The following is a 115343-nucleotide window of genomic DNA, read 5'->3' as shown; positions in this document are numbered from 1 at the left end:
GATCTGCTTCAGGCCGGCCAGGAAGATCACCATCGGGGCGCCGAACTGCCACACCGTCAACAGGATCATCATGCCCATGGTCATGTTCGGGTTGCCCACCCAACCACCGAGGTTGATACCGAAGAAGGACAAGCCCTGGTCCACCGGGCCGGAATCGCCGAACATGGCCTTCCAGACGATCGCGATGGACACCGACGCGCCAATCAACGAGGGGGCGTAGAACGCGGACCGGTAGAAACCCTGGCCCTTGCGTTTGCTGTTGAGCAGCATCGCGATCGCCAACGCCGCGGCGAGCTTCAACGGGGTACCGAAGACCACGTACTGCATGGTCACCCCTACCGACTGCAGGAACCGTTCGTCCTGGAAGAGCGAGACGTAGTTATCGAAACCGATCCACTTGGGGGCATCGAAGAGGTTGTAGTTGGTGAAGGAAAGGTACAGCGAGGAAATCATCGGGCCCACGGTCAGGGCGATGAATCCCAGCAGCCAGGGCAACAGGAACGTGTAGCCGGCGCGGGCGTCCGCCCCGCGCCGGCGCGATTTACGCGGCTGCGCGGGAGCGGACGCGGAACGCCTGCTCAAGGTTGGGCTTTGAGTCACAAGATCAGTCCGTCAGTGTTCGGGAAAGCCTGAATCAGGCGTTCTGCTTGATGAGGTCTTCGGCTTCCTTGAACCACGCATCAACAGCGCCGTCCACGGTGAGCTTGCCGTAGTTCAGGTCCTGCGTGACCCGCTTGAACGTGGACTCCAGCGTGCCGAACCCAACGATGGGCGGCTCGGGGGCGTCCTTGAGGTACTTCTCGATGGACTTCTCGTAATCGACAACGAGCTTGTCCGTGCCTTCGAACGTGGTGCCATCGCGCTGGGTCTTCGACGCCGGAACACCGCGGGAGGTCTTGAAGATCTGACCCACCTCGGGGTCATTGACCATGAAGTCGATGAAGCGGGCAGCAGCATCCTTGTACTTGGTCTTGGCGCTGGCCACCATCAGCATGGAGGGCTTGAGGAACAGGCCCAGGTTGTCCGGATCATCCGAGGGGACAGGAACGAGCTTGAGTTCCTTCGCGCCACTGTCGGCGAGGTAACCTGCCATGAAGTTATCCCAGGTGACTTCCGTGGCCGTGACATTGGAGCCGAACGGGGACTTGGGCAGCAACTGGGTGGTCTTGTCTTCGCCAACAATCGCTCCGGTGCCGCGCAGGTCCGCGGTGAGGTTCCACCACTTCTTCAGGTCATCCTTGGAGAAACCAAGTTTGCCGTCCTCGGTGAAGGCCTGGATGTTGTTCTGGCGCAACCAGATATTGAAGTTCCACCAGATGCCCGTGTAGTCGGTGCCACCGAACAACGTACCGTTGCCTTTGGCGCCCACTTCGGTCAGGAAAGCGTTGAATTCCTTATAAGTCCACGTGCCATCCGGCTCCGCGATACCCAGGCTTTGGAGCTTGGCAGGATCGTAGTACACCGCGAAGGCGTTGGTGCTGGTGGGGATGCCGTAGGTCTTGCCCTTGATCTGGCCCGAGGGAAGGAGCGACTTATCAAAAGAGTCCGTGTTGACCTTTACCGTACCCAAGTCCAGAAGCTGGTTCCGCTGCCCGTAATCACGCAGGTAGGACAGGTCCCACTGCATCACGTCCGGCAAGCCACCACCGGCAGCTTCGGTGGCCCGCTTCTGCCAGTACCCAGCGAAGTCCGAGAAGTTGCCGTTGACCTTGATGTCCGGGTTCTTGGACTCGAACAACGCTATGGCCTTACGGGTACGCTCCGCACGGTCGTCATTGCCCCACCACGTGTACGTGATGGTGACGGGGTTCTCCGCGGAGCCTGCCTGTCCTGCGGTGGATGACTGGCCACACGCAGCCAGGAACGCGGCCGATGCAGTGCCCAGAGCCACCGTACCCAGGAATTTCCTTCTATCGATCATGAGAGCCTCCTTGCTCAGTTGGTGCAAGCTTGTTGAGTTCTCTACAACGTGGCAGTGATCTCGCTTACACTCGTTCTGAATCGATACAATATCTCTAAACCGGCATCTGGGCAAGCGTTTTCCAAAGAACGCGTTTTCACCGCTACGCTGCACCTATAGCCTCAGTACCAGCACGGCCAACCTGACGAAGGAGTCCTCTTGACCTCCCCCGAAAACCCACACCGACCATCCGTCTGGAACAGCATCGACGGTCTTGCCTATGGCGGCGACTACAACCCGGAGCAATGGCCGGAAGAGATCCGGCGTGAAGACATCGAGCTCATGAAGGAAGCCGGGGTCAACTTCCTGAGCGTCGGCATCTTCTCCTGGGGACTCCTGGAACCCACCGAAGGAAACTACGATTTCGGCTGGCTGGACGACGTCATGGACAACCTGAACGGGGCAGGAATCAAAGTGGCCCTGGCAACGGCGACCGCTTCTCCCCCGGCCTGGCTGGCCCGGAAATATCCCGGGATCCTGCCCGTCACTGCGGAAGGAGTCAGGCTGGAACGGGGCTCGCGACGCCACTACACGCCGTCGTCGTCCGTGTACCGCAGGTACGCCACCGCAATGACCCGAGTGATCGCCGAACGCTACAAAGACCACCCGGCCCTGGCACTCTGGCACGTGGACAACGAACTTGGCTGCCACGTTGGTGAATTCCACGGCGAGGAGGACGCCGCCGCATTCCGGGCATGGCTGGAACGGCGATACGGTTCCATCGAGGCTCTCAACGAGGCCTGGGGAACGGCGTTTTGGTCGCAGCACTACGCTTCCTTCGAGGAAATCATTCCGCCTGGCGCCGCGCCCACCACGCTCAACCCCGGGCAGCAGCTGGACTTCGCGCGCTTCAACTCCTGGGCGTTCATTGACTACTACCGCGAGCTGCTGGCCGTGATCCGCGAAGTCACCCCCCACGTTCCGGCAACCACCAATTTCATGGTTTCAAGCGCCACCAAGGCTTTGGACTACTTCGATTGGTCCCAAGACATGGACGTGATCGCCAACGACCATTACCTCGTGGCGGCGGACCCGGAACGCGACATTGAGCTCGCATTCAGCGCGGACCTGACCCGCGGTGTTGCTGGTGGTGAGCCGTGGATCCTCATGGAACACTCGACGTCGGCGGTCAACTGGCAGCCGCACAACCAACCCAAAATGCCCGGCGAAATGCTCCGGAACTCACTAACGCATGTGGCCCGCGGAGCCGACGCCGTCATGTTTTTCCAGTGGCGGCAAAGCAAGGCCGGCTCCGAAAAGTTTCACTCCGCCATGGTTCCCCACGGTGGCCGCGATACCCAGGTGTGGCGCAACGTGGTGGACCTCGGCGACGCGTTGTCCAAGCTGGAACCCGTCAAGGGCTCGCGCGTCGAATCGCGCGTTGCGATCGTGTTCGATTACGAAGCCTGGTGGGCATCGGAACTGGACTCGCACCCGAGCAACTCTCTGAAATACCTGGACACCATGCGGGCGTTCCACCGTTCCCTGTATCTGCGCGGCATCACTGCGGATTTCGTCCACCCCTCCTCGGACTTGTCCGGATATGACCTCATCCTGGTGTGCACCCTGTACTCCGTCACGGACGCAGCAGCTGCCTCGATTGCCGCCGCAGCGGGGGCCGGCGCCACGGTTCTCATCAGCTACTTCAGTGGCATTGTTGACGAAAAGGATCACATCCGTTTGGGCGGTTACCCGGGCGCTTTCCGCGAACTGCTGGGGGTCCGGAGCGAGGAATTCCATCCGCTCTTCCCGGGCACGTCGGTCACCCTAAGCGACGGAACGGTATTTGAACCAGGAACACCGGGATCCGTGTGGAGCGAGCACGTGCACGCTGCCGGGGATACAGAGGTTCTGGCTACGTTCACCAACTACCCACTGGGTGACATCCCGGCCCTGACCCGGCGCCGCGTGGGCACCGGTACGGCCTGGTACCTCGCCACCCTTCCCGACGCCGATGGCATCGACGCACTGACCGCCCGACTCGTGGACGAAGCAGGGGTGACGGCCGCCGCCGAGGTGTCTTCCGGCGTCGAACTTGTCCGGCGGCGCGCCGCTGATGGCGGCAGTTTCCTGTTCGCCATCAACCACAGCCGGGCAGATGTCACGGTGAAGGCCGACGGCGACGAGCTGCTGAGCGGCGCACGCTTCACCGGCGTTGTACCCGCCGGCGCCGTGGCCGTCATCGCGGAAGACTGACCCAAGTAGGTAGCAGATCAGGTCGTTCTCAGCGCTGGGAACGACCTGATCTGCTACACAGTTGGGTAGGCACACGCAAAAACCGCGCCCCGGGTTGATCCTGATGGACCAACCCGGGGCGCGGTTTGCGTTGTAAATAAGCTAGCTGATGGCGGACTTCATTTCGTCCACAGCCTTCTTGCCGGCTTCCTCTGTTGAGAGCCTCTCGAACAGGACCTCGGAGGTGTAACGCTTCACAATTTCCTGAATAGCACCGGCACCCTTTGGCGGTGCGGCCGGAGCCTCCCCAAGCTCTTCCTTGATGCCGGCGATGAAGTCCACTACCTTCACATCTGCCTTGGCGAGCTTGGGAGCGATTGCGTCGCGGACTTCGGAGTTCGGGTAGACGCCGCGGTCTGCCAGGAGCGCCTCGCCGGCCTTGACGTTGTTGGTCAGGAAGTCGATGAACTTGGCCGTCTCTTCAGGGTGCTTGGTACGGGAAGACGCGGACCAGAACTGGGAGGCCTTGTACCAAAGCTTGGCGTCATCGGCCTTACCCGTCTTGGACGGGAAGCGGAGGATCTGCAGTTCGCCGCCGGCAGCCTTCTCAAGGGCCGGAAGCTGGTTGGACCACCAGAAGGCCAGTCCGTTCTTGCCGGTTGCCAGGCCGCTCTGATCAAGCGGGGCGGCTTCAGCTTCCACAACTTCCGATGCGGACGGAACAGACTTCTTTTCGCTGAGTTGCTTCAGGAAAGCCCACCACTCGGCGATGTCCGAGGGCTCGAATCCCAGCTTGCCGTCCTGAGTGTAGAGGGACTTTCCGTTCTGGCGCAGCCACACGCCCAGCGAGGCCTCATCCGTGCCGTAGGCAGCTGCGCCGTAAGTTCCCTTGGGCGACTTGGCGGTGATCTCGGCGGAGACCCGCTCGAAGTCTTCCCAGGTCCAGGTCTTGTCGTCAGGGATTGCGACGCCGGCGGCCTGGAAGACTGCCGGGTTGGCCAGGATGGTGGCTGCGTTGATGCCCGCGGCGATGCCGGTCAGCCCCTTCTCACCCTTGCCTGCATCCAAGGCGGCAGCATCCAGCTTGGAGGTGTCGATGTCGTACTTGGAGAGGTCCAGCAAGGCGCCACGGGTGGAGTACTCGGTGATGTACTTCTCGTCCATCTGGATGATGTCCGGAGCATCGTTGGCGGCAACCTGGGTGGCCAGCTTGTCCCAGTAGCCGCTCCAGTCGCCGTACTCGGGCTTGATCTTGATGTTGGGGTTCTCGGCCTCGAAGGCTGCGATGGCGGCCTGCGTTACCTGGGCGCGCTTGTCGCCACCCCACCAGGCGAAGCGAAGCTCCACTTTTCCGTCGGCGCTCTTCGCCTCGGACCCTCCGCCACCACCACAGGCGGTGAGGGCGAGGACTGCGGCAGCGGTGGCTGCAACGAGGGCTGATGCCCGGAGCTTGCGCTTGGTCTTGGGCGTTGATGGACGGGATGGTGAGGCGGCTGCGGGGGCGACTGCTTCACCCTTTGGTTTTACCGGCACTGATGTCTCCGATCTTCATTGATCATGATGCGATATGAGAAAGCGTTTTCCTACTGGTCACTATGGTACAAGTCACAATCTTGTATTACAAGATGCTGACTTGTATTACTTGTCCGGGAAAGTCCGACGGCGGGACTCACCGAAAAGCGTTACCCCCGAACGGCGGGACTCACCAAAGAGCGTTACCCCCGAACGGCGGAACTCACCGAAAAGCGGCGCTCACCGAAAAGGGGGCGCCCATAGCGAAGGGGGCGGCGGGCGCCGCCCCCTTCTGGCGGAACGAGTCGGTCTACTTGATGCCTGTGGTGGCGATGCCCTTGATGAGGAATCGCTGGCCGAACAGGAACACCAGGAACACCGGGAGCAGGGACACGATGGACATTGCGAAGAGCGATCCCCAGCTGGTTGCCGACTGCGAGTCAACGAAGGCGCGAAGGGCTACCGGAACAGTGAACATATCCGGGTCCGTCAGGTAAATAAGTGCGCCGAAGAAGTCATTCCAGGTCCAGATGAACGTGAAGATGGTGGTAGTGGCCAGGGCCGGAACCATCAGGGGCAGGATCACGCGGAGGAAGATCCTGGGGTGGCCGGCGCCGTCGATTCGTGCGGCCTCATCAAGATCCTTGGGAATGCCTCGGATGAACTGGACCATGAGGAACACGAAGAACGCGTCCGTGGCCAGGAGCTTGGGCACAATCAGCGGCCAGAAGGTGTTCACCCAGCCGATCTGGGAGAACAGGATGTACTGGGGCACGATCACCACGTGGAACGGCAGCATGATGGTCAGCAGCATGATGCCGAAGAAGATCTTCTTGCCGCTGAACTGCAGGCGGGCGAAGGCATAGGCGGCCATGGAGCAGGAGACCAGGTTACCCAGGATGGAGCCCAGGACCACGATCGCGGAGTTGATCATGTAGTGCCCGAACGGGTGCGTCAGGGCGGACCAGCCATCGGTGTAGTTGCTCATCTCCAAGCTCTCCAGCCAGAGGCCGGGTTCGCGGAAGATGAGATCGTTGGGCCGCAGGGAGGAAACCACCATCCACAGCAGCGGGTAGATCATCACCGCGCCCACAATGATCAGGATGGCGTGCTTGACCAGGCCCTTGATGCGGGCGCTGCGGCTGTAGGCCAGGCTGCCGGGGGATTCGCGGCGGCGCGGGCTCTTGCCTTCCTTGCCGTTCTTACCCGCGGAGCTACCGGACGCGGCGGGGAGGGTCTGAAGTTTAGTCATCGTAGAACACCCAATACTTTGAAGCGATGAAGTTGATGGCGGTGAAGGCACCGATGATGACCAGCAGGAACCAGGCCATCGCTGAGGCGTAGCCCATATCAAACTGGCCGAAGCCCTTTTGGTAGAGATACAGGGTGAAGAACATGGTGGAGTCGGACGGGCCGCCGTTGCCGCCGGAGACGATGAACGCCTGCGTGAACGACTGGAAGGAGCCGATGATCTGGAGCACCAGGTTGAAGAAGATGATGGGGCTCAGCATGGGCAGGGTGATCCGCCAGAACTGCTGCAAAGTGGTTGCGCCGTCCACCTTGGCTGCCTCGTAGTACATCACCGGGATCTGGCGAAGGCCGGCCAGGAAGATGATCATGGGGCTGCCGAAGGTCCAGACGTGCAGCAGGATGATGGAGCCAAGCGCCGTATTGGGATCCGAGATCCAACCGGGCCCCTCAATGCCCACCATCGCCAGAACCTGGTTCACCAGGCCGGTGGTGCCAAAGATCTGCTTCCACAGGATGGCAACCGCCACCGAGCCACCCAGCAGGGACGGCAAGTAGAAGATGGAGCGGTAGAACGGAAGGCCACGCAGCCCCTTGTCCAGGACCAGCGCGATCAGCAGGGCCACACCCAACTGGAGCGGCACACCCACCAGGACGTATGTGAACGTGACGCGGAGGGAATTGTGGAGGCGGGCATCGCCGAACATGCGGATGAAGTTATCCAGCCCCACCCATTCCGGCGGCTGCAGGAGGTTGTAGTCCGTGAAGGACAGGTACAAGGACATCAGCATGGGCCCCACGGTGATGGCCACAAGACCAATCAGCCACGGCAGAAGGAAGATGTAGGCGGCTTTGTTGTCGCGGCCGTTCGCCTTCTTCTCTTCTTTGGTCATGGGACCCTTGCGCCGGGTCATCGTTGAGAGTTCGCCTATAGCGCTCATTGCTTCCCCCTCGCCGGAGCGCGAACGCCTTGCGGCGTCCCCGTGCGTAGTACAGCGGCCATGTGGTCTCCTTTGGTCATCGTGGCCATCCACGGAGTTCGAGTCTGGTTGGTGCTTGCCGTCCGGGACGCCGCCGATCTACTGGCGCTACCCGTGAGTTGCCAGGATTGGGGTCCGGACGTTCAGCGGCTCCGTATCAAAGTAAACGTTTTCTTGACCCTTGTACAGCCTTTTGCTAATTTTTGAGAAAGCGTTTTCTTGCGAAGGCGCCTGAACTTGTTTTTCCACGCTGACGAAGCCCGGCGTGCGCTGGAGCACACCTTCCGCATCGATAAGGCAGGACACTATTGTTTCCCACCCACTCCGCCTGCCATGACCACCGTTGACATGGCAGCAACCCCCACCCGTCCCAGCGCACTGGCTGCATACGAGGATTGGCCGGCCTATGCAGCCAAGCACCGGCTCACCGCTGACACAGTGGAAGTCCGGCAACTTGCCGACACCCTTGGCGTGCCCGCCGTAACACCGGACCTTGAGTACACGGTGCTCTCCGAATCAGAGCACGACGGCGTCATCACCTCGCATTTGCAGTGGCAGCTGGGGTTCGGCCCGGCGACGTCCGCTTGGTTCGTGCGACCTGCCGGCGCCACCGCTCCGCTGCCAGGGGTGCTCGCCCTCCACTGCCATGGCGGGATCAAGGCCTACGGTGCGGAGCGGCTGGTGCGCTTCCCTCACGATGTGAAGCGTCACGACGGCGGCGCCCCCTTAGGCGACAGGCCCGGCGGTGACAGGCCCGGCGGTGCCGGAGGTTCTCCCGTGATGGGGTTGCCGCCCCTGGATATCAGGGCAAAGCTCTATGGCGGCCGGCCACTCGCCACCTGGCTGGCCCGGCAGGGCTTCGCTGTCCTTGCGCACGACACCTTCATGTGGGGCAGCCGCCGCTTCGGGCTCGATCCCCTTCCCTGGCGGACTGCCAACGCCGTCAACGGCCAGCAGGCACTACGGCGGGAGGCCGGCGTCGAACTTTCCGCGGCGGAATACTACGACGCGGCCGCTGCCGCCCACGAGGAAACCGTGGCGAAAGCCGCAATGCTGATCGGTACCAGCGTTGCCGGGACCGTTGCCCATGACGATCTCGCGGCCCTGGGTGTCCTCGCGTCCCTGCCGGGCGTGGATGCGGACCGGCTCGGATGCCTGGGTTTCTCAGGAGGCGGCGGACGGGCCATGGTGCTCGGTGCAATGAGCCCGCGGATCCGCAGCTACGTGGTCACGTGCATGATGACCACGTTCGAAGCTCTCCTTCCCGCATACCTGGACGCCCACTCCTGGTTACTGCACTCCCCGGGCCTCGCGCGGTTGGGCGAGTGGCCGGACCTCGCCATCCGTTCCACCGCCGAAAGGGTGCTGGTCCAATACGCCCTGGCTGACCCCCTTTTCCCGGAACAGGGAATGCGCGATGCCCACCAGCACCTGCTGCAGGACATGCCCGACCGCTATACCGGCAGCTTTTGGCAGGAACCCCACGTTTTCACCCGGGCCATGCAGGACGAGGCCGCCGCGTTCCTCGCGACCGCGCTGCAGCCCCGCCACTCCACCACTACCCACGCACCTGATCCCGCTAGGACAGCCTCATGACACAAACCTCAACCGACACCACAACGGAGGGCACTGCCCGGATCCCCCGCATCGCACTGGTGGGTGTGCACGGCTTCGGCGAACGGCACTTGGACAACCTCGGTCGGCTAAGTGCCAACGGTGCGCTGGAGCTGGTGGCCGTCGCCGATCCGAGACCCCCGGCAGACGAAACGCTTGGCCCGGAAGTGAAGGTCTTCGCTTCCCTTGACGAGCTCCTGGCTGCGGGAACCGCCCCGGACGTGGTCATCATCTCCACCCCCATCCAGACGCACGCACCCCTTGCCATCGCCGCCCTCAACGCAGGGGCCCACGTATACCTGGAAAAGCCGCCGGTGGCTTCCATGGCGCAATTCGAGGAAGTCCTGGCGGCGGCTGCGAGCGCCGGCCGCCTCGTACAAGTGGGTTTTCAAAGCCTGGGTTCAGAGGCATTGCCGGCGATCGAAGCCCTGGTGGCTTCCGGCGAGATCGGCGACATTCGAGGTATCAGCGCCACCGGTTTGTGGCTGCGGAGCAAGGCGTACTTCAAGCGCTCACGATGGGCCGGCAAGCGAAGCCTCAACGGAACCGACGTGGTGGACGGAGTGGCCACCAATGCTTTGGCCCATGCTGTGGCAACGGGTCTGCGGCTCGCTGGTGCGCGGACTGTGGCGGACGTTGAATCCGTGGAAACGGACCTGTACCGGGCCAACGACACCGAGAGCGATGACACCTCCGTGGTGCGGGTACGGACCACGGCGGGGTTTGACGGAAACACCGCGTCTGGGGGCGGAAGCACGGTACTGACGTGCGCCCTGACGCTATGTGCGCCCGTGCAGTCAGCGCCGTCGGTCACCCTTTACGGAACCCTCGGTCAGCTCACGCTCTTCTACACGGAGGACCGCCTGGAGCTCACCTCACCCCAAGGCACCCGGACGGAGACCTTCGGGCGAACCGACCTGCTGGAGAACCTGCTGGCCGCCCGCACGGAACAGGATCTGCTCAGCCCGCTGTCCGGATCCGGCGCCTACGTCTCTGTCTTGGAGACCATCCGCACAGCAGACTCGCCCCAGCCAATATCCCCGGAATTCATCACGTGGGAAGGCGAGGGCGACTCCGCCCACCCCGTGGTCCACGGCATCGAATCAATGATCCGCCGGGCAGCCCTGGGGCAGGCCACGTTCGCCGAGCTCGGAGCCCCTTGGACGTCATCCGGCGAACCCATTCTGGACTCTGACAGCGCCCTGCACATCAAGGGCACGCCCGTAGCTACTTTGCAGGACGGTTCCCGGATCCGGCCAACGTCGTCACCGCGCCCTTACCTGCACCCCGTACGGACCCTCGCGGGAACAGTGGTCACCGATCACATCCCGGAGGACCACGTGTGGCATCTGGGAGCGGGAGTCGCCCTCCAGGACGTTGACGGGACCAACTTCTGGGGAGGCCGAACCTACACCCGTGACGCCGGCGCATACATCTGGCGCAAGGACCACGGCCGCATCGTCACGGAGTCCGCGGAGCACAGTGATGGACACAGGCGCGAGCAACTGAGCTGGCTCGGCCCTGACCACACACCCGTGCTCCGCGAACAGCGCGAGTGGCGCTGGGCCGCCGTCGGGACTTCAACATGGAAACTGACGCTGGATTTCACGCTGGAGTCAGCCACGGGACAGCCGGTGCTGCTGGGCAGCCCTGGCTCCAACGGACGGCCGCAGGGCGGATACGGCGGCTTCTTCTGGCGGCTACCGAAGGTTGGCGACGCCACTATTTGGACTCCCGACGGCCGGGGCGAGGACGCCGTGCACGGCACCGTGGCGCCGTGGCTGGCGTGGTCTGGAACGTTCGACGCCGGAACGGCCAACGCCGCCCAGGTCACCGGCGACACCGGGCTGGGGCACCCCGCGACGCTCGTGTTCCTTGCCTCACCGCAGGCACCGGACCCGTGGTTCGTGCGGCACTCGGGATACCCGGGGGTGGGGCTGTCCCTGGCCTGGGACGCCCCGGTGACCACCGAACCGGGTCACCCTGTCCACAGGACCGTCACCGTCCTCGTCACGGACGGCTTCCTGGCCACACAAGACATTGAACAACTCATCACAACTTTGGGGGAACCGGCATGACCACGCCTACTCAATTCACGCCAGCCCTGACCGCAGACGCCGCGCCTGGCAACGTCGCCGACCGTGCAGTGAAGCGCCAGCGGGTGCTGGACATCATGGACGCTGCGGGTCGGGACTCGCTGTTGCTCACATCCAACACGGCCCTTACCTGGTATTTGGACGGCAGCCGGGTGCACATCAGCCTGGCCGGCGATCCCATCGCAGCCCTCTTGGTGGACCGCTCCGGTGATCACCTGGTCACGTTCAACAATGAGGCCGGCCGGATCGCGGCTGAAGAACTCCCGGACGGCGTCAGTCTGGACACCGTTCCATGGAATGGGCAGTTGCACGCCGTCGCGGCAGGGCTGGCCGTTGACGGAGACCCCTTGGTTGAAGCGGCGGTCGCGGCGGAACTGCGTGCGGCCCGCCAGCAACTCCTGCCAGGCGAGAGGGCCCGCTACGCCCAACTTTCGGCCGACGCAGCCGCCGCCATGACCGATGTCCTGACGGCTGCGACACCGGAAACCACGGAGTTCCAGCTCGTCTCGGAACTGGCCGCCCGTATTGTCTCGGTGGGCGCCGAGCCGTTGGTCCTGCTGTGTAACGGCGCTTCCCGGAGCGACTTCCGGCATCCACTGGCCACGCACTCCCCCCTCGGCCGCCGCGCCATGGCCGTGGTGTGCGCACGCCGGAACGGCTTGGTTGCCAACGTGACCCGCTGGGTGGCGTTCGACGCCGGCGCTCCCCAGGAGCTCGACGCCGAGGCCCGCATCGCCGCAGTTGAGGCAGACATCTTCCGGGCCACGGTCCCCGGCGCCAGGCTCAACGAGGTCTTCACCGAGATCAAGCGGGCCTACGCCCGTCACGGTTTTGGCGAGGACCAGTGGACGCTCCATCACCAGGGCGGACCCGCCGGTTATGCAGGCCGCGACCCCCGCGTCACGGCAGAGGTCACGGACACCATCGTCCTCAACCAGCCCTTTACGTGGAACCCGTCCGGCCCCGGCGTGAAGATCGAGGACACGGTGCTGCTCACGGATTCCGGTCTGCGTGTCCTGACCACCGACGACCGTTGGCCGAGCACCCACGTGGACGGCCGTCGTCGTCCACTGACGCTTCGCCCGTAAGCAACGCAAAGGGGCGGGGTCACCGTGATGGTGACCCCGCCCCTTTTCCGTGTGCGCTTACCCAAGTAGGTAGCAGTTCAGGTCGTTCTCAGGGCTCAGAACGACGCGAACTGCTACCTACTTGGGTGCGGGTGGTTCGGGTGGGTGGGTTAGCTGAGTGTCAGCACGCCGTCCACGCGCCGGGGGATGCCCAGCGGGTTGGCGTCGTGCAAGGCCGGGTGCAGGACAGTCTCCGGAGCGTCCTGGTAAGCCACCGGACGCTGGAAACGGCGCACGGCAGTAGCGCCCACGGAAGTGAACAGCGACGTCGTGGCCGGGTACGGGCCACCATGCTGCTGTGCCCAGTTCACGGCCACACCCGTGGGCCAGCCATCGAAGAGGACCCGGCCGGCGAGGCCACTGAGTTGCTCCACCAACGCCGAGACATCCTCGCCCGGCTGGGCGTGCACCGTGCCTGTGAGGCTGCCCGGGACCTTCGCGAGGGCTGCGGACAGTTCGTCCTGGTTGGCGTATTCAATGAGCAGCGTGGTGGGGCCGAAGCACTCCTCCAACAGCTCTTCGGGACGTTCCAGCACGTTCGCGGCGCTGGTGGAGAACACCACGGGCGCGGCGCCGTCGGCCAGGCTGTTCTGCTCCACGGTGCCACTGACGACGGCGACGCCCGGCTGATCTGCGACGTTACGGAGCCCATCCGGGTAGGCCTCCGCGATCCGCTCGGTGAGCATGGCGGCTGTGGGCTTGACCTTGCTGGCCTCGGCCAGGTGGGATGCGAAGTCAGTACCGGCCGGCAGGAACACCAGTCCCGGCTTGGTGCAGAACTGCCCCGCGCCCATGGTGAACGAGCCGGCCAGGCCTGCGGCGAGCTGCTGGCCACGTTCGGCCAAGGCGTCGGCCGTGATGACCACCGGGTTCAGGCTGCCCAGTTCCCCGTAGAACGGGATGGGCTCCGGACGGGAGTTTGCGAGATCGAACAACGCCCGCCCGCCCGGGATGGAGCCGGTGAAGCCGACGGCCTTGATGGCGGGGTCCTGAACCAGCGCGGTGCCTGCCTCACGGCCGCTGACCAAGGCGAAGATCCCTTCCGGGGCTCCTGCCTTGGCAAGTGCTTCGGTAACGATCTCGGCGGTCCGCTCGGAGAGCCGGATATGTCCCGAGTGCGCCTTGACGATCACCGGGCAACCCACGGCCAGCGCGGACGCAGTGTCGCCGCCCGCCACGGAGAAAGCGAACGGGAAGTTCGACGCCGAGAACACCGCTACCGGGCCGATGGGACGCAGGATGCGGCGCAGGTCAGGCTTGGGCGGAGTGGACGCCGGGTCAGCGTGATCGATGACGGCCTCAAGGTACGAGCCCTCCGTGATCACGTTGGCGAAAAGGCGCAACTGTCCGCTGGTCCTCGCCACCTCCCCAGTGAGCCGGGCAGTGCCAAGGCTCGTTTCGGAATCGGCGATGGCCACCAGTTCAGTGACATTGGCGTCCAAGGCATCGGCGACGGCGTTCAGCCAGGCGGCGCGCTCGGCGTCGGACGCTGCTGCGGTGACCTTTGCGGCTTCCGTGGCTGCGGCGGTGATGGCTGTCAGGTCAAGAGTTGCTGTACTCAATGCGGTTTCCTTTACTCTCAGGGACGGCGGTCTCAGGGGCAGCGCCCTCGGTTGCGGGCTGGGTTGGCAGTTGTGCCGGCTTTCCGCTGAAGTCGAAGCCCAGCCCAAGGCAGCCGGTGCTGTTGAGCCGGCTTCTGCCAGTGCTGTTACTGATCCGAACCGGGGAAGGTCCGGCCAGGATGCCGAGCTGCTCGAAGGAGGCGTCTTCCACGTCTTCCACGCTCACGGCCTCGGCCAGGGTGAGGGCCAGCTGCCCGGAGAGTTCCGGGAGCAGGTGCGGTGCCACCCTGATGCTGTTGGCGCGGGCCAGCTCAACAATCCTGCGGAACGGGGTAATGCCGCCCACCCGGACGATGTTGGGCTGGATGATGTCCACGGCTTCTGCTTCGATGAAGTCGCGGAAGCGGTAGATGGTGTGGACGTTCTCGCCCAGTGCAATGGGCACCGGCGACTGCTTGCGCAGGCGGCGGTAGGCCCAGAGGTCGTCGGCGCGGATCGGTTCTTCCAGCCACTCCAGTCCGTACTCCCCCAACACATCCAAGGCACGGAACGTATGGGCGAGGTCCCATCGCTGGTTGGCGTCGATCATGAGCAGCCGGTCCGGGCCGATCACAGCCCTGACGGCGGCGACGCGCTCGGCGTCTTCCCGGAGTTCGGGTTTGCCCACCTTGATCTTCACCGCATTGTGTCCCGCAGCCACCCACCGCTGGGCTTGCTCCACGAGCTGCTCCAAGGTGTAGTGCAAATTCACGCCTGAGCCATACACCTCCACAGATTCCTGGCGTTGGCCCAGGAGTCCCGTGACGGATGTGCCCGCCTGCCTGGCCCTCAAGTCCCAGAGCGCAAGGTCAACTCCGGCCATCGCGATGGTGGTCAGTCCTCCCCCGCCGGCCTCGTGCAGTCGTTTCCACAGCTGGTCCCACACGATCTCCGGGTTGACTTCCAGCCCGGCCACAAAAGGCGCAATATCGTAATCCAGCAGGGCTTTGACCGCCTGGGGACCAATGGTGGGTGTCCAGGCGAAACCGTGGCCCGTGCCGCCGTCGTCCGTGGTCAGTTCGGTGACGATCACATGATTCTCAGGCGCTTCCGCACCCCAGCTGCGCAGCAGCGGCACCGTGATCAGCCGGGTGGTGAGGCCCGTGATGCGGGCGGGCATCAGCTACCGGCCAGCTCGTGGCCCTTGGCCAGGATGGACTTGAGCTCCAGCAGTTGTTCCTCGTTGGGGTCAACCAGCGGCGGACGGACCGGGCCCACAGGCAATCCGGCGAGCCGAAGACCGGCCTTGATGAGGGAGACGCCAAAGCCCGGAGTCTGGTCGCGGAGGCGGACGAGCGGCGCGTAGAAACCTTCAAGCAGGGCGTGGCGGCGCTCTTCGTCGCCTGACACGTAGGCGTCATAGTAGGCCTTGGCGATTTCGGGGGCCATGGCGAACGCAGCCGAGGAATACAGCGGGATGCCGAGGCCGCGGTAGGCGCCCTGGGTCAGTTCTGCCGTGAGGAGGCCGTTGAAGAGTGCGAAGTCCGTCCGGCCGCTCGCGTTGATGGCCGAGACGATTTCCTGGGCCAGGCCCACATCGCCGATTCCGTCTTTGAAGCCAACCACCTTCGGGTTGGCGGTGAGGCGCGTGATTGCCTCCGCGGTGAACTTGGCGGTTCCGCGGTGGTACACGATCACGGGCAGGCTGCTCGCTGCGGCGATGGCTTCCACGTAGGCCACTACACCGTCGGTGGGCCCGGTGACAAGGTACGGCGGGAGCACCAGAAGGGCATCCGCGCCGGCTTCCTCGGCCACCTTGGCGGCGGCAATGGCGTGACCCAGGGGTCCGCCGGCTCCGGAAACAACCGGCACGGCTCCTGCAACAGCCTCGACGGCGGCAGTCACCACGGTGCGGATCTCCTCCAGGGAGAGCGCATGGAATTCACCGGTGCCGCAGGCGGGGAACACGCCACCCGGGCCGAAGGGAAGGCGGGAGGTGATGTGTTCCTTGAGCAGGGCCACATCTACCGTGCCGTCTTCAGCAAAGGGGGTGACGGGGAAGAACAGTACGCCGTCGAATTTCATGGGGTCTCCTTGGTTGCTCCCGCCGGGACCAGGCCGGCGTGGGTCTCGTCATTGAGTGATGCTTGTTCGCTTGATGCTGTGTCTGCGCCCTCGAAAGGCGGCGTAAGTTCGGTGCGCCAGGTGCGCTTCGGCTCCCAGCCGAGGAGCTCGCGGGCTTTGTCGATGGAGAACGCCGGGCTGGTGCCGGTCAGGTGTTCGGTGAGGGGTCCGCTGCCGGGCAGGAACCGCGGGAAGAGCTCTGCCAGCGGAGCCGTGGCCAAGGCATCCTTTGCACCAACAAAGAACACCTGGCCGTTGGGGATGGAATCCATCTTCTCCAGCAGCACGTCCAGGAAATCGGCAACGTCCCGGGCATCGACGTAGTTGAACAACGCCGGCGCGGAAAGCGCAGGATCCTGCAGCCGCTCCCGGACTGTGTGGCCCTGCTGCGTCAGGGCCCCTTCCCACTCCTCCGGTGAAATCACGTAGCAGGGACGGAAGGCTGCGTACCTGATCTTGTTGCCCTGCGCTGAAGCGAACATCTGCACGGTCTGCTCGGCGATCAACTTGGACAACGCGTAGGCGTTCCACGGCTTGGGCGGCGTCTGCTCGTCCAGGGGGAACGACGGCGGCAGCCACCCGGCCGGTGAGCCATAGCCCAGGGCGGTGGGGCTGGACGCCGTCACGATCTTCGGAACGCCAGCGTCAGTGGCCGCACTGACCACCGCAAAGGCGAGCCGGGTGTTCGTGCTGAAAATGACGTCCTCAGGTGCGCTGAAAGGTACGGCAATAGCAGCGAGGTGGATGACGGCGTCGGGCGCTGTTTCCCGGATGAGCCGCTCCGCCTCCCCCGGTGCGAGGAGATCTGCGGTGTGTTGCTCAGCTCCTGCCGGCAACAGTTCCTCGGGGATGGCATCCCGGTCAACCGAGATGACTTTGTGTCCCGCCTGGGCCAATCCGGCAACCACGCTGCGACCCAGCCGGCCGGAGCCGCCGGTGACGAAAATCCTGCTCATGTGCGTTTCCTGGTTTCTTGTTTTTCTGTTGGCTGGTCAGTCTTGGCCGCGGCTGAGATCCGCGCCGAGGCCGAGTTCGCTGATTCGGACGGGAAGATCGGTGTCCAGGGACTTGTTGCCGGCAATGCCCACCGACACCGAGCGGAGGCCGTCGATGTAGCCGGACGGACGGCCCAACGGATCAACGCCCGGGCCGTTGAAGAGATCCGAAAGGAGCAGGTTGTCGCCGCCACCATGGCCCCCTTCGCCGTTGATAATGGGCACCTCGTAGGCAGCTTCCCAGTGACGCTGGACCACCAGGCGTTCGCCGTTCCGGCGCACGGCGTCCTCTTCCTCAATGGGGGTGGCGCTCGGGTCCACCACGGTCTTCTTGTCGGTGCTGGATTCGACGGCGGCGCGCTCCACCACTTCGAGTTCAGCCCGGCCTTCCGTGCCGTTGACGGTGACGCGGTAGCCTTCCCACGGGCTGTGGGCGTTGAGGGAGTAGCTCAGCGTGGGTCCACCTTGGTAGTCCACCACCAGGGCGAGGTTGTCCTCGATGGTGATGCCCTCGGTGAATACGTCCTGATCACGGATGTAGCCGTCGAACTTCTCGTTGTCGTAGTACAGAGCCTTGAGGCGCTCGTCCTCACGCATGTCCAGGCGGAACGGATCGTGTTCGAGGCCATCCACGGTGCCGCGTTCCGGACGGGCTCCCAGGCCACGCTCTGCAGCGTTCTTGTCGCCGTAGAAGCGAAGGCCACCGGAAGCGAACACGCGCTCGGGGACATCGTTGATCCACCAGTTGACCAGGTCGAAGTGGTGCGAGGCCTTGTGGATGAGCAGGCCGCCGGAGTTCTTCTTTTCGCGGTGCCAGCGGCGGAAGTAGTCAGCGCCGTGCACGGTATCCAGCACCCAGCTGAAGTCGATGGACGTGACCTTTCCGATCACGCCGTTCTGGATGACTTCCTTGAGCGCGCTGTTGCGCGGCGAGTAGCGATAGTTGAACGTGACAACCACGTTTTTGCCGGTCTTCGCCACGGCTTCGGTGATACGGCGGCAACCGTCCACGTCGATGGTCAGCGGCTTTTCAACCACGACGTCGGCACCGGCCTCCAGCGCTTCAACGATGTAGTCCGCGTGGGTGTAGTCGGGCGTGGTGACGATGACGCGCTCGATGCCGTTGGACTGGATAAAGCTGGTGAGTTCGCCTGGTGCGAAAGACGCCACCGGCTCCGTTCCGCCGAGCTCCTTGATCAAGTCCTGGTAGAAGTCCACGCGGCCTTGGTTGACGTCAGACAACGCAATGAGTTCCGCGACGTCCGCATGCTGCCCGTAGATGGCCCGGATGTACATTTCCGAGCGGCCGCCGGTTCCGATCAGTGCGATGCGGGTCCGCTGGGAGGCTTGGGGCTGGATGGTCGTTTCGGCAGATTCGGTGTGGGTCTCGGCTGAGTCGACATTGACCATGTTGGCCATGAGAGATGCCCCTTTCAGAAAGGCAGAAGTGAACCGCTTGACGTCCCGGCTTCGTATGGGAAGAATCATGAGAAAGCGTTTTCTCAGAGCGTTATAAGCTTTGTATCAAGACTCTGGTGGTCACGTCAACCACTGCTCCAACGACGGAGCACGCGGGAGGCGAGCAATGGGAAGGGGCCACATGGCACGCAGGAACACCAACAGGCGCGTTGGGATTGCCGATGTCGCAGAGAAGGCGGGCGTCTCGCACGCCACCGTTTCACGCGTCATGAACGGTAATGCCGCCGTGGATCCCGGCATTGCGGCGAGGGTTCGAGCCGCCGCCGTTGAATTGAAGTACCAGCCAAACCCCGTGGGACGATCACTTGCCCTCGGAAAAACCGACACGATCGGCATTGTGGTGCCGGACCTCGCCAACCCCACCTTTCAGGCAATCCTCCGCGGGCTCAGCATTGCTGCCGCGCAGGACGGGTACCGCGTCCTTATTGCGGACTCCTCGGAAGTTACCAGCGAGGAATCGATCCTCGCGGGCGAGGCACGACGCCGTTGCGATGGCGTGGTGCTCTGCGCTCCCCGCATGAGCGATGCCGAGCTGGAGGAGCTTGCTCCTACCCTGCATCCGCTGGTGCTGATCAACCGCACCACCATCGCCACGAACACTCCCAGCCTGAGTGTGGACTACGGGCAGGGCATCCAGGAATTGGCGCAGCACCTGGTGACTTTGGGGCACCGCCGCCTGGCCTTCCTTTCCGGCCCCGAGCACAGCGCCTCGAATCGCCAGCGACTGGTGGGCTTGGATCAATTCCGGGCCGAACACCCTGAGATCGAGCTGCAGATGCTCCACGGCGGTTCCAACTTCGACTCCGGGCACGAATCCACCGAAGCCATCATCTCCAGTGGCGCCACCGGGATCCTGGCATTCAACGACCTCGTGGCCATGGGACTGCTCAGCGGCCTGCACGAGCGGGGCATCCGCGTTCCGGAGGACATCTCCGTGACTGGCTTCGATGACATCCCGTTCGCCAAATACACCACTCCCCCTTTGACCACTGCGGCCGTGCCCATCAACGAGCTCGGAAGCCTGGCCTGGCGGAGAATGCGGGAACAGATTCAGCAGGCCGGCGAAACAGCCACCCAGGCGCAGGACGAGTTCTCGCCCAGGGTACAGATCCGCAAGAGCACCGCGGCACCGGCCCTCACTCCCGCCTAGGTACAACGCGGGGTCACTTATGGCCCCTTCAGAGCGGTTTTAGGGGCCATAAGTGACCCCGCGTTGCTCTACGGCGTGGGGTTGGAGCCCACTCCGGCCTCCGCGTAGAAGCCCTGGATGTGCGCGGCCACAAGCTCAGCCGCCTTGCCGCCGTCGTGGTTGTTCACAGCGGTGAGAATGGCACGATGTTCGGCCCGAAGCCTGGCGCACGTTGTGTCCCAATCAGGCAGATTGCCCGTCAACTCACCCGCATAGTTCTCGATTGCGCCCCTGAGCGAGGCCATCATGGCACTGACCACCGAGTTGCCTGCCGCCCGCGCGAGCGCCACATGGAACCGGGCATCAAGGGGCAGGAAAGTGTCGATATCCGGCGCCGCATCCATCTGGTCCAGGAGCTCCGCGGCTTCCTCCAGCGCCGGAACGCCCACTTTGGCCCGTTCCGCCGCCCAGGACTCAAGCAGGACGCGGGTCTCCACAATGTCCGCCACCGGAAGGTGTCGGGTGGCTACATGCAGCCGGAGGGTTGAACCCAGCGCGGACCCAGGCTCGGCGATGACCACCGTCCCTGCATCCTTTCCCGAGCCCACCCCGGCACGGACCACGCCCATCGCCTCAAGGATCCTGACGGCTTCACGCACGGAGGTCCGGGAAACCTGCAGCTGCTCGGCCATGGCGCGCTCACCCGGCAGCCGTCCGCCCAAGGCGAGGTCTCCGTCAGACAACTGTTTCTCGATCCATTGCAGGACCAACTCGTGGGTACGCATACCGGAATACTAGTTGATGTGGTCCAACCACATGGATTACTGTGTGGTTAGACCACAGTGACAGGACCACAGAATTCAAGGGAGAACCGCATGACCGACACCCTCGACCCCAAGATCACGGCCGCGCCAGCCAATGCCGGCAGCGACGAAACCGTGACCCGCCCCGCGCAGCCGGGATCCGCCGTCGGGCAGCGATCTGCCCTGCAGCCACCGGCGCTCAAGCGCCGCGTACCCAAGGTGGCAGACCTGGCGCCGCTGATGCAGTTCAAGAAGCCGGAATTCAGCAAAACAGCGCGACTCAAGCGAGCCAGCACTATCTGGGAACTACGCGACATCGCCAAACGCCGCACCCCGCAGGCACCGTTCGACTACACCGATGGTGCGGCCGAAGAAGAGATCACCCTGCGCCGTGCGCGCCAGGCTTTCCAGGACATCGAGTTCCGCCCCGGCATCCTGCGCGACGTCTCCACAATCGATCTCCGCACCGATATCCTCGGCAAGGAGTCACGGCTGCCATTCGGCATCGCACCCACCGGCTTCACGCGCATGATGCAGTCCGAAGGCGAATACGCCGGCTCCCAGGCAGCTGAGGCCGCAGGTATTCCCTACACTCTGTCCACCATGGGCACGGCGTCGATTGAAGACGTGGCCACCGCTGCCCCCAACGGCCGGAACTGGTTCCAGTTGTACCTCTGGACGGACCGCGCCCGCTCCCTCGAACTGATCGAGCGGGCCGCCAAGGCCGGCAACGACACCCTCATGGTCACCGTGGACACGGCAGTAGCCGGGGCCCGCCTTCGCGATGTCCGCAACGGCATGACCATCCCGCCGGCACTGACACTGAAGACCGTGCTGGACGCGTCCTACCGCCCCGCATGGTGGTTCAACTTCCTGACCCACGAGCCCCTGACGTTTGCCTCGCTCTCGCGGTACACCGGCACCGTGGCCGATCTCATCAACTCCATGTTCGACCCCACCCTCACCTACGAGGACCTGGATTGGCTGCGCGAAACCTGGAAGGGCAAGCTCGTGGTCAAGGGCATCCAGACCGTGGAGGACGCCCGCAAGGTAGTGGACCATGGTGCCGACGGCATCATCCTGTCCAACCATGGCGGCCGCCAACTGGACCGCGCACCCATTCCGTTCCACCTGCTGCCGGAGGTCACTGCGGCACTGAAGGCGGACAACAGCAAGGCCCCAGTCATGCTGGATACGGGCATCATGAGCGGTGCTGACATCGTGGCAGCCCTTGCCCTGGGCGCCGACTTCGCACTGATCGGCCGCGCCTATCTCTACGGCCTGATGGCCGGCGGACGCGAGGGCGTGGACCGCACCATCCAGATCCTGGAGAAGGACATGACCCGGACCATGGCACTCCTCGGCGTCAGCAAGGTAGCGGACCTCAACCCGGACCACGTGCGGCTGCTGCAGCGCTAACCGCACCCAAGTAGGTCGCAGATCAGGTCGTTTTGAGCGCTGAGAACGACCTGATCTGCTACCCAGTTGGGCAAGGTGCTAGATCAGGCCCTGGGCCAGCATGGCGTCGGCTACCTTGACGAACCCGCCGATGTTGGCACCCACCACGTAGTTTCCGGGCGCACCGTATTCGTCGGCAGTTTCGGCGCAGCGATCATGGATGCCCACCATGATCTCGGTGAGGCGCTGCTCGGTGTGTTCGAAGGACCATGAATCACGGCTGGCGTTCTGCTGCATTTCCAGCGCGGAAGTGGCAACACCGCCGGCGTTGGCTGCCTTACCCGGGCCAAACAGGATCCCGGCTTCCTGGAAGACCGAGACAGCTGAGCGGGTGGACGGCATATTGGCGCCCTCAGCCACCGCGATCAGACCGTTGCTGACCAACTTCGCGGCAGCATCGCCGTCGAGCTCGTTCTGCGTGGCGCAGGGCAAGGCAACGGTTCCATTAACGTCCCACACCGAACCGCCCGAAACGTGGCTCGCTCCCGGCCGCCGGGCGGCGTACTCAGTGAGTCGCCCGCGCTCCACTTCCTTGATCCGGCTCAGCAGCGCGACGTCGATCCCGGCCTCGTCCACGATGTAGCCGGCGGAGTCCGAACAAGCCACCACGGTGGCACCGAGCGACTGCGCCTTGGCGATCGCATGGATGGCAACGTTGCCCGAGCCCGACACCACAACGCGCTGGCCGTCGAAGGACTGCCCGCGGGTTTTGAGCATCTCCTGGGCAAAGATCACAGTGCCGTAGCCGGTGGCCTCAGGACGAACCAAGGAACCGCCCCATGAAATCCCCTTGCCCGTGAGGACGCCGGATTCGTAGCGGTTGGTGATGCGCTTGTACTGGCCGAAGAGGTAGCCGATCTCACGGCCACCCACGCCAATATCGCCCGCCGGGACGTCGGTGTACTCACCGATGTGGCGGTAGAGCTCAGTCATGAAGGACTGGCAGAACCGCATGATTTCAGCATCGGAGCGTCCGCGGGGATCGAAGTCCGAGCCACCCTTGCCGCCACCAATGGGCATGCCAGTGAGCGCATTTTTGAAGATCTGCTCGAAGCCGAGGAACTTCACGATTCCCAGATACACCGAGGGATGGAAACGGAGCCCGCCCTTGTAGGGGCCGAGAGCCGAGTTGAACTCCACCCTGAAGCCACGGTTGACGTGGACGCGGCCGGCGTCATCGGTCCAAGGGACGCGGAAGATGATCTGGCGCTCGGGCTCGCACAGGCGTTCCAGAACGGCGCCTTCAAGGAATTCAGGATGACGATCGTGCACGGGGCCGAGGCTTTCGAAGACCTCGGTAACGGCTTGGTGGAATTCCTTCTCCCCCGGGTTCCGCGCCAACACAGTGTCGCGGACAGCTTCCAGCCTTGAATCCATGCGTCTTCCTATCCTCAGTGCGCCGGCCAGCGGCGAGACGATCAGTTCCGCCCATGGTTGCACCGAGGGATGTGGGATCTCCATCCGAAGCCAATGTGACCCGCATCGCGGAGTTAACACAACTGTAGAAAATCGTTGAAAACTCAAGGAAACGGGAGATTAACAAAAACTCACAATGTGATAAGGATCACGTTAGATCGAGTAGTGCTATCGCTTGCGGCCGAACTTGGGAAGGTTGGGCAAGTTCGGAAGATTCGCCAGAAGATCAGCGGCCTTCGTGGCGGCGCGACCAACGGTGCGGCCAATCTGCTGGGGCACAGTATCGTCCGAGGCCGGATCCAAAGAAACCGGGATTCCGCTTGCGTGGACCTTCACAGCCTGGCCCACGGCGTCCGCACGGGTGGCCGGGACCTCCGGAGCCGGAACAACAGCTGCAGCAGGCTGCACGGCGGCAGGCTCTGCCGCGGGACGCACCTCAGAAGGCACGACGACGGCGGGAGCCGGGGTGCCGACGTCGAACGTTTCCAGCCAGCTGGCGACGCCGGCCAGCGGCTTGGGATTCAGCGCGTAGAAGCGCTTCTGGCCCTGGGCACGCATGCTGACGAGATCCGCCTCACGGAGCACCTTCAAGTGCTTGGAGATGGTGGGCTGGCTCGCAGCCAGTTCTTCCACCAGTTCGCCTACAGCTTTATCCCCAGAGCGGAGGGAGACCAGGATGTCGCGCCTGGTTGCCTCAGCTATGACGGCAAATACGTCGTCAGTCACCATGCCTTACACCCTAGCGACATATACGCCGATTGGCATCCCTGTTTCGTGGCGCTACAGGCACCCCAACCAGACCAGCGACGCTCAGTGGAGGCGGTGAACTATCAGTCGAACCAAGGATCCAGGCCGTAAAGGGGGAAGATCTCCTTGCGCGTGGCAATAACGGTCCGGTCAACCTCGTCCGCGGGATCGTAGCCGACCTCCCAGGAACGCCACCAGACGTCCACGTCATCGCCCATGGATTCCGGGGCCCACACCCCGTAGGTTTCCTTCACATACGTCCGCCAGGCTTCAGGCACCGGCGTGCGGAGCGGTACCGGGCGCTGCGTCACCATTCCGATCAGGTGGCTCCAAGCCCGCGGCACCACACCGGTGACGTCATAGCCGCCTCCGCCGGTAGCGATCCAGCGGTTGTCGCAGTAGCGGGCGGCAAGTCCGGCGACGGCGGAAGCCGCCTCACGCTGCCCGTCAACGCTGAGGTTCAGGTGCGTCAGGGGATCGTCACGGTGGGAATCGCACCCGTGTTGGCTCACGATGACTTCGGGTTGGAACGCGCCAACAAGCTGCGGGACCACCGCATGGAAAGCCCGCAACCAGGCCGCGTCCCCCGTGAACGCAGGGAGTGCGACGTTGACCGCAGTTCCCGGAGCGTTCGGGCCGCCGGTTTCATTGGCAAATCCGGTCCCGGGGAAAAGGGTGAGGCCCGTTTCGTGCAGGCTGATGGTCATGACGCGGGGGTCATTCCAGAAAATACTTTGCGTACCGTCGCCGTGGTGCGCATCGACGTCGATACTCACCACCCGTTGCACGCCGCCGTCGAGCAACCGCTGGATGGCCAGCGCGACGTCGTTATAGACACAGAAACCGCTGGCCCGCTCACGCGCGGCATGATGCATCCCTCCGCTGAAGTTCACAGCACGGACGGCCTGGCCGCTCAGGATGGTCTCAGCCGCCACGAGGGAACCGCCGGCGAGGCGGGCACTGGCCTCGTGCATGCCGGCAAACGCGGGATCGTCTTCTGTTCCCAGTCCGCGGTCCTCCTCCGGCGTGGAAGGATCAGCACTGACCCGGCGCACAGCCTCCACATATGCGGGGCTATGGACGGAAAAAAGTTCGACGTCGGTGGCCACCGTGGGTGCCTGGACGGCCACATGGTTGTGGTCAAAGAGGCCAAGGGATTGAGCAAGCCGCGCTGTCAGCTCAAGCCGTTGCGGCGCCATGGGATGACCCGGGCCAAAGTTGTAGGCAGTCATGGCTGGATCCCACACCACCGTCGTTGGCAGTGCGGACCGCGTAATGCTGGAAGCTGTAGTTCCAAGCCGTGAGTTCATCCAGAACAGGCTACCTGAGCCCCGAGCAGCCTTCCGCCCGGTTACGCCGCGGGAATAGTGGTTTACTACTCAGGAAAGCTTGTTCAACCGAGGAAGAGCGCCATGTCTCAAAGCCAGTCGCGGTCCACGAGCCCGACCAACTGGCAACCCAACCAGCAGGAGCGGGAAGGTCTGTGGATCTTCACGCGCGTGCGCGACTTCATCGACAACATTGCCAACACCTCACCGGCGCGTTTGGCGTTGACCGTCTTTGCCGTGGTGATCCTGGTTTTCACGGGGTTGCTGTCCCTGCCCGCCGCTTCGTCGGCAGGCACCGTCACACCCCTGCACCAGGCAATGTTCACGGCAGTTTCCAGCGTTTGCGTTACTGGACTGACAGTAGTTTCAACCGCCACGCACTGGACCTTCTTTGGTCAGCTGGTCATCCTGATAGGCATCTTCGTTGGTGGCCTCGGCACCCTGACGTTGGCCTCCCTGCTTGCCCTCATGGTCAGCAAACGGCTGGGCGTGCGCGGCAAACTCATCGCCCAGGAAGCCATGAACAATGCGGGCAGGCTTGGCGAGGTGGGTACCTTGCTCCGGATCGTGATCGTGACCTCCGTGGTCATTGAGGCAGCGCTGGCGCTGGCGCTTATCCCGCGCTTCATCATGCTCGGCGAAGACTTCTGGCAGGCTGTGTGGCACGGCGTTTTTTATTCGATCTCCGCCTTTAACAACGCTGGATTCACGCCGCATTCGGATGGCATCGTCCCCTACGAAACCGATCTTTGGATCCTTATTCCGTTGATGTTGGGCGTGTTCCTCGGCAGCCTCGGATTCCCGGTGGTGATGGTGCTGCAGCAGAACGGGCTCAACTGGAAAAAGTGGAACCTCCACACCAAGCTCACCATCCAGGTCTCCTTCATCCTGCTCGCGGCAGGCACGGTCCTGTGGGGCTTGATGGAATGGGACAACCTACGGACCATCGGCCACATGGACGTTGGCGACAAGGTGATCCATTCCTTGTTCGCCTCCGTCATGACCCGCTCGGGCGGCTTCAACCTCGTGGATCAAAACCACATGGAATCCACCACCATGCTCCTCACCGATGCCCTCATGTTTGCCGGCGGCGGCTCCGCCTCCACGGCCGGTGGTATCAAGGTGACAACCATAGCCGTCATGTTCCTGGCCATCATGGCTGAAGCCCGCGGCGACGCCGATGTGAAGGTCTACGGACGCACCATTCCCCAAGGCACCATGCGCGTGGCCATCTCCGTGATCGTAGCCGGTGCCACCCTGGTGTCAGTGGCGGCATTCCTGTTGCTCTCCATCAGCGGCGCCTCACTGGACCGGGTGCTCTTCGAATCCATTTCCGCCTTCGCTACCGTGGGACTGAGCACCAACCTCAGTGCCGAGCTGCCGCCGTCGGGCGTTTACGTCCTGACCGCTTTGATGTTCGCCGGCCGCGTGGGCACCGTAACCCTGGCGGCCGGATTGGCTCTGCGCCAACGCAGCCAGCTGTACCACTACCCGGAAGAGAGGCCAATCATTGGCTAGTAGCACAGGGGCAGCCAACCGCCCCGCCCACAACTCACCAGTGCTGGTCATTGGCCTCGGCAGGTTCGGATCCGCCACCGCTGAGCAACTGGTCAAGCAGGGCCGTGAAGTCCTGGCCATCGAGCGCGACACCACCCTCGTCCAGAAATGGGCGCCTGTGCTCACTCACGTGGTGGAAGCAGATGCCACCAATATTGATGCGCTGCGCCAGTTGGGTGCCCAGGAGTTCAGCTCGGCGGTAGTGGGCGTTGGCACGTCCATCGAGTCCTCAGTGCTCATTACCGTGAACCTGGTGGACTTGGGAATCCAACATCTCTGGGTCAAGGCCATCACACCCTCGCACGGCAAGATCCTCACCAGGATCGGCGCCAACCACGTGATCTATCCCGAGGCTGACGCCGGTGTCCGCGCCGCCCACCTGGTGTCCGGGCGAATGCTGGACTTCATCGAGTTCGACGACGACTACGCGATCGTCAAAATGTACCCGCCCAAGGAAACGGTGGGCTTCACGCTGGAAGAATCCAAGGTCCGCTCGAAGTATGGAGTGACCATTGTGGGCGTGAAAACGCCGGGCGAGGACTTCACGTATGCCCGGCCGGAAACCAAGGTGTCCGGCCACGACATGTTGATCGTGTCCGGACACGTGGACTTGCTGGAGCGCTTCGCGGCGCGGCCGTAGTGGTCAGCCTAGCTGCTTGGTGATTTCTGCTGCACGGGCTGCTGCCGCACGCGCACCGTCGGCAATGATCTTGGGGATGCCGCCGTCGTCGAAAGCCGCGATAGCCCGCTCGGTGGTGCCGTTGGGGCTGGTGACGGCGATGCGCAGGGCTGAGGGGTCCGCACCCGGTTCGGCCAGCATGAAACCGGCGCCCGCAACGGTTTCGCGGGCAAGCATCACGGACAGTTCCTGGTCCAGGCCAAGCTCGACGCCGGCCGCAGCCATGGCTTCTGCGAGGTAGAACGCGTAGGCCGGACCGGAGCCGCTGATGGCCGAGAGTGCATCAACCTGCTCTTCAGGGATCTCCACCACCGTGCCCGCGCCGGCAAATGCTTTCTTGGCCCTTTCGAGCTGCTCGGGCGTGCAGTGCGTACCCGGGGAGACGGAGATGACGCCGCGGCCCAGGCGTGCCGGCGTGTTGGGCATGGTGCGGATAACCGGTTGCCCGTCCGGCAGCGCCGCTTCAAGCTGTGCGATGGAGACCGCCGCTGCGACGCTGACAACAATCGTGTCCTCCGCCAGCGCGGGGCTGATTTCCCGGGCCAGGTCCAGGATGCCCACCGGCTTGACGCCCAGGATGACCATTCCCGAGCCTTTGGTGGCCAGTTTGTTGTTGTCCGGCTCTTCCTCGCCCGCAATGGCCATGACCCCATGGCGTTGGGCCAGCTCATCGGCGCGTTCGGCCCGGCGGACGGTAGCGACGATGTCCGCGGGGTCCGTCCCGGCGGCAACAAGACCGCCCAGGATTGCCTCGTTCATGGATCCACAGCCAAGGAATGCGATTCGGTTGCTCATGGCTCCATCATTGCAGTTGGCCGCGGACGGGGTCTAACGGATTTCAGATTCCCAGCTTGCTCCCAAGGTTATTGCAGGCAGCACTCATGCTTGGTCCGTAACTTAGTAATTACCTCATTGAGGGTGCGAGTGATGAAGGCGGGCATGGGGATGTCCGCCAGCAGCACCGGCGGCCGGGCGGGTTTTCCCCCATTTCCCGATTCGGCCGCCGGTGCTTTCGCTTTTAAGCGCTGGTGGCGCGTTAGCAGTCCCGCGCTAGTTATCTACGGAGCGCAGCGACGGGACGCTGAGGTGCTGCCTGGCGAAGCGCAGCGTCTCCGCCAGCATTTCCTCGCGCTCCCCCGCCACCTTCGCCTTCCGGGTTGAAATCTCGGCCACAACCACGCCGTCGAAACCGGTGGCCGCCAAGTGCTGCAAGGCCTCGGCACACTGTTGCGTTCCGGTACCGGGCACCAGGTGTTCGTCCTTGCCGGAGCCCGAACCATCGGTGAGGTGGACGTGCCGGAGCTTGCTACCGAGCGCCTTAATGGCTTCCAAACTGTTGGCCCCGGCAGTCGCGGCGTGCGAGAAGTCCCACGTGACGTCGTCGTAATCCTGGCCCAACGGGTCCCAATGCGGCAGGTAGGCCACCGCCTCGCGCCCCCGGACCCGCCACGGGTACATGTTCTCCACGGCGATGCGCACCCGGTACCTCGCGGCGATTTCGCGAACGCCTTCCACGAAATTCTCCGCGTAATTGGACTGCCAGCGGAAGGGCGGGTGAGCCACCACCGTGTCACATCCGACGTCCGCGGCCATTTGGCACGACTTCTCGATCTTGTTCCACGCCGTGCCCCACACCTGCTGCGTCAACAGCAAGGTAGGAGCATGGATGGAGACAATCTCCTGGTGGTAACGGTGGCTTAGCTGGATCAGGGCATCGGGGTTCTGGCTCACCGCGTTGTTGGTGACCATCACCTCGACGCCCTCGTAACCCAGGTCCTGTGCCACCGCGAAGGCGTCATGGACGCTCAGGGGGTACACAGACGCGCTGGACAGCGCCACGGGAATTTGGCGGTCATTCACTTCAGGTTCGACGTCGTTGCTCATCTCAGGAGGCCAGCCCGCCTGCCACTGGGGCTGGGACCGGTGTTGGGGACGGTGTGTTGACAGGGAGGGGGAATTCCGTGACCCCCGGGTGGGGTTCTTCATGTTTATCGGGAGCCTTGCCGGCTTCCTTTGCTGCCTTTTTCTTGGACTTGTCCTTCTTACGCTTCCCCACGTGGGGCGCCGGGTCCAGTGCTTCTTCAAAGACCAATTGGTCCAGCCGGCGCAGAATCAGGCCTTCGCGGAGGGCCCAAGGACAAATCTCCAACTTGGGGAATTCGAAGAGTTCCAGCGCCGCTTCAGCAACCAGGGCCCCTGCCAGCAATTGGCGGGCGCGGGCGTCGGAGACACCGGGTAGGTACAGCCGGTCTTCCACGGTCATGGCCGAAATACGCTGTGCCCACAGCCCCAGGTCCGCTGCGTGAAGCTCGCGCTTCACATACGGCCCTGCCGCGCTGGGGGCCGCACCGGCAATGCGCGCCAAGGAGCGGAAGGTCTTGGACGTGCCGGCCACCAGATTCGCCCGGCCCACTTCGTGGAAGTCCCGGACCACTGGCTTCAGCGTGGACCGGATATACCGGCGCAGTTCCTTCACACTCTTGGCACTGGGCGGATCGTCGTGGAGCCAATCCCTGGTCAATCGGCTGGCCCCCAAGGGAACGGAGGTGGCGTACTCAGGAAGTTCATCCGTTCCGTACGCCATTTCAAAAGAGCCGCCACCGATGTCCAGGTCAAGGATGGGACCGGCGCCCCATCCATACCAACGGCGTACGGCGAAGAAGGTCATGGACGCTTCTTCGCTGCCTGTGAGTTCCTGGAGGGTCACGGTGGTTTCGTGCTTCACCCGGGCCAAGACTTCCGCGCCATTGGTGGCTTCGCGAATGGCCGAAGTACAGAACGCCAAGAGGTCCTCGGCCTTGTGGCTTGCCGCAAACTCCCAAGCTTCCAGGACGAACTCGATGAGCTCATGCTGGCCGGCTTCGTTGATGTTGCCATCAGCGTCGAGGTACTGCACCAGTGAAAGTGGGCGCTTGTGGGAAGCAAAAGCTACCGGACGCGCGCCGGGGTGAGCGTCCACCAGCAGTAGGTGGACGGTATTGGACCCGATGTCGAGAACGCCAAGACGCATTCTGCCATTATTCACCGATTCGAAGCCGGCGAAGCAACTTGGCGGCGACGTTTCGCTGACGGATTGGTTGCCGACAGCTTGGGCGGGCCCTATTCGGCCGGCTCCCCGGCTTCGTCGGCGCGCTTGAAGTCGCGGCGAATGTTCGCAATGCCCTCGGGATCGATTTCGAAGCCGAATTCGCTTCCGGGGTTGATGACCATGCCCAGCTCGTCGCCGATGTTGCCGAGGATCGCTGACCCCATGGTTCCCAGGACGTGCGGGGCTGCTTCGAGGAAGCGCTCATCGACGCGGCTCGGGTGGCTGAACACGGCCAGAACAGGCTGGCCGTCCGCATTGGAGAGCACCAGAGGCTCCACCGAGGAGTCCGGGCCGTCCACGGCTTCCGAGCTGACGAGGTAGACCTCGTTGTTCAGGAAAGCGAGGATAACGTCCACCGGGTTCGCGTCCGGCTGTTCGGCCGAGGCGAGCTTGGCCTCGAGGTCGTTCAAGGGTTCGTTGTCCGGTGTAACCGTCTGTTCAGTCATGGTTCTACTCGACCACGATGGCGGCCGGGACGCAATTCGCGAGTGCTGCCCCGGCCGTCATGCCAACTACTTTTTGGCTGTTGCCCTCTTGGCCGGTGCCTTGCGGGTTGTGGTCCGCTTGACCGGCCCCTTGGCACGCTTTTCTGCCAATAGCTCCACGGCTTGTTCCCTGGTCAGTTCCTCCAGTGAGGTTGAGCGCGGCACGGTGATGTTGGTGACGCCGTCCGTGATGTAGGGGCCAAAGCGGCCTTCCTTCACCACAATGTTCTTCTCTGACACGGGGTCCGGACCGAACTCGGCCAGAGGAGGCACGGAGGCGCGGGCGCCACGCTGTTTGGGCTGCGAGTAGATCTCCAGAGCCTGTTCGAGGGTGATCGTGAAGATTTCCTCTTCCGAACCGATGGAGCGGGAGTCCGTACCCTTCTTCAGGTAAGGACCGAAGCGGCCGTTCTGCACCGTGATGGGGTTGCCGTCCGCGTCCTCGCCCAGGACCCGGGGCAGGCTCATGAGCGCAAGGGCTTCATCCAAGGTGACCGAATCCACGGTCATGGACTTGAACAGTGAACCCGTGCGCGGTTTGGCCTTCACCGGCTTTTTGGGGGGCTTGGGTTTGCCGTTCTTGTAATACTCAACAGGTTGGTTGGCGATTTGTTCCTCGGTCATCTCAGGGATGATCTCGGTGACATAGGCGCCGTATCGGCCGTTCTTGGCAACGATGGTGTGACCGGTGTGAGGGTCGGTTCCCAGAACCCGTTCCTCGGGGGCCGCAGTCTCCATGAGCTCTTTGGCTTTGGCGGCCGTGAGCTCGTCGGGAGCGAGTTCCTCGGGGACGTTGGCACGCGCGGACTCAACTACTTCGCCCGTCTTCGCGTCAAGGGTGGGGATGGAGCTTTCCAAATACGGGCCAAATTTGCCCACTCGCAGCGTGATGCCTTCCGCGATGGGCACGGAGTTGATCTCGCGAGCATCGATTTCGCCAAGGTTATTGACGATGCTCAGAAGGCCGGGATCAGCATCTTCACCGTAGTAGAAGTGCTTGAGCCAGGCAGCGCCGACTGCTTGGCCGTTGGCGATCTTGTCCAGGTCGCCTTCCATGTCTGCGGTGAACTCGTAGTCCACGTAGTCCGTGAAGTGCTGTTCCAGCAAACGGATCACGGAGAACGCAATCCAGCTGGGAACCAACGCTGAGCCCTGCTTACGGACGTAGCCACGGTCCTGGATGGTGGAAATCGTGGACGCGTACGTGGAGGGGCGGCCGATGCCCCGCTTTTCCAACTCAGCGGTCAGGGATGCTTCCGTGTAGCGTGGCGGCGGCGATGTTTCGTGGCCAACAGCCACGATGTCCGAAGCCGTGAGGGAATCATCCTTGGCAACGTTCGGCAGACGGCGGGCTTCCTCGGATTCGTCGTCACCACGGCTCTCGTCCTTACCCTCTTCATAGGCTGCGAGGAAGCCGGGGAAGGTGATGACCGTACCGGAAGCCGAGAATTCGGCGTCGCGTCCATCAGCGGCCACCGCACCGAGGCGGATGGTGGCAGTGGAGCCCTTGGCGTCAGCCATCTGGGAGGCCACGGTGCGCTTCCAGATGAGCTCGTACAGGCGGAACTCGTCGCCGCTCAGCTGCTTGGCAACCTGGGCCGGTGTACGGAAAGAGTCTCCAGCGGGACGGATGGCCTCGTGAGCTTCCTGGGCGTTGGCAGCCTTCTTGGCATAAACGCGGGGGCTCTGGGGGACGTACTCGGGACCATAGAGCTCGGAAGCCTGACGGCGCGCTGCGGTGAGTGCTTCATCGCTCAAGGCAGATGAGTCCGTACGCATATAGGTGATGTAGCCGTTTTCATAGAGTCGCTGGGCAACCTGCATGGTGCTCTTGGACGAGAAACGGAGCTTACGGCCCGCTTCCTGCTGGAGCGTGGAGGTGGTGAACGGCGCGGCAGGGCGGCGGGTGTACGGCTTGGTATCTACGGAGCGGACGCGGAAATCAGCATTCTCGAGGCCTGCGGCCAGAGACGTTGCGAGTTCCTCGTTGAGGTGCACCACGTTGGACGATGTCAGCTGACCGTTGTCATTGAAGTCCCGGCCGCTGGCTACCTTGGAGCCGTCCACGGCGGCAAGCTTTGCTTTGAACGAGCCCGAGTCTGAACCGAACTGGCCGGTGAGGTCCCAATAGGACGCTGCCCGGAAGGCCATGCGTTCACGTTCGCGGTCCACCACCATGCGGGTCACCACGGACTGAACGCGGCCGGCCGACAGCCCGCGGGCCACCTTGCGCCACAGCACCGGAGAGATCTCGTACCCATACAGGCGGTCAAGAATACGGCGCGTCTCTTGGGCGTCCACCAGAGCGGTGTCCACGTCCCGGAGGTTGTCCATGGCGCGGTGGATGGCTTCCTTGGTGATTTCACCAAAGGTCATGCGGTAGACGGGAACCTTGGGCTTCAGGACCTCCAGGAGGTGCCACGCGATGGCTTCGCCTTCGCGGTCCCCATCGGTTGCGAGGTAGAGCGCGTCAGCGTCTTTCAGCTGCGCCTTGAGCTCGGCGACCTTTTTCCTCTTGTCCGGGGAAACTACGTAGTACGGCTTGAAATCGTTTTCGACGTCAACGGCGAACTTGCCCAGCGAGGTCTTCTTCAGCTCGGCAGGGAGGTCCGACGGCTGCGGGAGATCCCGGATGTGGCCGATCGAAGCCTCGACGATGAAGCCCTCGCCGAGATACTTGGCGATGGTCTTGCTCTTGGCGGGAGACTCCACGATCACGAGTTTCTTGCCGGTTTTTGCCTTGCTGGGCACGGTGCTCCTACAGAAAAAATGTGTAATTGGGCTGGTGCCCATACTGGCCTAGTTCACCATAGTTTGCAGAATCCTGCGTTTTGCTGCGGAAACCAGGGCGGACATTCGACGGCCCGGCAGGGCTGTTACTGACCGGGCGCTACGCGGTCATCCGGGATCATTGACCACAAGGTTGCCACACGTTCGGCACCTTCGGGTATCTGGGTGGGGTCTTCAAGTTCGTACTCCCGCAGAACCGCACGGACCCTGTCCAAAAGTTCCCTGCGCTGTGGGTTGGTAAGGTACAGCAGGTTGCTGGAGAGAACAACCGCGGCCGGCTCTTCACCGGTTTCCCCGCGTTGCCGACGTTCCCCGCGGGCTTTGGCGAAAGCAGAGGCCCGGCGGCGGAAGGCATCCAATTCAAGGTCCACCACGGCTATCTCAGGGCTGGCAACGCTGCCTCCCGAGATGGTGAAGTCCGTTCCAGCCGCCTTCCAGCGGCGTTCCCTGGCGTCTCCCGCATTTTCCGCCGGCGCCACGATCCCCCATTTTTGAAGCGCCCGGAGGTGGTAGCTCATGGCACTGGGCGTCAGACCCGTCCTGGCAGCGAGTTCGGTGGCTGTGTGACTGACCTGTGTGGCGTAAAGCTCAGAGATAACCTCAAGCCGGGCGGCATGGGCCAAAGCACGGATAGCTTTGGGATCGGTGATCTCAACAGTCTTCTCGGCGCGTTTGCGCCGGGGAACGTCTCCTGACGCCTGGGATGCCTCGTTGTTCACAGTCACTTCATCAGTGTAGTCAGGGTCACTTCCCGGAGGTCCGACGGTGGATGAGCGCGCCGTATCCCGGTTCACTCGCTGACCCGCTCCGGGTCCGGAAGGAGGAACCCTTCCAATACCAGGTTGGTGACATCGCGGAAGAGCCCTTCGCGGAAGGCTTCTTCATCGAAGCCCTCACCTCCGCCCAAGAGCGAGACCAGAGCCGAGGTGATCTGCCGGACTGACAATTGGCCGTCGCAGGCGGAGACGAAACCGGCAAGTTCAGTGCTCAGCAGATTGGTCCTCCGAAGGCCAGCCCCTTGCCTCAGAAGGATGACTCCGGGATGAGCAGCCCCTGGGCGCTGGTGCCTTTCCTCCGTGACATCCTCGGCAACCACAAGGTGCGCCAAAGGAACCGACTCTGCGGCCACCCAGTCAGCCCGTTCCACGGCGGCACCCAGGTGAGGTCCGATCGGTTGTTCGATCGGGTATGTAATTTCCTCGAAGCGGTTGATGATGGCCCCGACCTCTGGCTCCGGACGTCGCAGCCAAATCATGCCGAAGCCAATGCCCTCAACGTTTCTGGACGCAAAATCCTCCAAATAGGCTGCGTACGCTTCCTGGTATTGCCCATCCTCGCGGTTCTGCGAGGCGTCCTGAAGCCAGGTCTCCGCGTACTGTTCAGGGCCAACCTGTTCCCGTTGAATGAACCAGACGTCCAACCCTGCGTTCCTGAGCCATGCCTCGGGCCGGTCCTTCCATTCCGAACCAGAGGTTATCTCCCAGTTGCCCAGCATTTGCGCTGTCCCACCGGGCTCCAGAACCTCCGCGAGGGACTGGACAAGGGAAGCCACAATGTCGTCGCCGGGAAGACCGCCGTCGCGGTACGTGAACTGGTCCGACGACGATTCGCCGCCCGTCCGCGGAGTGATAACAAACGGAGGGTTCGATACCACCAACCCGAACTGCTCGCCTTTCACGGGTTCAAGGAGCGAGCCAAGCCGGAGGCTCACCCTGCCCTCCAGGTTCTTGGGGTCCAGCTCCAGTTCCGCGGCATTCAGCAGAAGGTTGAACCGGGTAAAGGCGAGCGCCCTCTCGGAGATATCCGTGGCCGTCACGTGCTCGCAGTGATGGAGCAAATGGAACGTTTGGATACCGCAGCCTGTGCCCACATCCAGTGCTCGTTTGCTGTGTTTCCTGTACGTGGTTTGGACCAGTGTTGTGGAGGCACGCCCGATTCCCAGGACATGGTCATGCCTCAACACTCCGGGTTGCTGATGCGCTGCGAGGTCGCTGGCAACCCAGAGCTCCGCGCCGCCACTGCCATCGGTGTTGGCGTCCCAGCCGTAGGGGCGCAGGTCCGCCTTGGCCGTGACCATCCCGGCGTCCACAGTGACCAGCCCCAACTCCGCGAGTCCCTCCGCACGGATACCGGGAAGGGCGGAATCGATGTCCGCCGCGGACTGTGGAACGGCCAGCAGCCAAAGACGGACAATCACCGCCAAAGAACGGACCAGTGGTGCCTCGGAATTTATGAGCCGCTCACTGGCCAGGAGCGCGGGAATGAGCTGGTCCCTGCCAAGTGCCTCCGAGGCCGATGCGCCCAAAAGTTCAGCCACGCCGTCAACCGTGTAGGAGAGAGCACGAAGATCTGCGGCGAGCGCCGACAACAGTTCGGGGAGGTCGCTGCGGGGAGCATCGTCGGTGTTGCCGGAAGTAAAGGAGGAAGCTGTGTCAGTCACCTTGCAAGTGTAGGGGCGGCACGGAGTCCTCCGGGATGCTGAACCTGCTCTATGTGGACAAACGGGAGGGGTGGACAAGCGGGAGCAGTGGACAAACACCCTTGTGGGAACCCGGTAGCGTTGGATGCATGCTCAACTTCTCCTCCACAAGGCGCCGTGCGGGCCTTGTTGCCATCACAGCCGCGGCCTTGCTGGGAGTCAGCGGCTGCCAGGCACCGGTCAACATCGAAAACGCCGACGTTCCCGCGTGGAAGGAAAAGGTCCTCCCTTCGGCGAGCGGCGTGGTGTTGGAGGACTCCGGAAAAATCCTCAACCGGGACCCGTTGGTCAAGGACGCCCCCAACGTCCCGGCGGGAAGCTACACGCTCACCATGGCTTGCGATGGTGGAGGCAAAGCCTATTTCGCGGTGTCCTCGGGCGGCAACAAGATCGCGGACGCGGCCGCAGCGTGTAATGGCAGCCTTGACGTAGTGAAGATCAAAGTCCCCGGCGCCGGCGCTTTGAGCATCTCCACCAGCAGCGTCGATGCCCCGCTGATCTTCGCCTACCACGTGGTCCCGTCAGCCGCTTAGGCCCCCGCAGGCATCTACCCTGACAACCCTTGGGCCAGCGGCCTTAGGGGCGTAAAGTCAGTCCATGGGCAGCAAGGCAGCTCGCTCGGTGATGCCACAGCGGCCGGCGAGGGCCGCCGTCGTCATTCTCATTGCGCTGAGCGGCAGCCTGACGGCATGCGAATACACCTATGACGAGGATGGCAGGCCGGAGGCCAGCCCCACTTCCACTGCCGGCACTGTGGTTCTTCCGCCCGATCCGGCGCTGGAGGAAACAGTAACCGGCGAAGCACTGGAAGAGTGGGCCACACTGGCGTTGCCCGAGTCCCAAGGGCAGTCTTTCTTCTCAAGCAGCGGCTACCTCAACCCCGGCGAAGCCAAGTCTGAGCAGACGGTGCAGTTGCCTGGCGGGACGTACGCGGTGACGCTGGCATGCCGCGGCACACGACGTGTGACCTTCAGCGTCGCGTTGGGCGAGGCCAAGCTCGTGGACCTGACCTTGGGGTGCGCCAACGCACGCGTGAGCGTGGTCCAGGTGGAAAAGGACGCAATACTGTCCATCACAGTGGGCTCACGATCGGACGCCAACTTCGCGTATCGGGTGAGCCGGCTCTGACCCGGCGGTCAGGCGGCTTCGCAGCCTCCGGGGCAGCGGAGAGTTTCAGGACTGGAGGCACATTCCCCGCAGTACAGCGTCAAAGTACGGCAGCTGAGGTTGGAACAGTTCTCGAACTTGTTGGTGGGTGCAGCGCAGCGGACGCATTCACCGATTGTCTTGGCTTCCTCGCTGAACTCGACGTGCATGCGCTTGTCGAAGACGTAGAGCGAGCCTTCCCAGAGGCCCTTATCCTTGAACGTCTCGCCGTAGCGGACAATCCCGCCATCCAATTGGTACACCTCTTTGAAGCCCCTGTTGACCATGAGGCTGGACAACACTTCGCAGCGGATTCCGCCCGTGCAGTATGTGACGACGGGCTTGTCCTTGAGGTCGTCGTACTTGCCGGATTCGAGTTCCTTGATGAAGTCGTGCGTGGTGTCGACGTCCGGGACGATCGCGTCCTTGAACTTACCGATCTGGGCTTCGAACGCGTTGCGGCCGTCAAAAAACACCACGTCTTCGCCGCTGGTCTTTTTGGCATCCACCAGTGCGTGAAGTTCCTCTGGCTGGAGGTGTTTCCCGCCGCCCACCACGCCGTTCGCGTCCACTTTAAGCTCACCTGGGGCTCCGAACGACACGATTTCGTCGCGGACCTTGACGCTGAGGCGCGGGAAATCCGCAGCGCCTCCCTCCGACCATTTGAAGTCGATGTCGTGAAAACCCTTGTATTCACGGGTGGTCTTCACATACTGCTTCATGTTGTTGAGCTCGCCGCCCACCGTGGCGTTGATGCCGTCCTTTGATATGAGGATCCGGCCGGTGAGACCCAGCTTTTCGCACAGGGCGCGCTGCCATAGACGCACGGCGTCGGGGTCGGCGATCGGGGTAAAGCCATAGAAGAGCACAATTCGGTTCAAAGCCACTATTAAAGGGTACTCGGTGCAGTAAAATCGTCGCCTTGCGCGCAGGGTTCCTCGCCGGGTTCCGGGCAGGCTGGCTGCGGGACCACCGGCGGGAAGTCACAATTCCATAAGCAACCATCGCCGGGCTGACGTGGCTCTGTTGCTTCATGGTGCGCTGGCATACTCTCTCTACATGAGTCCAGACGCCTTGGTTGAAGACATTGCGCACCTCTTGGAAGTCTGGGTGGCCGGCTGGTCCGGCTGCCGCGGCTATGAACTACGCCAAGAAGGCCGCTTCCCTGCCGCACTTCGCGCCGACAAAACCGGTGACTGGGAGTATTTCGCCCATGATCCCTCAGATGAAGAGTTCGCCGCCTTGGCTGACAAGACGGCAGAAGCCCCCACGCGGATCCTGACGATCCTCACCAACGATGTCCAACGGTACAAATACCTCGCTGAAAAGCGCGGACTCACTGTGACCTCCGCGTCCCAGACCATGATGATCGTGGACATGGAAACTCAGGACGCCGAGGATCCGTGGCTCCCTGACGACGATCTGGAGCTGGCTACCTCTGAATCCAACGGCGTCCATTACGCTGTGGTCCATTCCGGCGAGCAGGTAGCTGCCAGCGGCAGGGTGTACGTGGTCAACGGCACAGCCATTTTCGACAAGATCGTTACCGAACCTGATTTTCAACGCCGCGGCCTGGGCAGCTTCATCATGAAGGCGCTGGCGGCGCAGGCCTTCGCGCACGATGTTGAGAACGGCCTGCTCCTGGCATCCTTGGACGGCCAAAAGCTTTACTCCCATCTGGGATGGGACGTGGTGTGCCACGTCCTGATGATGTCCAGCGGAACCGAAGGCTCGGACCTCTCAGGAGCATAGAAACCCCTTTAAAAGAGCAATGCCCGACGGCGGCGCCCCCGGGTGCCGCCGTCGGCGTCCCCGCACAGTGACAGAATGATTCGGTGGCTGCACCGAATTCATTGATCTCCTTGCTGGGCCGGACGCCGGACCCTGAGCAGCTGCGCCATGTCCACACCATCCCGGCCCGTAAAGCGGTCAACGAGCCCTGGCCAAGCTGGGTCCACCCGGATGTTCTGGCGGCCTACGGTACCTTGGGCATTCACGAGCCGTACCGGCACCAGATCCAGGCGGCAGAGCTCGCCCATTCGGGACAGCATGTGGTCATCGCCACGGGAACTGCTTCCGGAAAGTCGCTCGCTTACCAGTTGCCGGCCTTGGATGCGATACACCGTTCCGAGCTGCGGGTCCTGTCGGATCCCGGCAAGATCCACGACGACGGCGCCGTCACGCTGTACTTGTCCCCCACCAAGGCCCTTGCCGCAGATCAACTCGCAGCGATCCGCTCCCTGAAACTGCCCACGGTCCGGGCAGAAACCTATGACGGCGATACTGATGTCTCGTCCCGGCGTTGGATCCGGGACCACGCCAACTTCATCCTGGCCAATCCGGACATGCTGCACTTCGGCATCCTTCCCAACCACACGTGGTGGGCCCGGTTCTTCCGGCGGCTGCGCTACGTGATCGTGGACGAAGCACATAGTTACCGCGGCGTGTTCGGCTCGCACGTGGCCAATCTGATGCGACGCCTTCGCCGGATCTGCGCTTACTACGGCGCCGGGAGCTCCTTTCCGGAGCCGGTGTTCATTGCTGCTTCCGCCACAGCCTCGGATCCCGGGGTTTCCTTTGGACGGCTCATCGGCGCTCCCGTCCGGGAAGTCTCCGAAGACTGCTCGCCGCACGGGTCCACCACGGTGGCTTTCTGGGAACCATCCCTCACGGACGTCAAAGGTGAGAACGGCGCCAAACAGCGAAGGACAGCCGTAGCTGAAACAGCGGACATCCTGGCGAACCTCGTCTCCTCCCGTGTCAGGACCATCGCGTTCATCAAGTCGCGTCGCGGCGCCGAGTCCATTGCGTCCATCACCAAGAGACTGCTGGACGAAGTGGATCCCAGTCTTCCCGGGCGGGTGGCCGCCTACCGTTCCGGGTATCTCCCCGAGGAGCGGCGGGCCTTGGAACAGGCTTTGAGGTCCGGCCAGCTGCTGGGCGTCTCCAGCACTTCCGCTTTGGAACTTGGCATCGATATTTCGGGTCTTGATGCAGTGCTGGTTGCAGGATGGCCCGGCACCCGGGCCTCCCTTTTTCAGCAGATCGGCCGCGCAGGCCGGGCAGGTCAGGACGCCATTGCCGCCTTCGTGGCAAGCGATGACCCCTTGGATACTTATCTGGTGAACCATCCCGAGGCCATCTTTGACGTGTCCGTGGAAGCCACCGTCTTTGATCCCGGCAATCCCTATGTCCTGGGACCCCACCTGTGCGCGGCAGCGGCCGAGTTGCCCATCGGTCCGGCGGAGCTCGATCTTTTCGGCCCCACCGCCGAAGGGCTCCTTGACCGTTTGGTCCTTCAGGGATACCTGCGTAAGCGGCCCGCGGGGTGGTTCTGGACGCACCCTGAGAGCGCTGCCGGCATGGTGAACCTCCGGGCTGATGGGGGTGGACCCGTGAGCATCGTGGATGCCGAAACGGGCTCGCTCCTGGGAACCATGGATTCGCCACAAACCCACTATCAAGCCCACACGGGTGCCATCTATGTCCACCAAGGTGAGAGCTACCTGGTGGAGGACCTCAACGAAACCGATCACTGCGTCATGGTGCGCCGGGTCAACCCTGACTTCTACACCACGGCACGGGATGTAACCCAGATCGAAGTCCTTGAAACTTCCCGTTCGGTCCAGTGGGGTGACATCACCGTGCACTTCGGTGACGTCAAAGTCACCACCCAAGTTGTCTCCTTCCAGCGCAAAGCCGTGATTTCCAACGAGATCCTCGGCGAGGAACCCCTCGATTTGGGTGCCAGGGACCTGTTTACCAAGGCCGTCTGGTTCGTGGTGGATAACCGTTCCCTGCACGGTGCCGGGCTGGTGGAAGCGGAGTTCCCCGGGGCGCTGCATGCGGCCGAACACGCTGCAATCGGGCTCCTCCCTTTGGTTGCTTCCAGTGACCGTTGGGATATCGGCGGGGTATCCACCGCCTTGCATGCCGACACCGGGGTGCCAACGATCTTCGTTTACGACGGCCATCCTGGTGGTGCCGGGTTTGCTGAACGAGGTTTTGAGAAGGCCAAGATATGGCTGACAGCCACACGGGAAGCGATCAAGTCATGTGAGTGTGATGCCGGCTGCCCGTCCTGTGTTCAGTCCCCTAAATGCGGTAACAAGAACAACCCGTTGGACAAGGCAGCCGCCATCACCCTCCTTGATGTTTTGTTGAAGGACGCCAGCTAGCCAAGAACGGCAGCGGCCAGGCCCTTCCGCGGTATACGGCCCGTTTTCTGCCGCTTACGGAGGAGGCCCTGCCCGTGCGCGGCCAGTGGCAACGCCCCACTGGAAGGGACGGGACAGCTCCGTTTCAACCTCCACCTCGTCCCCGCCGGCCACGGTGCAGGACGTGATCTTCGCATCGTGTTTACCGGCCACCTCTGCTGCCACCGCGCAGGGCTCCCCGGAAGTTAGCCCCCTCGCAGAATCTGCGGCAGCAAGAGCAGCCAGGTCGGCCGCGGACGCGGCCCGTGATGCCATCACTCCGGCCTGAGCCAGGATGAGCAGGCCCATCAGCAGCGCCATGACCACCGCGCCCAAGGCAAGCGCGAGCACGGTACCAGCACCGCGTTCGTGCTGGGCAATTGGCCAGAGCGTCGTCACGAGGTACCCGCTTCTGCCCGGGCGGATGCCGAGGCCTTCAACGTCCAAGGGATCAGCGGTCCCAAGGCCCCGCCCACTGGCGAGGAAGCAGTCACTGTGACCCACTCGCCGTCGTCCGTCAGCGACGAAGCAACGCTTTCCCCGGCAAGTCGCTTGACGATCCCGTCCACCGAGCCAGCGTCCTCGCCCCGGGCCGACGCACGCGCTCCCGCCCTTACCGCGTCCTCCAGCCGGAGTTGGGTAATACCGGCGGCGCCGCCTGCCAGCAGGAATGCCAGGAGCAACACAACGGCCGGCAAGGCCACTGCGAACTCCGCAGTCACAGCACCCCTTTCCTTCTCACGCCGGGAAGCTCTCCCACGGGCAGGCCGCAGACCGGTCATGGCAGGGACAACGCCGTACGGATCAGGTTGAGCAGGAAGCCGCGGACCTCTTCGCTCCGAAGAATGACCACCAGCAGTCCCCCGAGACCTACTGCGGCAAGCGTGGCTATGGCGTACTCCGCCGTGGCCATTCCCACTTCCGAACCCATCAGCTTTGTCCGTGTGCTTGCCCTTGTCCAGAAACCATCGTCCTCAATTCCCCCATGGCCAGACTCCGAGAGCTCCTCAAAGCCGAGTCCTAACGCCAAGAGTTCGTCCTCAAGCTCGAATCGCTCGAGATCGTTATGTTCGAGCTCGTACTCGGAGAGTTCCTCGTGCTGGGTTGTCACCGGCGTCCCGGTAGGTGCATGGAGGGTTTCAACGGGAGCCGAGCGGTCCCGGGGCATGTCACTGAGGAGGCCCGGAAGCGTGGTAGCTAGTGTTTTCACGATGGGTTTTTCCTTTCAAGAAGTGCCAGCTCTCTGCCGACAAATCCGACTCTTCCGTGGTCTGGAGGAGGCCGGAAGAAGGCGATCTTCGCAAGTGGATAACCGTCCTGTCCGGCTGGATGTGGAGGAATGGTGGCTGCGAAATCGTTGTCCACGGTTCACCCGGAAGGAAGCATGGCGATGAGGACCGGGACGATGCCAAGGCAGATAAAGGCAGGCAGGGAGCAGAGGCCCAGGGGAACAACAAGCTTCACTCCCAAGGCCGCTGCCCGCTTCTCTGCAGCCCGGAACTGCTCGCGCCGTTCCCTCGCCGCCTGCGCATAGAGGATGGAAGCAGACGGCGCACCTGTCAGGGCTGCAAAAGCCAAAGCATTCTTCAGGCGGACCACTTGAGGCGTGTGCTTGGTTGGCGTCCGCCAGGCGGTCTCCCAGTCTGCGCCGATGGCGAGCGCGGCAACAACGGGCCGGAGTGATTGCCTGATGGGCGGCGAGGCGCACTTTGCGATAAGCTCCAGTGCCCGCCCGATTCCGGCTCCGGCGTCAAGCATCGAAGCCACCAATTCCAGCATCATCGCCGTATCGCGAAGCCCATCTGCTGCCGGGTCGACGTTGGTTGATGCGGAAGAATTCTGCGCTGTTTCGGCTTTCCCTCCCCGGGGAAGAAGCTGCGTTCTGTTCCGGAGTGGTACCGCAAAGCTCAGGTATGCGGCCAGGACCAGAACCACAGTCATGGCCCAGACCGGGGCGTGGTACATCAGGGGCCTCCGGTAGCGGACGCGACCAGGCGGGAGGACCAGACGCGGCCGGCCGCAGTGAGCAGGAGCCCTGCCGCGAAGGTGGCAACACCCAGGAAGTTGTTCAACAGGATCCCTAGAGGATCCACGCCTAATGCCATTCCCAGCCCAAGCCCGAATACCGGCAGCCACGATAACAGCCGAACGGTAGCCTTAGGCCCGGCGAGCGCCGTCTGACGGGCGGCCTCGGAGTCTTCTTCGGCCTCCAATTGCGCTGCGAAGCGGGTGAGGAGGTCCGCCAGCGGACAGCCGCTGGTCTCCGCGATGTCCAGGCAGGCTGCCAGCTCCATCCACACGCGGCGCTCAGAACTTCCGCGACGCGGATACGCCTTGGCGGCAGCGCCCCGGATGGCTTCGGCTGGTGAGTTTCCCACCGTTGACGCCGCCCGTGCCGCCGCGAGAACTTGCAAGGACTCGGCGGACAGCCTGGCGTTCCCCTTTTCCGCTGCTGGAACTGTGCCAGTGTCCGCGATGTGCCGCGAACCATGGACAATCCATAGCTCCTCCCACAGCCGGAAGGCTCCCCGGCCGCCCCGCAAGAGCGCCGCGAGCTGTTGTACCAGCACACCAAGCGACAACGGCTCGGGGTGCTTTCGCGGCCTTGGACGTCCGAGCCGCATCCATGGACGGACGTTGCTTCGCCGGGTCCGGACCTGCCGTTCCCCCAGGCTCGTCCTGAGACGCCGGAGGCCAGCCCGCCTTCCCTTGAACTGCAGCCACGCTGCCAGTGCCGAAACCAGGATGAAGGGGCCGATCATCGGCTGTCACCCAAACGACGCAGCCTTCGGGGAGGTGACCCGTTTGATGTCGGGTCGCCCGTCATCAGGGACTGGTGGTGTGGTGGCTCTTCGTGTGCCAGCACACCATCCATCTCCTCCAGCGGTTCCAGTGATAGCCGGGCGGAGAGTTCGGACCATGCCGGCCCTGGCGTCATTCCTGTGGGGCTCCAGCTGAGGGCCGACACCACTTTCTGGCCCTGCTTGGTATCGGTCACTACGCCGATGGACGCCACTTTTCGTCCGGACTGTGTTCGAGCCACGTGAATCACGACGTCAACGGCGCTGGAGACCTGCAACCGCACGGCTTCGGCGTTCAACCCTGCCAGGGCGCCGAGGGCCACCAACCGTGCCGGCACCGCTTCGGCAGTGTTGGCGTGGATGGTGCCACCACCGCCGGTGTGGCCGGTGTTGAGCGCGGTTAGCAGTTCGCGGACTTCAGCACCCCGGCATTCTCCTACGATCAGCCTGTCCGGCCGCATGCGCAGTGCTTGGCGGACCAGTTCTCCGAGGTCCAGTGCCCCTCCGCCCTCGAGGTTTCCGTGGCGCGATTCCAACGTCACCACATGCGGGTGGACAGGGTTGAGCTCGGCGGCGTCCTCTATCAGGACCAAACGCTCGGCTGGATGGCTCAAGCCGAGCATGGTGGAGAGCAGGGTCGTCTTCCCTGAGCCCGTTGCTCCGCTGATGAGAAAACTCAGTTTGTGAGCCATGACGGCCCGGAGAACCGCCTCGACGTGGTCCGAAAACATGCCACGTTCTTTCAACTCGGCGAGGGTGAACACTTCATCCCGGCGGATGCGAATGGACAGCAGGGTCCCCGACGTTGATATCGGCGAGAGGACGGCGTGCACCCGATATCCGCCGTTGAGCCGGACGTCCACACAGGGGGAACCGTCGTCCAGTCGCCTTCCCCCGGCTGAGACAAGGCGGGTGGCCAATGATCTGATCTGTTGTTCGGTGTCGAAATGAACAGATGAACGTTCCAGCCCGTTCCCGCGGTCCAACCACACGGAATCAGGGCCGTTGACAAAAATGTCCGTGACGGCCGGATCTTGTGCGAGCGGCTGGAGGGGGCCTAATCCGTTCAGTTCCGCATTGATGGATTCGGCCGCCTCCAACGCTCCTGCTGTACCCAGTAATCTGCCGCTTGCCTGCACTGCTGCCGCGACAGTAGATGGGGTCACGGGTCCGCTCCCTGCGAGCACTGATTCCCGCACCGTTTCAAGGAGAACCGAGTCCAGCCTGCGGCCCTGCCGGCGGCGGCTTCCCTTGGCAAAGAGGCTCACTGGACGCCGCCGCTCAGTTCCAGCACGGCCTCGGCGAAGCGGCTGATGGTTTTCCTGCGTCCGATTTCCAGCAGTCGCCCCAGCTCAGTGCCCGCAGCAACTCCACGGATTTCCGGCAGGATACCCAGCAGCGGCAACCCCAGAGACTCCGCGATCACGGGAGCATCCACAGAGGTGCCGCCGCTTCCGCGGACCAGAAGTCCGGCGTCCATGGGCGGGAGTTCGTTGAGGACGCGCGCGGCAGCCACTGCGGATTTGAGGTGGGCCTTGGTCAGCACCAAGATCTTGTCGCAGTCCCACGCGAGTGTGCCCAATCCCTCCTCACTGCGTCCGATGTCAACCAGGATGAGTTCGAAGCTCCGGCGTGCGGCGTCAACAACAGCGGCCACGGCGCCGGCCGCCGGGATGTGGACCGGTTCACGGGTCCCGGGCCAGGACAGGTAGGCGAAGCCACCGGCAACCGGCAGTGAATCCCGGAATTGGGATGGATCAATGCTGCCTCTGGTTTCGGCGAAGTCCGGCCATCGGAGACCGGGAACTTCGTCAGCCGTCACCGCCAATTCAAGGCCGCCACCCCAGCGGTCGCCGTCGATGAGCACGGTGCTGATGCCATGACCGGCTGCAGCTTGGGCAAGCCAGATGGCAGTGGTGGTAGCTCCCGCCCCACCACTGCCACCGATGATTCCCATCACCGTACCGCCAGGATCCGGGGAACCGGACATGCTCAGGTGTTCGGCCAGCCAGGCGGCGGCCTCGGGAAGGACGGCGACGCGCTCAGCTCCGAGCGAAGCGGCTAAACGCCACAATCCGTCACCTTCAGAGGCTTTGCCGAGCAACACCGTAGGAGCCCTGCGTCTGGGCGGCAATTCGCGAATATCACTGCCAACCAAAACAACGTCGGCGTTGTCCCATCCGTGGACGGCTTCCATCACATCCGCTGCCGTTCTGAGACTTCCGCCAGCGGCAGCGACTATCCGTTTTGCCTCTTCCTGAAGGTAGGGGTCCCCGGAAACGAGCAGAATCCCGAGGGTGTCGCGAGGCACCCAGGATCCGTCCGCGTCCCCTTCCACCGGTTGCTTGCCTGATGGTCCATAAGACTCAGTAGTCAGTTCCGGCTGCTTGGGTTGTCTGGGTTGCCTGTGCCGACGATCATGCTTCCTCATGACGTTCACACTGCTTCAATCGGGGCCTCAGAATAAGGTTCGAATGCCCGTATGTGCACAACACGGCGCGGCCGGAGCTGTGGAGGAGTAGTCGATCCCCGGTACAGCACGCCGAAGCCGCCCCGGAAACGCAGCACACCTCCGCACAGGGCAGAATGGACACCATGTATTTACTGCTCGCCGCCCACCAGGACGGCGCAGCCATACAAAGGATCTCCCCCACCGGAAAGGCCACAGCTGACGCGCGCGTGGTCACCCGCGGTGACTTGCCCGGCGTCGTGCGTGAATTCGAAGCTCAGCGGCCCCGCTGGGTGTGGCACCGCGCCCAGGACTGGTACCCCGAACTGCTGACGCATGGCATTGAGCTGGAGCGTTGCCACGACCTCGCGCTCTGCGGAGCCATTCTGGCCCACTCCGAATTCACAGCCCACACGGACTACGCCAAGCATGCGGTTAAGCTCATTCAGGACGATGATTCATCACCGCCGCGCGCCCTTCAACCCCCGCCCCCGCCCGCAGATCAAGGCGCACTCTTTGAGGACCTTTCGCCCTCCAATACCAAGGCCGGGCTTGCTGAGCTCAAAGAGGAATTTGCCGCCCAACAACTCGCGATCTCCCAGGTATCCGAGGCCCACCAGCAGAAACAGCGCCTCCAACTACTGCTCGCCGCGGAGTCTGCTTGCGCAATCATCGCCGTCGAGATGCAACACGTCGGCGTCCCATGGCGTGAAGAACTGCATCAACAGATCCTCGCCGACGTTTTGGGGCCCCGCCCACCGCTCGGGCACCGTCCACCTGCACTTGAGGCTCTCTGCGCCGAGCTCAGGAGCATCCTCAACTCCCCCACCCTGAATCCGGACTCCCCTCAGGACCTGATGCGCGCCTTGCACCGGAACGGGATCGAGGTCAAAAGCACCCGGCAGTGGGAGCTTCAGGAATCCAAGCATCCGGCCATCCAGCCGTTGCTCGCCTACAAGAAGCTCTCCCGGCTGCACACCGCCAACGGCTGGTCCTGGCTGGACGCCTGGGTGCGTGACGGGCGGTTCCATCCCGAGTATGTGGTGGGTGGCGTCGTGTCAGGCCGCTGGGCCTCCCGAGGTGGCGGCGCGCTCCAGATCCCGCGCAATATCCGGGCAGCGGTCCATGCGGATCCCGGACACAAGCTCATTGTTGCCGACGCCTCTCAACTGGAGCCGCGGGTCCTTGTGGCACTGGCCCAAGACACCAAAATGGCAGAAGCAGCACGGGATAAGGACCTCTACGCAGGCATCGCAGCCCAAGGCTTCGGTGGCGACCGCGCCAAAGCGAAAATTGCCCTGCTGGGTGCCATCTACGGCGCCACCACGGGCGAGTCCGGCAGACTCATGCCGCAGCTGACGCGTACCTATCCGCGCGCCGTCGGCTTCGTGGAGCAAGCAGCACGTGAGGGCGAAGCAGGCCGAACCGTCACCACGCGGCTGGGTAGAAGCAGCCCTCCACCATCGGCCGGCTGGCTGCGGAGCCAACAATCAACCACGGCCGAGGAACAGCGCCGCGCCGATAATCTGGCCCGGTCACGGGGCCGCTTCACCCGCAACTTCGTGGTGCAAGGTTCGGCTGCTGAGTGGGCGGCCTGCTGGTTGGCGGAATTACGACGGCGGCTGCGGACCTTGCGCGCAGAAGGCTCACCCAGCGGTGAACTCGTCTTCTTCCTGCACGATGAAGTGATGATTCACGCTCCCGTTGATGCCGTGGACGCGTGTATCCGCGCCATCGAAGAAGCTGCCGCCGCGGCGAAGGAACTCATGTTCGGGCGGATCCCGGTGGAATTTCCGGTGAGCCTGGCCGTGGTCGATTCGTACGACAATGCGAAGTAGCCGGACCATAGCGGGAAGGTGCGGCACTATCCAGTCATATCTCGCCATATGAGCCGGAATGACCTGCTTCCTGGCGGTACTGCCAAGTAACTTTAGTTCGTCCCGGGATCTGGATAGTTTCACTCTGTGGATAGTTTTTGAAACAGCATCACAAGGGGGAAGCATTCGATGGCTGGCAGGTTTGAAATTCTCAAGGACAACACAGACGGTTACCGGTTCCGCCTGACGGCGGCCGATGGAACTGTTGTGGCCGAATCACCCACGTTCAAGCACCTCGAGGGTGTGGTGGCCGGAATCAACGCCGTACGGGAAAACGCCGCAACAGGTCTGATCGTGGACCGATCGAGCACAGCCCAGAACGCTGCATAAGAGAAGCCAGCCTAAAGGTCAATATCCCGCAGCTTGGCCTTGTCCCAAGGAACGGTCCACCCCAGTTCGTCGAAGAGGCCGCTCAGGACCATCCCTGTGAAACCCCACACCAGCACGCCATTTACGGTGAAACCCGGACTGGTGTACGTGCGTCCGAACCGCGAAATGGTGGCAGTGACCCGGTTGACCGGGTCCAGGAGGTCGCGCACGGGCACCCTGAAGACCTGCGCTGACTCGGCATAATCCACCACCCGGACAGGCGACGGCGCATCCCACCACGCCAGCACCGGTGTCACCCGGAAGTTGCTCCGGATGAGTCCAAGTTCCGGGATGACACCGAGAACCCGGACACCGCTGGCGTCCAGGCCGGTTTCTTCCACAGCTTCGCGGAGCGCCGCACCGATCACGGATTCATCCTCCGGGTCCACGCTGCCACCCGGGAATGCCACCTGGCCCGGATGGTCATCGAGGGTGTGTGCACGTTCCAGCAAGAGGACGTCAAGATCGGCCGGCGCGATGGGCCGACCCGACTCGGCAGGAACGTTGTCCAGCACACCAAAGAGCATCAGGACTGCCGCGGCCCGGTTGGTTTCGGGGGTGACGGGGAGCTTCTCCCAGAGGGCCGAGTGCTGTTGCTGGCCGTCTTCGAAGCGGGTGACCAGCGCTGACAGTTCCTCAAGCGCGGTCACCCGGGCCTCCTTTGCGATTCCATGCGTATTTCCGCTGCCCTGTGCGTCTCGGCCAGGAGTTTTTCCAGCAAAGCTTCGTTGCCCGGCGCGAGCTCGTACTTCAGCAGTTTGGCTGCCTTAACGGGATCCGTTTCGCCCTCGCCGTAGCTCGGGCAGAGGCTTGCCACCGGGCAGGCGCCACAGGCCGGCTTCCTGGAATGGCAGACCCTGCGTCCGTGAAATACCACTCGGTGCGAAAGCATGGTCCAGTCGCGCGGTTCAAACAATTCGGCGACGTCGAACTCGATCTTCACAGGATCGTCCGAGGCCGTCCAGCCAAAGCGGCGGGCCAGCCTGCCGAAGTGGGTATCCACCGTGATCCCGGGAACACCGAAGGCATTGCCCAAAACCACGTTTGCGGTCTTGCGCCCGACGCCCGGGAGCGTCACCAGATCTTCAAGGCGACCGGGGACCACGCCGTCGTACTCGTCCACCAGCCGCGTGCTCAGCGCCAGAACGTTCCGCGCTTTGGCCCGGAAGAAGCCCGTGGGCTGAAGTATTGTCTCCAGCTCGACGGGATCCGCCTCAGCCATGGCGCGGGCGTCCGGGTAACGGGCAAACAGGATCTTGGTGACCTGGTTGACCAGCACATCAGTGGTTTGGGCGGAGAGGACCGTGGCCACCACCAGCTCAAAAGGGTTCCTGAAATCCAGCTCCGCATGCGCGTAGGGATACTTGTCAGCGAGAACCCTGTTGATCTTTCGTGCCCGGCGTTTGAGCGCGAGCAGCGAACCAGCTTCAGCGATGGCCACGGGGTCCCTGCTTAGCCGCGTTCGATGTTGCTGAGTTCCCGGAGGACCCCAACTTTGCCGTCGGTGTCCTGGACCAGGAATTCATGGCCGCGGTCCTCCAGCGCCAGAACCCATCCACCGGGCTCGATGGTGAAGGCCGGGGTGCCTGAGTGTTCGTCGTACGCAGTCCGTGGCTGGCCGACGGCGAACCAGAAAGCCTCGTACTGAGGCGAATCGGACTCTTCGGGTCGGCTGGCCGGGTCCACGGTAGCGCCAATGGATTCGCTCACCCTGCGCGTGTCCCCGGAGACTATGGGCGTTGCCATGGTGGCAGCCCACGGCTGCTGGGCCGCTGGTTGGGACGTCTGCTGAGCGGCGTGCTGGGTTGTAGCGGGCTGCGTCGGGTGCTGGTTTGTAGCGTGCTGTGTGGTGGCAGGCGCGGCCGCTGAACCCGCAGTGGACAGGTGGGTTTCCTTTGCACCGGGCTCGCCAGCGGGTTCGGTCTTCTCAGGCGAAGACGTAGCGGGCGAGGCGCCAGTAGCGGGGCCAGTAGCAGCAGTTCCACCGGTCGCGGGGCCACTACTTGCAGGGCCGGTACCGTCCCCGGGTTTGGCGTCCGCTGAATGCACGACAGCGGAGGCTTCAGTTGCCGGCGAAGGCGTGGTTCCGTAACTGGCCGGCGGAGCGAAGGGGCTGGCGCCCGTGGCGGCACCAGCAGCGCCCGCACCGACACCAGTTGAAGCTGCTGCAGCCGCTGTACCTGGAACATGCGAAGCGGGAACATGCGAAGCGGGAACATGCGAAGCGGGAACGTGGGGAACGGGAGCCTGGTAACCGGGCGCCGGTCCCTGGACTCCGGGGGTTGAACTGAATCTGGGAGTTGAACTCTGGAATCCGGTGCTTGAACCTGCGGCATCGGACGGCTTGGGGGTGTTGGGCGCTTTCGGTGCCTTGGGAGCAGCCGGTTTGCGGCTGGGCACTGCGGCCTCGCGGGCAACAACGTGCGCCGGCGTTTCGGCGCGGCCCTTGAAGTCGGCGGAGAGCCACGGGAGATGCGGGGCCAGGACCGTCGCGGCCAGCAGGCCTGCAGAGCCAATCAGCCCCAGGAGTACGCCGCCGTTGAACGAGTTGGCGATGGTCAGGAAGAACAAGGGGAATGCAAACGAGGCGGTCACTGACGCGAATTGGTCAACGGACAGCGAGCCAATACGGACGATGGTTCCCGGCTGCAACCTGCGCGCAACGAAGAGTGCCACCACAACCAGCGGCAGGATGATGCCCAGCAGCAGGAAGAACAGGTTGCCCAGGTTCCAGAGGTTGTAGCGCTCCCCGAACATGGGCAGGAGCGACGCTACGAACATCAGGAGCGTGGAACCGAAAACAGTCAGGTCCCGGATAGTGAACGGCCCGGCGACGGCGTCATATTTGGCGGCGTCATTCTTGGGAGCGTCGTTCTGAGCAGCGTTGTCCTTAACTCCTGCGTCCTTTTTGAGGGGAGCAGCGTTGCCACCTGCAGCGGTGCCACCAGCAGCATTGCCACCTCCAGCGGTGGCCGTTCCAGCCGCGGTGTCCGGTCCGATCGGGTGTGAGTCGTGCGGGCCTGGGCTCAGCTGGTTCATGTATTTCTCCTTCGTACGGCGGCGCCTTGGACAGTCCGGCCCGGCGACCTCCGCGGAATTTCCGCCGAGAACCGGACACGCCAGAAGTGCGTCCCAAGACTTCTTCAGCCTATGTCACCCCACTGACAGGGTTCTAGCTGAAAACGGCCATACAGCTTCGCCCACAGCAAACTCCAAGGTTCCTTACAGAATGCGGTCACCAGTTACCCCGCCGGCAGCGGGAGCCCGGTGCCGCCGTCGTGCGTCATGTAAACGGTTCCCCACCACCCAAGCCGCCATTCGTCGCTAAATCCGCGCCGCTCACGGCCGCGTTTGTGACGACGCACACGTAGCACTTCGCTAAGCGATAGTGTTGATGCCGGACAGCACTCTGCGGATCCAGAGGAACGCGCTCGACGCCGATGACGGCCCGGGCGGGGACCTCACCTCAGGATCCGCGCAGCAAAGATCGATGAATGATGAGGTTCACCATGTCCCAGGACACCACCGGATCCACGGCCACCGCTGCAGCTTCAACGGCTCAGAACGGTCCGGCCCCACACGTCGAGGCGCTTGAAAACCTCCTCCACGAGAACCGCAAGTTCGCGCCCTCTGCAGAATTCGCCGCAAACGCCGTGACCAGCGCGGACGCCTATCGAGAGGCAGAATCGGACCGTCCCGCATTCTGGGCCAAGCAGGCCCGTGAACTGCTGACCTGGGACAAGGACTTCACCGAAGCCCTTGATTGGTCCAACCCGCCGTTCGCCAAGTGGTTCGTGGGCGGCGAGGTCAACGCTGCGTACAACGCGCTGGACCGCCATGTTGAAAACGGTCTGGGCGATCGCGTTGCCATCTACTTCGAGGGCGAGCCCGGGGACACCCGCACCTACACGTACGCGGAGCTGACCGAAGAGGTCAAGAAGGCCGCCAATGCATTCGAGTCCCTCGGTGTTGCCAAGGGCGACCGTGTGGCCGTGTACCTGCCCATGATCCCTGAGGCCGTCATCACGCTCCTTGCCTGCGCCAGGATCGGCGCCGTGCACTCCGTGGTGTTCGGCGGCTTCTCCGCGGACGCGCTGCGTTCCCGGATCGAGGACGCCGAAGCCAAGCTCGTGGTCACCGCGGACGGCACATACCGCCGCGGCAAGCCCAGCGCACTGAAGCCGGCCGTGGACGAAGCCCTCTCCAAAGAAGGCCACACCGTTCAGAACGTTGTGGTGGTCAAGCGCAACGGCGAGGACGTCAACTGGGTGGAAGGCCGCGACCTCTGGTGGAGCGACACGGTAGACAAGGCAGATACCCAGCACACCGCCGTCGGGCATGACTCCGAACACCCGCTGTTCATCCTCTACACCTCAGGCACCACCGGCAAGCCCAAGGGCATCCTGCACACCACCGGCGGCTACCTCACCCAGGGCGCGTACACGCACAAGGCCGTGTTCGACCTCCACCCGGAAACGGACGTGTACTGGTGCACCGCCGACGTCGGATGGGTCACCGGCCACTCCTACGTCACCTACGCGCCGCTCATCAACGGCGCCACCCAGGTCATGTACGAAGGCACCCCGGATTCCCCGCACCAGGGCCGTTGGTGGGAAATCGTGGAGAAGTACAAGGTCTCCATCCTGTACACCGCGCCCACCGCGATCCGCACGTTCATGAAGTGGGGCCGGGACATCCCGGACAAGTACGATCTCTCCTCCATCCGCGTGCTCGGCTCCGTGGGCGAATCCATCAACCCCGAAGCGTGGATGTGGTACCGCGACGTCATCGGCGCCAATGCCGGCAAGAACGGTGAAAAGAAGGACAACCCGGCACCGATCGTGGACACCTGGTGGCAGACCGAAACCGGCGCCCAGATGATCGCACCGCTGCCGGGCGTCACCGCCACCAAGCCCGGCTCCGCCCAGGTCCCGCTCCCCGGCATCGCCGTGGACGTGGTGGACGAAAACGGTGAATCCGTGGCCAACGGCGAAGGCGGCTACCTGGTGGTCCGCGAACCGTGGCCTTCCATGCTTCGTGGCATCTGGGGCGACCCGGAACGCTTCAAGGACACCTACTGGTCCCGCTTCGAGGCCATGTACTTTGCCGGCGACGGCGCCAAGAAGGACGAGGACGGCGACGTCTGGCTCCTGGGCCGCGTGGACGACGTCATGAACGTCTCCGGACACCGCCTGTCCACCACGGAGATCGAATCCGCCCTCGTCAGCCACCCGTCCGTCGCTGAAGCCGCGGTGGTGGGCGCCGCAGACGACACCACCGGCCAGGCGATCGTCGCCTTCGTAATCCTCCGCGGCGACGCCGTGAACAACGGCGACGAAACCGTCCTGGAACTGCGCAACCACGTGGGTAAAGAAATCGGCCCGATCGCCAAACCCAAGCAGCTCCTGATCGTGCCGGAACTTCCCAAGACGCGCTCCGGAAAGATCGTCCGACGCCTCCTCAAGGACATCGCCGAGGGCCGCGACACCGGCGACGCCACCACCCTGGCCGACCCCGGCATCATGCAGCAGATCGCGGATTCCCTCCGCAAGTAAGCACTTCCCGACGGCGCCGCTCACCTCCCGAGGCGAGCGGCGCCGTCGCGCGTTCCCGGCAGTTGCGTGGCACCCACGTGACGCAGGAGTGACGCACGGGTGACGCCGCAGCGCTTGGCCTGCCGCGCTCCGGAAGCCTCCAGCCCTAGACTGGAGCCAGACTCAGCCCCATGTTTGACGAGGTTCCCCAGAAAGGCCCTGATGCTTCAGGCAGCACGCCACTCCGCCATCATCGACGCCGTCCAGCGCGAACGCGTGGTGCGGGTCTCGGACCTCGCGCAACTGCTGGGAGTCTCGCCCATGACCGTGCGCCGCGATATCGAAGCGCTCGAGGAAGCCGGCCGCGTTGAGCGCATTCACGGCGGAGCCAAGATTCCCGGCGATGCGAGCACCCACGAGCCCGGTTTCGAACTCAAATCGACACAGCTGCCCGCGGAGAAGCACGCCATCGCGGTGGAAGCCGCGTCCCTGGTCCAGGAAGGCATGGCGATCGGGCTCGGTGCCGGCACCACCACCTGGGCCCTGGCGAAGGAACTCGTCAACGGGCCGCGCATCACCGTGGTCACCAACTCGGTGCGCATTGCAGACCTGTTCCATCACGGTTCCTCTTCCGGCCCGGCCCGCTTCGGGTCCACTGTGATTCTGATCGGCGGCGAGCGGACACCGTCGGACGCACTGGTGGGCCCCATCGCCACGTCCTCCCTGAAGCAGCTCCACCTGGACGTCCTGTTCCTGGGGGTCCATGGCATGGATGCCCACGCCGGGTTCACCACCCCTAACCTGCTGGAAGCCGAAACCAACCGCGCTTTCATGACGTCCGCCCGGAGCACAGTGATCCTGGCCGACCACAGCAAGTGGGGCGTGGTGGGCATCGCCTCGATCGCCAGGCTGGAAGAAGCTGACGAACTCATCACGGACTCGCTCCTTGGCGAGGACGCCCGTCGCGTGCTGGCCGAGAACGTGGCCAAGCTGCGGATTGCCGAGGCCTAACCCAACTAAGTAGCAGATCAGGTCGTTCCCAGAGCTCAGAACGACCTCATCTGCTACCTACTTGGGTCTCATACCCCGGGTGGAGCCCGGCCCGCAGAGTTCAGCCACGGGACTGATGCCGCGGCAGGGGACGTTTGGGGATGCTGGGTATATGAACGCCATCCTCCAGGCCCAGCAGCTCACCAAGCACTACCCCGGCAGCATCGCCCTTGACCACGTCGACTTCACAGCGAATGCCGGCCAGTCCATTGCGATCATCGGCCCATCAGGTTCCGGTAAGACCACCCTTTTGCACTGCCTCGCCGGAATTTTGAGGCCCGACGCCGGCGCCATCACCTTGAACACGCCCTCTTCGCCGCTGCGGCTGGACACCTTGGGAGATGCTGCGCTGTCCCGGCTGCGGCGCGAGGAGTTCGGTTTTGTCTTCCAACAGGGCATGCTGCTTCCGGAGCTCACTGCCTTGGAGAACGTGGCCCTGGCTCTCATGCTCAACGGCACGGACCGCACTACTTCGGAGGCCAGGGCCGCTGAGTGGCTGGCTGCCCTCGGCTTGGCCGGAATGGAACAACGCCGCTTGGGCGAGCTCTCCGGCGGACAGGTTCAGCGCGTAGCCATCGCCCGCGCCCAAGTCACCGGGGCCCGGGTTGTCTTCGCTGACGAGCCCACCGGCGCTTTGGATTCGGCCACCTCCAACGAAGTCCTGGATGTGCTCCTGCACTCTGTGGCCGCGAACGGCCGGACACTTTTGGTGGTCACGCACGATCCCAACGTTGCTGCCCGGTGCGAGCGCGTTGTTGAGTTGCGCGACGGCCGGATCGTGGCTGACAGCGGCACAGTTCCGGCTCCCGGCCCGGCCGCGCCAGCTGCGCCCGCCACAGAGCCGGCCACCACCAACTTCAAGGGCGCCTTCAATGTCTAGTCTCTCCATGGCCCTGCGCCTCACCCCCTACCTGGCACGAAGCAACGGGAGCAGCTTCCGGGAAGCCGGTCTTCGCGACGCCGGGTTACCTATCCTCGCCTTCGGGACGGTTACGGCCCTGCTGCTCACCGTTGCCGGTGGTTCTCAGGTTTTCTGGTCCTGGTCCGACGACATCGCGGGCACCTACCAGGCCTTGGCCGTGGTGGCCATGGTGCTGCTCATCATCCCTTTGCTGACGCTCGGTGCCTCGGCCGCCCGACTCGCCGCCCGCCGTCGTGATGACCGTTTGGCGTCCTTGCGGTTGCTGGGCGCCAACAGCGCCACGGTGGTCTGGATGACCGTCATAGAGTCAACCGTCCTCGCGGCCGTGGGAGCTGTGGCAGGCGCCGGGCTGTACGCCTGTGTGGCCCCGTTCCTGGGTCTGATCCAGTTCCGCGGACAAGCAATCGGAAGCCATGCGTGGTTGTCGGTGCCGTCCATCCTCGGATGCGTGCTGGCAGTCTGCGTGCTTGCAGCGGCCAGTGCCGCGCTGGGGCTGCGGAAAGTTGTGGTGACGCCGTTGGGCGTCCGGACCCGGCAAACGGCCGACGGCGCGCACTGGGTTCGCGGACTCATCGCAGCTGTGGTGGTGGTTATTGGAGTGGTGGCGATGGGGATGCTCAGCAGCTTCGGCACGTTCATTGTGATCATCGCGGTGATGGGCGGTTGCTTCGGCCTGGCTTTGCTGGCGTTGAACCTCATGGGTCCGTGGATACTGCGACTGCGGGCGTCCTCGCAGCTCAAGCACGCCAAGAAGCCTGAGCAACTGCTGGCCGCGCGGACAGTGCTGGAGAGCCCCAAAGAATCGTGGCGGCAAGTTGGGGGCGTCGCGATGACCAGTTTTGTGGGCGTGTTCGTGGGCGTCGGCATGGCGGTGGCGGACACCATGGGAACCGGCGGCGACGCTGAAACTACGCTGCTTGTCCGCGACATCAACACCGGTGTGATGATCACCCTGTTGGGCTCGTTCCTGATGGTCGCCTGCTCTGCGGGCGTGAACCAAGCAGCTGCGGTGCTGGACCGGGCTTCAACCCTGGTGGCACTGGACCGCGTTGGAATGCCGCAAAAGCTCATGGTGGCGGCGAGGGTCAAAGCCGTGATGTCGCCACTGTTCCTGGTTGCCGGCATATCCGCAGCTGCCGCGGCTGCTCTGGTCCTGCCGCTCACGGGTGCCGTACTGCTGACCCAACCCGTGGTGTTCCTGACCATCGGCGGGGTGTTCGCCGCCGGCTTCCTGCTGGTCCGGCTGGCTGTTGCCGCGGGAACGGCGCAGATCAGCCAGGTGCTGGCCCGCCCCGAGCGCTACGCGGGTATGGATTCGTAACCCGGCCGCCGCCGTCGTCATCCCCGGGCTATTTGCAGCCGCAGGACTGCCGGATGATCAGTTCGGTGGAGAGGATCTGATGTTGCAGTTCATCGCCGCGGCCCTTCCCCACCAGTGCCTGCACCGCGGCTTCGGCCATGGCCTTGACGGGCTGCGCAACGGTGGTCAGCGCAGGCCAGCTGTATTCGGAGTCCAGGGAGCCGTCGAAGGACACCAACGCCAGGTCCTCGGGCACCCTGACTCCTGCCTCATGAAGCGCCCGGAGGATGCCAATGGCTTGCATGTCATTGCTGGCGAAGATCGCTGTGGGGCGGTTGGCCATGGAGAGGAAGCGCTTGCCTACCTCGTACCCGCCCGGGCGGCTGAAGGGACCGTGAAGCATGGGCCCGTCCGGCAGTCCGGCGTCACGCAAAGTGGCCAGCCAGCCTACCTCGCGCCCGTCCAGCTGGTTCCCGGTATTGGTGCCGATCGCCAAGCCAATGTTCGTATGGCCGTGGCCGATCAGATGCTCCACGGCGGCACGGGCACCGGCCTCCAGATCAACACCCACGCTGTTGATTCCCGGCGGTGAGCCCGCGTTATTCAACAAAACGGACGGGATCTCGGAGGCTTCGAGTTCCGTGACATCGGGATCGAACACACAGCTGGCCAGGAACACCCCGTCCACCTGCCGGGCGGCCAAGGTGCGGATGTTCTTGCGTTCGCGGGTCAGGCTGCCGTCCGAGTTGGTGAGCACCATGCCAAAGCCAAGCTCCGCGGCAGCATCTTCCACAGCGTGGGCCAGCTGCGTGAAGAACGGATTGGTGTTGTCCGGCACCACCACACCAATGGTTTCGCTGGACCCCAGTTTGAGGGCACGGGCGGCGGCGTTGGGCCGGTATCCGAGGACACGGATAGCCTCCCGAACCTTGGCTTCCGTTGCCGGGGCCACGTTCTTGGGCCCACCGTTCACCACATAACTCACGACGGCGGTACTCACCCCGGCGTACCGGGCCACGTCTTTGCGTGTAACCGGGCCGCGCGAGGTTTGTACCGCCGAAGTTGTCATGAGGTAAATGCTAGCTACTCCACGGGAGCATCACCGAAGTCGCGGATGGGAAGGCGCTCCCCGCCACGGAGCGCGGACTCATGGGCTACGATTCCCGGCAACGTGAACCGGGCCGCAACCCAGGCATTAACGGGAGGAAGGCTGCGGTTGTTCACGGCGGTGACGAAGTCATCCACCAGGAATTGGTGGCTTCCTTCATGCCCGTTGGGCGCTCCGAGGAATTCCTGGGGAAGCCTGGACTGGTCGTGGACCGGAGCCAGCCCGGAGATGAAGGCATCCCGCAGCTCCGGCGCCACGTCTGCCAGGGACGGGTCATCCAGGGACATGGTGGGCTTGGTTTCCACCTGCTGGGACACGTCTTCCACGGTGGACTTGTCCTGCCACACGGTGGTGGTGGCTAGTTGCTCAAAGCTGGCGTCGGTGCCGAAGAAACGGAAGCGGGACTCGCGGATATGGGAGGGGTACCCTACGCGGCGCATCTCGTTGGTGCGCATCGCGCCGCCGTCGTTCATTTCGAACAGCGCCGTGGCGTTGGAGAAGTCATTGGCGAACATGCTGACGTCTTTGTCGAAGACGCCGTCGCCCCGTTGGTCCTTCACACCGATGCAGCTGACGCTGACCGCATGGCCGGGGACGGCGCCGAGGACGCCGCCTATGGCGTGGGTGGGGTAGAGCATGGGCGGGTAACTGGCGGTTTCCTTCCACCGGTCTCCGCCGCTGTACTGATACGCCTCGTAGAACCCGAGGTCCATGTCATGGACGTAGTCGCCCTCTGTGTAGAAGATGCGGCCGAACTTGCCTGCCGCATGTTGTTGCCGGGCGAAGACCGTGGCGGGGTTGTAATAGCTGGTCTCACCCATGGCGTAAACCAGTTTGGTCTCGCGCACGGCCTCGATGATCCGTTCAATTTCTTCTTCGGATATGGCCATGGGCACCGCTGAGTAGACGTGCTTTCCAGCCCGCAGGGCACGCTCCACCAGTGGTCCGTGAGTCCAGCGCTGCGTGAAGATGGCCACAGCGTCGACGTCGGAGTCCAGCAACTCTTCAAAGCTGCCCATGACGCCGTCCAGGCCCCAGCGTTCCTGTGCCGCAGCGGCCCGCTCAGGGAGTTCATCTATCGCATAAACCGCGCTGACGCCCGGGTGGAGCTTGAACAGGTGGGCGAACTGGCTGCCGAACTGCCCGGCACCCACAACCCCGATCGAAAACGTCATTGTTTACCTTCCCTGGGACTGCCGAAGCAGCCTCCGCTGTGTCCTCATGTGACTGTCCTGTTGAGTTTCGCATCGGAATCTACTCGAGTCAACAAAAGCAACAAAATTGAACATTTTTCATCAAAAAAGGGCCACAGCGCTTGTGCTCATCAAATCTACTCGTGTAGATTCACTCCCAGTTGTTACCCCCATCACAGTCAGGAAAGGGTCGACGATGACCACGCTAACCAAGCAACCAGGCAATGCCTCGGGGCGTTCCGGGAGCCATAACGGACGCAAGCCACAGCCCGCCAAACGGAGCATGACCAGCCGCCTCGGTGATCTCAGAATCGCCCTCTTCTTCATCTTCCCGGCCGTCATCGGCTTCGTTGCGTTCTTTCTGATCCCCACCATCCGCGGCATCTACCTCAGCTTCACCGAGTACAGCATCCTGGGCGAGCCAACGTGGATCGGCGTGGATAACTACACAGCCATCTTTGCCGACGAACTCTTCTGGAACGCCATGGGCGTCACGCTCCAGTACGTGGGCCTGAACATCGGCTTCCAAACAGTCATTGCTTTGGGGCTGGCGCTGCTGATGCACCGGGTGGCAAAGTCCACTTTCGTTCGAGGCGCACTCCTGCTGCCGTTCCTGGTGGCCAACGTCATCGTCGCATTGCTCTGGTTCTGGATGCTCGACTACCAGCTGGGCATCGTCAACGAGGTCATGAGCTGGGTGGGGCTCCCCCGCGTCGCCTTCTTCGGCAGCGAACAGTGGGCCATCCCCACCATCGCCTTCGTGAACGTCTGGCGGCACATGGGCTACACGGCCCTTCTCATCTTCGCTGGCCTGCAATCCATCCCCAACCACCTCTACGAGGTAGCAAACCTCGACGGCGCGTCCCCCGCGCGGACGTTCTGGAGCGTCACCATGCCGCTGCTCCGCCCCGTCTTGGTACTGGTCCTGGTGGTCACCGTCATCGGTTCCTTCCAGGTCTTCGACACCGTAGCCGTGACCACCAACGGTGGACCCGTCAACGCCTCCCGCGTGATCCAGATGTACATCTACCAAAAAGCCTTCGGCGAGTCCGACTTCGGCTACGCCTCCGCCCTGTCCGTGATCCTGTTCGTCATTCTCGCCCTGGTGGCCTTCGTGCAAATGAAGTTCCTCAAGGGCAACGAATCGGACCTGGACTAGGCCGGACAAGGACTAAGGAACCGCCATGACTACTTCAACCCTGCCTCGAAACGACCGCAAGAAGCCGCTCAACTGGCGACGCATCGGCGCCTGGGCGCTGGTCGCCGTCGCCCTCGCCGTGACCATTGCCCCGTTCCTGTGGATGCTGCGGACGGCGCTGTCCAGCAACAGTGCGCTGGCCTCCAACGCCGGAAACCTGCTGCCGGCCGACTTCAGCTGGGGCGCCTTCAAACGCGTCCTCGGGCTGCAAACCACCGAGGAGGCCATCGCCGACGGAGGTTCCGGCGCCGCCATCAACTTCTGGCTGTACCTCCGGAACTCCGTCATCTTCGCCACCATCACCACCGCCGGCCAGGTGTTCTTCAGCGCCATGGCAGCCTACGCCTTCGCCCGGTTGCGCTGGCCCGGCCGGAACAAAGTGTTCGCAGTCTTCCTGACCACCATGATGGTCCCGCCGATCTTCACGGCACTGCCCAACTTCCTCATGATCAAGAACCTCGGGCTGCTCAACACCATGGCCGGCATGTCCCTGCCGTTCCTGTTCATGACCCCGTTCGCCATCTTCTTCCTGCGCCAGTTCTTCCTCAGCATGTCCCGCGAGGTTGAGGAAGCGGCAATGCTCGACGGCGCCAAGCACCTGCGCATCTTCTTCCAGATAGTGCTTCCCAACGCCGCCGCCCCCATCGCCACCCTGGCGCTGCTGACCTTCATCGGTCAATGGAACGAATACTTCTGGCCGCTGCTGGTGGGGCAGGACGAGAGCGTCCGGGTGCTCACCGTGGGCCTGAGCGTCTTCAAGTCGCAGTCCCCGCAAGGCGCACTCGACTGGTCCGGACTCATGGCCGGAACCCTCGTGGCAGCTTTGCCGATCTTCCTGCTCTTCATCGCCTTCGGCAAGAAGGTAGTCAACTCCATCGGATTCTCCGGAATCAAATAACCCCGCTGTGAAAACACCCTGTGAAAGAAACCCCGAAAGGTTCGCTATGAAGAAAACCCTCGGCGTCGCCGCTGCTGCCGCCGCCATCGCCTTGACCCTGTCCGCCTGCGGAGGCTCCTCTCCCACCTCCACGGAGGCCAAAGGTGAAATCAACTACTGGCTCTGGGACGCCAACCAGCTCCCCGCCTATCAGCAATGCGCGGATGATTTCACCAAGGCCAACCCGGACATCAAGGTCAAGATCACCCAGCGCGGCTGGGACGACTACTGGACCACGCTGACCAACGGCTTCGTGGCCGGTACTGCGCCGGATGTGTTCACTAACCACTTGTCCAAGTACCCGGAGTACGCAGCAAAGAAGCAGTTGCTCTCCCTGGACGAGGCTGTGGAGAAGGACGGAATCAAGCTGGATGCCTACACCAAGGGCCTCCCCGAGCTCTGGGTGGGTCAGGACGGCAAACGCTACGGCCTCCCGAAGGACTGGGACACCGTGGGCCTGTTCTATAACAAGGCCATGACAGACGCTGCCGGAATCAGTGCAGATCAGATGGCCAACCTGGACTGGAACCCCAAGGATGGCGGCAGTTACGAGAAGACCATCGCGCACCTGACCGTGGACAAGAACGGCAAGCGCGGGGACGAAGCAGGCTTTGATAAGAACAACGTGGCCACCTACGGACTGGGCCTGACGGGCAGCGGTTCGGGACAGGGCCAGACTGAGTGGAGCTTCCTGACAGCAACCACCGGCTGGACCGCGACGGACAAGAACCCGTGGGGCAGCAAGTTCAACTACGACGACCCCCGCTTTCAGGAAACCATTGCCTGGTGGGCCGGACTGGTGGACAAGGGCTACATGCCCAAACTGGAGACCACTGTCGGCGCCAGCATGCCGGACAGCTTCGGAGCTGGTAAGTCTGCCATCAACACCAACGGGGATTGGCTGATCGGCCAGTACAAGACCTACAAGGGGATCGAAACAGCCTTCGCCCCCACACCCAAGGGCCCTGACGGCAAGCGCGCTTCCATGTTCAACGGCTTGGCCGACTCCATCTGGGCCGGCACCAAGAACCCCGGAGCCAGCGTCAAGTGGGTTGAATACCTGGGCTCCACGGCATGCCAGGACGTCGTAGCCAGCAAGGCTGTGGTCGTCCCGGCCATCGCCAGCTCATCCGAGATCGCAGCGAAGGCCTTCGCGGACAAGGGCACGGACGTTACCGCCTTCACCACCCACGTGAAGGACGGCACGACGTTCCTTTTCCCGATCGCGGACAATGCTGCCAAGGTTGACGGCATCATGAAGCCTGCCATGGATGCTGTGCTCTCCGGCAAGAAGCCTGCATCGTCATTGACCGAAGCCAACAACCAGGTCAACAATCTCTTCAAGTAGCCCCACCCGTTCAAACCCACCCGTTGTGGGGCCCGTTCTGCGCCTTATTTTCCGCACGAAGCGCGCAGAGCGGGCCCCACAACACCCCCACATCACGTCCCTCCTCCCGATCCCGAAAGCGACTTCATACATGCACCCGCTCCATCTCCGTTCCGCAGGTACCAGCCTGGTGATCGCCACCCACCGCGGAGAGGCTGAGATCATCCACTGGGGAGCCGACATAGGAGATACGTTGCCGGACCTGGCAATCCTCAACGAACCCATCCCGCCGTCCTCCATCGACGCAAACGTCCCCGCCGGGCTCCTCCCGCAGGCCTCGTCGTCCTGGCAGGGACGCCCGGGGTTCCGCGGCCACCGCATCACGGACGGCGTTCCCGGCTTCGATTTCTCGGTACGCCTGCGCGTGGCGAGTGCGACGGCGGATGGCGGCACAGCCGTGATTGTCCAGTCGGATCCCGACGCCGGTATCACCGTCACCAGCAACCTCACCTTGCACCCGGGCGGGCTTCTCGAACTGATACACACGGCCAGCAACCACGGTACGTCGCCTTTCCAGGTGGATGAGGTGGCCACGATGCTCCCGGTGGCGCGCGACGCCGTCGAACTTTTGGACCTGACCGGCCGCTGGTGCCGGGAGCGGCACCCACAGCGACGGGCCATTCAGCAAGGAACGTGGGTCCGCACGGGCCGGCACGGCCGCACCGGGCATGATTCCTCGCTGCTGCTGGCCGCAGGAACTGCGGGCTTCGGGAACCGGCACGGCAAAGTGTGGGCAACGCATCTGGCCTGGAGCGGGAATCACGAACAGTTTGCGGACAACGTTGCGGACGGGCGAACCATGATCGGCGGTTCCGAACTCCTGGGGCCGGCCGAAGTAGTCCTGCAGCCCGGCGAAAGCTACACCACCCCTTCCCTGTTCGCCGCGTACTCAGACCGTGGGTTGGACGGAATTTCCGAGGTCTTCTACGCATGGTTCCGTGCTCGCCCGCACCACGTGGGGGCAGTTTCCGGAAAGGCCCGCCCAGTGGTCCTCAACACCTGGGAAGCGGTGTACTTCGACCACAATCTGGAGACGCTGATGGAACTGGCCGAGTCCGCTGCGGACCTGGGCGTCGAGCGTTTTGTGCTCGACGACGGCTGGTTCCGCGGGCGCCGCGACGACCACGCCGGTTTGGGCGACTGGTACGTGGATGAGACCGTCTGGCCTGACGGGCTGACGCCGTTGATTGATGCCGTCACCAGCCGCGGCATGGAGTTCGGGCTCTGGGTTGAGCCGGAAATGGTCAATATGGATTCCGACATCGCCAGGGCACACCCGGAGTGGATCGTGGGGCCCTCCGCCGCATCCCACAAGGACGGTGGCCGCCTGCCGCTCGCCTGGCGGCAGCAGCACGTGATCGATCTGGTGAATCCGGACGCTTGGCAGTACATCTTCGACCGCATGGACACCCTGCTGCGTGAGAACAACATCAGCTACCTCAAGTGGGATCAGAACCGCGACCTTCTGGAGCACGGGCATGCGGGGCGGGCTTCCGTGCATGAGCAAACCCTGGCGGCGTACCGGCTGTTTGACGCCCTTCGTTCCTCTCATCCTGGTGTCGAGATCGAAAGCTGTTCCTCCGGCGGCGCGCGTGTGGACCTCGGCATCCTGGAGCGCACCGACCGCATCTGGGCTTCGGACTGCAACGACGCCTTGGAGCGGCAAACCATCCAACGCTGGACCGGCATGGTGGTTCCGCCGGAGTTGGTGGGCGGGCATGTTGGGCCAACAACATCGCACACCACCGGGCGGACGCACGACCTCTCGTTCCGCGCCATCACGGCCCTGTTCGGTCACTTCGGCATGGAGTGGGACGTCCGCTCCGTCACCGGAGAGGAGCGCCAGGAACTCAAGCGCTTTATCGCTTTGTACAAGGAACACCGCGGACTCATCCACAGTGGACGCATGGTGCGCGCCGACGTGCCGGACGAGTCGCTGATGGTGCACGGCGTGGTTGCTGACGCTGAGGGGCCCGACGGCGGCATCCCGGTTGGTGCCACGGCGGCACTTTTCGCTGTGGTCAAGACGCGGACGGGGCCCGCTGAACAGGTAGGCCGGGTGGCGGTTCCAGGGCTGGATCCCGAACGTTCGTACCGGGTGGAAGCGATCTTCCCTGCAGCCGGGGACGCGGATTATGGACACACCTTCATCGAAGCAAAGCCGGCGCCATGGTTGGCAACCGGAGCCGAAGCGACGGGCCGGTTCCTGGGCGAGGTAGGCCTGCCCATGCCGGTCCTGAACCCGGAGCACGCCATCCTGCTGCGGTTCACAGCCTTCTGACCCCCGCTCACATCCCTCGGGCTTGAGCCCAACCCTCGCTCACGTCCAACAAAAAAGCCGCCCCGGCGAACACCGGGGCGGCTTTTACGTAGCTGTTTAGCGTGAGCGCTGGCGAAGGCGCTGCATGTCCAGGATCACCACAGCGCGGGCCTCAAGGCGGAGCCATCCGCGCTGGACGAACTCGGCCAGTGCCTTGTTCACGGTTTCGCGGGAAGCGCCCACCAGTTGGGCCAGTTCTTCCTGGGTGAGCTCGTGGGCAACCAAGACGCCGTCGGTAGCCGGGCGGCCGAAGCGGTCTGCCAGGTCCAGGAGGGCCTTGGCAACACGACCCGGGACGTCCGAGAAGACGAGGTCGGAGAGGGAGTCGTTGGTCCGGCGAAGACGGCGGGCCAAAGCCTGCAGCAGCTGCGCGGAAACCTCGGGGCGCGTGCGGAGCAGCGCGTTGAGGCTTTCGTTCTTGAGCCCGGCCAGGCGGGTTTCCGAAACGGCGGTGGCCGTAGCGGTACGCGGGCTGGGATCGAACAACGCCATTTCGCCGAAGAGCTCACCCGGGCCAAGAATGGCCAAGAGCGACTCGCGGCCGTCGGGGGACGTGCGTCCGAGCTTTACCTTGCCGGAAACGATGAAGTAGAGCTGGTCACCCTGGTCACCTTCGCGGAACACCGAAGCTCCACGTGAAAGGTCCACCTCGGTGAGTTCGTCCGTCAGCAAGCGGAATGCGTCGTCGTCAAGGGTGGCGAAGAGGGGTGCGCGGCGCAATACCTCGATGTCCATGAAATCTCCTGAATATAAGTTTCGGTCGTGGCGCTCAGGCCATTGTTTCAGAATTTTTAAGCTTCTGTGACGTACTTGGCACGTGAAACGCTGAAATGGCGCGGTTTTCGGGGCATCCGGTCCACTCTGAAGCCTCTCATAAGGGTGTAAACGGCTCCTTACCGTGACCGGACTAACGGTTTGCTGTCAGGGTGGACATCTAGAATTGGCGCTACCCGGCTATGAGGAGCATTGGTGTTTGGCTTGACGATATTGGATTTGGCATTGATTTTGATGCTCCTGTCCTACCTGATCTATGGCCTCCGCAATGGCTTCATGGTCACACTTGGTGGAATCGCGGGATTCGTCATTGGCGCCATTGCCGCGTTCATGGCAGTTCCGCTCGTCAGCGGTTGGGTGACCGACAGCGGCTGGAGGCTGACCGCCACGGTGGGCGCCGCCGTCGTGCTTATTGCTCTGGGGCATGGATTGGGCACCATGATCGGGCGAAAAGTCCGCCACGCCGTGCGGATCAAGCCGCTGCATGCCGTGGACCGGCTGATCGGCGGCGTGGTGAGCGTGGTGGTGGCCGCATTGGTGATGTCCATGCTGGCGTTCAGCATCAGTTCGCTGGGTGTGCCGTTCGTTTCGCAGCAGTTGGCCGAGTCCCGCGTCATCCGCTACATCGACAACCTGACTCCTACGCCTGTCAAGAGCACCATGGCCCAGCTGCGCTCCACGGTGATCGGCGATGGCATACCCAAGCTCATCGAGGGAATCGGCCCCGTCACGCCGGTGCCCGTTCCCAACGAGTCAACAGACACTCCCGCCCTGAACCAGGCCGCAGATTCCGTCCTGAAGATCGCCGGCACCGCCTTCGAATGCGGGCAGAACCAGACAGGTTCCGGATTTGTTGTCTCGCCCGGGCGCGTCGTCACCAATGCGCACGTTGTGGCTGGCGTGTCGCAGCCGGTGGTGGAAGTTCCCGACGGCGGCGCGTTGCCGGGCCGGGTGGTGTACTTCGACTCCCAGCGGGACATCGCCGTTCTGGCCGTGGATGGCTTGCAGTCCAGCCCGCTCCCGTTGAGCGCCGACCTCGCTGCAGGCAGCCCCGCCGCTTTTGCGGGGTACCCGCACGGCGGGCCCTTCCAATCCAAGCCGGCCACTGTTCAAGGTATTTCCACCATTCTGGTTCCGGACATTTACGGCAACAATCCCTCGCCCGCACAGGTTTACAGGCTGGCGGGCGATGTTCAGCCAGGCAACTCCGGTGGCCCGTTGCTGACCATGCAGGGACAGGTGGCCGGGCTGATCTTCGCCAAGACCACCACTGACGCTGCCCTGGGATTCGCGCTCACCATGGAGGACCTGGAACCGGTAGCAGCGCAGGCGCCCGGCCTCAGCAGCCCCGTCTCGGCCGGTCAGTGCACCCGTAAGTAACCAACGCTCTCTCACATCGTGACTGTTTTTGGGGCACCCCCGCTCACCTTGTGGGCGCAATTCCCGGACGCTCCTGCACCGCTATAGATTGGGAGCCATGACTGAAGCCACTCCTGCCACCGAAACCGGTCGCGGCACCATCCTTGTGATCAACGGCCCCAACCTGAACCTTCTGGGCACCCGCGAACCGGAAAAGTACGGCACGTCCACCCTGGCGGACGTGGAGCAACTGGCCATGAGCGCAGCGGCCGCCCACGGCTTCACCGTTGACTGCGTGCAGTCCAACCATGAGGGCGACCTCCTGGACGCCATCCACGCGGCGCGGGGCACCGCCGTCGGAATTGTGATCAACGCTGGCGCCTACACGCACACTTCTGTGGCACTTCGCGACGCCTTGGCGGCTGTGCAGCTGCCCGCCGTCGAGGTCCACATCACCAATGTGCACCAGCGGGAAGAGTTCCGCCACCATTCGTACCTGTCCGGGGTGTGCAACGCGATCATTGTGGGCGCGGGTGTATTGGGCTACAAGCTGGCCATCGATTACTTGGCTGACTCGGTCTGACGTTCCAGGCGTGAGCGAGCATTGGGCTCAAACCCGAGTGACGTGAGCGAGCGTCGGGCTCAAACACGAGGGATGTGAGAGAGGGACGGGGTCAGCGTTCGCGCTGGGGTTCCCCGGCGACGGTTCGGGCTGCTTCGACCTCGAGCATCAGGACTCCGCCCTCGTCCACCAGCTTGGCCTGGTACACGTGTGCTTTGCGTTTGTAGCTCAGGTACGCGATGCAGCCGTTGGCGTTGGCCATCTTTTCGAGCATGATTTCGGAGCCTGGCACCAGAAGTTCGCCGAGCTTGAGGCCCACGGTGTTTTCCTGGCCCACCTCGTCACCGAGTGCTGGGGTGTCCCGCATGGCGATGGCTTGGGCGGCACACACCCAGCGCCCCCACACTCCCTTGCTGCCCAGGATGCTGGGCTGCTGGTTCACGGGGACAGTGGCGGCAAAGTACCGGGTGTTGAAACGCGCGTGGGCAAAGTCCGGGCTGAGCCAGTTCACCAGCGGCTTCAGGAGGTCGGTGCGCAGGGACAGCCCGCGCTTGGTGAGCATCTCCGTGAAGGACTTCTCCTGGGCGGCCACAGCTTCACGGGCGCGCATCCAGTCAATGGTGGAGTTCGCTTCAACCGTGGACGAAGCGTCAGGGCCCGCAAGCAGGACTCCCGTTTCTTCGAAGAGTTCACGGATGGCGCCCACCACGTGACGGCGGGCGAGTCCGACGTCGTCCGTTCCCATCTGCTCAGCCCAATGCTGAGGTGAGGGGCCCAACCAACCTACGGGGTCGTCGTCGGACGGGTCCAAAGAACCGCCCGGGAACGCGACGACGCCCAACGGCGAGGAACCTGGCCTGTATCCAAGCCAGGTTTCCAAGCCGGTGGGCGAATCGCGCAACAACACAACGGAGGAGGCGTAGCGGGCGGCCCTGGGGGTCCGTTCGCCAAGCTCAAGCCAGTTCCGTGCTGCCCCTTCGAGTTCCGGGGGCAGTACGAACAGACGGCGGGCAAGCTGCGGCAATTGGGTGAACCGGTTCCTTAGCTGAATTCAGCGATGAGCTCGACTTCAACGGGAGAGTCGAGCGGCAGGACAGAAACGCCGACGGCGGAGCGTGCGTGCTTGCCGGCGTCGCCGAACACCTGTCCGAGAAGTTCCGATGCACCGTTGATAACACCGGGCTGGCCGGTGAAGGTGGACTCGGAGGAGACAAAACCCACAACCTTGACGATGCGGGTGACGCGGTCAAGATCGCCGATGACGCTCTTCACTGCGGCCAGGGCGTTGATGGCACAGACGGCTGCGTAACGCTTGGCGTCTGCCGGGTCGACGGTGGGTTCGTCGGACGCAGCCAACTCGCCGAGGGATACCTTGCCCGTAGCTTCGAGTTTGCCGTTAATAAAAGGCAGCTGTCCGGAGGTGTAGACGTAGTTGCCGGAGACGATGGCGGGTACGTAGTCAGCCACTGGCGCGGCCACCTCGGGGAGGGTCAATCCGAGCTCGGCCAGACGCTGCTCAACAGCAGACGTGGGGGCTCCTGATTCCGCGGCAGACGTGGTTTCTGCGGGGGTTGTCATGATTACTGCTTCTCCCTCTTCAGGTATGCAACAAGGCCTTTGCCATCGGGTCCACCGACGACCTGGACGAGCTCCCAGCCGTCCTCGCCCCACTGGTCCAGGATCTGCTTTGTAGCGTGGATAATGAGCGGAATCGTGGCGTACTCCCATTTGGTCATGACAGAAAGCCTAGCCCTTGCCGGTAAAGTGGAAAACATGGTGACTCGCAAGAACCCACTATTCGACACTGCCACCACCCTCGGAAAGATTCTAGGCTTCCTTGGTGTGAGCGCGATTTGTGGCGTCCTCGTGGCGGGCCTTTTGGTCCCCGCGGCCGCCGTTTCGGGCAGTGCCGCCAGTGGTTCAATTCAGTTCTTTGACACTCTGCCGGCGGAACTGCAGGTGGATCCGCCCAGTCAGAACACCACCATCCTCGCGAAGGACGGTACGCCGATCGCCTCGATCTACGCGGAGAACCGAACTAAGGTTCCACTGGATCAAATGAGCCCGTTCATCAAGGACGCTGTCATCGCTATCGAGGACAGCCGTTTTTATGAGCACGGCGGCATCGACACCACCGGCATCATGCGAGCCATCGTCAGCACCGCCCGCGGCAACAAGCAGGGCGCGTCCACCATCACGCAGCAGTACGTGAACAACGTCATCAACGAATCCCTCGTGGCAGCCGACAGGGAAGAAGACGTCAAGCTCAACGGTGGCGGCAAGGGCGTGGGCGACAAACTCCGCGAAATGAAACTGGCTATCGCCTTGGAGAAGAAGTTCTCCAAAGAGCAGATCCTTGAGGGTTACCTCAACATCGTCTTCTTCAACCGTGACGCCTACGGCATTGAGGCTGCTTCAAAGTTCTTCTTCAGCACCACGGCGAAGGACCTCACTCTTCCGCAGGCGGCCCTCCTTGCCGGCCTGGTGAACAGCCCCTCCGCCTTCGATCCGATTGCCAACCCGGACAACGCCAAGGTGCGACGCGATCTGGTGCTCGCCTCCATGGTCAATCAGGGCAAGATCACCCAGGCACAGTACGACGAAGCTGTTGCGACCCCCGTCACCACGCAGGTCACTCCGGCACGCCAGGGTTGCGCATACGCCACCATGGCGCCGTACTTCTGTGACTACGTGCTGCATCTGCTCTTCAACAATCCTGCATACGGCGACACCCAGGAAGAGCGCATCAAGCGCGTCCAGCGTGGCGGCCTCACCATCCAGACCACCCTCGACCCCACGGCACAGGGTGTGGCGCAGCAGCAGGTGGATGCGACGGCAGGTACCAACCCGGACAAGTGGGGCGCCTCGATCGTTTCCGTCCAGCCGGGCACAGGCCAGATCGTCAGCATGGCGCAAAACACTGTGTGGCTGCCTCAAGAGGGCAAGTTCGATCAGACTCAAAACTTCAATGTTGACGTCCTCGATGCCGACGGAAACGACCTCAACGGCATCGGCGGCTTCCAGCCCGGTTCCACCATGAAGCCCTTTACGTTCGCCCAGTGGCTGAACGAGGGCAAATCGATGAACCAAAACGTCAATGCGGCCCAGCGTAGATACGGCGTGAACTTCCCTTGGAGGAACACCTGTCCCACGCCGACCGATGGTTTCTATGACGCGAACGTGCCGGGCAGCTTCGATCTTCAGAATGCCAGCCCTGAGTACTACCGGACTATGACGGTCCTCTGGGGCCTTAAAAACTCCATCAACACGGCCACGTTCGCTTCCGCAGCTCAGGTTGACCTGTGCGGTATCCAGGGAATCGTTGACGCCACCGGCATTCACGGCGGCCTTCCGGCACGCGACCAAACGGGTAAAGTCACCGATCCGAACCCTCAGGTTCAGATGACCCGTTTGTCCAACCTGATTGGTGCAACACAGACTGCCCCGCTGACCATGGCAGCGTCCTTCGCAACTTTCGCGGCCGACGGCAAGTACTGCGAGCCGATTGCCATCACCTCGGTGAAAGACCAGTCCGGTGCCCAGCTTCCGGCGCAGTCGTCCAGCTGTAAAGATGCGGTGAAGCCTGAAGTGGCCCGTGGCGTTGCTTACGCCATGGGTAAGGTGCTGGACGAGGGCTCAGGCTCGCTGATCCGTCCTGCATTGAACTCCAAGAACTTCCCTGTAGCTGCCAAGACTGGTACCAACGACTCCAATGGCTCCACGTGGGTTGTCGGTTACACCAGCGGCCTGGCTACGGCCTCGTGGTTCGGTGATCCCTTGGGTGATCAGCTCCGTCCAGGGCGAAACCTGACGGTCAATGGCACGTTCTACCCGGCAATCGACGGTTACATGATCGCCGGCCCGCAGTTCACCAACTACATGCTGTCCGTTGCCCCTGCGTACGGAACCAACCCGTTCCAGCAGCCTCCGTCGAACCTGCTCGGCACGGCTCCGGCCCCGCAGCGCAACAACACCCCGTCCACTACGCCGTCCACTGCGCCTAACCCCGCCCCGTCCTCCGGGAACGGCAACAACGGGAACGGTAACAACGGCAACGGCAATGGCAATAGCGACAAGAACTGATCATGTCCTTTAGTGATTCCTTGGCAAACCGCGTCCGCACCGTCGGGCGCGGTTTCGCCGTCACTGCTGCCGTCTGCGCGGCGGCGGGAGCAGCGGCAGCCGCTTACGGTTGGTGGGAGAAGGACCAATTCGAGGTCCGACACGAAAGCCTGCCCATTCTTCCGGAGGGCTCCAAGCCGATCCGCGTCCTGCACCTGAGCGACATCCACTTCGTACCGGGCCAGGACACGAAGACCCAGTGGCTGCGGTCGTTGGCAGATCTGAAGCCTGATCTTGTGGTCAATACGGGCGACAACCTGAGCCACGCCAAGGCCATCGATCCTCTGATCGAGGCACTGCGGCCGCTGATGGAGTTCCCGGGCGTTTTTGTTCCGGGTTCCAATGACTACTACGCCCCGCGGGTCAAGAACCCGGTGGGTTACTTCCGAGGTCCATCCAAGCCCAAGACCGAACCTATTCAACTGGACTGGCCTAAGCTCCGCTCGGCGTTCGGCATGGGTGGCTGGATCGACCTCACCAACCGTGCCCAGTCCGTGGTGTTGAACGGCTTGCGGTTCGACTTCTCCGGGGTTGATGATCCGCATCTGGGCCGTGAACGCTACGCAGGTTGGCCACGCGGTACCGTGAACCAGGACGCCCGCCCGCACCTGAAGGTGGCCGTCATTCACGCTCCGTACCAGCGCGTGCTGGACCATTTCACTGAGGCTGGAGCGGATCTCATCCTTGCCGGCCACACCCACGGCGGCCAAATCTGTGTCCCAGGCTTCGGTGCGCTCGTCTCCAACTGCGATCTCCCCAACTGGCGTGCCAAGGGTCTTCACGATTGGGAAAGCGATAGCTTCACGACGCCGGTAAACGTCTCCGGCGGTATCGGCACTTCCCGCTTCGCCCCGGTCCGCATCGCCTGCCGCCCGGAGGCAGTGCTGCTGACGCTCACGGCACGCAGCTAGAGACGCTCGATCAAAAGAGAAGGGGATCATTACGATCCCCAATAACTGGGTCAAACATTTCACCTACGCTGCGTTGCCCTGTGAAACGAATCACGCCATGGCATAGGGTAGTTGCTACGGGAAACTACCTCCGCACCATCTGAAGATCCAGCTGTTGAGAAGCGGGCATGTCCAAGCAAACGTCTTTCTTTACCTCCGTCGGCCGCCTGTACCCTCATGTGCGGCCCATCCTCCCCCGACTATTCATGGGCCTGATCTGCGCCCTGTTGGCCAGCATCGTTGCGCTGACCATTCCGCAGGTACTGCGGGTTCTTGTCAACAATTCGCTGCAGCCCGGCGGTTCCACGGACGCCGTCTGGATTGCCGCCGTCGTGATTCTTGCGTTGGGTATTGCTGAAGCGGGGCTGGTGGCGTTGCGCCGGCAGTTCGTGATCAACCCGGCCACCACGGTGGAAACCCGGATGCGCGTGACCCTGTACGGCCACTTGCAGCAGCTCACGGTGGCTTTCCACGATCGCTGGGGTTCCGGTCAGCTGCTGTCCCGCGCCATGACGGACCTGAGCTTCCTGCGCCGCTGGATGGCGTTCGGCGCCATCATGTTGGTGGTCACCACGCTAACGGTGATCATCGGTGTCGGCGTGATGTTCTCCATGAGCTGGCAGCTGGCGCTGATCTTCCTGGCAGCGGCCGTGCCGATCATGATCAACTCCTTCCGTTTCCGCCGCCGCTTCAGTTTGGTCACCCGCCTCAGCCAGGACCAAGCCGGGGATCTCGCCACCACCGTGGAGGAATCCGTCCACGGCATTCGCGTGCTGAAGGCTTTCGGCCGGAGCCGCGAAGCGCTGGAAAACTTCAACGGCCAGGCAGAGGAACTCCGCCAGACGGAGATCGCGAAGGCCAAGCAGCAAGCCGGCTTCACGCTGGTGGTCACGCTGCTGCCGGAGCTGGCCTTGGGCGTCGGGCTGGTGGTGGGCATCATGCTCGCCGCGAGCGGACAACTCAGCATCGGCGCTTTGGTGGCGTTCTTCGCAACAGCTGCTGTGGTGGCCACGCCGGTGGAATTCTCGGGCATGCTCCTGGCCATGGCGCTGACCGCCAAGACCGCCTTGGACCGCCACTTTGAGGTGATGGACACGGAGAACACCATTACCTCCCCGGACAAAGCCACGGTTCCGGAAATCGTGAAGGGCGCCTTGCGCTTTGAGCACGCAGGTTTCGGGTTCGACGACGGCGGGACCCTCCTCCACGACGTCACCTTGGACATCCACCCCGGCGAGACCATGGCCCTGGTGGGCATCACCGGCAGCGGCAAGAGCGCGCTGCTCCAACTGGTCCCCCGCCTGTACGACGTCACGTCCGGCGCGGTGACCATTGACGGCGTGGATGTCCGTGACTATGACATTGACGAACTCCGGAAGATTGTTGCTGTGGCGTTCGAGGACACCACCCTGTTCTCCAGCTCGGTACGGGACAACGTCCTTCTCGGAGCCCCGAATCCCAGCGACGCTGCCCTGGACGAAGCCTTGGACGTGGCACAGGCGCAGTTCGCGTACTCGTTGCCGGACGGCGTGGGCACGTTGATCGGCGAGGAAGGTTTGAGCCTGTCCGGTGGTCAGCGGCAACGCATCGCGCTGGCCCGCGCCATCGCCGCCAAGCCCAAGGTTCTGGTCCTCGACGATCCCCTGTCCGCTTTGGACGTCAATACGGAGGAACGCGTGGAGGCCCGTTTGCGGGAGGTCCTTCGTGAGACCACCACCCTGATCGTGGCGCACCGCCCTTCCACTGTGGCCTTGGCGGACCGGGTGGCGTTGCTCGAAAACGGGACCATCACCGCCGTCGGGACCCATACGGAACTGTTGGCCGGAAACGACCATTACCGCTACGTCATCGCCAGCCTGGACGCCGGTCCCAAGGACCTGGACACCGAACTGGACGAGCTCGAAGAAGCAGAGGAGGCCCGCCGGTGAGTACCGCAACGTTTGGAACCGCCAACGAGGACAACACACTCCTCACCAAGGCAGACAGCAAAGCCGTACGACGCCGGTCGCTCACCTTGCTTGCCTCGCTCATCCGTCCCGTGCGGCTGCGTTTCTGGCTGACGATTGTGATGGTGGTGGTCTCGCAGCTCACCCGGGTTGCCGGGCCTGCGCTGATCGCCTTTGGCATCGATAACGCCCTTCCTGCACTGCAGGCTGGCGACAACGGGCCGTTGGTACTGGCTGGCTCCCTCTACCTGGCGGCGGCGATCGCCACGGCTGGAATGACTGCGTTGTACGTGACCTCCACTGCCCGGCTCAGCCAGGCCATGCTGCTGGATCTGCGCTTGCGGGTCTTCCGGCATACCCAGCGGTTGAGCCTGGAGTTCCACGAGAAGTACACCTCTGGCCGCATCATTGCCCGGCAAACCTCGGACCTTGAAGCGCTGCGCGAACTGCTGGATTCCGGCGTGAGTTCCTTGGCGTCGGGCATGCTGTTCATGGTGTTCACCGCTGTCACCATCTTCGCGCTCGATTGGCGCAGTGGTTTGATTGTCCTCGCCGCCGGTGTGCCCATGTTCTTCCTTGCCCGCTGGTACCAGAAGCATTCACAGATCGCATTCCGTGAATCCCGCGTGGTGTCCGCGCGCTTGATCGTGCACTTTGTGGAGACCATGACCGGTATCCGTGCAGTGAAGGCGTTCCGCAAAGAGCGCGAGAATGCCTCCCGGTACGGCGAGCTGGCTGAGGACTACCGCAAGAACACCGTCCGCTCCATCAACCTGAACGGCATCTTCCAGCCCGGCCTGGTGCTGATCGGCAATGTTTGTGTGGCCGTTGTGCTGCTGTTTGGCGGCTTCAGGGTTCTGGACGGCGACCTGGCTGTCGGCGTGCTGCTGGCACTCATCCTGTCCACGAAGCGCTTCTTCCAGCCCGTGGATCAGATGGCCATGTTCTACAACTCTTTCCAGAGCGCCCAGGCCGCACTGGAAAAGGTGTCCGGACTTCTTGAGGAAATACCCACCGTCCGTCCTCCGAAGAACGCCGTCGCTTTGAAGAGCTCACGCGGCGAAATCGACTTCAAGGGCGTGGAGTTCGGCTACAGCGACGGCAAAGTGGTGGTTCCCACGCTGGACCTGCACATTCCGGCCGGGCAAACCATTGCCTTGGTGGGCCAGACAGGTGCCGGCAAGTCGACATTGGCCAAGCTCGTGGCCCGCTTCTATGACGTCACGTCCGGGGCCATCACCCTGGACGGGATCGACCTCCGGGACCTCTCCACCACCGACCTCCGGCGCGCCGTGGTGATGGTGACGCAAGAAGCCTTCCTCTTCAGCGGCTCCGTGGCGGACAACATTGCCCTCGGCAGGCCCGAGGCTTCGCGGTCCGAGATCGAGGCCGCCGCCGCAGCAGTGGGAGCCCACGAGTTCATCATGAGCCTCCCCGAAGGCTACGACACGGACGTCAACAAGCGCGGTGGCCGGGTGTCTTCCGGTCAACGCCAACTCATCGGCTTCGCCCGCGCGTTCCTGGCAGCACCGGCTGTGCTGATTCTGGACGAGGCGACGTCCTCCTTGGACATCCCCTCTGAACGCATGGTGCAGCAGGGACTATCCAATCTCCTGGAGGGAGTAGCCGGCGGAAGGGGAGCTCGGACGGCCATCATCATCGCCCACCGTCTCTCAACCGTCGAGACGGCCGACAGGGTTCTTGTGGTCCACGACGGCCGAATTGTGGAGGATGGGACTCCCGCTGACCTGATCAGCGGTGGTGGCCGGTTTGCCCAGCTGCACGGGGCGTGGCGGGACTCGTTGGTCTAGCTCCTCCCGGCCGTAGTCTGTGAGCAGCGACACCCACTCCCCGATTTCGCATCACGGGACGTTTCGGCTATTCTTGAACAGTTGCTTTCGCAGCGGATCGGGATGTAGCGCAGCTTGGTAGCGCGCTTCGTTCGGGACGAAGAGGTCGCAGGTTCAAATCCTGTCATCCCGACCAGAGTCGCTTTATTCGAACCATGGTTTGAGTAGACCGACTTTAGTTTGAACAACAGAGATGGCGTCGAGAAATCGGCGCCATTTTTGATATCCGGGAATCGCCGGGCAAGTACCCCTGAATCGCCCGAGAACGGTCCTATTTGGGACGATTGGGACGATCCTGGAACAGATACCGCCCGTGGCGTTTTGGACGACCGGAAGGCCGTCTGTGCGGCGAAGATGTCATCAAACGGTTCGTTGAGGTCCAAGCCAACCGCGCCGTCTTGATAGACAAAGAATCGCAAGAAGAAGGATTCGTTGAGGAGCCTCCGAATCTTGTCCGTCGCCTTCTCGTAGTACGCCTTCGGGTCGGCAATCTGGTCGAGTGCCTTAGAAAGCAGCTGGCCGCCTACGGCAATCTCTTCACCAATATTGGCGAGACTGTCTTCAATGCGGGAACGCTGAACGCGTAGCTCATGCATCTTCTCGCGCACCTTCGACGCAGGCAGGATGCCGTCAGCGGCAACATCGACGAGACGACTCTCTTTGGCTTCGACTTCCTTCAGTTGATTGGTGTACCTCGCATACATCTCCTTGATGTCCTTCTGTTCACCCAGGAGGGCCTCTTCTAGTCGCCTGCGCACATCCTGTTTGAAGTCCTCGTCGAGAACAAGTCGGCTGTAAGAGTCCGCCACACTGTCCTCGACGAGATAAGCCGGCAGATACGGAAGATCGCACTTGCCCTCCTGACGAGCCCGGCAAAAGAAGTATTCGTGAATGGTGCCGCCTCTCCCCTTCGCCTCCGTGTAGATGACGCGGCTCTGTCGGCCAAGCTTGAGACACTTGCCGCAGTAGAGCATGCCCTTGAGGAAGTGGTTGTGGATACGGTCACGCGAGCCCGCACCACTCCGGGAGCTCAAAATATCTTGCACTTGATCGAATAGGTCTTGGCCGATGATCGGCTCATGCCGTCCTGGATACGCATCGCCCTTGTAGATGACATACCCGACGTAGTATGGGTCTTTCAGCATCTGGTGCAGCTTGCTGGCCGAAACGGGCCCTTCGGGGAATCGGGCTGTCCGGCGGTTGGTCAAGCCAATATCCGCCATCGTTGCTTCCAGCTGCTCGATCGAATATCGCCCGGTAGCGTACAGTTCAAAGGCTTTGAGGACGAGCGGTGCCCTTGTTTCGTCCAGCCCAACACTGTTGATCATCCGCCCGTCGATGTCCTTGCGGATGTTGAGATACCCGAGCCGAGCCTTGCCCAACGTGCCGCCATTGACTGCTTTGTTGCGCATCTTGATGCGAATGTCTTCACCGCTCAGTTGGTTCTGCACCTGGTTCATGGTGTCAGTGACTGCTTCCATTGCTTCGGCGTAGGTACCCTCACCAAAGTCCTCACGTGCAGATAGCAAACGCACGCCGAGCTTATCGAGATGACGCCGCGTAATCGCTGCATCGGTGAAATTACGGAAGGCCCGCGAGCGGGCGTAGACGATCACGTAGTCAACGTCGCGGTTGTTTTGTAGGAACCGTAGAAGGGCTTGAAACACCGTGCGCTTCTCGATGGTCTGAGCGGAGACGCCCGGCTCAACGAATTCCTCGATGATGTCAACGGAAAGTTCCCCGCCTACTACTAACCCGCGTCCCGTAGAACTTGAACCTCGCCGAAGATCCCAGCCTCGACAGAGCAGCAAGTCAGAGGGACTAGTTCTTGCACTGTCCTAGCAGGAAAATCCGGGCGGTGTCGTAGCTGCAACCGACCTGCTTGGCGATCTTGCGAATGATCATCCCCTGCTTACGAAGTCGAAGAATCTCCTTCTCCTTGGCGGGAGTAAGACCGCGAGGCCTGGCGCCGACACCATGCTCAGCAAGCAGGCGGAGGAATGTTGACTTCGCGATGCCGCGTTCGCGAGCTCATTTCGCCGGCTTGGTAGCGGGCGACGAGTTGTGCCAGCTCTTCCATTGTGAAGCGGTCGGTGAGGCAGTATCTCTGAGTCTTGCGCGTTGCCTGATGCGGTCGCGGCTTTGCAAGCCCCGAGTCCATCCGCTGCAGGGCGGCCGCGATAGCCGTCATCTGCTCGATTCTAGGGCCACTTTGGTTCGAGTAACATCCTAGGACCTCGACCAATTGATACCTTGGAACGCTTACTTGAAACGGGACTGCTGCACGGATAGGTGACAGTGGTTAGTCACGCTGCCAGTGTGGCCGGCGTGTTCATGATGGACTCGTATTCGATCGGGGTCAAACGGCCGAGCGCGGATTGGCGTCTGCGGCGGTGGTAGGTGCGTTCGATCCAGGTCACGATCGCGATCCTCAAGTCCTCCCTGGTAACCCAGAAACGCCGGTCCAGGACGTTCTTTTGCAGCAGAGCGAAGAACGATTCCATCGCAGCATTGTCCCCGCACGCCCCGACCCGGCCCATCGACCCGGTGATGCCATGACGATTCAGGGCATGGACAAGTTTCCGGCTCCGAAATTGAGACCCGCGATCGGTATGCAGAATGCAGCCGGTCACGTCACCGCGTCGGGCGACCGCACTGTTCAGTGCTGCCACGGCCAGGCGGGACTTCATCCGTGAGTCGATGGAGTAGCCGACAATCCTGTTGGAGTAAACATCCTTGACCGCGCACAGGTAGAGCTTGCCTTCGGCGGTGGCGTGTTCAGTGATGTCCGAGAGCCACAACTGGTTGGGACCCTCGGCGGTGAATTCGTGCCGGGTCCGGCCTTTGCTGTCGGTCACCGCGCACAGGTCATCGTGGACCGGAGGACCAGCCTTCTTGGATTTGCCGCGTTTCTTCCCAAAGACCGACCACCAGCCGTTGTCCGCGCAGATCCGCCACGCGGTCCGCTCAGACATCGGCTCGCCTGAGGTGCGGGCTTCATCGACCAGGAAGCGGTACCCGAACTCGGGGTCGTCCCGGTGGGCATTGAACAGAGCATTGGCCCGGTAGGCCTGCCCGTACTCGGCGTCGGTGACCGGGTTGGCCAGCCAGCGGTAGTAAGGCTGGCGGGCGATCTTCAGCACCCGGCACGTCACCGTGACGGGAATACCGTCGCACGTCTTGGTCTTGGACGAGCGGGTAGCTCATTTTCCCGGCAGATGAGCCTGAGAGAAATATGCCGCCGCCCGGCGCAGAACCTCAACCTCCTGCTCCAAGGTCCTAATCCGCCGCTTCGCGGCCGCGAGTTCGGCGGCCTGCTCACCTTTGATCCCCGGACGGTTCCCCGCCTCAACCTCGGCCTTTTTCATCCACCCGTACAACGTCGTGAAGTGGATCCCGAAATCCTTCGCGACCTGGGCCAGCTCAACCCCGGGCTCGCGATTCAACGCGACCCGGACAACATCATCCCGGAATTCCTTAGGGTACGGCTTGGTCATAGTAGACATCCTTCCAGCCCAGTCCCATTGACTAGGCACAACAGATGTCACCTATCCGTGCAGCAGACCCTTTTTTGTTTGGGCCGTTAAGTTAGCAGCGCCAGAAAGGCTCGTGATATATTATCAGAATATGGGAAGAGACTTAATATTATACCCTAAGCATGCGAGCAAAGCTGAGTTAGTATCTTTCATTAAGTCCTTCGACAAGATACAGCCCAGTAGTCATCTGTGGGATTGGCCAAAAGGCACGATGCATTTTTCCTGGTTTGATGATACAGACTACAGGTCCACTACTGGCGTAGAGATAACAATCTACCCAGTTCGCGACAGCGAAAGAAGCTTAAGTAGTAGCGAGTGGGCAATACATGTACGGAACACGTACTCCGCCACGTGGCACGATGTGGCGATGTTAAATAGGATTCTTCGCACAGGACGTAAGAAGTTTGGTGGTGACATATTTGGAGATTACGGCAAAAATAGATATGCGCCATTGTGGGATGATACCTCTACTCCCATAAGTAGAGGTTTTTCCTGGGTCTACAGCATGGCTCATAACAACATAGGAGCAATTTCGCATGCTCTACCTGGTGAGTTAGATGTCCCAAAAGGCGATGCAAAACTAGAAAGCCTGATCAAGTCAATTGATCCATCTCGAGTTATTTATAATGGACTCGTACCCTTCCTTGTATCCGTTCTCGAATTTTATCTTAAAAATATCCTTATCATAGCACTCAAGTACGATTCAAACGCGCAGCACATGATTACTGATCTTAGGCGAGAAGTAAGCCCCATAGCCCTACGGGACGAAAAGAGCCCAGAGGAGTTAATTGCCGATAGCATCTCATTTCAGGATCTGCGTAATGTTAAAAAGGCCTTTAGAAAGTGGCTCAATGTAGATATAAAGAAGCCTCTGACTCCGTCTGAAACAGCATCTGAGGAATCTTTATGGCGGCGCTTGGACGATCTCATTAAGTACCGTCACGATATTATTCACCGCATGGGCGTAGATCGAAGCTTTAGCCGCACCGACTTCTTAAATCAGGCCCAACTAATAGAAGAATCGCTCGATCTGCTGCTAAAAACTTTGGCTGATAAGTATCAGATTGATATCGAGCAAATCAAAGATTAATGTTCGAATTGGGTGTTTGGCTGTGATACACCGCTCCGAGACCTCAGGTCATTCAAACCTCGTAGCCACCTGTCCAGTGTTGCGGTTCACGATGCGGACCACCGCCATCACCGCCACCGCGGCGAGCAGAATACTAAGCCCAACGACTACGTAGTACGACGGATCGGGCCAAGTGATCGTTCGTCTGCCGCTCGTAGCACTGGCCACGAGCATCCAGGCAACGAAGAAGCCGAGCCCAATGCACCCACCGAGGACTGTGACAAGCGGCAGTGCGGCCTCTGCCACAATAACTCGACGGATCACGGCCGAAGGCATTCCCATCAGCCGAAGCAGTCCGAACGCTCGTTTCCTGTCGAGAATACTCGCCGTTGTCGATACCGCCAGCGAGACGATCGAGATTAATGCGGCAATCAGAATGGCGAGGTTGGCAAGGCTGGCGTACTTATATGCGATCGTCAGTACATCAGCACTTGCCTGTTCGAGCCGTGTTGACGGCGCGGTGTAGAAGCTGATTGGCCCCGTGATGGCAGCCGTCCGAGCTGCTTCGAGGGCGGTGAGCGTACCATCTGTGGCAATCGTAAGAGCTACCGGATGGAGCTTGCTTGGATCCGCCACATCGTACGCTCGCGTCTTTGCTGCCGCTCCGGTGAGGTAGAAGTTGTTAACCCCGATATAAGGGGAGGTCGACGTCGCGGGTAGGCCAGCAGACGGAGCATCCGCTACCAGAAAGAACATATCGGGCTCCCCTTCGTACACGTAGCCGACACCGACGCTTTCGACCCCTGGCACCTCGCTGAGTGTCCGTACGACGCCGCGAACCTCCTCTGCGTCAGGGGCAGGAGGAAAGACCATTCGAGCGACGAGCGTAGTTAACGGCAGATGTTCGGCGTCGTCCACAGGCGCCGCCTCGCGGGCAACGCTCGTGACTCCTGCTGCAAACAGTGAAACAGTGAAGACAGCAATCACCAACCCGCTAACGGACCGAAAGGTCTTCCGGGGATGCAGTCGGATTCGGTTCATAGCAACCACACCAGAAGCCGTTGAGGAATACCTGGCCAGGAAGCGACTCGCCCAGTAGGTCGTGATAGGGCCGCCGGTGATCACGCCGATCAACACCAGCAGAAAGCCGCCGATTATTAGAACGTCACCGCGGGGCAAAGGGCGCTCCTGAAGACTGGCAATGGTCGCTATCACCATGATGGACAGTCCGATGACCATCGGAAGCGCACCCCAAAACCGCGGCCTCTTCTCGCGCCGCTGGCGGCTAGCGCCGACCGGCCCGATTCCAGCGCGCAAAGCGCGGACCCACGACGTCGCCACGGCCGCCATCACCGTCACAATCACGATGGCGAGAGCTGACACCAGGTCAATGCGCAAATCGTGTACGAAGAACGATGTACCGTCGATCACGACGTGAGCCACCAGCGGTGCCATGAGCCACGCACCTAATACTCCCGCTACCGCACCGATCACAGCCGATATGCCGATTTCGACAGCAGCAATCCCGGCGACGGTTCGAGGGCTGGCCCCAATTAGCTGTAGCGTCGCGAATCGCTCGGCGCGGGCCACTGCGCCGAGTTCGGATACGACGCCGATCAGCAGCAATACGGGAGTAAGGAGCGCAATGCCACCGACGACCGCCAGAGTACGGTATGCAGCACCGGCAAAAGTCGTGCCATCAAAATCAGTTATCGCAACGGCTGGCTTGCCACTCAGCATCGCATTGACAGGCTGCCCCACGACAGCGACAAGCGAATCGGGGCCAGCCAACGCGCTATCCTCAATAATCCCCGCGCGAGCCCCGTAGCGCGCGCCGAGTTGCTCGGCTGGGGTCGCGTCTATAAGTCGAGCCAGCGCTGGCGAAGCAAGATATGTTCCAGGACTAGGCGCGTGCTTGATTCCTGGGATGGTCACATGGGCGGTCGGCGTAGCCGCCATATCAACACGCGTGATTGTTCGGCCGTCAAAATAGTCCAACTCCGTACCGGCAGCGATTTGATCATCTGTCAATGCTGCACCTGCACGAACCGGGGCGAGCGATCCCCCGGAACTCAGTGCTGTCCACGTTGAACGTTCGCTCCGTGTTGCCAAACCATTGGCCGCGCCTACCAACAATGCCAAGAGCATGACACCAACACCGACGCCGGCTGCAATGCCTAAGAGACGCCATCGCGAGCTCCGGTCGCCGGCTGCCACCAACCAGCTCAACGCTAAAAAGTTCATGCGCTGACGCCTTGGATGGCCTGACCAGCTCGCATACGACCGTCCCTGACAATCACCTCGCGGTCGGCATACGACGCCGTTCGGGCGTCGTGAGTGATGATCACAACCGCTGTGCCAGTTGTTCGCGCGATCTTTGTCAGCATAGTCATCACATTCTCCGCCGCTAATGAATCCAGCGAGCCGGTGGGCTCGTCCGCGAAGACGACCTTCGGGGAGGTGACGAGTGCACGAGCAATGGCAACGCGCTGCGCCTGCCCACCAGAAAGTTCAGTCGGGAGCTTATCGCCATGCTCGCCAAGCCCCAGCCATCCGAGCCACTCCTTCGCCTGCTTGATTGCTTTTCGGCGCGGAACCTTGGCAAGAAGCAAAGGAATCGTGATGTTGTCGAGAGCTGACAGATCGGGAAGCAACTGACCAAACTGAAACACGAACCCAAATTCTTTCAATCGTAGCTTGGCTCGGTCCGCTTCGTTACGACTGCTAATCGCCTCTCCGCAGTACTCGACCACACCCTCATCCGGAGCAAGGACTCCCGCCAGTACGTGCAATAGCGTCGATTTTCCTGATCCCGACGGCCCCATGACTGCGACAATTTCTCCCGCTGAGATCTCCATATCGACGCCGCGGAGGGCCTCGGTCTGGCCGAAAGTTTTGCGAATGCCTTCGGCTCGCAAGATCACCCGTCGCTCGCCTCCGTCTGCTCGTGGTGACGCAGAACCCAGTTGTTTTGATGACCCAATACTCATGCCAGCACCTCCTCTCGTAATTGCGCTAAGCGATGCTCCGTCATGTCTATCCAGCGGAGATCCGCCTCGATGTGAAACAACGCCAGGTCGTACATCAAGACGTGCATTAAGTCAGCCTCAAGCTTGAGCCGGGTGAGCTCTCGCATACGCAACATGTGCTCTGCCCTTTGGCCATCCAACACTCGGACCGCATCGTCGTTTCTCAGTAGGGCGATCACAGTCTTAGCAAAGATGTCACTCTGCAGGTACTCCGATGGCACTTCCGGGGTAAACATCCAAGTGGATAAGCGATCTTTACCCGTCGAGGTCACTTCATAGCGTTTCCGCTCAGGACCGGCCCCGGACTCCTCGCCCGCGGCGAGTATTAAACCGTCTCGGACAAGCCGAGCAAGCACTGCATACACCTGGCCATAAGCCAGCGGCTTACGAATTCCAAAGAACCGGTCGTACGACTGCTTCAGGTCGTATCCATGGCTCGGTCCTGTCGTAAGCAGGCCTAGTAGGGCGTGTGTGCTATCCATAAGCCCTGACTATACACTGAGTGTATAGACAGGTAAACCCGCTTACCCATGTAATTTTTACAATGCCCAGAGCCCTACCCGACGTCAGCGACAGCTAACTAGTGCTGGTCGCCAAGAGGAACTTTCTCGCCGTGTCGTAGCTGCAACCAACTTGCACCGCGATCTTCCGGATGATCAATCCCTGCTTCCTTAGTCGGAGAATTTCTCGTTCCTTGGCTGGGGTCAGTCCTCGAGGTCTAGTGTCAATGCCATGCTCGGCAAGCAGGCGCAGGAAGCTCGACTTGGCGATGCCGTTTTCGCGAGCCAACGTGGTGCTCATTTCGCCAGCCTGGTAGCGGGCGACAAGCTGCGCCAGCTCCTCGGCCGTGAAGCGATCGGATAGTCGGTACCGCTGAGTCTTGCGGACCGCCTGCTGTGGACGTGGCTTGATCTGACCAGCGTCCATCCGCTTCAGTGTGGCGGCGATGGTCGTCATCTGCTCGATTTTGTGGCAGCTTTGGTTCGAGTAACATCCTAGGACCTCGACCAAACACGAAAATGGCGTCGAGAAATCGGCGCCATTTTTCGTTTTTCATCAACTTATCGCAGATAATCGGCAGCATATGTGTGCCTACAGCCCCGACTCCGCCGGCGGGAACAGTGCCGCGCTCTGGCCTTACGCGGCACACCTGTCAACACTTGGCGCATACGTGACGGTGCCGGACATGCTGGGGTATGGCAGGACTGAAACGGCCCAGCCAGGTCAGATTCGCTACCAGCACTGGCGGCAACTCCTCATTGACCTTGTCCGCAAAGAGCACGACGAACGTCCGCTCGTGATCATGGGCGCCAGCATGGGTGGCATGCTGGCCTACGACACAGCAGCGGCAACGGGTCTTGCCTCGCAGGTGGTGGTCACGTGCCTTCTCGACCCACGTGAGCACGCAGTCCGCCAGCGCCTCACGTGGCATCCTGCCCTGGCGCGCATAGCATCTCCTGCCCTGAAGGCAGCTGTCGGGCCTGTGGCAAAGGTCCGTCTTCCGCTGAGGTGGATCGCCGATATGCGACACATTGCAAACCATCCCGGCTTGGTGAAGCAGGTTTTGACGGACCCCGGCGGAGGTGGCGGACGGCTACCTTTGGGCTGGATGCGAAGCTACCTGGAGTCATCGCCGCTTGTGGAACCGGAACACTTCGCTCAAACGCCGGTACTTATGGTCCATCCGGGCCAGGACCGATGGACTCCTTTGGAAATCAGTCAGCCATTCTTCAACCGGATCGCGGCCGCGAAGTCACTCATCGTCTTGGAGAACTGCGGCCACTTCCCCACCGAGGGCCCCGGATTTACGCAGATGCTTGACGCCGTACAGGACGTGGTCAACAGCCTACGACAACGGGGAAAATGAGGCCGTTCCTCCACGATCCTCTTGGTCGTCGGCGCCGCCTATCTCATCCACGCCGCGCACCTGTGCAGGCGACACGCACGTCCGGGCAGCCCCACCCCATTTCCGGTTTCGGAGAATTCGAGTGTCGCCAATGCACACCGCAATAAGGGCATAAAGAAACCCCGGAGCATCGCTCGTCACGCTCCGGGGTTTCTTTTACTACAATTGTTTTACATAGGGTCAGGCCAGTTACCGATGGACATCGTGGTGATGGTCGTCTCGGCCTTGTCCTTCTTGGGCACCGTGGTGGTGGTGGACCGCATAGGGTCCGGCCAGTTACCAATGGCGCTTACGGTGCTGGAATCTGCTGCGGGGGCAGCGGAGACAACACCGGGAGCCGCAACCGCGAACGTCAGTGCGCCCGCCACGGCCACTGAAGCAATAATTTTCTTGAACATGATGATGTACCCCAATGCGAGTCGGATTCGTTACGGAAATTGCACGGTCCCTGTTGACATACATTGTAAAATGTTTTCCACAGAGACTGTCAAGGTTTTGGTCAAAAGACACCTGTAGGAGGGACCCGTGGGAAACGGATTCGGCGAGAAGCTACGTGCCGAACGGCTCGAACGTGGGTTAACGCAGGCGGAGCTCGGCAAGAACCTGTACTCACCGAGCTATATTTCGCTGCTTGAAACGGGCCGCCGCGAGCCCACGGCCGAGGTCATCGAGGAGCTCGCCCGCCGTCTGGAGCTGGCGCCGAAGGCACTTGAAGCGTGGAGCCAACCCGTTTCCGTGAGCGACGCCGAGTACGTCCTCGCCGGCCTGTACGCCCGGCAGGCATGGGACCTCCGCGACTATCAACTCGCCGCCAGCCACGCAGCAACAGCAGCGCAGATCGCTCTTGAGGCCAAGAACAACAGTGCCTGGTGGAACATGACGTACATGCAGGCTGAGTGCGTGATGAAGCAAGGGCAGCTCAAGGAATGCCAGCAAATTGTTGAGCATCTCCTGGAACACCCCATGGCCACTGAATCCGCCGGCTTGGGAGTGCGCGCCTGGCAGATGCTTGCCGCGGTGTGTCACGGACAAGGTCAGCTGGCCACCGCCGTCGAGCATGCCAAGCAAGCCGTCAAGCTCAGCGAGCAACTGCCCAAGGGTTCCACGCTCATCATCGGTGCGCACCGCGCGCTGATCGGTGCTCTTGCCGAGAGCGGCAAGTTGGACGAGGCCTGGCAGTATTGCCTGGCCATGATCGAGCACATGGACGAGCACTCCATGTCGCAGCTGGCCGGCGAAGTGGCTTGGGTGGTGGGCAACGTCGCCTTCATGCGCCACGACTATATAGAGGGCATCAAGCACCACGAGCGCGCAGCCAAGCTCCTCTCCCCCGCCAACGACATTGAACTCTGGGCACGCTTCAACAAGGCGTCGGCAGCTGTTCGACTGTCCTCCGGGATTGTGGAACCGGAAACGTTGTCCGCCATTGAGCGTGCGGAACTCGCGCTGTCCATTGTGGGCGGGAACAAGACAGACCAGCTGGAGGTCGCGTTCATCCGTGCCCGCTGGCTCTACCTGACCGGGGACATCCCTGCGGCCGTGGAGAAACTCCGCGAAATCTACGCAGACCGCAAGGTGTTGGCCCGGCACACCGCCGGTGAAGTGTCGCTGCTGCTGGGCAAGTCCTTGAAAGCAGCAGGGGAAGCCGCTGAGGCTCTCCAATTCCTGGAAGAGGCCCAGCACGACTTCAGCGCGGCGGGAGCCTCGGACCGGGTGCAGCAGGCCATGGACGCTGTACTGGAGATCCGTCTTGCCGAGCGCCGGGCCGCTGCAACCCACCCGGAACACTCTCAGGCCTGATCAACCCAAGTAGGTAGCAGTTCAGGCCGTTCTGAGGGCTCATAACGACCTGAACTGCGACCCAGTTGGGTTCCTTTAGGCGAAGGTGCGGCCCGTGAGCTTTTCGTACGCTTCGACGTAGCGGGCACGGGTGCGCTCCACGACCTCGGCGGGAAGAGCCGGCGGCGGGGTGTCCGAGGACTTGTCCCAACCCGACTCGGCCGAGGTCAGCCAATCACGGACGTACTGCTTGTCATACGAAGGCTGCGACTGACCCGGAGCATACGTGGATGCATCCCAGAAACGTGAAGAGTCCGGGGTGAGGACCTCATCACCCAGCGTGATCACGCCAGTGGCTGCGTCGATGCCGAACTCCACCTTGGTGTCAGCCAGGATGATGCCTCGTTCGCGGGCGATCTCCTCGGCGCGGGTGTAAATCTTCAGGGTGAGCTCACTGAGGCGGGCAGCGATGTCGTCGCCCACCATGGCCACAACGTCGTCATAGGTGATGTTGACGTCGTGCTCGCCCACTTCGGCCTTGGCAGAAGGCGTGAAGAGTGCCTTTTCCAAGCGCGAACCATCAACCAGGCCCTCGGGCAGCGGGATGTCGCAGACCGTGCGGGATTCCTTGTACTCAGCCAGGCCGGAGCCGGTGAGGTAGCCGCGTGCGATGCATTCCACCGGGAACATGTCCAGCTTCTTGCAGATCATGGCCCGGCCCTCGACGGCGGCAGGAACGCCACCTTCCACCGTGGACGCCAGCACGTGGTGCTCAACGTCCAACTGATCGAACCACCACAGGCTCAACTGCGTCAGGACCCGGCCCTTGTCCGGGATCTCGCTGCTCAGCACGTGATCGTAGGCGCTGATGCGGTCACTGGCCACCACCAGGACGCATTCCTGGCCGATCTTTTCCGTGATGGCTTCGTCGGCCGGGACGTAGAGATCACGGACCTTGCCGGAATAGACGTGCGTCCAGCCCGGAAGGTCCAGAGTTTCGGTGTCGAAGCCGCCGGTGGGGATGCCCTCAGTCATGCTCAAGCCTGCACTTTCGGGATGGTTCCGGTTGCGGTGTACGGCACGCGGATTTCGCCGCGAGCGGCCTTGCCTCCGATGTCCGTACGGAACTGTGAGCCTTCAAGCTGAACCAGCTCCACGCCGTCGTACGCCTTTTCGCGGGCCTCCACCAGATCGGAACCAAGCGCGACCACCGCGAGGACGCGGCCACCAGCGGAGACCACCTTGCCTTCGTCGTCCAGCTTGGTGCCGGCGTGGACCACGTGAACGCCGTCCAGCTCGTCAATCTTCTTCAGACCGCGGATGCGGTCACCGGTGCGGGGCGCGTCCGGGTAGTTTTCGGCAGCGACGACGACGGCGACTGCCGTGTCCTTGGACCAGCGCAGCTCTTCTGCGGTGTCCAGTTCGCCCTTGGCAGCTGCCAGCAGCAGCGCACCGAGCGGAGTCTTGAGGCGCGCCAGGACGGCCTGGGTCTCGGGGTCGCCGAAGCGGACGTTGAACTCGATGACGCGTGTGCCGCGGGACGTCAGGGCGAGGCCGCAGTACAGCACGCCGATGAAGGGGGTGCCGCGGCGGGCCATCTCGTCCACGGTGGGCTGGGCCACGCGGTCGATGACTTCCTGGGCCAGGCCCTCGGGAGCCCATTCGAGCGGGGTGTATGCGCCCATGCCGCCGGTGTTGGGGCCTTCATCGTTGTCGAAGATGCGCTTGAAGTCCTGTGCCGGGGACAGCGGCACAGTAGTGCGGCCGTCACACAGGACAAACAGGGAGACCTCGGGGCCGTCGAGGAACTCTTCGATCACCACGGTTCCGCCGGCGTCGAAGCAGGCCTGTGCGTGTGCCAGCGCTTCGTCGCGGTCCTTGGTGACCACCACGCCCTTGCCGGCGGCCAGGCCATCGTCCTTGACGACGTGCGGGGCGCCGAAGGTGTCCAGGGCGTCTGCAGCTTCCTCGGCGTTAGTGGCAACCCGCGCCATGGCCGTGGGAACGTTGGCTTCAGCCATGATCTGCTTGGCGAAGGCCTTGGAAGCCTCCAGCTGGGCTGCTTCCTTGCTCGGACCGAACACCGGAATGCCGGCTTCGCGGACGGCGTCGGAAACACCGGCGGCGAGGGGCGCCTCGGGGCCCACCACCACCAGGTCCACGCCCAGCTTGGTGGCGAGGGCGGACACGGCTTCCGGGTTGTTCCCGTCAATCGCGTGGGTGGGAACAAGTTTGCTGATTCCCGCGTTGCCCGGGGCCGCGTGGACCTCGGAAACGTTCGGATCTTCAAGCAGAGAGCGGACAATGGCGTGTTCGCGGCCGCCTGGGCCAATGACGAGTACCTTCACAGTCCTCAAGGGTACTTTGTGAAGGGCGAGCAGCCTAAGCTGTGTCATTCACCGGACCCCATGTGCACGGGAGTCCGCGTGCATGGGATGTGCACGGGATCACGCGCGCGGGCGCGCGTGTGACGCGCGTATGACCGGGAACCACCCGGCCGCGCCCCTAGACTTGACTGTATGCCCACAAGTTCGCATGAAACGTTCAACGTTGAGTCCGCGGTGGAACTGGCAGTGATCGAACGAAGTGGCTTTATTGAGTCCCGGCACATCGGCGCGGCCGTGGTTCTTTCCGGTGACGGCTCGGTGGTCACCCGTCTTGGTGACATCGACGCCCCAGTCCTCGCCCGCTCCACCCTCAAACCCTTCCAAGCGCTGGCTTCCATGCAATCCGGGGTACCCCTCCGCGGCGCGCAAGTTGCTGTGGCTTGCGGAAGTCACACTGGCTCCCTGGACCATATGGACATTGTTGAGGGGATGCTCAAAGCAGCGGGCGTGAAGGAAGAGAACCTCCAATGCCCCACGGCCTGGCCCCAGGACGAAACGGCCCGCAACTGGCTGGTGCGGTCAGAGCGCGGACAGTCCAAGCTGGCTTTCAATTGCTCCGGCAAGCACGCGGCATTCCTCTGGGCCTGCACCGAGAACAGCTGGGACCTGCGCAGCTACCTTGAGCCCAACCACCCGCTCCAGCAGCGTGTTCGCTCGGTGATCGAGGAATACAGCGGCGAAACGATCTCGCATCTGGGCATCGACGGTTGCGGCGCACCTGTTGCCGCCATCTCGCTGACCGGCCTCGCCCGCGCCTACTCCCGCTTGGCCAAGTCCCCGGGAGACAAATCATCCAACGCGCGTGCCGCCACCATCGCCACGTCCATGCTCGACTACCCCTGGGCCGTCCAAGGCAAGGGCGAGTCCAACACGATCGTCATGGAAGAACTCGAGGTCCTGGCGAAAATCGGGGCTGAAGGGGTTCTGGTCCTGGCAACACCCACCGGCGCAACCGTGGCCGTGAAGATGCTGGACGGGAACCTGCGAGCCACGTCCTTGGTTGGACTGACTCTCCTGGCCGTGAGTGGCGCCGTGGACATCCCGGCGGTTTCCAGCGTCCTGGAACGGGTGGTTGAGCCCGTACTCGGCGGCGGCCACGAGGTTGGCAAGATCAGGCTGGGCCACGCCGTCTCCGCCCTGCTGAACTAGGACTTCTGAGGAGAACACCCATGGCCGTCGCACGTCGCCGCGTCAACCTTGAGGAAGGCCGCGCCGCACTGGCAGCCTGGCAGGCCGCCGTCGAGCCTTCCGGCAGTGCCGGTGAGCCGGGCAGCGGCGCCGGGACACCGCCGTCGCGCTCTTTAATTGCGACGGCGGTGCGCTACTCCCTGGAGGAAGTCACCGCCCGCGCACCCGGCAATTCGGTGGAGGTTCGGGTGCCGCCGTTTGGAGTCACCCAATGCGTGGAGGGGCCCCGTCACACGCGCGGAACTCCCCCGAACGTGATCGAGTGCGACGCCGCCACGTGGCTTTCGTTGGTGACCGGCAGGATGTCGTGGGCGGACGCTGTTTCGAACCACCAGCTGGCAGCGTCCGGATTGCGCGCAGACCTTTCCGAACTGTTGCCCCTCTAATCGAGTTTTTGTACAGCTAATGCCCCTAAGACCAGGTCTTAAGGGCATTAGCTGTACTATCCGGTTAGTCCGGGCACACCGGGGCTGTAGGTTGCCCCTTCTTGCTCATCTCGAACTGTGGGATGTCGCCCGCGGTGGGACCGCCACGGAACTTCGGCGAGGGGTTCTGGCCGCTGCTGATGCGCTCCAGCTCCTGCTGCGCGTAGATCTCTTCCTTGCCGAGCATGATGGCCGTGTCCTCGTTGGTGATCTCACCGTTGAAGGCGCGGACCATGACGCTGCGGTCGAACTGGCCCTCCCATTTGGCTACTACGAACGTTGCCACGCAGTTGCCGAGCAAGTTCACCACCACGCGCATGGAGTCCATGAGGCGGTCGGCTCCCAGGAGGAGGGCGACGCCGGCAACCGGGAAGATGCCGAGGGCGGCAGCGGTAGCGGAGAGTGCCAGGAAGGACGAACCCGGTACGCCAGCCATGCCCTTGGAGGTCAGGAGCAGCACGCCCAGCGCTGCCAACTGCTGGCCAAGATCAAGGTTGTGGCCGAAGGCCTGAGCCAGGAACAGCAGCGAAATGGAAAGGTAGATCGCGGCGCCATCCAGGTTGAACGAGTAGCCCGTGGGAACCACCAAACCGGTGGTGGCGCGGGAGCAGCCGGCGTTGGTCAGCTTGGTCATGATGCGCGGCATGACAGCTTCTGTGGAGGCTGTGCCGAGCGCCAGCAGGAATTCTTCCCGGGTGTACTTCAAGAAAGCCCACAGCGGAACGCGGGCGAATCCCCAAGCCACCAGGAACAGCAGGCCGATGAAGATGATCGCTGCGCCGTAGCAGGCCGCAATCAGGAGGGCATAGGTACTGAGCGTCCCGATCCCGTACTGGCCAATGATGAAGGCCATGGCACCGAAGGCACCGATGGGGGCCACCTTCATGATCCAGGACATGATCTTGAAGATCAGTTCCAGGACGGTTTCCATGAGGCTGATGACCGGCAGGCACCGTTCGCGGCCAATGACCACAATGGCTGCGCCGAAGAAGACTGAGAAGAAGAGCACCTGAAGCAGGCTGTTGTTGGCAAAAGCACCGATCACGCTGACGGGAATGACATCCAGGATGAATGCTGCGGCGTCCTTGGGAGGCGCATTGCCGGTCTTGGCGTTGAGCGCGTCCTGGGAGAGCGTAGCGGGATCGATATTAAGGCCAGCACCGGGCTGAACGATGTTTCCGACGATGAGCCCGAAAACGAGGGCGAAAAGAGTGGCACCGGTGAAGTACAGGAGCGCTTTGACCCCGACCCTTCCGACCGCCTTGACGTCGCCCACTGCCGAGATACCCGTGACGATCACGAGGAAAATCAGCGGGGCAATGATCATCTTGATGAGTTGAATGAATCCATCGCCCAGTGGCCGGAGGGCGGACCCAATGGTCGGCCAAAAATGACCGATGAGTACACCTGCGACGACGGCGATCAGGATTTGAAAAAAGAGCGACTGGTACAGCCGCTTTTTCTTCTGCGGGGCCGAACTCGCCTTCAGCGCCGCGGAGTCTGGGATCTTCATTGTTCTGAACCAATCAGTTGTGAACAGCCTCACATTTTGTGGGGTTTTTCAAATGTAAGCCTGCTCACACCATTCCGCAAGGGGAAATTCAGTTTCCATATTGTGGAAGTCACATTTGGTTGAAAGCCTGATGGACCCGGGCCTCCACCACCCCTTTTGACGCAGAAATGCCCGTGACACACCCCTCCAAGGGCGTGTCACGGGCATTCGAAATGCACAGTGGGTGGTGGCGGTACAGGACTCCCGTTGAGGTGCGCGGATCCGCTAGCCGCGGCCCACGAACGGCATGCCGGCAGCCGTCACCACCAGGGAACCCACACTGGCCGACGCCGGCATATTGGCCATCATCAGCACGGCACGGGCAGCGTCCTCCACGGGGAACATGGGCTCCACTTTTCGGCTGCCATCAGCCTGCAGGGCACCCGAGCCCACACCAATGGTGTCCATGATCTCGGTGCGGGTATTGCCGATGTCGATCTGCCCGCAGGTGATGCCAAACTCCCGCCCGTCCAGCTCGATGCTCTTGGTCAGGCCCGTCATGGCGTGCTTGGTGACCGTATAAGCCACCGACCCGGGCCGGGGCGAGTGCGCTGAGATGGAGCCGTTGTTGATGATGCGGCCACCCTGCGGCACTTGGGCTTTCATGGTTCGCACCGCCTCGGCCGCACACAGCATGGAACCGGTGACGTTTACGCGCAGAGTCGCTTCCCACTCGTCCACGCTGATCTCGCCCACGTCGCCCGCCGGGCCGAAGATGCCGGCGTTGTTGAACAGCACATCAACCCGACCCCAGCGTTGGCGGACCTCCGCGAAGAGGCGCGCGACGTCGTCGGGCGCTGTGACATCGCAGGGAACCGCCAGCGCATCCGGGTGATCGTCCGCAGTCTCCAGCAAGTGCACCTCACGGCGGCCGGCCAGGGCAACGCGGTAACCTTCGGCGAGCATGAGCCTGGCGACGGCTCGCCCAATACCCGAACCGGCCCCGGTCACGACGGCGACCCTCGGGTTTGTGGGCGGGCTGGAGTCAGTCATGTGGTTGCCTTTCAGGGAAGTGCTTGTGGCAGCGTCAAGCCGTCAGCGCGCGGCTTCGGCGTTCTGGTTTGCGGCCGGCTGGGATGCAGTTATCGGCCAGCCTATGACAGTCTTCGGACGCGGCGTGGCGTAGGTCCTCACTTTGGATGTGGACAAGCCGAGGCGCACGAGGGATTCAGCGATGGTGACCGCTGCAGCTACGCCGTCCACCACGGGGACGCCCGTGCGCTGACGGATCTGCTCGTCCAGCCCGGCCATGCCGCCGCAACCGAGGACAATAACCTCGGCTTTGTCGTTATGAACAGCTTGCTCCGCCTGGCTGACGATTGCTTCAACAGCACGCTCCGGGTATTCCTCGAGCTCCAGCACGGCCATGCCGCTGGCCCTCACGGAAGCGCAACGTGCTTCCAGGCCGGCGAGCTTGAGGCGGTCCTCGATGAGCGGAACGGCCCGGTCCAGTGTGGTGACCACTGAATATTTGTGTCCAAGGAACATCGCGGTGCTGGCTGCGGCCTCGGTGATGTCCACCACCGGGACGTCCAAGAGTTCCTGAAGGCCTTCGCGGCCGTGTTCGCCGTAGCCGGCCTGGATGACGGCGTCGAACGGTTCCGGATAGTTCACCACGGCATCCATGACGGCGATCGCTGCAAGGTAACTCTCAAAGTTCCCCTCGCAGGAGTCGGCGCCGAACCGCGGAGTGATGCCGACGATTTCGGTGCCCGGGGCAGCGGCCGCACGGGCCTGGGCGGCGATGGAGTCCGTCATGGACTGGGTGGTATTGACGTTTGCGACAAGGATGCGCATGGTTTTCCTCTCAACGGCAGCGCCCGTCCCCTGCCGGGTGACCTTGGTCCACTTGCTGGGACTCGATAAGTCAGTGACCGGGAGGACGGGCGAGGCCTCGATGTTCGGTAAGTCAGTGGGTGCTGGCGACGGCGATCGGCTCGCCGGAGACGTCCTCATGGAGCTGCTTCTTGTCAGCCACCGCGAAGAACGTGAGCGCAGCTACACCTGCACCAATAAACCAGGCGAACGGAGCTGCGGGCGCCAGTGCCGGAATGAAGGCGATGGCGATGGCGATCGCCGCCGCCGGGATCATCGCAATGATGGCCTTAGGGTTGACGCCCCGCTTGTAGAAGTACGCGCCCTTGGGATCCTCGGTGTAGAGCTCGGGCACGTTGACCTTGCCGCGGCGGACCAACCAGTAATCAGCCATGATGACGCCGAACAGCGGCCCAAGCAACGCACCCAGCCCGCCCAGGAAGTACACAATGACGATCGGGTTGTTGTACAGGTTCCACGGCAGGATCACCAGGCCAATGGTGCCACTGACCCAGGCGGCCTTGCGGAAGTTCAGGTGCCTCGGGAAGAGGTTGGTCAGCGCATAAACCGGAGCGACGAAGTTGGCCATCAGGTTCACTGCCACCGTCAGGATCAGCAGGGCGAGGCATGCCAGGACCAGCAGCAAGGTGTTCGGGATGCTCTGCACGATGTCCGAGGGACTCTCGATGACAGTGCCGTTGATCTTGTACTGCCCGCCGGCCATGACCACCACAATGGCGCCGAAGACCAGCATGTTGATGGGGATGCCCCAGAAGTTGCCCTTGACGATGGACTTCTTGGAGGTGGAGGAGCGCGTGAAGTCACAGAAGTTCAGTACGAAGGTTCCGTAGATGGACACCCACAGTGCACCACCGGCGAAGATGGTGAGCCACATTTCCCCACCCTCAAGGCCCTTGATGCCGGACCACTGGATAGCGCCACCAGCTTCGATGAACACCCACACGGCAATCGCTGCCATGGTCACCAGGATGACCGGGCCTGCGAACGCCTCGTACTTGCGGATCATCTCCATGCCGAAGCTGACGATCACCAACTGCACGATCCAGAGAGCCACGAAGGAGAACCAACCCAGGGTTGAGAGGCCAAGAACGGAGTTGCTGTCCAAGTCCTTCAGGCCCGGTGCCATGGCAACCAACATCACACGGAGGACCACCGAGGCCAGGTAGGTCTGGATACCGAACCATGCCACGGCAACGGCGCCGCGAACCAGGCTGGCGATCTGCGCACCCCTGATACCAAAGCTGATGCGGCTCATGACAGGGAAGGGAACGCCGGTCTTCTGGCCCATGAACCCCGAGAAGTTCAGGAGGGCAAAGAGCAGGATGGCACCGATTCCGAGCGCCACCAGGATCTGCCAGCCACCCAAACCGAGGGAGAACAGGCCGATGGCAAAGGCGTAGTTACCCAGGCTGTGGACGTCGTTGGCCCAGAGGGTAAAGATGCTGTAGCTGGTCCACTTGCGGCCTTTGGCTTTAGTGGGAGCGAGGTCAATGTTGTAAAGACTGGGGCTGATGGTACGGCCTGATGCTTCGGAAGCAATAGCGCAAAGGTCCGTGTTGCCTACGGACGGGTGGTTGGGGCCACCTGCTGGTGCGTCTCCCGGAGTACCAGTGACGCCGACTGATGAAGTCGTCTGCATCGTGGATCTCCACTTCGTACTGATTCCACAATACGGAATCTAGTTATTGAATAGTGAAAGCACTCTATGACTCAGGTCACGTAACGTCAAGAGTTCCCGGTGTATGCAGGGTCACATTCGGTTGCTTGAGCACTGCTTTCCCAGTTGACTGTTTTGGTTACGCAATCCGTGTTGACGCTGCCCATCAGCAGACGTAATCTCGAATTGCAGAATTTTATTCTCACAATACGAAATTCCTTGAGCGCCCCCACAGAGCAAGCGCCCAGACATTCAATGAAGAGAGGTTGGACGTGGCTGCAGGAGAAGAGACCTCACACATCCTCAGCGGGTTGACTGCCCAGCTGCCTGATCGTGATCCGGAAGAGACCGCGGAGTGGATTGAGTCCCTTGATGCGTTGATCGCGGAGCAGGGTACCGAGCGTGCCCAGTACATTATGCGTTCGTTGTTGCAGCGTGCTGGTGCCAGGTCGGTGGGTGTGCCGATGGTGACGACCACTGATTATGTGAACACGATCCCGGTGGACCAGGAAGCGCAGTTCCCGGGGAACGAGGAGTTCGAGCGCCGGTACCGGGCGTATATGCGGTGGAATGCTGCGGTGATGGTCCATCGTGCGCAGCGGGCCGATATTGGTGTGGGTGGGCATATTTCCACGTATGCCGGTGCTGCGACGTTGTATGAGGTGGGTTTCAATCACTTCTTCCGCGGTAAGGACCACCCCTCGGGTGGGGATCAGGTGTTCTTCCAGGGCCACGCCTCGCCGGGCATGTATGCCAGGGCTTTCATGGAAGGCCGCCTGACGGAGGAGGATTTGGACGGGTTCCGTCAGGAAAAGTCCAAAGTAGGCCACGCCCTGTCTTCCTACCCGCACCCGCGGTTGATGCCTGATTTCTGGGAATTCCCCACCGTGTCGATGGGTATCGGCCCGATGAACGCGATCTACCAGGCCCAGTCCAACCGGTACCTGCAAAACCGTGGCATCAAGGACACCTCCGATCAGCAGGTCTGGGCGTTCCTCGGGGACGGGGAAATGGACGAGCCCGAGTCCCGTGGCCTGCTCCAGCTCGCCGCGAACGAGAACCTGGACAACCTGAACTTCGTGATCAACTGCAACCTCCAGCGCCTGGACGGACCGGTCCGCGGTAACGGCAAGATCATGCAGGAGTTGGAGGCGTTCTTCCGCGGTGCGGGCTGGAACGTGATCAAGGTCGTCTGGGGCAGGGAATGGGATTCCCTCCTGGAAGCAGACCACGACGGGGCGTTGGTGAAAATCATGAACGAAACCCCCGATGGTGACTACCAAACCTACAAAGCCGAGTCCGGCGGGTTCGTCCGGGAACACTTCTTCGGTAAATCCCCGCAGACCAAAGACATGGTCGCGGACCTGGACGACGAGCAGATCTGGGGCCTCAAACGCGGCGGTCATGACTACCGCAAGGTCTACGCCGCGTACAAGGCAGCGACCGAATTCAAGGGCAAACCCACCGTGATCCTGGCCAAAACGGTCAAGGGCTACGGACTGGGACCCCACTTCGAGGGCCGCAACGCGACCCACCAGATGAAGAAGCTCACCATGGAAGACCTCAAAGCCTTCCGTGACCACCTCCGGATCCCCATCAGCGATGACCAACTCGACGCTGACCTCTACCGCCCCCCGTACTACCACCCCGGCATGGACGCCCCGGAAATCAAATACCTCATGGAACGCCGGGCAGAACTTGGCGGGTTCGTCCCCGAACGCCGCCGCAAACACACCGAGGTGACCCTCCCCGACGCGAAATCCTACGAAGTCGCCAAACGCGGATCCGGGAAACAACAAGCCGCCACCACCATGGCCTTCGTCCGGTTGTTGAAGGACCTGATGCGGGACAAAAACTTCGGCGCCCGGTTCGTGCCCGTCGTCCCGGACGAATCCCGCACCTTCGGGATGGACGCGTTCTTCCCGACCGCGAAAATCTACAACCCCAAAGGCCAGAACTACCTCTCCGTGGACCGCGACCTCGTCCTGGCCTACAAAGAATCACCCGCCGGACAACTCATCCACCCCGGCATCAACGAAGCCGGCGCCGTCGCAGCATTCACCGCCGCCGGAACCGCCTACGCCACCCACGGCGAACCCCTGGTCCCGATCTACGTGTTCTACTCCATGTTCGGCTTCCAACGCACCGGAGACTCGTTCTGGGCAGCAGCGGACCAAATGACCCGCGGCTTCATCATCGGCGCCACCGCAGGACGGACCACCCTCACCGGCGAAGGACTCCAACACGCCGACGGGCACTCCCCCATCCTGGCCTCCACCAACCCCGCCGTACGCACCTACGACCCCGCCTACGGCTACGAAATCGGCCACATCATCCGCCACGGCCTCGAACAAATGTACGGACCCGACACTGACGATGACAGAAATGTCATGTACTACCTCACCGTCTACAACGAACCCATCACCCAACCCGCGGAACCGGAAAACCTCGACATCAACGGGCTCCTCAAAGGCATCTACAAACTCGCAGACGCCCCCGCAGGAGAGGCCAACCGGCCCACCGCGAACATCCTCGCCTCCGGCGTGTCCGTGCCCTGGGCCCTCGAAGCCGCCCGAATCCTCAACGAAGACTGGGGAGTCGCCGCCGACGTCTTCTCCGTGACCTCCTGGAACGAACTCCGACGCGACGGACTCGCCGCCGAAGAACACGCCTTCCTCAACCCCGGCCAACCCGCCCGCACCCCATTCATCACCGAACAACTCAAAGACACCACCGGACCAGTCATCGCCGTGTCCGACTACATGAAAGCCGTCCCCGACCAAATCCGCCAATTCATCCCCAACGACTTCGCCTCCCTCGGAGCAGACGGCTTCGGCTTCTCCGACACCCGCCAAGCCGCACGCCGCTACTTCAAAAACGACACCCACTCCATCGTCGCCAAAACCCTGCAGTTGCTGGCGGCGAGGGGCGAGGTAGAGGAGGGCGCGCCGTCGTACGCCATTGACCGCTACAAGTTGCTGGACGTCAACGCCGGCACCACCGGTGGCGCAGGCGGCGACGCTTAAACAGCCCGCATCACCCAATTGGCGGCAGTGTTCGTGAAGAACACTGCCGCCAATTTGTGGTTGAGCGGGTTTTGTTGAGCCGGATTCAGGTGCCCAGATTCCTGCGATCGACGACGAAGCCGGTTGCCGCGTTCTCGCGAACCGCGTTGATGCCCGCCACTACGGCTTTCAGGTTGGGAAACTGTGGCGACACTGCCACAACCGTTCCATCCTCCGCGGTTAGCCTGAACCTGAATGAGTTGGTTCCTGCCTTGAGAATTTCAAAACTGCCAGCCATTTTCCCCTGTTCTTTCACGCGACGTTGCGTATCCGAGCTGACTTCATAACTCCTCCAAAGACGATATCGGCCATTTCAGGCCACCAAAAGCCCTACTGATCGGTAATCTACAACCGATATCGGTAGATCTCTTAGAAAGAACCCAGGAGCTAGAGACCGTATGGACCGCCGCGCGTATCGTGAGGATATGACTGACACCGGCACGGCCCCCACCACGGGCGTGCTGCTCGCTGCGGGCGCAGGAACGCGCCTGGGTCGTGGCCCCAAGGCGCTGCTGCCCTTCCGAGGCAGGACCTTGGTGGAAGTCCTCGCCGACACGTTGTTCGACGGCGGTTGCCGCGAAGTTGTGGTGGTGCTCGGTGCTGAGGCCGGCCACGTCAGGCGAAGCACCGATCTGGCCCCTCATGTGGTGGTGGACAACGAGAACTGGGCCAAAGGTATGGCCGGTTCCTTCCGCGCCGGCATTGACGCGGCCACGGCAGGAAACAGCATCATGGTGGCGCTGGTGGACCAGCCCGGGTTGACCCCGACGGCGGTGAGCAGGCTGCTGGGCAGCCACCGTCCCGGCCGGGTCACCGCAGCCGCCTACCCTGATGAGTCCGGCCACCTGAAACGCAGGCACCCGGTGATTTTCGACGTCGGACTCCGCGCCGAAGCGGCCGCAGCCGCGCACGGCGACACGGGCGCCCGATCCTTCCTCAAAGCGCATCCGGGCCTGGTGGACCTGGTGGACTGCAGTGATCTCTGCTCCGGGCAGGACCTGGACACGAAGGATCAGCTGCATCTTTTGGACGGCTAGCGACGGGTAAATTTGGGGACATGATCCGCATTGCAACTGACGATCCCGCGCGCCCTGATGTCCACCAGCTCCTCAGCGAGCACCTGGCCGATATGTTCGCCACCTCCCCGGCAGAGAGCGTCCATGCCTTGGACCACTCTGCGTTGTCGCACGAGTCGATCACGTTCTGGACTGCCCGCGAGGCCGGGGTTCTGCTCGGTTGTGGGGCGTTGAAGATGCTGTCCGCCGGGCATGCCGAGATCAAGTCCATGCGCACCGCCGCCAATGCCCGCGGGCGTGGTGTGGCAACACTGATGCTGGAGCACATTGTGACCGAAGCTGCCCGGTTGGGTTACGAGCGCGTGAGCCTGGAGACAGGAACCGAGGATTACTTCGCTCCGGCCCGCAGGCTGTACGCCCGGCACGGATTCACGGAGTGCCCGCCGTTCGGGGATTACACCCTGGACCCGAACAGCGTGTTCATGGAGCTCACCGTTTCACCCAAGTAGGTAGCAGATCAGGTCGTTCTCAGGGCTGGGAACGACCTGATCTGCTACCTAGTTGGGTTCGAGACGGGCGGGTGGGTCAGTTGGGCTACACGGGCGCGGTGGTGCGGTCGCGGAGGGCCAGGTAGATCTTGTCCCGCGCGATGGGCAGCTCGCCGAAACGAATCCCCGTGGCGTTGCGGATGGCGTTGGCCAGGGCGGGAGCCACGGGGTTGAACGGGCTCTCACTCATCGACTTTGCCCCCAGAGGGCCAGTGGAATCGTTGGTGGTAGCGAAGTACACCTCGCTCCTGGGCACGTCCGCGAACGACGGTATGTGGTACTGCCGCAGGATGTCCGTGGTGACGCGTCCGGCGTCGTCCACTTTCACTTCCTCATACAGCACCGCGCCAAGCGCCTGCGCAATGCCGCCCTCGATCTGGCCCCGGCACTGCCGCGGATTCACCACAACACCGGCGTCGGCGGCCTGGACACTTTGCAGGATCCGCAGCTCACCGGTTCCCGTATTAACAGCAACCCTGAAGCCGTGGACGTTGAAGGCGACAGATCGCGGCGTCCCTCCCCAGTTGCCGTCCGTGGCGAGTCGAACGCCTTGCAACCGGGCGGCGTCGACGATTTCCGTCAGAGACAACACCCGATCGCCGCATTCAACGCCACCATCCACCAGCCGGCAATCCGTCAAGGCCGCTCCGGTCAGCGAAGCGGCAACCGTCTGGATCCGCGTGGCAAGTTCCAATGCCGCTCCGAGGGTCGCCTTGCCGGCCACCACGGTTCCGGCCGAACCGAACGCGCCGGTGTCGTGCTCCACGAGGTCGGTATCGGACTGCCGGACTGCCACTTTGGACGCGGTGGTGGCCAAGGCCGTGGCGGCCAGCTGCGCATGGACGGTGGTGGTGCCGTTCCCGAATTCTGCAGTACCGACGTCGACGGCGAACCTTCCGTCCGCTTCCAGGCTCACCCGGGTGTGGGCGAAGTGGCCGCGGGGCGGGACGGTGTCGATCATGGACAGGGCTGAGCCCTCCCCCACCACCCAGTCCGGCCCAAGATCATCCAGCCCAGCGGCCCGGTACCGCTCCTTGCCCCGATCCAGAGCATCCCGGACCAAGGAAACACACTGGTCCAGTCCGTAGCTTCCGTAGTGCACGTCTTCTTCGGGCTCGGGCGTGGTGGAGAGCATGTGATCGCCGGGGCGGACCATGTTCTTGAGCCGGAATTCAAGGGGATCCATGCCTATGCCGATAGCGAGTTCGTCAATGGCCGACTCGATCGCGAAGATCATCTGGCTCAGCCCGTAACCACGGAAGGCACCGGCGGGGACAGTGTTGGTGTAGACGGCGTGGGCGTCCACCTTCTTGTTGACGCACTTGTAGACAGCCAGGGACTCGCCGCAGCCGTGGAACATCACGCCCGGGGCATGGTTTCCATAGGCGCCGGTGTTGGTGAGGACGTCCAGCTGGAGCGCAGTCAGATACCCGTCCCTGTTGGCGCCGGCCTTGAGCTTGATGGTGAACGGGTGACGGGTGGTGGTTGCCGTGAACTGCTCCGTGCGGGTGAACTCCAGCTGCACGGGCCTGCGGAGAGCCAGCGCCGCAAGAGCCACCAGGTCTTCGGTGAGAACTTCCTGCTTGCCACCGAATCCGCCGCCCACCCGGCCGGCCACCACACGGATGTTCTCCGGCGCCAGGTTGAACACCCGGCTCAGGGTCCTCTTCACCAGGAAAGGGACCTGCGTGGAGGACCGGACCATCAAGCGACCATCCTCATCCACCCAGGCAGTGGAGGCGTGGGTTTCCATGGCCACGTGCTGCAAGCGTTGGGTTTGGTACGTGTGTTCGTGGATAAAGTCGGCAGCAGCAAAGCCGTCAGCAACGCTGCCGAGTTCGGCATGGACCTCGGCCACCACGTTCTGGAGCGGGCGGGAAATACGGGAAAAATCGCCGTCCTTTTCCCCATGAATCGCCGGGGCTCCGGGAAGGATGGCCTCCTGCGGAGTGAACACCGGCTCAAGGAGTTGATACTGCACCTCCAGCGCCCGGGCACCTGCTTCAGCTGCGCCCACGGACTCAGCCACCACGGCGGCAACCCGCTGCCCTATGAACCGCACCACGTCATCCAACACCCGCGTGTCATCGGGGTCGTCAGTGTAATTCTCGTGTTGGGCCGAGGAGAACAGCAGTTCCGGCGCATCCTCATGGGTGAAGACCGCCACGACGCCGGGAACAGCCAGTGCCGGAGCCTTGTCAATGGACACGATCCGGGCATGGGGATGCGGCGAACGCAGGAGCTTCATCTGCAGCAGGCCCGGAAGCTGCTCCGCCGGTACATCAAGGGTGTACCGGGCGGTTCCGGTGACCACCGCGTGGCCGGCGGGTGCGGGAACGTCGTCGCCGAGCTGTCCGGGCGTGGCGGGAACAGCGGCTGGTGGCTGCGCCCCCGAAACTACTTGCGCCCCCGAAACGTCAGCTCCGGCGTCGTGCTGGTGCCCGCCGCGGCCTTCCGCGTGACCGCCGCCGTGACCGCAGACCGCATCCGCAATGGAGCGGTAGCCGGTGCAGCGGCACAGGTTGCCCTTGAGGTTGCGGGGCAGGTTGGCGCGTTGTTCGTCGTCGAACGTTGCAGCGGTCATCATCATGCCGGCGGTGCAGAAACCGCACTGGAACCCCTGGGCCTCCAAGAACTGCTCCTGCACAGGGTGAAGACCGTCCGCGGAAGCAAGGCCTTCGATGGTGGTGACGGCTTTGCCCTCGGCACGGACTGCCGGGTAGATGCAGCTGTGAACGGGGGTGCCGTCGACGTGGACCGTGCAGGCACCGCAGTCACCGCCGTCGCATCCTTTCTTGACGCCGAAGTTGCCCTCCTCGCGGAGGAAGGTGCGGAGGCATTGTCCTGGGCGGGGTGTGGCCTGCGAGGCAGAACCATTGATCTCAATTGCCATTGCGGGCCTCCTTCTGGGCGTTTGGTGTTTTCGCTTGCGTGGCTGGCTGGGTGGACGGCTGGGGCGAGGTGGCATGCGGCGGCCAAAAATCACCGGACACGCTCATGGACTCGCCCAGGAGCTCCGCCCTGATCTCTTCGGCAAGCTTGAGCGTCATGTCCCGCCGCCAGGCAGGGAGCCCGTGGATGTCGTCGTGGTACAGCGGCCAGGGAATGGAATCGCCGACGGCGTCAGCCAGCGTCCCGGCGTCGGGAACCTGCCCGGTGGGGAACCTCAGTTGCACGGGCCGTTTGGTGGAGGCGGTGACGGTGATGATCAGGCTGCCGTCGGGGTCGAGCCGTCCGATCAGGAGCACACCGGAACGGCCGAGGTTGCTGAGCGACAAACGCCGGAAAGCCACTCTTGCGGAGAGCGCGGTGGCTGACAGCTGGATGCTGCGGAGCAACTCCCCCGGGGCCAGGACAGTCTGCATATCCCCCGTGACGACGTCCGCCACCGGGACTGTCCGGCTGGTTCCGTCCGGGCTGAAGATGGTGGCCACGCCGTCCAGTCCTGCGCACAGTGAGGTCATGGGTCCTGCCGGGAGGCCGGTGCAAATGTTGCCACCTACCGTGGACATGTTCCAGATCTTGAACGAGGCCACGAACGAGTCGCAGCATGGGCGGATCAGTGCCAGTCCCGGCCATTCTCGATTGGCTGTTTCCGTGGATACCGGCAAGGCGTAGAGCTCAGCGACGGTGCAGGTTGCGGCCAGTTCGATGCCCGCATCCGTGACACTGATGGCAGGCCAGTCCGCTTGTCCGAGGTCAAGGAGCCGCTTCAGGACGGTGCTGCCGTAGGAGAAAAGGACAGTGCCTCCGGCGAGCCAGGCGTCGCCGTCGCGCCACTGTGCCGGGTCCGTGGTGGGGACCACGGCCTCGATGGTGTTCATGTCCATGGGTCCTCCTGAGTGAGGTGTTGGGTAGCCGCCGGGATCGGGGATGGATTAACCGGGGCTGGGTGAATCGGGCCGGTGCTGTCCCTGAGGGAAGGGAACCCGGGTGTGCTGGCTTGTCCGGCGGCACCGCGGTTGGCGATGATTTCTGCCGTGATGGACACGGCGACTTCGGCGGGAGTCACCGCGCCGAGGTTCAGGCCGATGGGCGAGTGCAGCCGTTCCAAAGACTCCAACGGTGTGCCTGCATCCAGCAACGCATCGATCCGTTGGCGGTGGCTGCGCCGCGAGCCCATGGCCCCCACGTAAGCGAGCCTCAAGCGGAGGGCGCTTTCGATCAAGGGAACGTCGAACTTGGGGTCGTGGGTCAGGATGCACACCACCGTGCGGGAGTCGATGCGTCCTGCCGCTGCCTCCGTTTCGAGGTAACGGTCCGGCCAGTCGGTCACCACTTGGTCTGCTCCTGCAAAGCGGCTCTGCGTCGAGAAGGCAGACCGGGCATCGCAGAGGGTCACGTTGTAACCGAGGAGCTGCCCGGCAGGCAGAAGGGCCGCACTAAAGTCGTTGGCACCGAAGATCAGCATCCGTGCAGCCGGCAAACGGCTTTCGACAAACAGCGTGATGGGCTCCGGCTGGGCTTCTTCCTGAGGAGGCATGGCCAGCCTTTCGGTGGTCATCCAGCCGTCGATGCATCCCTCCGGCGGTGCCAGGCGGACCAGGCCGGCCCGCCCGCCCTGGAGCAGCGGCTCCAACTGGGCAGCGGCGGCGAAGAGTGTGGAGGGGTGGTCGCCCAACAATATGGCGAGTTCCTCGGATTCCATGGCCCGGAACCGGACAGGATCATGGACCACCATGACTCCGCCCTGGGAATCGAGCCGGCGGATCAGGGCCGCAGGGTGCTGAGTTTCAGCAAGCACGGAAAGTTCGGCAGAACCAGCGCTGAGGGGTTGGATATGGACTTCCAGTTCCCCTCCACAGGTGAGCCCGACGACGAACGCGTCCTCGGAGCTGTAGCCGAACGACTCAAGGCGAGGGCCGCCGTCGCGCATTGCTTCCAAGGCCGCCTCCACCACGGCGCCTTCCACGCAACCTCCGGACAAGCTGCCCAGGATTTCGCCGTCTTCGGAGACCATCATGGAGGTCCCCAGGGGCCGCGGCACGGAGCCGCCGGTCCCTACGATCGTGGCCACAGCACACAATTGGCCGGAGACCGCAGGCCGCCAGCTGCCCAGTGAAGGCATCAGATCCAGCATGGCAACACATCCTTATTCCAGGTGTCCCGGCCAGGTGGCCCGGCCGGAGCAGTGCGCGATCTTGCCCCATATTCTCATTTCCAGAGGATGTTGAGGGGAAGTCGCGGTTAATCAGTAAAAGTTCAATCAGCAAGAGTTCATAGGAACGGGGGCAAGGGCTTCATCTCCCTGCCCCCGTTCCCTGACGGAGCGTCCGGCTCCACCGCCGCCCGCCGTCGTGCCTTTTCCCGTCCGCAAAGTTCGGGAATTACGACGACGGCGGACGCCTATTCGTGCGGTGGGCACCGGCGGACCGCCGATCGAAGTGCCGGAAGGGTGCCCGCCGGCGCGGGGTGAGGCTCCGGGCTAGACGCCCATCAGGGTGTTGATCGGGCCGCGGGCGAAGTAGATGATGAAGCCTGCCGTGACCACCCACATGAGCGGGTGTACTTTCTTGGCTTTGCCCGACGCCGCGCTGATCACGGCGAAGGAGATGAACCCGACGCCGATGCCGTTGGCGATGGAGTACGTCAGCGGCATGGTCACGATGGTCAGGAAGGCCGGGAGGGCAATCGAGAACTTGGTGAACTTGATCTCGCGGATCTGCGCCATCATCATGGCACCCACCACCACCAGGGCTGCTGCTGCTACTTCCAACGGAACAACCGAGGTGAGCGGTGTGAAGAACATGGAGCCCAGGAACAGCAAGCCGGTGACCACCGAGGCCAGGCCGGTGCGTGCGCCTTCGCCAATGCCCGCGGCCGAGTCGATGTACACGGTGTTGGACGAACCGGACGTTGCGCCGCCCACCACTGCGCCCATGCCTTCAACAATGAAGGCCGACTTCAGTTTGGGGAACGTACCGTCCTTGTGTGCCACGCCGGCGCTCTTGGCCAGGCCCGTCATGGTGCCCATGGCGTCGAAGAAGTTGGTGAACACCAAGGTGAAGACCAACATGGTGGCAGCCAATCCGCCGATCCTGGCGAATGAACCGAAGAGATCGAACTGGCCCACCAGGCTCAGGTCCGGAACCGAAACGAGCTGGCTGGACAGGATAGGTACGTTGAGGTGCCAGCCGCCGGGGTTGTCGGCGGTACCGGGACCGATGTGGAACACGGCCTCGGCAACAGCGGCGAGGACAGTGGTGGCGACGATGCCGATCAGCAAGCCGCCCTGGATCTTGCGTGCCACGAGGATGCCCATGGTCAGCAGTCCAACAATGAAGACGAGGGTGGGGATGGACGTGATGGAGCCGTTGTCCCCCAGCTGGACCGGAGGGCCGCCCGTTGTTGCGCGAACGAATCCGGAATCCACGAAGCCGATGAAGGCAATGAACAGGCCGATGCCAACGGTGATGGCGGCCTTGAGCTCCTTGGGGACTGCTTTGAAGATCGCCGTCCGGGCGCCGGTGGCACCGAAGAGGACAATCAGGATGCCGTTGATGACCACCAGGCCCATGGCTTCGGGCCATGTGACTTCCTGAATGACTGCGACGGCGAGGAAGGAGTTGATGCCCAAGCCGGCGGCCAGGCCGAACGGCAGGTTGGCGACGAGACCGAAAACGATGGTCATGACGCCGGCAGTCAGGCCGGTGACAGCGCCAACCTGCGCAGCCGAGAGCCAGCCCCCAGCCACGTCAACAGGGGCGTTGTCTGCCGAGAAACCACCCAGGATGAGCGGGTTGAGGATGACGATGTACGCCATGGTGAAGAAGGTGACCAGGCCGCCGCGGAATTCACGGGCCAACGTTGAGCCACGTTTGGAGATCTGGAAGAACTTGTCCAGAAAGGAGTTCGACACCGGCGGCTTGCTGTTGCCGGTTGCCGTGTGCTTTGCAGCTGTGGGCTCTGCGCCCTCTCCTTGGGGAAAGAGTGCAGCCTGCTTTTCAGCTGAATTGTCCAGGATTGTCATGTCAGCCACCGGGCCCTAGTAGTCAATCCTGGAATCAAGCGTGTTCCATGTGGTGAACGGCTGGAGGGCCTCCGGAGCCTGGGGGTCGCCCAGTTCCAGCTTGGCTACCGGCATCAGCGCGTCCCGGTTGTCGTTCTCGAAGTACTCGTAGAAGACGGCGTCGTCAAAGCCAACGGATGCGGCGTCGTGACGGTCTGCGGCAAAGAACACGCGGTCCACGCGTGCCCAGAGAGCGGAAGCCAGGCACATGGGGCATGGCTCGCAGCTGGTGTAAAGGGTTGCTCCGCTGAGATCGAAGGTTCCCAGTTCGCGGCAGGCGTTACGGATGGCCGTGACTTCTGCGTGTGCGGTGGGATCGTTCGTTGCGGTGACGCGGTTGACGCCTTCGAAGGCTCGTCCGTCCGCGGTGACAATGAGGGCGCCGAAGGGGCCTCCACTGTTAAGGACATTGGCTGTTGCCAGCTCAATGGATGTGGCCAGGAATTGCTCGGCCGTGACGGTTGTACTCATGTTGCGACTTCCTTAGTGCTGAGGAAGCCAGGTGACCTGTTTGGGGGCGCTACAGAGATGAGCTCCAGTTAGCTTGGTTACCAGGCTTCAGCATGTGCGATGAAGGTTAAGTTGCGCCTGGTAGATAGCTTCCCGAGGTCCGGGTGCCCGCCTTTGGCAGTTAGAGCGTAGCACCAGGTTTGTGAGCCGCGCCATAGTTTTTTGAAAACTTAATTTCGTCATGCGAAATTACCTGCGCTGAGATTCTGGTGCCCGAATGTGACCGGAACCCGCCCCAGGGCGTTGACGGCCGCCGTCGAGCATTCTACGCTTTTCGGACTGGGCCGCGTTCTGACGGTCCGGCAACCTGGATCAGCAGACAGGGCCTAACTGAGCTGGAACGCGTACACGCCGACCAGACAAGGAACCTGCAATGACCCCACTTTGGATCAAGAACCCGCTGGGCATCTTCACCGCGAACGACCTCGACGCCGGCGGCGGCCTGGTTGTTGCCGACGGGAAAATTCTGGAGCTGGTGCCGTCGGGCGGGCAGCCGTCCTCCCCCGCAACCGTCTTTGACGCGTCCGGGCACGTGGTTCTCCCCGGGCTCATCAACACGCACCACCACTTCTACCAAACCCTCACCCGCGCGTGGGGGCCCGTGGCCAACGCGCCGCTGTTCCCCTGGCTGCAGAACCTGTACCCGGTGTGGGCCCGGCTCACCCCACGGAGCCTCGAGCTTGCGGTACAGGTATCCCTTGCCGAACTGCTGCTATCCGGATGCACCACCGCCGCCGACCACCACTACCTCTTCCCGGACGGTATGGAAGACGCAATCGACATTGAGGTGGCGGCTGTGCGGGCCATGGGAATGCGGGCCACGTTGACCCGCGGGTCCATGACACTCGGAGAGGACGACGGCGGGCTGCCGCCCAGGACCACGGTCCAGTCGCCCGAGGCGATCCTTGCGGACAGCGAACGGCTCATTCGCCAGTATCACGAAACCGGTGATGGCGCTGTTGTTCAGATCGCCCTTGCACCATGCTCGCCGTTCTCCGTGACCAAGGAAATCATGGCCGAAAGCGCCGCCATGGCAGAACGGTTCGACGTACGACTCCACACTCACCTTGCCGAAACGATCGACGAGGAAGACTTCTGCAAATCCATGTTTGGACTGCGGACCGTGGATTATTTGGATTCCGTCGGCTGGTTGAGCAACCGGACGTGGCTCGGACACGGTATCCACTTCAACGACGAAGAGATCGCCAGGCTGGGAGCTGCCGGCACCGCCGTCGCACATTGCCCCACTTCCAACATGCGCCTCGCATCCGGGACCGCGCGCGTTCTGGAACTTGAGGCAGCGGGCGTTCCCGTGGGGCTGGGAGTGGATGGTTCGGCGTCGAACGATGCCTCCAACATGATCCTCGAAGCACGGCAGGCCCTGTATCTGCAGCGACTCCGCTACGGAGCTTCAGTTCCCGTGGAGCGGGCTCTGGGATGGGCCACCCGTGGATCCGCCGCAGTTTTGGGGCGCGCCGATATTGGTCAGCTGGCCCCGGGACTCCAAGCGGACCTGGCCCTGTTCAAGCCCGACGAGCTGCGGTTCTCCGGCAGCCACGACCCCGTAGCCGCACTCTTGCTCTGCGGTGCGGACCGGGCGGACCGGGTGATGGTGGGCGGTGCTTGGCGGGTGGTTGATGGTGCGATTCCCGGGCTCGACGTTGCGGGGCTCATCGCCGAGCACTCTGCAGCGGCGCGGAAGTTGGTGGCCGGGTAGCTTTGGGGGTTTTGGCTGGGCCCGGCTCGGGGGTTCCCTGTGCAGGATGCCGTGCGCACGGCACTGTTCGCAGGGAACCCCCGAAGTGGGGCGGCCCGGTTAGATCGTGATCTTGTAAACGTGGTGCGTGTACTCATTCGCGAACGAGTCCGTGAACTTTCCACCGGATATCTGGAGGGTGCGGCCCTCGCCCACCACCTCCACCTGGGTACCAGTGATCCCAGCTGGAAGCGTGAACGTCTTGGAACCGGTGGCGCCGTTCAAACCAATGCCCGCGAAAAGGTACGCACTGCCGTCCTTGGCTTTGAGCATGGTGTCCGCTCCAGCAACCCCGGCATCCCACACATAGCTCTGGGTGTTGAGGACAGGTGCCAGCGCCTGAATCCGGCCCAGAGCAGCCTTGATCTTCGCTTTGCGGTCGGCAGGGATGTCCACCAGCGAGTAATTTCCGTACGCAGGATCGTTATTGTGCTGGAAAATGCTGATTCCCCGGGCTTCATGGATGATGCCGGACCACATGGCGCCTTCCATCTGCTCAGGGGTTATGGTCTTGGCGTTCGACTCGGATAAATAGGGGCGGGCTGACTCCACGAACACCCAGTTTGGCTTCGCCCCAGGGGTTGCCTGGAAAGAGCGCATCCGATCAACCTGCCACCCGTATGCCGCACTCACGGCGGGGTCCGCTTCCGCAGGCCAGGCCGGGGAAACCTTGAACGCATCTCCCACGGCCGGACTGGTGTAGGCGTAATTATCAGCCGATGCGAAGTCCACAACCGCCATGAAGTCATCCATGGTCCCGTTGGCCCACCAGGTTCCCAAAATGCCTTTGCCGTAGTTGGCATTGATCGGCCTGCCGTCGCCGTAAGCGCGGATCTTCGCCACAAGATTGTTCATCTGCTGCAGGTTCTCTTGGGTATTGCTACCGGAGCAGCCAAGACCCATGTCGCATTCGTCATACGTTGCCCAGCCGACAACCCCGGCGTTGGTGCCCACTTCGGCACGGGTCCACTCCTGGCCCGCGATGACGAGCATCCCAGTATCAGTGATGGACGTCAGCGTGGAGCCATCGTGTTCAGCTTCCTGATACACATTCACGCCGAGGTCCTTTAGCTGCGCAGCGTGCTCCGGTTTTCCGAAGAACACACTCACAGGGAACAGGTTGGGGTTGTTCAGCTTCGCCGCACCCGGGAACTTCGACCAATATCCCGGTCCACCGTCCCAAGGAATCCGGGCAAGGTTTGCGAGGCTACCCGCGGGTGGTGTCGCGGTGGGAGTCGCTGACCCGGTGGGCGTCGCCGTCGGGGTTTCCGAAACAGTGGGCGTCGCTGACCCGGTGGGCGTCGACGTCGGGGTTTCCGAAGCGGTGGGCGTCGCCGTCGAGGTTTCCGAAACAGTGGGCGTCGACGTCGCGGTGGGCGTCGCCGTCGAGGTTTCCGAAGCGGTGGGAGTCGCTGTAGTAGTGCCTGTGACCGTGGTAGTGACCGACGGCGTGGGCAGCGGTTCAGGCGTTGTACATCCGGAAAGAGCCAACGCCATCACCGCCACGAATAGTGAGACCTTAAATTTCATGACTTGAGTTCCTTTTGGGTAGCAGCCACAGTGAAGCTGCCTCGGTGCCGTCTCCCCAGCCGGCTCTGTTGCCACCTGCCTTGGCAGGGTTTCAGCCGGTACATGGTCCGGCACGACGCGGCCATGCGCATCGGAATCCCGATCTGAGCCGAACCCCGCCTGTAGACGGTCCGGTTGAACGAGAGTTTGCAGCCCGTGTCCGGTCAGGGCCGCCACGACCTTGAGGTACCCGGAGGTGGTCGTCGACCCAGCATACGTGAAACCACAATCCGCCATGCCGACCGTTTCGTGGGTTCCCTGCTCAAGATGCCGTTCGCCCGGCATCTCCTGCAGGGAACCCTCGAAGCCGGTTTCTCCACATAGGCCAACTCGCCCCTGTGCCGGCCCCTTGGTTCATTCAAGTCTTGACTCATGACAAAGAGCATCAAAGACCAGCTCCCCTCGGAAATGGACCTCTGGCGGACCAACGAGCTGCACGAACTGGGGATCAACGACCGCCGAATTTCCTTGCTGGTCCGCTCCGGAGACCTGGTGCGGCTACGCCGCGGCTGCTATATCCGAGGCAGCACATGGGCGGCCCAAAAGCCGTGGGTCCGCAGTCTGCAGCTCGTTGCCGCGCACGCACACGGAACGCTTACGACGTCGGCCGGCGGCTCCGTTTACAGTCACACCTCGGCAGCGCGCCTCCACGGCTTATTCCTGTGGAATGTGGATGACAAAGTCCACATCACAACGGAGACAACAACATCATCCACGTCTCACGGCGGGGACGTCGTTCCACACACCCGGCCGCTGGCATTGAAAGGCGGCCTTGCTTTCGTTCAGGGCATGCCCTGCACCACTTTGGAGCAGACCGTGGTGGACTGCTGCCGGATACTGAGCTACAAACAAGCGCTGGTCCTCATGGACCACGCACTCAGAAAGGGTGCCGACGTGGCGAAGCTGCAGCAGATGTGTGCCTCGCTGGCCGGATCCAACGGCGTCCTGACCCTCCGCCGGGCATTGGAAAATGCGGATGCCAGATCAGAGTCGCCCGGGGAAACTCTCACCCGCGAGTTGCTCCAGCGGCTGCGGATAGACCTACCCGAACTACAGGTGGACGTCTCGTCAGCGGAAGGTCGGCATCGGCTGGACTTTGCCTGGAAGAAGAAAAAGGTGGCTCTGGAGTTCGACGGAAGGGTGAAGTACTTCGATTACGCCCCAACTGACGAGGTGATTTACCAGGAACGGCTGCGCGAAAAGGCTTTGAGCGAGCTCGGCTGGAGGTTCATCCGGATCAGGTGGCCGCAGTTGTTCAGGGAACAAGAGTTCAAAACGAGCGTGCTGAGAGTGCTGCGGGAAGCGAGCTAGGACCAGATACGGGGGTTCGCTGCCAACAGTGCCGT

General features: G+C 62.7%; 98 protein-coding genes, 1 tRNA gene and 2 pseudogenes (1 of these 101 running past the window's edge). 42 read left to right on the top strand and 59 right to left on the bottom strand.

Translation table 11 applies throughout. From position 1 onward, the window contains the following. Both AR689_RS16400 and AR689_RS16395 read right to left on the bottom strand, forming a co-directional pair. On the bottom strand, positions 1-600 hold the 5' portion of the coding sequence (locus AR689_RS16400; protein WP_062071820.1) for a carbohydrate ABC transporter permease. Its footprint begins 351 nt before the window's first position; the window shows 600 of its 951 coding nt (coding positions 1-600); it begins with the start codon at positions 598-600; the stop codon falls past the left edge of the window. 34 nt (positions 601-634) lie between these two features. Next, positions 635-1921, bottom strand: a complete 1287-nt coding sequence (locus tag AR689_RS16395) for an ABC transporter substrate-binding protein (protein WP_062071818.1) — start codon at positions 1919-1921, stop codon at positions 635-637. A gap of 198 nt (positions 1922-2119) precedes the next feature. Here AR689_RS16395 and AR689_RS16390 point away from each other — a divergent pair, with 198 nt between their 5' ends. Beyond that, positions 2120-4156, top strand: coding sequence for a beta-galactosidase (locus AR689_RS16390; RefSeq protein WP_062071816.1), 2037 nt, complete (start codon positions 2120-2122; stop codon positions 4154-4156). A 141-nt stretch (positions 4157-4297) separates the two neighbouring features. On the opposite strand, the gene AR689_RS16385 is transcribed toward AR689_RS16390, so the two are convergent. From AR689_RS16385 to AR689_RS16375, 3 genes are all read right to left on the bottom strand, one after another. Next, complete coding sequence (locus tag AR689_RS16385) at positions 4298-5668, bottom strand: ABC transporter substrate-binding protein (RefSeq protein ID WP_062071814.1); 1371 nt, start codon at positions 5666-5668, stop codon at positions 4298-4300. Positions 5669-5957: 289 nt separating this feature from the next. Continuing rightward, positions 5958-6899: a carbohydrate ABC transporter permease gene (locus AR689_RS16380; RefSeq protein ID WP_062071812.1), complete on the bottom strand. Its 942-nt coding sequence runs from the start codon at positions 6897-6899 to the stop codon at positions 5958-5960. Then, a complete protein-coding gene (locus AR689_RS16375) occupies positions 6892-7836 on the bottom strand; it encodes a carbohydrate ABC transporter permease (RefSeq protein ID WP_024817937.1) in 945 nt (314 codons plus the stop codon). The genes AR689_RS16380 and AR689_RS16375 overlap by 8 nt, the downstream gene beginning before the upstream one ends. Before the next feature lie 372 nt (positions 7837-8208). On the opposite strand from AR689_RS16375, the gene AR689_RS16370 reads away from it, so the two are divergent. From AR689_RS16370 to AR689_RS16360, 3 genes are read left to right on the top strand one after another with little or no spacing between them, the layout of a single operon-like run. Next, positions 8209-9471: an acetylxylan esterase gene (locus AR689_RS16370; protein WP_062073848.1), complete on the top strand. Its 1263-nt coding sequence runs from the start codon at positions 8209-8211 to the stop codon at positions 9469-9471. After that, complete coding sequence (locus tag AR689_RS16365; protein ID WP_062071810.1) at positions 9468-11567, top strand: DUF6807 family protein; 2100 nt, start codon at positions 9468-9470, stop codon at positions 11565-11567. The genes AR689_RS16370 and AR689_RS16365 overlap by 4 nt, the downstream gene beginning before the upstream one ends. Further along, complete coding sequence (locus tag AR689_RS16360) at positions 11564-12673, top strand: M24 family metallopeptidase (RefSeq protein ID WP_062071809.1); 1110 nt, start codon at positions 11564-11566, stop codon at positions 12671-12673. The genes AR689_RS16365 and AR689_RS16360 overlap by 4 nt, the downstream gene beginning before the upstream one ends. 149 nt (positions 12674-12822) lie before the next feature. On the opposite strand, the gene AR689_RS16355 is transcribed toward AR689_RS16360, so the two are convergent. Genes AR689_RS16355 through AR689_RS16335 form a run of 5 tightly spaced genes read right to left on the bottom strand, consistent with a single transcriptional unit; the run spans position 12823 to position 18782 of the window. Continuing rightward, on the bottom strand, positions 12823-14274 hold the full coding sequence (locus AR689_RS16355; protein WP_062071807.1) for an aldehyde dehydrogenase (NADP(+)): 1452 nt from the start codon (positions 14272-14274) through the stop codon (positions 12823-12825). After that, the gene (locus AR689_RS16350) at positions 14255-15433 is read right to left on the bottom strand and encodes a mandelate racemase/muconate lactonizing enzyme family protein (RefSeq protein ID WP_062071805.1); all 1179 of its coding nucleotides are present in this window, start codon (positions 15431-15433) and stop codon (positions 14255-14257) included. The genes AR689_RS16355 and AR689_RS16350 overlap by 20 nt, the downstream gene beginning before the upstream one ends. After that, positions 15433-16338: a 5-dehydro-4-deoxyglucarate dehydratase gene (locus tag AR689_RS16345; protein WP_062071803.1), complete on the bottom strand. Its 906-nt coding sequence runs from the start codon at positions 16336-16338 to the stop codon at positions 15433-15435. The genes AR689_RS16350 and AR689_RS16345 overlap by 1 nt, the downstream gene beginning before the upstream one ends. Next, positions 16335-17333, bottom strand: a complete 999-nt coding sequence (locus AR689_RS16340) for an NAD-dependent epimerase/dehydratase family protein (protein WP_062071802.1) — start codon at positions 17331-17333, stop codon at positions 16335-16337. Before AR689_RS16340 ends, AR689_RS16345 begins: the two co-directional genes overlap by 4 nt. Before the next feature lie 36 nt (positions 17334-17369). After that, complete coding sequence (locus AR689_RS16335) at positions 17370-18782, bottom strand: Gfo/Idh/MocA family protein (RefSeq protein WP_062073847.1); 1413 nt, start codon at positions 18780-18782, stop codon at positions 17370-17372. Between the two features lie 190 nt (positions 18783-18972). Here AR689_RS16335 and AR689_RS16330 point away from each other — a divergent pair, with 190 nt between their 5' ends. Next, entirely contained in the window at positions 18973-20001 is a 1029-nt protein-coding gene (locus tag AR689_RS16330; protein WP_062071800.1) for a LacI family DNA-binding transcriptional regulator, read from the top strand. A gap of 68 nt (positions 20002-20069) precedes the next feature. Here the strand turns inward: AR689_RS16330 and AR689_RS16325 are convergent, their stop codons facing one another. After that, positions 20070-20765 (bottom strand): FadR/GntR family transcriptional regulator, encoded by a 696-nt coding sequence (locus AR689_RS16325; protein ID WP_062071799.1) that lies wholly within the window; start codon positions 20763-20765, stop codon positions 20070-20072. A gap of 90 nt (positions 20766-20855) precedes the next feature. Here AR689_RS16325 and AR689_RS16320 point away from each other — a divergent pair, with 90 nt between their 5' ends. Continuing rightward, on the top strand, positions 20856-22202 hold the full coding sequence (locus tag AR689_RS16320) for an alpha-hydroxy acid oxidase (RefSeq protein ID WP_062071797.1): 1347 nt from the start codon (positions 20856-20858) through the stop codon (positions 22200-22202). Between the two features lie 78 nt (positions 22203-22280). Here AR689_RS16320 and gdhA read toward each other — a convergent pair whose 3' ends face one another. The 3 genes from gdhA to AR689_RS16305 form a co-directional block, all read right to left on the bottom strand. After that, complete coding sequence (gene gdhA / locus AR689_RS16315; protein ID WP_062071795.1) at positions 22281-23618, bottom strand: NADP-specific glutamate dehydrogenase; 1338 nt, start codon at positions 23616-23618, stop codon at positions 22281-22283. Positions 23619-23825: 207 nt separating this feature from the next. After that, positions 23826-24386 carry an ArsR/SmtB family transcription factor gene (locus AR689_RS16310; protein ID WP_062071794.1) on the bottom strand — a complete coding sequence of 187 codons (561 nt, stop codon included), beginning with the start codon at positions 24384-24386 and terminating at the stop codon, positions 23826-23828. Positions 24387-24487: 101 nt separating this feature from the next. Continuing rightward, positions 24488-25714, bottom strand: a complete 1227-nt coding sequence (locus tag AR689_RS16305) for an acetoin utilization protein AcuC (protein ID WP_062071792.1) — start codon at positions 25712-25714, stop codon at positions 24488-24490. 102 nt (positions 25715-25816) lie between these two features. Between AR689_RS16305 and AR689_RS16300 the strand changes: the two genes are divergently transcribed. Together AR689_RS16300 and AR689_RS16295 are read left to right on the top strand one after the other, a co-directional pair. Beyond that, entirely contained in the window at positions 25817-27250 is a 1434-nt protein-coding gene (locus AR689_RS16300; RefSeq protein ID WP_062071790.1) for a TrkH family potassium uptake protein, read from the top strand. A gap of 40 nt (positions 27251-27290) precedes the next feature. Beyond that, positions 27291-27929 carry a potassium channel family protein gene (locus AR689_RS16295; RefSeq protein ID WP_197412963.1) on the top strand — a complete coding sequence of 213 codons (639 nt, stop codon included), beginning with the start codon at positions 27291-27293 and terminating at the stop codon, positions 27927-27929. A 3-nt stretch (positions 27930-27932) separates the two neighbouring features. Here the strand turns inward: AR689_RS16295 and proC are convergent, their stop codons facing one another. From proC to AR689_RS16260, 7 genes are all read right to left on the bottom strand, one after another. Next, complete coding sequence (gene proC / locus AR689_RS16290) at positions 27933-28763, bottom strand: pyrroline-5-carboxylate reductase (RefSeq protein ID WP_062071787.1); 831 nt, start codon at positions 28761-28763, stop codon at positions 27933-27935. A gap of 255 nt (positions 28764-29018) precedes the next feature. After that, positions 29019-29852 (bottom strand): sugar phosphate isomerase/epimerase family protein, encoded by an 834-nt coding sequence (locus AR689_RS16285; protein WP_062071785.1) that lies wholly within the window; start codon positions 29850-29852, stop codon positions 29019-29021. A 1-nt stretch (position 29853) separates the two neighbouring features. After that, positions 29854-30978 (bottom strand): Ppx/GppA phosphatase family protein, encoded by a 1125-nt coding sequence (locus AR689_RS16280; RefSeq protein WP_062071783.1) that lies wholly within the window; start codon positions 30976-30978, stop codon positions 29854-29856. A gap of 89 nt (positions 30979-31067) precedes the next feature. Beyond that, complete coding sequence (locus AR689_RS16275) at positions 31068-31502, bottom strand: SseB family protein (protein WP_062071781.1); 435 nt, start codon at positions 31500-31502, stop codon at positions 31068-31070. A 66-nt stretch (positions 31503-31568) separates the two neighbouring features. Next, positions 31569-34292, bottom strand: coding sequence for a type I DNA topoisomerase (topA, locus tag AR689_RS16270; RefSeq protein ID WP_062071780.1), 2724 nt, complete (start codon positions 34290-34292; stop codon positions 31569-31571). A 125-nt stretch (positions 34293-34417) separates the two neighbouring features. Further along, positions 34418-35050 carry an ArsR/SmtB family transcription factor gene (locus AR689_RS16265; RefSeq protein ID WP_231745557.1) on the bottom strand — a complete coding sequence of 211 codons (633 nt, stop codon included), beginning with the start codon at positions 35048-35050 and terminating at the stop codon, positions 34418-34420. Positions 35051-35121: 71 nt separating this feature from the next. Then, positions 35122-36771, bottom strand: a complete 1650-nt coding sequence (locus tag AR689_RS16260) for a DUF7059 domain-containing protein (RefSeq protein ID WP_062071777.1) — start codon at positions 36769-36771, stop codon at positions 35122-35124. 128 nt (positions 36772-36899) lie between these two features. On the opposite strand from AR689_RS16260, the gene AR689_RS16255 reads away from it, so the two are divergent. Continuing rightward, the gene (locus AR689_RS16255; protein ID WP_062071775.1) at positions 36900-37343 is read left to right on the top strand and encodes a DUF6023 family protein; all 444 of its coding nucleotides are present in this window, start codon (positions 36900-36902) and stop codon (positions 37341-37343) included. 64 nt (positions 37344-37407) lie between these two features. Beyond that, positions 37408-37938, top strand: coding sequence for a DUF6023 family protein (locus AR689_RS16250; RefSeq protein ID WP_062071773.1), 531 nt, complete (start codon positions 37408-37410; stop codon positions 37936-37938). An 8-nt stretch (positions 37939-37946) separates the two neighbouring features. Here AR689_RS16250 and trhO read toward each other — a convergent pair whose 3' ends face one another. Further along, positions 37947-38843 carry an oxygen-dependent tRNA uridine(34) hydroxylase TrhO gene (gene trhO / locus AR689_RS16245; RefSeq protein WP_062071771.1) on the bottom strand — a complete coding sequence of 299 codons (897 nt, stop codon included), beginning with the start codon at positions 38841-38843 and terminating at the stop codon, positions 37947-37949. A gap of 172 nt (positions 38844-39015) precedes the next feature. Between trhO and AR689_RS16240 the strand changes: the two genes are divergently transcribed. Together AR689_RS16240 and AR689_RS16235 are read left to right on the top strand one after the other, a co-directional pair. Continuing rightward, on the top strand, positions 39016-39708 hold the full coding sequence (locus AR689_RS16240; RefSeq protein WP_062071769.1) for a GNAT family N-acetyltransferase: 693 nt from the start codon (positions 39016-39018) through the stop codon (positions 39706-39708). An 83-nt stretch (positions 39709-39791) separates the two neighbouring features. Continuing rightward, a complete protein-coding gene (locus AR689_RS16235) occupies positions 39792-42134 on the top strand; it encodes a DEAD/DEAH box helicase (RefSeq protein ID WP_062071768.1) in 2343 nt (780 codons plus the stop codon). A 54-nt stretch (positions 42135-42188) separates the two neighbouring features. On the opposite strand, the gene AR689_RS16230 is transcribed toward AR689_RS16235, so the two are convergent. From AR689_RS16230 to ssd, 7 genes are all read right to left on the bottom strand, one after another. After that, positions 42189-42551 (bottom strand): Rv3654c family TadE-like protein, encoded by a 363-nt coding sequence (locus tag AR689_RS16230; protein WP_082697999.1) that lies wholly within the window; start codon positions 42549-42551, stop codon positions 42189-42191. Beyond that, positions 42548-42874: a TadE family type IV pilus minor pilin gene (locus AR689_RS16225; protein WP_231745556.1), complete on the bottom strand. Its 327-nt coding sequence runs from the start codon at positions 42872-42874 to the stop codon at positions 42548-42550. Before AR689_RS16225 ends, AR689_RS16230 begins: the two co-directional genes overlap by 4 nt. 56 nt (positions 42875-42930) lie before the next feature. Beyond that, a complete protein-coding gene (locus tag AR689_RS16220) occupies positions 42931-43362 on the bottom strand; it encodes a DUF4244 domain-containing protein (RefSeq protein ID WP_062071764.1) in 432 nt (143 codons plus the stop codon). Between the two features lie 158 nt (positions 43363-43520). Then, positions 43521-44117 carry a type II secretion system F family protein gene (locus AR689_RS16215; RefSeq protein WP_062071762.1) on the bottom strand — a complete coding sequence of 199 codons (597 nt, stop codon included), beginning with the start codon at positions 44115-44117 and terminating at the stop codon, positions 43521-43523. Beyond that, on the bottom strand, positions 44117-44914 hold the full coding sequence (locus tag AR689_RS16210; RefSeq protein ID WP_062071760.1) for a type II secretion system F family protein: 798 nt from the start codon (positions 44912-44914) through the stop codon (positions 44117-44119). Before AR689_RS16210 ends, AR689_RS16215 begins: the two co-directional genes overlap by 1 nt. Beyond that, positions 44911-46221 (bottom strand): TadA family conjugal transfer-associated ATPase, encoded by a 1311-nt coding sequence (locus tag AR689_RS16205; protein WP_231745555.1) that lies wholly within the window; start codon positions 46219-46221, stop codon positions 44911-44913. The genes AR689_RS16210 and AR689_RS16205 overlap by 4 nt, the downstream gene beginning before the upstream one ends. Continuing rightward, the gene (gene ssd / locus AR689_RS16200; RefSeq protein WP_231745554.1) at positions 46218-47264 is read right to left on the bottom strand and encodes a septum site-determining protein Ssd; all 1047 of its coding nucleotides are present in this window, start codon (positions 47262-47264) and stop codon (positions 46218-46220) included. Before ssd ends, AR689_RS16205 begins: the two co-directional genes overlap by 4 nt. Positions 47265-47548: 284 nt before the next feature. Here ssd and AR689_RS16195 point away from each other — a divergent pair, with 284 nt between their 5' ends. Beyond that, entirely contained in the window at positions 47549-49240 is a 1692-nt protein-coding gene (locus AR689_RS16195) for a bifunctional 3'-5' exonuclease/DNA polymerase (RefSeq protein ID WP_062073845.1), read from the top strand. Between the two features lie 168 nt (positions 49241-49408). Further along, positions 49409-49609, top strand: coding sequence for a YegP family protein (locus AR689_RS16190; RefSeq protein ID WP_062071758.1), 201 nt, complete (start codon positions 49409-49411; stop codon positions 49607-49609). Between the two features lie 11 nt (positions 49610-49620). On the opposite strand, the gene AR689_RS16185 is transcribed toward AR689_RS16190, so the two are convergent. From AR689_RS16185 to AR689_RS16175, 3 genes are read right to left on the bottom strand one after another with little or no spacing between them, the layout of a single operon-like run. Further along, entirely contained in the window at positions 49621-50298 is a 678-nt protein-coding gene (locus tag AR689_RS16185; protein WP_062071756.1) for an NUDIX hydrolase, read from the bottom strand. Then, a complete protein-coding gene (gene nth, locus AR689_RS16180; RefSeq protein ID WP_062071754.1) occupies positions 50295-51089 on the bottom strand; it encodes an endonuclease III in 795 nt (264 codons plus the stop codon). Before nth ends, AR689_RS16185 begins: the two co-directional genes overlap by 4 nt. A gap of 11 nt (positions 51090-51100) precedes the next feature. Beyond that, positions 51101-52687: a hypothetical protein gene (locus AR689_RS16175; protein ID WP_062071752.1), complete on the bottom strand. Its 1587-nt coding sequence runs from the start codon at positions 52685-52687 to the stop codon at positions 51101-51103. A gap of 470 nt (positions 52688-53157) precedes the next feature. On the opposite strand from AR689_RS16175, the gene acs reads away from it, so the two are divergent. The 4 genes from acs (at position 53158) to AR689_RS16155 (ending at position 58475) form a co-directional block, all read left to right on the top strand. Beyond that, entirely contained in the window at positions 53158-55203 is a 2046-nt protein-coding gene (gene acs / locus AR689_RS16170) for an acetate--CoA ligase (RefSeq protein WP_062073843.1), read from the top strand. 201 nt (positions 55204-55404) lie between these two features. Further along, positions 55405-56193, top strand: a complete 789-nt coding sequence (locus AR689_RS16165; RefSeq protein ID WP_024817978.1) for a DeoR/GlpR family DNA-binding transcription regulator — start codon at positions 55405-55407, stop codon at positions 56191-56193. A gap of 151 nt (positions 56194-56344) precedes the next feature. Next, the gene (locus AR689_RS16160) at positions 56345-57112 is read left to right on the top strand and encodes an ABC transporter ATP-binding protein (RefSeq protein WP_062071750.1); all 768 of its coding nucleotides are present in this window, start codon (positions 56345-56347) and stop codon (positions 57110-57112) included. Further along, positions 57105-58475, top strand: coding sequence for an FtsX-like permease family protein (locus tag AR689_RS16155; RefSeq protein WP_231745553.1), 1371 nt, complete (start codon positions 57105-57107; stop codon positions 58473-58475). Before AR689_RS16160 ends, AR689_RS16155 begins: the two co-directional genes overlap by 8 nt. 28 nt (positions 58476-58503) lie before the next feature. On the opposite strand, the gene AR689_RS16150 is transcribed toward AR689_RS16155, so the two are convergent. Together AR689_RS16150 and AR689_RS16145 are read right to left on the bottom strand one after the other, a co-directional pair. Beyond that, a complete protein-coding gene (locus tag AR689_RS16150; RefSeq protein ID WP_062071747.1) occupies positions 58504-59523 on the bottom strand; it encodes a LacI family DNA-binding transcriptional regulator in 1020 nt (339 codons plus the stop codon). 14 nt (positions 59524-59537) lie between these two features. Next, positions 59538-60737, bottom strand: coding sequence for a Gfo/Idh/MocA family protein (locus AR689_RS16145; protein ID WP_062071745.1), 1200 nt, complete (start codon positions 60735-60737; stop codon positions 59538-59540). A gap of 214 nt (positions 60738-60951) precedes the next feature. Between AR689_RS16145 and AR689_RS16140 the strand changes: the two genes are divergently transcribed. The 4 genes from AR689_RS16140 to AR689_RS16125 all read left to right on the top strand — a co-directional run bounded on the left by AR689_RS16140 (position 60952) and on the right by AR689_RS16125 (position 66558). Then, complete coding sequence (locus AR689_RS16140) at positions 60952-61914, top strand: carbohydrate ABC transporter permease (RefSeq protein WP_062071744.1); 963 nt, start codon at positions 60952-60954, stop codon at positions 61912-61914. A gap of 25 nt (positions 61915-61939) precedes the next feature. Then, entirely contained in the window at positions 61940-62851 is a 912-nt protein-coding gene (locus AR689_RS16135; RefSeq protein WP_062071742.1) for a carbohydrate ABC transporter permease, read from the top strand. Positions 62852-62897: 46 nt separating this feature from the next. Then, positions 62898-64238: an ABC transporter substrate-binding protein gene (locus tag AR689_RS16130; protein ID WP_062071739.1), complete on the top strand. Its 1341-nt coding sequence runs from the start codon at positions 62898-62900 to the stop codon at positions 64236-64238. 130 nt (positions 64239-64368) lie between these two features. Then, positions 64369-66558 carry an alpha-galactosidase gene (locus AR689_RS16125; protein ID WP_062071738.1) on the top strand — a complete coding sequence of 730 codons (2190 nt, stop codon included), beginning with the start codon at positions 64369-64371 and terminating at the stop codon, positions 66556-66558. Between the two features lie 96 nt (positions 66559-66654). On the opposite strand, the gene AR689_RS16120 is transcribed toward AR689_RS16125, so the two are convergent. Continuing rightward, positions 66655-67332 carry a Crp/Fnr family transcriptional regulator gene (locus AR689_RS16120; RefSeq protein ID WP_011775987.1) on the bottom strand — a complete coding sequence of 226 codons (678 nt, stop codon included), beginning with the start codon at positions 67330-67332 and terminating at the stop codon, positions 66655-66657. A 234-nt stretch (positions 67333-67566) separates the two neighbouring features. Here AR689_RS16120 and AR689_RS16115 point away from each other — a divergent pair, with 234 nt between their 5' ends. Beyond that, the gene (locus AR689_RS16115) at positions 67567-68751 is read left to right on the top strand and encodes a MarP family serine protease (RefSeq protein WP_062071735.1); all 1185 of its coding nucleotides are present in this window, start codon (positions 67567-67569) and stop codon (positions 68749-68751) included. Positions 68752-68848: 97 nt separating this feature from the next. Continuing rightward, complete coding sequence (aroQ, locus tag AR689_RS16110; RefSeq protein WP_062071734.1) at positions 68849-69313, top strand: type II 3-dehydroquinate dehydratase; 465 nt, start codon at positions 68849-68851, stop codon at positions 69311-69313. A 91-nt stretch (positions 69314-69404) separates the two neighbouring features. On the opposite strand, the gene AR689_RS16105 is transcribed toward aroQ, so the two are convergent. From AR689_RS16105 to sp36, 3 genes are read right to left on the bottom strand one after another with little or no spacing between them, the layout of a single operon-like run. Beyond that, positions 69405-70316, bottom strand: coding sequence for an NUDIX hydrolase (locus AR689_RS16105; RefSeq protein WP_062071732.1), 912 nt, complete (start codon positions 70314-70316; stop codon positions 69405-69407). Between the two features lie 17 nt (positions 70317-70333). Continuing rightward, positions 70334-70870: a RidA family protein gene (locus tag AR689_RS16100; protein ID WP_062071730.1), complete on the bottom strand. Its 537-nt coding sequence runs from the start codon at positions 70868-70870 to the stop codon at positions 70334-70336. Positions 70871-70872: 2 nt separating this feature from the next. Then, positions 70873-71028, bottom strand: coding sequence for a Sp36 family protein (gene sp36, locus AR689_RS23145; protein ID WP_011775990.1), 156 nt, complete (start codon positions 71026-71028; stop codon positions 70873-70875). A 37-nt stretch (positions 71029-71065) separates the two neighbouring features. Here sp36 and AR689_RS16095 point away from each other — a divergent pair, with 37 nt between their 5' ends. The 6 genes from AR689_RS16095 (at position 71066) to AR689_RS23140 (ending at position 78906) form a co-directional block, all read left to right on the top strand. Next, positions 71066-73375 carry a transglycosylase domain-containing protein gene (locus tag AR689_RS16095; protein WP_062073842.1) on the top strand — a complete coding sequence of 770 codons (2310 nt, stop codon included), beginning with the start codon at positions 71066-71068 and terminating at the stop codon, positions 73373-73375. A 2-nt stretch (positions 73376-73377) separates the two neighbouring features. Further along, on the top strand, positions 73378-74325 hold the full coding sequence (locus tag AR689_RS16090; protein WP_062071728.1) for a metallophosphoesterase: 948 nt from the start codon (positions 73378-73380) through the stop codon (positions 74323-74325). A 167-nt stretch (positions 74326-74492) separates the two neighbouring features. Then, positions 74493-76292 (top strand): ABC transporter ATP-binding protein, encoded by a 1800-nt coding sequence (locus AR689_RS16085; RefSeq protein WP_062071727.1) that lies wholly within the window; start codon positions 74493-74495, stop codon positions 76290-76292. Next, entirely contained in the window at positions 76289-78121 is a 1833-nt protein-coding gene (locus AR689_RS16080) for an ABC transporter ATP-binding protein (protein WP_062071725.1), read from the top strand. Before AR689_RS16085 ends, AR689_RS16080 begins: the two co-directional genes overlap by 4 nt. Positions 78122-78219: 98 nt before the next feature. Then, a tRNA-Pro gene (locus tag AR689_RS16075) sits at positions 78220-78296 on the top strand. A 454-nt stretch (positions 78297-78750) separates the two neighbouring features. Continuing rightward, positions 78751-78906, top strand: coding sequence for a hypothetical protein (locus tag AR689_RS23140; RefSeq protein WP_156424623.1), 156 nt, complete (start codon positions 78751-78753; stop codon positions 78904-78906). 336 nt (positions 78907-79242) lie between these two features. Here AR689_RS23140 and AR689_RS23785 read toward each other — a convergent pair. The 3 genes and pseudogenes from AR689_RS23785 to AR689_RS16055 all read right to left on the bottom strand — a co-directional run. After that, positions 79243-79971 (bottom strand): annotated as a pseudogene (locus AR689_RS23785) (recombinase family protein); the annotation flags it as partial. Between the two features lie 10 nt (positions 79972-79981). Further along, entirely contained in the window at positions 79982-80152 is a 171-nt protein-coding gene (locus AR689_RS23780; RefSeq protein ID WP_353611615.1) for a helix-turn-helix domain-containing protein, read from the bottom strand. Between the two features lie 314 nt (positions 80153-80466). Beyond that, positions 80467-81657, bottom strand: a pseudogene (locus tag AR689_RS16055) (IS3 family transposase). Between the two features lie 406 nt (positions 81658-82063). Between AR689_RS16055 and AR689_RS16045 the strand changes: the two are divergent. Next, a complete protein-coding gene (locus tag AR689_RS16045) occupies positions 82064-82786 on the top strand; it encodes a HEPN domain-containing protein (RefSeq protein WP_156424622.1) in 723 nt (240 codons plus the stop codon). 48 nt (positions 82787-82834) lie between these two features. Here AR689_RS16045 and AR689_RS16040 read toward each other — a convergent pair whose 3' ends face one another. From AR689_RS16040 to AR689_RS16025, 4 genes are all read right to left on the bottom strand, one after another. Then, on the bottom strand, positions 82835-85009 hold the full coding sequence (locus tag AR689_RS16040; protein WP_062071712.1) for an ABC transporter permease: 2175 nt from the start codon (positions 85007-85009) through the stop codon (positions 82835-82837). Further along, positions 85006-85755 (bottom strand): ABC transporter ATP-binding protein, encoded by a 750-nt coding sequence (locus tag AR689_RS16035; protein ID WP_062071710.1) that lies wholly within the window; start codon positions 85753-85755, stop codon positions 85006-85008. Before AR689_RS16035 ends, AR689_RS16040 begins: the two co-directional genes overlap by 4 nt. After that, positions 85752-86276: a PadR family transcriptional regulator gene (locus AR689_RS16030; RefSeq protein ID WP_062071708.1), complete on the bottom strand. Its 525-nt coding sequence runs from the start codon at positions 86274-86276 to the stop codon at positions 85752-85754. Before AR689_RS16030 ends, AR689_RS16035 begins: the two co-directional genes overlap by 4 nt. A 94-nt stretch (positions 86277-86370) precedes the next feature. Further along, positions 86371-86751 carry a hypothetical protein gene (locus AR689_RS16025; RefSeq protein ID WP_156424621.1) on the bottom strand — a complete coding sequence of 127 codons (381 nt, stop codon included), beginning with the start codon at positions 86749-86751 and terminating at the stop codon, positions 86371-86373. 127 nt (positions 86752-86878) lie between these two features. On the opposite strand from AR689_RS16025, the gene AR689_RS16020 reads away from it, so the two are divergent. Beyond that, a complete protein-coding gene (locus AR689_RS16020) occupies positions 86879-87661 on the top strand; it encodes an alpha/beta hydrolase (RefSeq protein WP_062071704.1) in 783 nt (260 codons plus the stop codon). A gap of 209 nt (positions 87662-87870) precedes the next feature. On the opposite strand, the gene AR689_RS16015 is transcribed toward AR689_RS16020, so the two are convergent. Continuing rightward, the gene (locus tag AR689_RS16015) at positions 87871-88098 is read right to left on the bottom strand and encodes a hypothetical protein (RefSeq protein WP_062073841.1); all 228 of its coding nucleotides are present in this window, start codon (positions 88096-88098) and stop codon (positions 87871-87873) included. Between the two features lie 127 nt (positions 88099-88225). Between AR689_RS16015 and AR689_RS16010 the strand changes: the two genes are divergently transcribed. Continuing rightward, the gene (locus AR689_RS16010) at positions 88226-89500 is read left to right on the top strand and encodes a helix-turn-helix domain-containing protein (RefSeq protein ID WP_062071702.1); all 1275 of its coding nucleotides are present in this window, start codon (positions 88226-88228) and stop codon (positions 89498-89500) included. A 75-nt stretch (positions 89501-89575) separates the two neighbouring features. Here AR689_RS16010 and AR689_RS16005 read toward each other — a convergent pair whose 3' ends face one another. Both AR689_RS16005 and purD read right to left on the bottom strand, forming a co-directional pair. Continuing rightward, a complete protein-coding gene (locus AR689_RS16005; protein WP_062071700.1) occupies positions 89576-90514 on the bottom strand; it encodes a phosphoribosylaminoimidazolesuccinocarboxamide synthase in 939 nt (312 codons plus the stop codon). A gap of 2 nt (positions 90515-90516) precedes the next feature. Continuing rightward, positions 90517-91875, bottom strand: a complete 1359-nt coding sequence (purD, locus tag AR689_RS16000; protein WP_197412906.1) for a phosphoribosylamine--glycine ligase — start codon at positions 91873-91875, stop codon at positions 90517-90519. 123 nt (positions 91876-91998) lie between these two features. On the opposite strand from purD, the gene AR689_RS15995 reads away from it, so the two are divergent. Both AR689_RS15995 and AR689_RS15990 read left to right on the top strand, forming a co-directional pair. Continuing rightward, on the top strand, positions 91999-93015 hold the full coding sequence (locus AR689_RS15995) for an asparaginase (RefSeq protein WP_062071696.1): 1017 nt from the start codon (positions 91999-92001) through the stop codon (positions 93013-93015). A 20-nt stretch (positions 93016-93035) separates the two neighbouring features. Next, on the top strand, positions 93036-93440 hold the full coding sequence (locus tag AR689_RS15990) for a sterol carrier family protein (RefSeq protein ID WP_062071694.1): 405 nt from the start codon (positions 93036-93038) through the stop codon (positions 93438-93440). Between the two features lie 64 nt (positions 93441-93504). Here the strand turns inward: AR689_RS15990 and AR689_RS15985 are convergent, their stop codons facing one another. The 4 genes from AR689_RS15985 to AR689_RS15970 all read right to left on the bottom strand — a co-directional run bounded on the left by AR689_RS15985 (position 93505) and on the right by AR689_RS15970 (position 98506). After that, on the bottom strand, positions 93505-94992 hold the full coding sequence (locus AR689_RS15985; protein ID WP_062071692.1) for a cation:dicarboxylate symporter family transporter: 1488 nt from the start codon (positions 94990-94992) through the stop codon (positions 93505-93507). A 264-nt stretch (positions 94993-95256) separates the two neighbouring features. Next, a complete protein-coding gene (locus tag AR689_RS15980) occupies positions 95257-96024 on the bottom strand; it encodes an SDR family oxidoreductase (protein WP_062071689.1) in 768 nt (255 codons plus the stop codon). A 42-nt stretch (positions 96025-96066) separates the two neighbouring features. Further along, positions 96067-96828 carry an aspartate/glutamate racemase family protein gene (locus AR689_RS15975; protein ID WP_062071687.1) on the bottom strand — a complete coding sequence of 254 codons (762 nt, stop codon included), beginning with the start codon at positions 96826-96828 and terminating at the stop codon, positions 96067-96069. A 112-nt stretch (positions 96829-96940) separates the two neighbouring features. Continuing rightward, positions 96941-98506, bottom strand: a complete 1566-nt coding sequence (locus AR689_RS15970; RefSeq protein WP_062071685.1) for an NCS1 family nucleobase:cation symporter-1 — start codon at positions 98504-98506, stop codon at positions 96941-96943. Between the two features lie 290 nt (positions 98507-98796). Between AR689_RS15970 and aceE the strand changes: the two genes are divergently transcribed. After that, on the top strand, positions 98797-101550 hold the full coding sequence (gene aceE, locus AR689_RS15965) for a pyruvate dehydrogenase (acetyl-transferring), homodimeric type (RefSeq protein ID WP_062073840.1): 2754 nt from the start codon (positions 98797-98799) through the stop codon (positions 101548-101550). 85 nt (positions 101551-101635) lie between these two features. Here aceE and AR689_RS15960 read toward each other — a convergent pair whose 3' ends face one another. Beyond that, on the bottom strand, positions 101636-101827 hold the full coding sequence (locus tag AR689_RS15960; RefSeq protein ID WP_044569301.1) for a YegP family protein: 192 nt from the start codon (positions 101825-101827) through the stop codon (positions 101636-101638). A gap of 160 nt (positions 101828-101987) precedes the next feature. Between AR689_RS15960 and nboR the strand changes: the two genes are divergently transcribed. Together nboR and AR689_RS15950 are read left to right on the top strand one after the other, a co-directional pair. Continuing rightward, positions 101988-102626, top strand: coding sequence for a nicotine blue oxidoreductase (nboR, locus tag AR689_RS15955; RefSeq protein ID WP_062071683.1), 639 nt, complete (start codon positions 101988-101990; stop codon positions 102624-102626). A gap of 20 nt (positions 102627-102646) precedes the next feature. After that, positions 102647-103114: a GNAT family N-acetyltransferase gene (locus AR689_RS15950; protein WP_062071681.1), complete on the top strand. Its 468-nt coding sequence runs from the start codon at positions 102647-102649 to the stop codon at positions 103112-103114. A gap of 85 nt (positions 103115-103199) precedes the next feature. On the opposite strand, the gene AR689_RS15945 is transcribed toward AR689_RS15950, so the two are convergent. The 5 genes from AR689_RS15945 to AR689_RS15925 all read right to left on the bottom strand — a co-directional run bounded on the left by AR689_RS15945 (position 103200) and on the right by AR689_RS15925 (position 110633). Continuing rightward, a complete protein-coding gene (locus AR689_RS15945) occupies positions 103200-106046 on the bottom strand; it encodes a molybdopterin-dependent oxidoreductase (RefSeq protein ID WP_062071679.1) in 2847 nt (948 codons plus the stop codon). Beyond that, positions 106036-106983 (bottom strand): FAD binding domain-containing protein, encoded by a 948-nt coding sequence (locus AR689_RS15940; protein WP_062071677.1) that lies wholly within the window; start codon positions 106981-106983, stop codon positions 106036-106038. Before AR689_RS15940 ends, AR689_RS15945 begins: the two co-directional genes overlap by 11 nt. Further along, entirely contained in the window at positions 106974-108233 is a 1260-nt protein-coding gene (locus AR689_RS15935; RefSeq protein WP_062071675.1) for an XdhC family protein, read from the bottom strand. The genes AR689_RS15940 and AR689_RS15935 overlap by 10 nt, the downstream gene beginning before the upstream one ends. Positions 108234-108578: 345 nt before the next feature. Beyond that, positions 108579-110132 (bottom strand): NCS2 family permease, encoded by a 1554-nt coding sequence (locus AR689_RS15930; protein ID WP_062071673.1) that lies wholly within the window; start codon positions 110130-110132, stop codon positions 108579-108581. A gap of 6 nt (positions 110133-110138) precedes the next feature. Further along, on the bottom strand, positions 110139-110633 hold the full coding sequence (locus tag AR689_RS15925) for a nucleoside deaminase (RefSeq protein ID WP_062071671.1): 495 nt from the start codon (positions 110631-110633) through the stop codon (positions 110139-110141). A 412-nt stretch (positions 110634-111045) separates the two neighbouring features. Here AR689_RS15925 and AR689_RS15920 point away from each other — a divergent pair, with 412 nt between their 5' ends. Continuing rightward, complete coding sequence (locus tag AR689_RS15920) at positions 111046-112389, top strand: 8-oxoguanine deaminase (RefSeq protein ID WP_062071669.1); 1344 nt, start codon at positions 111046-111048, stop codon at positions 112387-112389. 99 nt (positions 112390-112488) lie between these two features. On the opposite strand, the gene AR689_RS15915 is transcribed toward AR689_RS15920, so the two are convergent. Next, entirely contained in the window at positions 112489-113484 is a 996-nt protein-coding gene (locus AR689_RS15915; protein ID WP_231745551.1) for a hypothetical protein, read from the bottom strand. Positions 113485-113656: 172 nt separating this feature from the next. Between AR689_RS15915 and AR689_RS23125 the strand changes: the two genes are divergently transcribed. The 3 genes from AR689_RS23125 to AR689_RS15905 all read left to right on the top strand — a co-directional run bounded on the left by AR689_RS23125 (position 113657) and on the right by AR689_RS15905 (position 115308). Further along, on the top strand, positions 113657-113965 hold the full coding sequence (locus AR689_RS23125) for a hypothetical protein (protein WP_156424620.1): 309 nt from the start codon (positions 113657-113659) through the stop codon (positions 113963-113965). Positions 113966-114132: 167 nt separating this feature from the next. Beyond that, positions 114133-114321, top strand: a complete 189-nt coding sequence (locus AR689_RS23120; protein ID WP_156424619.1) for a hypothetical protein — start codon at positions 114133-114135, stop codon at positions 114319-114321. A gap of 48 nt (positions 114322-114369) precedes the next feature. Beyond that, entirely contained in the window at positions 114370-115308 is a 939-nt protein-coding gene (locus AR689_RS15905) for a type IV toxin-antitoxin system AbiEi family antitoxin domain-containing protein (protein WP_062071665.1), read from the top strand. Positions 115309-115343 lie beyond the last annotated feature (35 nt).

Origin of the sequence: Arthrobacter sp. EpRS71, assembly GCF_001512285.1 — a bacterium.
Taxonomy (GTDB): domain Bacteria; phylum Actinomycetota; class Actinomycetes; order Actinomycetales; family Micrococcaceae; genus Arthrobacter.
Note: the sequence above shows the minus strand (reverse complement) of the source record. Positions and strands in the feature narration are given on the sequence as shown.

What these genes read in the sequence shown, in the direction of transcription:
- AR689_RS16395 (WP_062071818.1), bottom strand. Translation starts at nt 1,921, where the DNA reads ATGATCGATAGAAGGAAATTCCTGGGTACGGTGGCTCTGGGCACTGCA.
- AR689_RS16380 (WP_062071812.1), bottom strand. Translation starts at nt 6,899, where the DNA reads ATGACTAAACTTCAGACCCTCCCCGCCGCGTCCGGTAGCTCCGCGGGT.
- AR689_RS16375 (WP_024817937.1), bottom strand. Translation starts at nt 7,836, where the DNA reads ATGAGCGCTATAGGCGAACTCTCAACGATGACCCGGCGCAAGGGTCCC.
- AR689_RS16370 (WP_062073848.1), top strand. Translation starts at nt 8,209, where the DNA reads ATGACCACCGTTGACATGGCAGCAACCCCCACCCGTCCCAGCGCACTG.
- AR689_RS16365 (WP_062071810.1), top strand. Translation starts at nt 9,468, where the DNA reads ATGACACAAACCTCAACCGACACCACAACGGAGGGCACTGCCCGGATC.
- AR689_RS16360 (WP_062071809.1), top strand. Translation starts at nt 11,564, where the DNA reads ATGACCACGCCTACTCAATTCACGCCAGCCCTGACCGCAGACGCCGCG.
- AR689_RS16350 (WP_062071805.1), bottom strand. Translation starts at nt 15,433, where the DNA reads ATGCCCGCCCGCATCACGGGCCTCACCACCCGGCTGATCACGGTGCCG.
- AR689_RS16345 (WP_062071803.1), bottom strand. Translation starts at nt 16,338, where the DNA reads ATGAAATTCGACGGCGTACTGTTCTTCCCCGTCACCCCCTTTGCTGAA.
- AR689_RS16340 (WP_062071802.1), bottom strand. Translation starts at nt 17,333, where the DNA reads ATGAGCAGGATTTTCGTCACCGGCGGCTCCGGCCGGCTGGGTCGCAGC.
- AR689_RS16335 (WP_062073847.1), bottom strand. Translation starts at nt 18,782, where the DNA reads ATGGTCAATGTCGACTCAGCCGAGACCCACACCGAATCTGCCGAAACG.
- AR689_RS16330 (WP_062071800.1), top strand. Translation starts at nt 18,973, where the DNA reads ATGGCACGCAGGAACACCAACAGGCGCGTTGGGATTGCCGATGTCGCA.
- AR689_RS16325 (WP_062071799.1), bottom strand. Translation starts at nt 20,765, where the DNA reads ATGCGTACCCACGAGTTGGTCCTGCAATGGATCGAGAAACAGTTGTCT.
- AR689_RS16320 (WP_062071797.1), top strand. Translation starts at nt 20,856, where the DNA reads ATGACCGACACCCTCGACCCCAAGATCACGGCCGCGCCAGCCAATGCC.
- gdhA (WP_062071795.1), bottom strand. Translation starts at nt 23,618, where the DNA reads ATGGATTCAAGGCTGGAAGCTGTCCGCGACACTGTGTTGGCGCGGAAC.
- AR689_RS16310 (WP_062071794.1), bottom strand. Translation starts at nt 24,386, where the DNA reads ATGGTGACTGACGACGTATTTGCCGTCATAGCTGAGGCAACCAGGCGC.
- AR689_RS16305 (WP_062071792.1), bottom strand. Translation starts at nt 25,714, where the DNA reads ATGAACTCACGGCTTGGAACTACAGCTTCCAGCATTACGCGGTCCGCA.
- AR689_RS16300 (WP_062071790.1), top strand. Translation starts at nt 25,817, where the DNA reads ATGTCTCAAAGCCAGTCGCGGTCCACGAGCCCGACCAACTGGCAACCC.
- proC (WP_062071787.1), bottom strand. Translation starts at nt 28,763, where the DNA reads ATGAGCAACCGAATCGCATTCCTTGGCTGTGGATCCATGAACGAGGCA.
- AR689_RS16285 (WP_062071785.1), bottom strand. Translation starts at nt 29,852, where the DNA reads ATGAGCAACGACGTCGAACCTGAAGTGAATGACCGCCAAATTCCCGTG.
- AR689_RS16280 (WP_062071783.1), bottom strand. Translation starts at nt 30,978, where the DNA reads ATGCGTCTTGGCGTTCTCGACATCGGGTCCAATACCGTCCACCTACTG.
- AR689_RS16275 (WP_062071781.1), bottom strand. Translation starts at nt 31,502, where the DNA reads ATGACTGAACAGACGGTTACACCGGACAACGAACCCTTGAACGACCTC.
- AR689_RS16255 (WP_062071775.1), top strand. Translation starts at nt 36,900, where the DNA reads ATGCTCAACTTCTCCTCCACAAGGCGCCGTGCGGGCCTTGTTGCCATC.
- AR689_RS16250 (WP_062071773.1), top strand. Translation starts at nt 37,408, where the DNA reads ATGGGCAGCAAGGCAGCTCGCTCGGTGATGCCACAGCGGCCGGCGAGG.
- AR689_RS16240 (WP_062071769.1), top strand. Translation starts at nt 39,016, where the DNA reads ATGAGTCCAGACGCCTTGGTTGAAGACATTGCGCACCTCTTGGAAGTC.
- AR689_RS16215 (WP_062071762.1), bottom strand. Translation starts at nt 44,117, where the DNA reads ATGTACCACGCCCCGGTCTGGGCCATGACTGTGGTTCTGGTCCTGGCC.
- AR689_RS16210 (WP_062071760.1), bottom strand. Translation starts at nt 44,914, where the DNA reads ATGATCGGCCCCTTCATCCTGGTTTCGGCACTGGCAGCGTGGCTGCAG.
- AR689_RS16195 (WP_062073845.1), top strand. Translation starts at nt 47,549, where the DNA reads ATGTATTTACTGCTCGCCGCCCACCAGGACGGCGCAGCCATACAAAGG.
- AR689_RS16190 (WP_062071758.1), top strand. Translation starts at nt 49,409, where the DNA reads ATGGCTGGCAGGTTTGAAATTCTCAAGGACAACACAGACGGTTACCGG.
- AR689_RS16175 (WP_062071752.1), bottom strand. Translation starts at nt 52,687, where the DNA reads ATGAACCAGCTGAGCCCAGGCCCGCACGACTCACACCCGATCGGACCG.
- acs (WP_062073843.1), top strand. Translation starts at nt 53,158, where the DNA reads ATGTCCCAGGACACCACCGGATCCACGGCCACCGCTGCAGCTTCAACG.
- AR689_RS16165 (WP_024817978.1), top strand. Translation starts at nt 55,405, where the DNA reads ATGCTTCAGGCAGCACGCCACTCCGCCATCATCGACGCCGTCCAGCGC.
- AR689_RS16160 (WP_062071750.1), top strand. Translation starts at nt 56,345, where the DNA reads ATGAACGCCATCCTCCAGGCCCAGCAGCTCACCAAGCACTACCCCGGC.
- AR689_RS16155 (WP_231745553.1), top strand. Translation starts at nt 57,105, where the DNA reads ATGTCTAGTCTCTCCATGGCCCTGCGCCTCACCCCCTACCTGGCACGA.
- AR689_RS16150 (WP_062071747.1), bottom strand. Translation starts at nt 59,523, where the DNA reads ATGACAACTTCGGCGGTACAAACCTCGCGCGGCCCGGTTACACGCAAA.
- AR689_RS16145 (WP_062071745.1), bottom strand. Translation starts at nt 60,737, where the DNA reads ATGACGTTTTCGATCGGGGTTGTGGGTGCCGGGCAGTTCGGCAGCCAG.
- AR689_RS16140 (WP_062071744.1), top strand. Translation starts at nt 60,952, where the DNA reads ATGACCACGCTAACCAAGCAACCAGGCAATGCCTCGGGGCGTTCCGGG.
- AR689_RS16135 (WP_062071742.1), top strand. Translation starts at nt 61,940, where the DNA reads ATGACTACTTCAACCCTGCCTCGAAACGACCGCAAGAAGCCGCTCAAC.
- AR689_RS16130 (WP_062071739.1), top strand. Translation starts at nt 62,898, where the DNA reads ATGAAGAAAACCCTCGGCGTCGCCGCTGCTGCCGCCGCCATCGCCTTG.
- AR689_RS16125 (WP_062071738.1), top strand. Translation starts at nt 64,369, where the DNA reads ATGCACCCGCTCCATCTCCGTTCCGCAGGTACCAGCCTGGTGATCGCC.
- AR689_RS16120 (WP_011775987.1), bottom strand. Translation starts at nt 67,332, where the DNA reads ATGGACATCGAGGTATTGCGCCGCGCACCCCTCTTCGCCACCCTTGAC.
- aroQ (WP_062071734.1), top strand. Translation starts at nt 68,849, where the DNA reads ATGACTGAAGCCACTCCTGCCACCGAAACCGGTCGCGGCACCATCCTT.
- AR689_RS16100 (WP_062071730.1), bottom strand. Translation starts at nt 70,870, where the DNA reads ATGACAACCCCCGCAGAAACCACGTCTGCCGCGGAATCAGGAGCCCCC.
- sp36 (WP_011775990.1), bottom strand. Translation starts at nt 71,028, where the DNA reads ATGACCAAATGGGAGTACGCCACGATTCCGCTCATTATCCACGCTACA.
- AR689_RS16095 (WP_062073842.1), top strand. Translation starts at nt 71,066, where the DNA reads ATGGTGACTCGCAAGAACCCACTATTCGACACTGCCACCACCCTCGGA.
- AR689_RS16090 (WP_062071728.1), top strand. Translation starts at nt 73,378, where the DNA reads ATGTCCTTTAGTGATTCCTTGGCAAACCGCGTCCGCACCGTCGGGCGC.
- AR689_RS16085 (WP_062071727.1), top strand. Translation starts at nt 74,493, where the DNA reads ATGTCCAAGCAAACGTCTTTCTTTACCTCCGTCGGCCGCCTGTACCCT.
- AR689_RS23140 (WP_156424623.1), top strand. Translation starts at nt 78,751, where the DNA reads ATGCATCTTCTCGCGCACCTTCGACGCAGGCAGGATGCCGTCAGCGGC.
- AR689_RS16045 (WP_156424622.1), top strand. Translation starts at nt 82,064, where the DNA reads ATGTTAAATAGGATTCTTCGCACAGGACGTAAGAAGTTTGGTGGTGAC.
- AR689_RS16040 (WP_062071712.1), bottom strand. Translation starts at nt 85,009, where the DNA reads ATGAACTTTTTAGCGTTGAGCTGGTTGGTGGCAGCCGGCGACCGGAGC.
- AR689_RS16035 (WP_062071710.1), bottom strand. Translation starts at nt 85,755, where the DNA reads ATGAGTATTGGGTCATCAAAACAACTGGGTTCTGCGTCACCACGAGCA.
- AR689_RS16030 (WP_062071708.1), bottom strand. Translation starts at nt 86,276, where the DNA reads ATGGATAGCACACACGCCCTACTAGGCCTGCTTACGACAGGACCGAGC.
- AR689_RS16025 (WP_156424621.1), bottom strand. Translation starts at nt 86,751, where the DNA reads ATGACGACCATCGCCGCCACACTGAAGCGGATGGACGCTGGTCAGATC.
- AR689_RS16020 (WP_062071704.1), top strand. Translation starts at nt 86,879, where the DNA reads ATGTGTGCCTACAGCCCCGACTCCGCCGGCGGGAACAGTGCCGCGCTC.
- AR689_RS16015 (WP_062073841.1), bottom strand. Translation starts at nt 88,098, where the DNA reads ATGTTCAAGAAAATTATTGCTTCAGTGGCCGTGGCGGGCGCACTGACG.
- AR689_RS16005 (WP_062071700.1), bottom strand. Translation starts at nt 90,514, where the DNA reads ATGACTGAGGGCATCCCCACCGGCGGCTTCGACACCGAAACTCTGGAC.
- purD (WP_197412906.1), bottom strand. Translation starts at nt 91,875, where the DNA reads ATGACACAGCTTAGGCTGCTCGCCCTTCACAAAGTACCCTTGAGGACT.
- AR689_RS15995 (WP_062071696.1), top strand. Translation starts at nt 91,999, where the DNA reads ATGCCCACAAGTTCGCATGAAACGTTCAACGTTGAGTCCGCGGTGGAA.
- AR689_RS15990 (WP_062071694.1), top strand. Translation starts at nt 93,036, where the DNA reads ATGGCCGTCGCACGTCGCCGCGTCAACCTTGAGGAAGGCCGCGCCGCA.
- AR689_RS15985 (WP_062071692.1), bottom strand. Translation starts at nt 94,992, where the DNA reads ATGAAGATCCCAGACTCCGCGGCGCTGAAGGCGAGTTCGGCCCCGCAG.
- AR689_RS15980 (WP_062071689.1), bottom strand. Translation starts at nt 96,024, where the DNA reads ATGACTGACTCCAGCCCGCCCACAAACCCGAGGGTCGCCGTCGTGACC.
- AR689_RS15975 (WP_062071687.1), bottom strand. Translation starts at nt 96,828, where the DNA reads ATGCGCATCCTTGTCGCAAACGTCAATACCACCCAGTCCATGACGGAC.
- AR689_RS15970 (WP_062071685.1), bottom strand. Translation starts at nt 98,506, where the DNA reads ATGCAGACGACTTCATCAGTCGGCGTCACTGGTACTCCGGGAGACGCA.
- AR689_RS15960 (WP_044569301.1), bottom strand. Translation starts at nt 101,827, where the DNA reads ATGGCTGGCAGTTTTGAAATTCTCAAGGCAGGAACCAACTCATTCAGG.
- nboR (WP_062071683.1), top strand. Translation starts at nt 101,988, where the DNA reads ATGGACCGCCGCGCGTATCGTGAGGATATGACTGACACCGGCACGGCC.
- AR689_RS15950 (WP_062071681.1), top strand. Translation starts at nt 102,647, where the DNA reads ATGATCCGCATTGCAACTGACGATCCCGCGCGCCCTGATGTCCACCAG.
- AR689_RS15945 (WP_062071679.1), bottom strand. Translation starts at nt 106,046, where the DNA reads ATGGCAATTGAGATCAATGGTTCTGCCTCGCAGGCCACACCCCGCCCA.
- AR689_RS15940 (WP_062071677.1), bottom strand. Translation starts at nt 106,983, where the DNA reads ATGGACATGAACACCATCGAGGCCGTGGTCCCCACCACGGACCCGGCA.
- AR689_RS15935 (WP_062071675.1), bottom strand. Translation starts at nt 108,233, where the DNA reads ATGCTGGATCTGATGCCTTCACTGGGCAGCTGGCGGCCTGCGGTCTCC.
- AR689_RS15925 (WP_062071671.1), bottom strand. Translation starts at nt 110,633, where the DNA reads ATGAGTACAACCGTCACGGCCGAGCAATTCCTGGCCACATCCATTGAG.
- AR689_RS15920 (WP_062071669.1), top strand. Translation starts at nt 111,046, where the DNA reads ATGACCCCACTTTGGATCAAGAACCCGCTGGGCATCTTCACCGCGAAC.
- AR689_RS15905 (WP_062071665.1), top strand. Translation starts at nt 114,370, where the DNA reads ATGACAAAGAGCATCAAAGACCAGCTCCCCTCGGAAATGGACCTCTGG.